Annotated in this window: 106 protein-coding genes, 1 tRNA gene, 1 pseudogene and 1 riboswitch (1 of these 109 cut by a window edge); of the genes and pseudogenes, 81 read left to right on the forward strand and 27 right to left on the reverse strand. The window is 68.4% G+C overall.

Annotation, left to right across the window (positions count from 1 at the left end):
• Positions 1-128, reverse strand: a pseudogene (locus FNM00_RS05035) (superoxide dismutase); the annotation flags it as partial.
• A gap of 188 nt (positions 129-316) precedes the next feature.
• Between FNM00_RS05035 and clsA the strand changes: the two are divergent.
• The 13 genes from clsA (at position 317) to FNM00_RS05100 (ending at position 10,402) form a co-directional block, all read left to right on the forward strand.
• The gene (gene clsA, locus FNM00_RS05040) at positions 317-904 is read left to right on the forward strand and encodes a cardiolipin synthase ClsA (RefSeq protein ID WP_143912106.1); all 588 of its coding nucleotides are present in this window, start codon (positions 317-319) and stop codon (positions 902-904) included.
• The gene (locus FNM00_RS05045; protein ID WP_185972981.1) at positions 901-1,689 is read left to right on the forward strand and encodes a DUF881 domain-containing protein; all 789 of its coding nucleotides are present in this window, start codon (positions 901-903) and stop codon (positions 1,687-1,689) included. Before clsA ends, FNM00_RS05045 begins: the two co-directional genes overlap by 4 nt.
• The gene (locus FNM00_RS05050; protein WP_143912109.1) at positions 1,686-2,018 is read left to right on the forward strand and encodes a small basic family protein; all 333 of its coding nucleotides are present in this window, start codon (positions 1,686-1,688) and stop codon (positions 2,016-2,018) included. The genes FNM00_RS05045 and FNM00_RS05050 overlap by 4 nt, the downstream gene beginning before the upstream one ends.
• Entirely contained in the window at positions 2,011-2,727 is a 717-nt protein-coding gene (locus FNM00_RS05055) for a DUF881 domain-containing protein (protein ID WP_185972982.1), read from the forward strand. Before FNM00_RS05050 ends, FNM00_RS05055 begins: the two co-directional genes overlap by 8 nt.
• Positions 2,724-3,098, forward strand: coding sequence for a glycine cleavage system protein GcvH (gcvH, locus tag FNM00_RS05060; protein WP_143912112.1), 375 nt, complete (start codon positions 2,724-2,726; stop codon positions 3,096-3,098). The genes FNM00_RS05055 and gcvH overlap by 4 nt, the downstream gene beginning before the upstream one ends.
• Positions 3,099-3,218: 120 nt before the next feature.
• Complete coding sequence (locus FNM00_RS05065; protein WP_143912114.1) at positions 3,219-3,644, forward strand: FHA domain-containing protein; 426 nt, start codon at positions 3,219-3,221, stop codon at positions 3,642-3,644.
• Positions 3,641-4,354 (forward strand): transcriptional regulator FtsR, encoded by a 714-nt coding sequence (gene ftsR / locus FNM00_RS05070; RefSeq protein ID WP_246065069.1) that lies wholly within the window; start codon positions 3,641-3,643, stop codon positions 4,352-4,354. The genes FNM00_RS05065 and ftsR overlap by 4 nt, the downstream gene beginning before the upstream one ends.
• A gap of 3 nt (positions 4,355-4,357) precedes the next feature.
• On the forward strand, positions 4,358-4,822 hold the full coding sequence (locus FNM00_RS05075; protein WP_143912118.1) for a bifunctional nuclease family protein: 465 nt from the start codon (positions 4,358-4,360) through the stop codon (positions 4,820-4,822).
• A 235-nt stretch (positions 4,823-5,057) separates the two neighbouring features.
• On the forward strand, positions 5,058-5,633 hold the full coding sequence (locus FNM00_RS05080; RefSeq protein ID WP_143912119.1) for a MerR family transcriptional regulator: 576 nt from the start codon (positions 5,058-5,060) through the stop codon (positions 5,631-5,633).
• A 274-nt stretch (positions 5,634-5,907) separates the two neighbouring features.
• A riboswitch (glycine riboswitch) is annotated at positions 5,908-5,998 on the forward strand.
• A 61-nt stretch (positions 5,999-6,059) separates the two neighbouring features.
• The gene (gene gcvP / locus FNM00_RS05085) at positions 6,060-8,894 is read left to right on the forward strand and encodes an aminomethyl-transferring glycine dehydrogenase (protein ID WP_143912121.1); all 2,835 of its coding nucleotides are present in this window, start codon (positions 6,060-6,062) and stop codon (positions 8,892-8,894) included.
• Between the two features lie 132 nt (positions 8,895-9,026).
• Positions 9,027-9,398, forward strand: coding sequence for a hypothetical protein (locus FNM00_RS05090; protein ID WP_143912122.1), 372 nt, complete (start codon positions 9,027-9,029; stop codon positions 9,396-9,398).
• A gap of 121 nt (positions 9,399-9,519) precedes the next feature.
• Positions 9,520-9,915 carry a hypothetical protein gene (locus tag FNM00_RS05095; protein WP_143912123.1) on the forward strand — a complete coding sequence of 132 codons (396 nt, stop codon included), beginning with the start codon at positions 9,520-9,522 and terminating at the stop codon, positions 9,913-9,915.
• Between the two features lie 4 nt (positions 9,916-9,919).
• Positions 9,920-10,402 (forward strand): SRPBCC family protein, encoded by a 483-nt coding sequence (locus FNM00_RS05100; RefSeq protein ID WP_143912124.1) that lies wholly within the window; start codon positions 9,920-9,922, stop codon positions 10,400-10,402.
• Positions 10,403-10,490: 88 nt separating this feature from the next.
• Here the strand turns inward: FNM00_RS05100 and cobA are convergent, their stop codons facing one another.
• Genes cobA through FNM00_RS05120 form a run of 4 tightly spaced genes read right to left on the reverse strand, consistent with a single transcriptional unit; the run spans position 10,491 to position 14,678 of the window.
• Complete coding sequence (gene cobA, locus FNM00_RS05105) at positions 10,491-11,678, reverse strand: uroporphyrinogen-III C-methyltransferase (protein ID WP_143912125.1); 1,188 nt, start codon at positions 11,676-11,678, stop codon at positions 10,491-10,493.
• Positions 11,679-11,680: 2 nt separating this feature from the next.
• Positions 11,681-12,958, reverse strand: a complete 1,278-nt coding sequence (locus FNM00_RS05110) for a sulfate adenylyltransferase subunit 1 (protein WP_143912126.1) — start codon at positions 12,956-12,958, stop codon at positions 11,681-11,683.
• Complete coding sequence (cysD, locus tag FNM00_RS05115; RefSeq protein ID WP_143912127.1) at positions 12,958-13,869, reverse strand: sulfate adenylyltransferase subunit CysD; 912 nt, start codon at positions 13,867-13,869, stop codon at positions 12,958-12,960. The genes FNM00_RS05110 and cysD overlap by 1 nt, the downstream gene beginning before the upstream one ends.
• Before the next feature lie 11 nt (positions 13,870-13,880).
• A complete protein-coding gene (locus tag FNM00_RS05120) occupies positions 13,881-14,678 on the reverse strand; it encodes a phosphoadenylyl-sulfate reductase (protein WP_143912129.1) in 798 nt (265 codons plus the stop codon).
• A 121-nt stretch (positions 14,679-14,799) separates the two neighbouring features.
• On the opposite strand from FNM00_RS05120, the gene FNM00_RS18785 reads away from it, so the two are divergent.
• Together FNM00_RS18785 and FNM00_RS05125 are read left to right on the forward strand one after the other, a co-directional pair.
• Entirely contained in the window at positions 14,800-14,946 is a 147-nt protein-coding gene (locus tag FNM00_RS18785; protein ID WP_170931297.1) for a GPGG-motif small membrane protein, read from the forward strand.
• A gap of 89 nt (positions 14,947-15,035) precedes the next feature.
• A complete protein-coding gene (locus FNM00_RS05125; RefSeq protein ID WP_143912130.1) occupies positions 15,036-15,659 on the forward strand; it encodes an L-threonylcarbamoyladenylate synthase in 624 nt (207 codons plus the stop codon).
• A 15-nt stretch (positions 15,660-15,674) separates the two neighbouring features.
• On the opposite strand, the gene FNM00_RS05130 is transcribed toward FNM00_RS05125, so the two are convergent.
• Positions 15,675-16,337, reverse strand: coding sequence for a hypothetical protein (locus FNM00_RS05130; RefSeq protein ID WP_143912132.1), 663 nt, complete (start codon positions 16,335-16,337; stop codon positions 15,675-15,677).
• A 91-nt stretch (positions 16,338-16,428) separates the two neighbouring features.
• Between FNM00_RS05130 and FNM00_RS05135 the strand changes: the two genes are divergently transcribed.
• Both FNM00_RS05135 and FNM00_RS05140 read left to right on the forward strand, forming a co-directional pair.
• On the forward strand, positions 16,429-16,842 hold the full coding sequence (locus FNM00_RS05135) for a MarR family winged helix-turn-helix transcriptional regulator (RefSeq protein ID WP_143912133.1): 414 nt from the start codon (positions 16,429-16,431) through the stop codon (positions 16,840-16,842).
• Complete coding sequence (locus tag FNM00_RS05140) at positions 16,839-18,128, forward strand: MFS transporter (RefSeq protein WP_143912134.1); 1,290 nt, start codon at positions 16,839-16,841, stop codon at positions 18,126-18,128. Before FNM00_RS05135 ends, FNM00_RS05140 begins: the two co-directional genes overlap by 4 nt.
• Before the next feature lie 13 nt (positions 18,129-18,141).
• Here the strand turns inward: FNM00_RS05140 and FNM00_RS05145 are convergent, their stop codons facing one another.
• A complete protein-coding gene (locus FNM00_RS05145; RefSeq protein ID WP_143912136.1) occupies positions 18,142-19,365 on the reverse strand; it encodes an HNH endonuclease in 1,224 nt (407 codons plus the stop codon).
• A 228-nt stretch (positions 19,366-19,593) separates the two neighbouring features.
• Between FNM00_RS05145 and FNM00_RS05150 the strand changes: the two genes are divergently transcribed.
• Together FNM00_RS05150 and FNM00_RS05155 are read left to right on the forward strand one after the other, a co-directional pair.
• Complete coding sequence (locus tag FNM00_RS05150) at positions 19,594-20,025, forward strand: SRPBCC family protein (RefSeq protein ID WP_143912138.1); 432 nt, start codon at positions 19,594-19,596, stop codon at positions 20,023-20,025.
• A gap of 16 nt (positions 20,026-20,041) precedes the next feature.
• Complete coding sequence (locus FNM00_RS05155) at positions 20,042-21,220, forward strand: amidohydrolase (protein WP_143912140.1); 1,179 nt, start codon at positions 20,042-20,044, stop codon at positions 21,218-21,220.
• 120 nt (positions 21,221-21,340) lie between these two features.
• Here the strand turns inward: FNM00_RS05155 and FNM00_RS05160 are convergent, their stop codons facing one another.
• Positions 21,341-21,826 (reverse strand): universal stress protein, encoded by a 486-nt coding sequence (locus FNM00_RS05160; RefSeq protein ID WP_143912141.1) that lies wholly within the window; start codon positions 21,824-21,826, stop codon positions 21,341-21,343.
• 184 nt (positions 21,827-22,010) lie between these two features.
• Between FNM00_RS05160 and FNM00_RS05165 the strand changes: the two genes are divergently transcribed.
• The 9 genes from FNM00_RS05165 (at position 22,011) to FNM00_RS05205 (ending at position 31,818) form a co-directional block, all read left to right on the forward strand.
• Positions 22,011-23,090: a BMP family lipoprotein gene (locus FNM00_RS05165; RefSeq protein ID WP_246065070.1), complete on the forward strand. Its 1,080-nt coding sequence runs from the start codon at positions 22,011-22,013 to the stop codon at positions 23,088-23,090.
• A gap of 88 nt (positions 23,091-23,178) precedes the next feature.
• Entirely contained in the window at positions 23,179-24,672 is a 1,494-nt protein-coding gene (locus FNM00_RS05170) for an ABC transporter ATP-binding protein (RefSeq protein WP_143912145.1), read from the forward strand.
• 267 nt (positions 24,673-24,939) lie between these two features.
• The gene (locus FNM00_RS05175; protein ID WP_246065071.1) at positions 24,940-26,058 is read left to right on the forward strand and encodes an ABC transporter permease; all 1,119 of its coding nucleotides are present in this window, start codon (positions 24,940-24,942) and stop codon (positions 26,056-26,058) included.
• Positions 26,055-27,296: an ABC transporter permease gene (locus FNM00_RS05180; protein ID WP_143912146.1), complete on the forward strand. Its 1,242-nt coding sequence runs from the start codon at positions 26,055-26,057 to the stop codon at positions 27,294-27,296. The genes FNM00_RS05175 and FNM00_RS05180 overlap by 4 nt, the downstream gene beginning before the upstream one ends.
• Positions 27,293-27,715, forward strand: a complete 423-nt coding sequence (locus tag FNM00_RS05185; RefSeq protein ID WP_143912148.1) for a cytidine deaminase — start codon at positions 27,293-27,295, stop codon at positions 27,713-27,715. Before FNM00_RS05180 ends, FNM00_RS05185 begins: the two co-directional genes overlap by 4 nt.
• Positions 27,684-28,982: a cytochrome P450 gene (locus tag FNM00_RS05190; RefSeq protein ID WP_246065072.1), complete on the forward strand. Its 1,299-nt coding sequence runs from the start codon at positions 27,684-27,686 to the stop codon at positions 28,980-28,982. Before FNM00_RS05185 ends, FNM00_RS05190 begins: the two co-directional genes overlap by 32 nt.
• A 5-nt stretch (positions 28,983-28,987) precedes the next feature.
• Positions 28,988-30,274, forward strand: coding sequence for a thymidine phosphorylase (locus FNM00_RS05195; RefSeq protein ID WP_185972983.1), 1,287 nt, complete (start codon positions 28,988-28,990; stop codon positions 30,272-30,274).
• 9 nt (positions 30,275-30,283) lie between these two features.
• Positions 30,284-30,754 carry a MaoC family dehydratase gene (locus tag FNM00_RS05200; RefSeq protein ID WP_143912150.1) on the forward strand — a complete coding sequence of 157 codons (471 nt, stop codon included), beginning with the start codon at positions 30,284-30,286 and terminating at the stop codon, positions 30,752-30,754.
• Positions 30,751-31,818 carry an adenosine deaminase gene (locus tag FNM00_RS05205; protein ID WP_143912151.1) on the forward strand — a complete coding sequence of 356 codons (1,068 nt, stop codon included), beginning with the start codon at positions 30,751-30,753 and terminating at the stop codon, positions 31,816-31,818. The genes FNM00_RS05200 and FNM00_RS05205 overlap by 4 nt, the downstream gene beginning before the upstream one ends.
• A gap of 145 nt (positions 31,819-31,963) precedes the next feature.
• On the opposite strand, the gene FNM00_RS05210 is transcribed toward FNM00_RS05205, so the two are convergent.
• Positions 31,964-32,542, reverse strand: coding sequence for an ATP-binding protein (locus FNM00_RS05210; RefSeq protein WP_143912153.1), 579 nt, complete (start codon positions 32,540-32,542; stop codon positions 31,964-31,966).
• Positions 32,542-34,404: an acyltransferase family protein gene (locus tag FNM00_RS05215; protein WP_185972984.1), complete on the reverse strand. Its 1,863-nt coding sequence runs from the start codon at positions 34,402-34,404 to the stop codon at positions 32,542-32,544. Before FNM00_RS05215 ends, FNM00_RS05210 begins: the two co-directional genes overlap by 1 nt.
• A gap of 186 nt (positions 34,405-34,590) precedes the next feature.
• Between FNM00_RS05215 and deoC the strand changes: the two genes are divergently transcribed.
• From deoC to FNM00_RS05235, 4 genes are all read left to right on the forward strand, one after another.
• Positions 34,591-35,310: a deoxyribose-phosphate aldolase gene (gene deoC / locus FNM00_RS05220; protein WP_185972985.1), complete on the forward strand. Its 720-nt coding sequence runs from the start codon at positions 34,591-34,593 to the stop codon at positions 35,308-35,310.
• A 101-nt stretch (positions 35,311-35,411) separates the two neighbouring features.
• Positions 35,412-37,631, forward strand: coding sequence for a bifunctional metallophosphatase/5'-nucleotidase (locus FNM00_RS05225; RefSeq protein ID WP_185972986.1), 2,220 nt, complete (start codon positions 35,412-35,414; stop codon positions 37,629-37,631).
• Positions 37,628-40,405 (forward strand): ExeM/NucH family extracellular endonuclease, encoded by a 2,778-nt coding sequence (locus FNM00_RS05230; RefSeq protein ID WP_143912158.1) that lies wholly within the window; start codon positions 37,628-37,630, stop codon positions 40,403-40,405. Before FNM00_RS05225 ends, FNM00_RS05230 begins: the two co-directional genes overlap by 4 nt.
• A 98-nt stretch (positions 40,406-40,503) precedes the next feature.
• A tRNA-Leu gene (locus tag FNM00_RS05235) sits at positions 40,504-40,589 on the forward strand.
• Positions 40,590-40,779: 190 nt separating this feature from the next.
• On the opposite strand, the gene FNM00_RS05240 is transcribed toward FNM00_RS05235, so the two are convergent.
• From FNM00_RS05240 to FNM00_RS05245, 3 genes are read right to left on the reverse strand one after another with little or no spacing between them, the layout of a single operon-like run.
• Positions 40,780-40,986: a hypothetical protein gene (locus FNM00_RS05240; RefSeq protein WP_143912160.1), complete on the reverse strand. Its 207-nt coding sequence runs from the start codon at positions 40,984-40,986 to the stop codon at positions 40,780-40,782.
• A gap of 5 nt (positions 40,987-40,991) precedes the next feature.
• Positions 40,992-41,147, reverse strand: a complete 156-nt coding sequence (locus FNM00_RS18790) for a hypothetical protein (protein WP_185972987.1) — start codon at positions 41,145-41,147, stop codon at positions 40,992-40,994.
• Positions 41,148-41,201: 54 nt separating this feature from the next.
• Positions 41,202-41,813 (reverse strand): ribonuclease H family protein, encoded by a 612-nt coding sequence (locus tag FNM00_RS05245; RefSeq protein WP_143912162.1) that lies wholly within the window; start codon positions 41,811-41,813, stop codon positions 41,202-41,204.
• Positions 41,814-41,987: 174 nt separating this feature from the next.
• Between FNM00_RS05245 and FNM00_RS05250 the strand changes: the two genes are divergently transcribed.
• Both FNM00_RS05250 and FNM00_RS05255 read left to right on the forward strand, forming a co-directional pair.
• Positions 41,988-42,272 (forward strand): hypothetical protein, encoded by a 285-nt coding sequence (locus tag FNM00_RS05250; RefSeq protein WP_143912163.1) that lies wholly within the window; start codon positions 41,988-41,990, stop codon positions 42,270-42,272.
• Between the two features lie 45 nt (positions 42,273-42,317).
• Positions 42,318-43,655 (forward strand): dihydrolipoyl dehydrogenase family protein, encoded by a 1,338-nt coding sequence (locus tag FNM00_RS05255; protein ID WP_143912165.1) that lies wholly within the window; start codon positions 42,318-42,320, stop codon positions 43,653-43,655.
• 4 nt (positions 43,656-43,659) lie between these two features.
• Here the strand turns inward: FNM00_RS05255 and FNM00_RS05260 are convergent, their stop codons facing one another.
• Complete coding sequence (locus tag FNM00_RS05260) at positions 43,660-43,848, reverse strand: DUF6458 family protein (RefSeq protein WP_143912167.1); 189 nt, start codon at positions 43,846-43,848, stop codon at positions 43,660-43,662.
• Positions 43,849-44,040: 192 nt separating this feature from the next.
• Here FNM00_RS05260 and FNM00_RS05265 point away from each other — a divergent pair, with 192 nt between their 5' ends.
• A complete protein-coding gene (locus FNM00_RS05265; RefSeq protein WP_143912168.1) occupies positions 44,041-45,126 on the forward strand; it encodes a M23 family metallopeptidase in 1,086 nt (361 codons plus the stop codon).
• A 170-nt stretch (positions 45,127-45,296) separates the two neighbouring features.
• Here the strand turns inward: FNM00_RS05265 and FNM00_RS05270 are convergent, their stop codons facing one another.
• The gene (locus tag FNM00_RS05270) at positions 45,297-46,670 is read right to left on the reverse strand and encodes a vWA domain-containing protein (RefSeq protein ID WP_143912170.1); all 1,374 of its coding nucleotides are present in this window, start codon (positions 46,668-46,670) and stop codon (positions 45,297-45,299) included.
• On the reverse strand, positions 46,667-47,545 hold the full coding sequence (locus tag FNM00_RS05275) for an AAA family ATPase (RefSeq protein ID WP_221933607.1): 879 nt from the start codon (positions 47,543-47,545) through the stop codon (positions 46,667-46,669). Before FNM00_RS05275 ends, FNM00_RS05270 begins: the two co-directional genes overlap by 4 nt.
• Before the next feature lie 18 nt (positions 47,546-47,563).
• Between FNM00_RS05275 and FNM00_RS05280 the strand changes: the two genes are divergently transcribed.
• On the forward strand, positions 47,564-47,944 hold the full coding sequence (locus tag FNM00_RS05280; protein ID WP_143912172.1) for an SRPBCC family protein: 381 nt from the start codon (positions 47,564-47,566) through the stop codon (positions 47,942-47,944).
• Between the two features lie 19 nt (positions 47,945-47,963).
• On the forward strand, positions 47,964-49,256 hold the full coding sequence (locus tag FNM00_RS05285) for a M20/M25/M40 family metallo-hydrolase (protein ID WP_143912174.1): 1,293 nt from the start codon (positions 47,964-47,966) through the stop codon (positions 49,254-49,256).
• 176 nt (positions 49,257-49,432) lie between these two features.
• On the opposite strand, the gene FNM00_RS05290 is transcribed toward FNM00_RS05285, so the two are convergent.
• On the reverse strand, positions 49,433-49,618 hold the full coding sequence (locus tag FNM00_RS05290; protein ID WP_143912176.1) for a DUF5703 family protein: 186 nt from the start codon (positions 49,616-49,618) through the stop codon (positions 49,433-49,435).
• Between the two features lie 8 nt (positions 49,619-49,626).
• Positions 49,627-50,568 (reverse strand): aldo/keto reductase, encoded by a 942-nt coding sequence (locus tag FNM00_RS05295; protein ID WP_143912177.1) that lies wholly within the window; start codon positions 50,566-50,568, stop codon positions 49,627-49,629.
• A gap of 48 nt (positions 50,569-50,616) precedes the next feature.
• Between FNM00_RS05295 and FNM00_RS05300 the strand changes: the two genes are divergently transcribed.
• Positions 50,617-51,453: an undecaprenyl-diphosphate phosphatase gene (locus FNM00_RS05300; RefSeq protein WP_143912179.1), complete on the forward strand. Its 837-nt coding sequence runs from the start codon at positions 50,617-50,619 to the stop codon at positions 51,451-51,453.
• Between the two features lie 3 nt (positions 51,454-51,456).
• Positions 51,457-52,131 carry a 5,6-dimethylbenzimidazole synthase gene (gene bluB, locus FNM00_RS05305; RefSeq protein WP_143912180.1) on the forward strand — a complete coding sequence of 225 codons (675 nt, stop codon included), beginning with the start codon at positions 51,457-51,459 and terminating at the stop codon, positions 52,129-52,131.
• Here bluB and corA read toward each other — a convergent pair.
• Positions 52,109-53,077 carry a magnesium/cobalt transporter CorA gene (gene corA / locus FNM00_RS05310; RefSeq protein WP_143912182.1) on the reverse strand — a complete coding sequence of 323 codons (969 nt, stop codon included), beginning with the start codon at positions 53,075-53,077 and terminating at the stop codon, positions 52,109-52,111. The genes bluB and corA overlap by 23 nt on opposite strands.
• 30 nt (positions 53,078-53,107) lie before the next feature.
• Between corA and mshC the strand changes: the two genes are divergently transcribed.
• Positions 53,108-54,337 carry a cysteine--1-D-myo-inosityl 2-amino-2-deoxy-alpha-D-glucopyranoside ligase gene (gene mshC / locus FNM00_RS05315; RefSeq protein WP_143912184.1) on the forward strand — a complete coding sequence of 410 codons (1,230 nt, stop codon included), beginning with the start codon at positions 53,108-53,110 and terminating at the stop codon, positions 54,335-54,337.
• Positions 54,334-55,668, forward strand: coding sequence for a magnesium transporter (mgtE, locus tag FNM00_RS05320; RefSeq protein WP_143912185.1), 1,335 nt, complete (start codon positions 54,334-54,336; stop codon positions 55,666-55,668). Before mshC ends, mgtE begins: the two co-directional genes overlap by 4 nt.
• A 98-nt stretch (positions 55,669-55,766) precedes the next feature.
• On the opposite strand, the gene FNM00_RS05325 is transcribed toward mgtE, so the two are convergent.
• On the reverse strand, positions 55,767-56,609 hold the full coding sequence (locus FNM00_RS05325; protein WP_143912187.1) for a PAC2 family protein: 843 nt from the start codon (positions 56,607-56,609) through the stop codon (positions 55,767-55,769).
• Positions 56,610-56,757: 148 nt separating this feature from the next.
• Between FNM00_RS05325 and fabG the strand changes: the two genes are divergently transcribed.
• The 10 genes from fabG to FNM00_RS05375 are packed head-to-tail and all read left to right on the forward strand — an operon-like array spanning position 56,758 to position 70,396.
• Entirely contained in the window at positions 56,758-57,510 is a 753-nt protein-coding gene (fabG, locus tag FNM00_RS05330) for a 3-oxoacyl-ACP reductase FabG (RefSeq protein WP_143912189.1), read from the forward strand.
• Between the two features lie 20 nt (positions 57,511-57,530).
• The gene (locus tag FNM00_RS05335) at positions 57,531-58,664 is read left to right on the forward strand and encodes a CaiB/BaiF CoA transferase family protein (RefSeq protein ID WP_143912574.1); all 1,134 of its coding nucleotides are present in this window, start codon (positions 57,531-57,533) and stop codon (positions 58,662-58,664) included.
• 5 nt (positions 58,665-58,669) lie between these two features.
• A complete protein-coding gene (locus tag FNM00_RS05340; RefSeq protein ID WP_185972988.1) occupies positions 58,670-63,364 on the forward strand; it encodes an ATP-binding protein in 4,695 nt (1,564 codons plus the stop codon).
• Positions 63,361-64,158: an enoyl-CoA hydratase/isomerase family protein gene (locus FNM00_RS05345; RefSeq protein WP_143912192.1), complete on the forward strand. Its 798-nt coding sequence runs from the start codon at positions 63,361-63,363 to the stop codon at positions 64,156-64,158. Before FNM00_RS05340 ends, FNM00_RS05345 begins: the two co-directional genes overlap by 4 nt.
• Positions 64,159-64,214: 56 nt before the next feature.
• Complete coding sequence (locus FNM00_RS05350) at positions 64,215-65,432, forward strand: beta-ketoacyl-[acyl-carrier-protein] synthase family protein (RefSeq protein WP_143912194.1); 1,218 nt, start codon at positions 64,215-64,217, stop codon at positions 65,430-65,432.
• A gap of 24 nt (positions 65,433-65,456) precedes the next feature.
• Complete coding sequence (locus tag FNM00_RS05355; protein ID WP_143912196.1) at positions 65,457-67,121, forward strand: AMP-binding protein; 1,665 nt, start codon at positions 65,457-65,459, stop codon at positions 67,119-67,121.
• Entirely contained in the window at positions 67,118-67,963 is an 846-nt protein-coding gene (locus tag FNM00_RS05360) for a branched-chain amino acid ABC transporter permease (protein ID WP_143912198.1), read from the forward strand. Before FNM00_RS05355 ends, FNM00_RS05360 begins: the two co-directional genes overlap by 4 nt.
• Positions 67,963-68,949: a branched-chain amino acid ABC transporter permease gene (locus tag FNM00_RS05365; RefSeq protein ID WP_143912199.1), complete on the forward strand. Its 987-nt coding sequence runs from the start codon at positions 67,963-67,965 to the stop codon at positions 68,947-68,949. The genes FNM00_RS05360 and FNM00_RS05365 overlap by 1 nt, the downstream gene beginning before the upstream one ends.
• A 3-nt stretch (positions 68,950-68,952) precedes the next feature.
• The gene (locus FNM00_RS05370) at positions 68,953-69,771 is read left to right on the forward strand and encodes an ABC transporter ATP-binding protein (RefSeq protein ID WP_143912201.1); all 819 of its coding nucleotides are present in this window, start codon (positions 68,953-68,955) and stop codon (positions 69,769-69,771) included.
• Complete coding sequence (locus FNM00_RS05375; protein WP_185972989.1) at positions 69,749-70,396, forward strand: ABC transporter ATP-binding protein; 648 nt, start codon at positions 69,749-69,751, stop codon at positions 70,394-70,396. Before FNM00_RS05370 ends, FNM00_RS05375 begins: the two co-directional genes overlap by 23 nt.
• Before the next feature lie 6 nt (positions 70,397-70,402).
• On the opposite strand, the gene FNM00_RS05380 is transcribed toward FNM00_RS05375, so the two are convergent.
• Positions 70,403-71,992 (reverse strand): class I adenylate-forming enzyme family protein, encoded by a 1,590-nt coding sequence (locus tag FNM00_RS05380; protein WP_143912204.1) that lies wholly within the window; start codon positions 71,990-71,992, stop codon positions 70,403-70,405.
• A gap of 144 nt (positions 71,993-72,136) precedes the next feature.
• Between FNM00_RS05380 and FNM00_RS05385 the strand changes: the two genes are divergently transcribed.
• From FNM00_RS05385 to FNM00_RS05435, 11 genes are read left to right on the forward strand one after another with little or no spacing between them, the layout of a single operon-like run.
• Positions 72,137-73,324 (forward strand): ABC transporter substrate-binding protein, encoded by a 1,188-nt coding sequence (locus tag FNM00_RS05385; RefSeq protein WP_143912206.1) that lies wholly within the window; start codon positions 72,137-72,139, stop codon positions 73,322-73,324.
• A 44-nt stretch (positions 73,325-73,368) separates the two neighbouring features.
• Positions 73,369-74,592, forward strand: coding sequence for a beta-ketoacyl-[acyl-carrier-protein] synthase family protein (locus FNM00_RS05390; protein WP_143912576.1), 1,224 nt, complete (start codon positions 73,369-73,371; stop codon positions 74,590-74,592).
• On the forward strand, positions 74,589-74,963 hold the full coding sequence (locus FNM00_RS05395) for a nuclear transport factor 2 family protein (protein ID WP_143912208.1): 375 nt from the start codon (positions 74,589-74,591) through the stop codon (positions 74,961-74,963). The genes FNM00_RS05390 and FNM00_RS05395 overlap by 4 nt, the downstream gene beginning before the upstream one ends.
• Positions 74,960-76,648 carry an AMP-binding protein gene (locus tag FNM00_RS05400; protein ID WP_143912209.1) on the forward strand — a complete coding sequence of 563 codons (1,689 nt, stop codon included), beginning with the start codon at positions 74,960-74,962 and terminating at the stop codon, positions 76,646-76,648. The genes FNM00_RS05395 and FNM00_RS05400 overlap by 4 nt, the downstream gene beginning before the upstream one ends.
• A gap of 26 nt (positions 76,649-76,674) precedes the next feature.
• Positions 76,675-78,273: an AMP-binding protein gene (locus tag FNM00_RS05405; RefSeq protein ID WP_185972990.1), complete on the forward strand. Its 1,599-nt coding sequence runs from the start codon at positions 76,675-76,677 to the stop codon at positions 78,271-78,273.
• A gap of 32 nt (positions 78,274-78,305) precedes the next feature.
• Complete coding sequence (locus FNM00_RS05410; protein WP_143912213.1) at positions 78,306-79,097, forward strand: enoyl-CoA hydratase/isomerase family protein; 792 nt, start codon at positions 78,306-78,308, stop codon at positions 79,095-79,097.
• A 25-nt stretch (positions 79,098-79,122) separates the two neighbouring features.
• Complete coding sequence (locus FNM00_RS05415) at positions 79,123-80,292, forward strand: ABC transporter substrate-binding protein (protein ID WP_143912215.1); 1,170 nt, start codon at positions 79,123-79,125, stop codon at positions 80,290-80,292.
• 37 nt (positions 80,293-80,329) lie between these two features.
• On the forward strand, positions 80,330-81,172 hold the full coding sequence (locus FNM00_RS05420; protein WP_185972991.1) for a branched-chain amino acid ABC transporter permease: 843 nt from the start codon (positions 80,330-80,332) through the stop codon (positions 81,170-81,172).
• A complete protein-coding gene (locus FNM00_RS05425; RefSeq protein ID WP_143912218.1) occupies positions 81,169-82,164 on the forward strand; it encodes a branched-chain amino acid ABC transporter permease in 996 nt (331 codons plus the stop codon). Before FNM00_RS05420 ends, FNM00_RS05425 begins: the two co-directional genes overlap by 4 nt.
• On the forward strand, positions 82,155-82,940 hold the full coding sequence (locus tag FNM00_RS05430) for an ABC transporter ATP-binding protein (RefSeq protein ID WP_143912219.1): 786 nt from the start codon (positions 82,155-82,157) through the stop codon (positions 82,938-82,940). The genes FNM00_RS05425 and FNM00_RS05430 overlap by 10 nt, the downstream gene beginning before the upstream one ends.
• Positions 82,927-83,643 carry an ABC transporter ATP-binding protein gene (locus FNM00_RS05435; RefSeq protein ID WP_221933610.1) on the forward strand — a complete coding sequence of 239 codons (717 nt, stop codon included), beginning with the start codon at positions 82,927-82,929 and terminating at the stop codon, positions 83,641-83,643. Before FNM00_RS05430 ends, FNM00_RS05435 begins: the two co-directional genes overlap by 14 nt.
• Positions 83,644-83,659: 16 nt before the next feature.
• Here the strand turns inward: FNM00_RS05435 and FNM00_RS05440 are convergent, their stop codons facing one another.
• On the reverse strand, positions 83,660-84,343 hold the full coding sequence (locus FNM00_RS05440) for a TetR/AcrR family transcriptional regulator (RefSeq protein ID WP_143912223.1): 684 nt from the start codon (positions 84,341-84,343) through the stop codon (positions 83,660-83,662).
• Between the two features lie 99 nt (positions 84,344-84,442).
• On the reverse strand, positions 84,443-88,117 hold the full coding sequence (gene metH, locus FNM00_RS05445) for a methionine synthase (RefSeq protein WP_221933617.1): 3,675 nt from the start codon (positions 88,115-88,117) through the stop codon (positions 84,443-84,445).
• Between the two features lie 163 nt (positions 88,118-88,280).
• Here metH and FNM00_RS05450 point away from each other — a divergent pair, with 163 nt between their 5' ends.
• Complete coding sequence (locus tag FNM00_RS05450; protein ID WP_143912224.1) at positions 88,281-88,928, forward strand: HAD family hydrolase; 648 nt, start codon at positions 88,281-88,283, stop codon at positions 88,926-88,928.
• Here the strand turns inward: FNM00_RS05450 and FNM00_RS05455 are convergent.
• Positions 88,886-89,779 carry a RecB family exonuclease gene (locus tag FNM00_RS05455; RefSeq protein ID WP_143912226.1) on the reverse strand — a complete coding sequence of 298 codons (894 nt, stop codon included), beginning with the start codon at positions 89,777-89,779 and terminating at the stop codon, positions 88,886-88,888. The genes FNM00_RS05450 and FNM00_RS05455 overlap by 43 nt on opposite strands.
• 69 nt (positions 89,780-89,848) lie before the next feature.
• Between FNM00_RS05455 and FNM00_RS19180 the strand changes: the two genes are divergently transcribed.
• The 8 genes from FNM00_RS19180 to prcA all read left to right on the forward strand — a co-directional run bounded on the left by FNM00_RS19180 (position 89,849) and on the right by prcA (position 97,680).
• On the forward strand, positions 89,849-90,781 hold the full coding sequence (locus FNM00_RS19180) for a site-2 protease family protein (protein WP_143912228.1): 933 nt from the start codon (positions 89,849-89,851) through the stop codon (positions 90,779-90,781).
• Positions 90,778-91,665, forward strand: a complete 888-nt coding sequence (locus FNM00_RS05465; RefSeq protein ID WP_246065073.1) for a tRNA (adenine-N1)-methyltransferase — start codon at positions 90,778-90,780, stop codon at positions 91,663-91,665. Before FNM00_RS19180 ends, FNM00_RS05465 begins: the two co-directional genes overlap by 4 nt.
• Positions 91,666-91,910: 245 nt before the next feature.
• A complete protein-coding gene (arc, locus tag FNM00_RS05470; RefSeq protein ID WP_143912232.1) occupies positions 91,911-93,629 on the forward strand; it encodes a proteasome ATPase in 1,719 nt (572 codons plus the stop codon).
• A 47-nt stretch (positions 93,630-93,676) separates the two neighbouring features.
• The gene (locus FNM00_RS05475) at positions 93,677-94,126 is read left to right on the forward strand and encodes a GNAT family N-acetyltransferase (RefSeq protein WP_143912234.1); all 450 of its coding nucleotides are present in this window, start codon (positions 93,677-93,679) and stop codon (positions 94,124-94,126) included.
• 248 nt (positions 94,127-94,374) lie between these two features.
• Entirely contained in the window at positions 94,375-95,892 is a 1,518-nt protein-coding gene (dop, locus tag FNM00_RS05480; protein ID WP_143912236.1) for a depupylase/deamidase Dop, read from the forward strand.
• Between the two features lie 59 nt (positions 95,893-95,951).
• A complete protein-coding gene (locus FNM00_RS05485) occupies positions 95,952-96,146 on the forward strand; it encodes a ubiquitin-like protein Pup (RefSeq protein WP_143912238.1) in 195 nt (64 codons plus the stop codon).
• A complete protein-coding gene (gene prcB, locus FNM00_RS05490; protein WP_143912239.1) occupies positions 96,143-96,991 on the forward strand; it encodes a proteasome subunit beta in 849 nt (282 codons plus the stop codon). The genes FNM00_RS05485 and prcB overlap by 4 nt, the downstream gene beginning before the upstream one ends.
• On the forward strand, positions 96,988-97,680 hold the full coding sequence (gene prcA, locus FNM00_RS05495) for a proteasome subunit alpha (protein ID WP_143912241.1): 693 nt from the start codon (positions 96,988-96,990) through the stop codon (positions 97,678-97,680). The genes prcB and prcA overlap by 4 nt, the downstream gene beginning before the upstream one ends.
• A gap of 283 nt (positions 97,681-97,963) precedes the next feature.
• Here prcA and FNM00_RS05500 read toward each other — a convergent pair whose 3' ends face one another.
• Positions 97,964-98,254 (reverse strand): GIY-YIG nuclease family protein, encoded by a 291-nt coding sequence (locus tag FNM00_RS05500; protein ID WP_143912243.1) that lies wholly within the window; start codon positions 98,252-98,254, stop codon positions 97,964-97,966.
• 289 nt (positions 98,255-98,543) lie between these two features.
• On the opposite strand from FNM00_RS05500, the gene FNM00_RS05505 reads away from it, so the two are divergent.
• From FNM00_RS05505 to FNM00_RS05540, 8 genes are all read left to right on the forward strand, one after another.
• The gene (locus tag FNM00_RS05505; RefSeq protein ID WP_143912244.1) at positions 98,544-101,513 is read left to right on the forward strand and encodes a hypothetical protein; all 2,970 of its coding nucleotides are present in this window, start codon (positions 98,544-98,546) and stop codon (positions 101,511-101,513) included.
• A gap of 140 nt (positions 101,514-101,653) precedes the next feature.
• Positions 101,654-103,015: a Pup--protein ligase gene (gene pafA / locus FNM00_RS05510; protein ID WP_143912246.1), complete on the forward strand. Its 1,362-nt coding sequence runs from the start codon at positions 101,654-101,656 to the stop codon at positions 103,013-103,015.
• An 86-nt stretch (positions 103,016-103,101) separates the two neighbouring features.
• On the forward strand, positions 103,102-104,016 hold the full coding sequence (locus FNM00_RS05515; protein ID WP_143912248.1) for an FKBP-type peptidyl-prolyl cis-trans isomerase: 915 nt from the start codon (positions 103,102-103,104) through the stop codon (positions 104,014-104,016).
• Between the two features lie 13 nt (positions 104,017-104,029).
• The gene (locus FNM00_RS05520) at positions 104,030-104,986 is read left to right on the forward strand and encodes a helix-turn-helix transcriptional regulator (protein ID WP_143912250.1); all 957 of its coding nucleotides are present in this window, start codon (positions 104,030-104,032) and stop codon (positions 104,984-104,986) included.
• Complete coding sequence (locus FNM00_RS05525; protein WP_143912252.1) at positions 104,983-105,942, forward strand: helix-turn-helix transcriptional regulator; 960 nt, start codon at positions 104,983-104,985, stop codon at positions 105,940-105,942. Before FNM00_RS05520 ends, FNM00_RS05525 begins: the two co-directional genes overlap by 4 nt.
• An 8-nt stretch (positions 105,943-105,950) precedes the next feature.
• The gene (locus FNM00_RS05530; RefSeq protein WP_143912254.1) at positions 105,951-106,214 is read left to right on the forward strand and encodes a Sec-independent protein translocase subunit TatA; all 264 of its coding nucleotides are present in this window, start codon (positions 105,951-105,953) and stop codon (positions 106,212-106,214) included.
• 65 nt (positions 106,215-106,279) lie between these two features.
• A complete protein-coding gene (gene tatC / locus FNM00_RS05535; protein ID WP_143912255.1) occupies positions 106,280-107,092 on the forward strand; it encodes a twin-arginine translocase subunit TatC in 813 nt (270 codons plus the stop codon).
• A 54-nt stretch (positions 107,093-107,146) separates the two neighbouring features.
• The gene (locus FNM00_RS05540) at positions 107,147-109,867 is read left to right on the forward strand and encodes a DEAD/DEAH box helicase (RefSeq protein WP_143912258.1); all 2,721 of its coding nucleotides are present in this window, start codon (positions 107,147-107,149) and stop codon (positions 109,865-109,867) included.
• Between the two features lie 281 nt (positions 109,868-110,148).
• Here the strand turns inward: FNM00_RS05540 and FNM00_RS05545 are convergent, their stop codons facing one another.
• Entirely contained in the window at positions 110,149-111,108 is a 960-nt protein-coding gene (locus FNM00_RS05545) for a 5'-3' exonuclease (protein WP_185972992.1), read from the reverse strand.
• 22 nt (positions 111,109-111,130) lie between these two features.
• A complete protein-coding gene (locus FNM00_RS05550) occupies positions 111,131-112,714 on the reverse strand; it encodes a M28 family peptidase (protein WP_143912260.1) in 1,584 nt (527 codons plus the stop codon).
• Positions 112,715-112,794: 80 nt separating this feature from the next.
• On the opposite strand from FNM00_RS05550, the gene FNM00_RS05555 reads away from it, so the two are divergent.
• A complete protein-coding gene (locus FNM00_RS05555) occupies positions 112,795-113,880 on the forward strand; it encodes a M24 family metallopeptidase (protein WP_143912262.1) in 1,086 nt (361 codons plus the stop codon).
• Positions 113,877-115,024 carry the 5' portion of an apolipoprotein N-acyltransferase gene (gene lnt / locus FNM00_RS05560; RefSeq protein ID WP_143912264.1) on the forward strand. 310 nt of this gene lie beyond the right edge of the window, so only the first 1,148 of its 1,458 coding nucleotides appear in the window; its start codon is at positions 113,877-113,879; its stop codon lies beyond the right edge, outside the window. The genes FNM00_RS05555 and lnt overlap by 4 nt, the downstream gene beginning before the upstream one ends.

The raw sequence follows: 115,024 nt of genomic DNA on the forward strand, positions 1-115,024 counted from the left end.
GCGGTGTTCAGGCCGTTGACGTAGTTCTGATGGTGCTTGTCGTGATGCAGCTCCATGATCTTGCCCGAGATATGCGGGTCCAACGCCCCATAGTCATACGGCAGATCCGGCAAAGTGTACTCAGCCACGCGTCCTCCTTCTATCGCGCGAACCGCAGTGGCTCGCGTCAGAGCGTTCTAGGGGAAGTAACACCCTCAGTCTCTCAGCCCTTCCCGGAGTCGCAAGACCGGGAGGTCCCGGCGGCGCGAGCGACCTGCGCGAGGCCCGATACCCTAGGCTGTTCTGCAGACATCGGCGAGCTGGCGAAGGAGGTCGGGTGACCGAGCGCAGTGGCGAACGGATCTTCACCGTTCCCAATCTCTTGAGCTTCGTGCGGATCGCCCTGGTCCCGGTCTTCCTCTGGCTGGTGCTCGGGCCGCAGTGGGACGTCGCGGCGCTGGCAGTACTGGTCATCTCGGGCATCACCGACTACCTCGACGGCAAGATCGCCCGCTCGCTCGGGCAGACATCGCGCCTGGGCGCGATCCTCGATCCCGTCGCGGATCGGCTCTACATCCTGGCGGTCGTCGTCGGTCTCGGGCTGCGCGACATCATCCCGTGGTGGCTGGCGATCATCCTGCCGCTGCGCGACGTGCTGCTGTTCTCGCTGATCCCGTTCCTGCGCACCCGCGGCTACAGCGCGCTCCCTGTGCACTTCCTCGGCAAGGCGGCGACGGCAGGTCTGCTCTATGCCTTCCCGCTGCTGCTGCTCGGCGACGGTGTGGGCGTCGTCGCCGACCTCGCCAATGTCTTCGGATGGGCGTTCACGATCTGGGGTGTCGGCCTGTACTGGTGGGCAGGCATTCTCTACACCTTCCAGTTGCGGCACCTGCTGTCCACCACGCCCGCGGTGCGCTCGACATGACGGAGGGCGCGGGCGCGCGGACGGGTCCTCGGGGAGCCGAATCCCTGCTGGACCGGATCTGGGACACCGCGCTCGAGGACGAGTACTACGCCCCGCACCATCGCCCGCCGCGTCGGGCGCGGGCCCTCTCGGCGATCACGATGCTGGCCTTCGGCCTGCTCGTCGCCACGGCGGCGGTGCAGACACGCGTCGGGCAGCCCGCCAGCGATCTCGAGCGGGCCGCCGTCATCAGCGATATCGAGAACCGCGAGAACCTGGTGGCCACGCAGCGCGCGCGGATCGACGAGCTCACCCACGAGGTCGAGGGGCTGCGGGCCGATGCCGACGCGTCGGGTGCGGGCACTGAGCAGAGCGGCGTCGTGGCCGCGGCGGTGCCGGTGGAAGGCCCTGGGCTGACGGTCACCGCGACATCCGGTGAGGGGCCCGGCGGACAGATCACCGATCAGGACCTGCAGCTGCTGGCGAACGGCCTCTGGTACGCCGGCGCGGAAGCGGTCTCGATCAACGGCCAACGCCTCGGCAGCATGACGGCGATCCGATGGGCGGGGGAGTCGGTCACCGTCAACTTCCGTCCGATCAGCGAGCCCTATGAGATCGCGGCGATCGGTCCGGCGAGCATGGGGGAGAGGCTGCGCGCCAACCCTTCCGGACGCCACTGGGCCCATCGTTCGACCGAGGCCGGCGTCTCCTGGAGTGTCGAGGAGTCGGAGACACTGCGGCTCCCGGCCGCGCCGGACACGCGCCTGAGCCTGAACCAGGCGACGAAACTGCAGGAGGCCCCATGATCCCCGTCATCGGTCTGGCGATCGGTATCGTGGCCGGCATCGTGCTGCAGCCCACGGTTCCGGCCCCACTCCAGCCCTATGTGCCCATCGCGATCATCGCGGCACTCGACGCGGTGGTCGGCGCGGCCCGGGCGATCGGCGAGAAGCGGTTCGATGATCGAGTCTTCGTGGTGTCCTTCGTCTCCAATGTGCTGATCGCCGCCGCGATGGTCTTCCTCGGCGACCAGCTCGGCGTGGGATCGCAGCTGTCCACCGGCGTCATCGTGGTGCTCGGCATCCGTATCTTCGCCAATGCCGCAGCGATCCGCAGGCAGATCTTCCATGCGTGAACGTTCCCGGCGGGTGACGCGCCCGATGCAGGTGCTGATCGCGGTGCTCGTGGGGGCGCTCGCGTTCGCGATCGTGGCGCAGTGGCGGGAGGACGAGCAGCGCGACTTCGCCGGCGTCCGCGGTGCCGAGCTCGGCGAACTGCTGAAGTCCCTCGACGCGTCGAATCAGCGTCTGTCGCGTCAGATCTCCGAGCTGACCGCGACGCGCGACGAACTGCGCGACTCCACCGCCAGCGACGAGCAGGCCGAGGAGGCGGCTCGCAAGCGCGCTGACGAGCTCGCGATCCTCGCGGGCACGGCTCCGGCGGCGGGACCGGGGATCGCGGTCGACATCGACGGCGGACAGGAGGTCATGACCGCGGCGGTCCTGCTCGACGCGATCGAGGAGCTCCGCGACGCGGGTGCGGAGGTGCTGGCGGTCAACGGCACGGCGCGCGTCGTCGCCAACACGTACTTCCTGGACGATCGCGACGGCATCCGGGTCGGCGGACGACTCCTCGAGCCGCCCTTCGTGATCGAGGCGATCGGCGACCCGCACACGCTGGACGAGGCCGTGTACTTCCGCGGTGGACTGGCCGATCGGGTCGAGACCAAAGGCGGTACCGTGAGCGTCGAGCGGCGCGAGCGGTTGACGATCACCGCCTTGGCTGACGCGACCGACGCCCAGTACGCTCGATCCGCATCGACCGACCCGGAGGAGACACCGTGATCCCTGAGGACCTGCACTACAGCCGTGAACACGAGTGGGTGCGCGCGGACGGCGACATCGTGACGGTCGGGGTGACCCACTACGCGCAGGATCAGCTGGGTGACATCGTCTTCGTCGAGCTGCCGGCCGCGGGCGAGGCCGTCACGGCCGGCTCGGTCATCGGCGAACTGGAATCGACCAAGTCGGTGTCGGATGTCTTTTCGCCCGTCGACGGCGAGATCGTGGAGCGCAATGAGGCGCTCGAGAGCACGCCGGAGACCATCAACGGCGATCCCTACGGCGAGGGCTGGCTGCTACGCGTCCGCGTCGCGGGCGATCCGACGGAGGGCCTGCTGGACGCCGCGGGCTACGCGGCCCATATCGCGGGCTGAAGCGTCGGTGACAGACCACTAGGAGCAGTGCTCACGGGCTCTGTCGCGGGCCCGTCCCTCCTGCTAGGTTGGAGCCTGACGGTGAACGTGACCTTGAGACTGAAGAGGAGTTGGTGATCGATGTCCACGCCGGGTGGTTCCGACGACGACACGAACATGTTCCCGGCGATCGACGCCGACACCGAGGAGATGTCAGCCTCTGACATCTCGGCCGTCGAGAGTCTCCCCGAGGGCAGCGCGATGCTGCTCGTGCAGCGTGGGCCCGATGCCGGTTCACGATTCCTGCTCGACGCCGAGCAGGTCTCGGTCGGCCGGCATCCCTCGAGTGATATCTTCCTCGACGACATCAGCGTGTCGCGTCGTCACGCGGTCTTCACTCGTCGCGACCGGGGCTATGTCGTCTCGGATCTGGGGAGCCTCAACGGCACCTACGTGAACCGCGACCGCATCGACGGCGATATCGCGCTCAACGGCGGCGACGAGGTCCAGATCGGCAAGTACCGGCTCATCTACTTCCCTGGATCGTCCCAGGACGGGTCGGCGTGAGCGAAGCCCTCGGCGAAAGGCCAGCGCGTCTGGGGATCGGCAAGGTCCTCGACGAGTTGCGGCCGGATTTTCCCGAGCTGACGCTCAGCAAGCTGCGCTACCTGGAGACCGAGGGGCTCGTCGAGCCTGAGCGCACGGCCGCCGGGTATCGCAAGTACTCCTACGACGATGTCGAGCGGCTGCGCTTCGTGCTGCGGATGCAGAAAGAGAAGTTCTGGCCGCTCAGCCACATCCGCCAGGTGCTCGACGAGATCGATCGCGGTGCGATGCCCGAGATCGACGATCCAGCGCTGTTCGTGCCCGAGGTCGCGGTCGGCGAGGATGGGCTTCCCACGGTCGAGACCTTCGCCGAAGGGCGGGGTTCGACGCGCCTGACGCGTGACGAGCTGCTCGAGGCCGCCGGAATCGACGATGCGATGCTCTCGGAGATCGAGGGCTTCCAGCTCATCCGACGACGGCCGCATCAGCGGTTCTACAGCCGCGACGATCTGCAGATCGCCGCGTTGGTCGGCAAGATGGCGGGGCTGGGTATCGAACCGCGTCACCTGCGTGGTTTCCGGGCGGCGGCCGACCGCGAGTCCGCTCTGCTCGACCAGGCGATCCCGCGCGGTTCGCGGTCCAATCCCCAGTCGGCGACGCAGCTGATCGAGCTGGCCGCCACGATGGTGCGGTTGCATGCGGTCCTGGTGCGCGGGGAGCTGCGGGGCTGAGCGATGCGTGAGCTCGAGGTCATCGGCGTCCGGGTCGAGATGCCCACGAGTCAGCCGCTGGTGCTGCTGCGTGAGGTCGAGGGCGACCGCTATCTGCCGATCTGGATCGGTGCCGTCGAAGCGGCCGCGATCGCCCAGGCGCAGCAGGGCGTCCTCTCGCCGCGTCCGCTGACCCATGAGCTCATGGCGAGCGTGATCGACGCCCTCGGCGACGACATCGACGAGGTCCGCATCGTCGATGTCCGCGACGGCGTCTTCTTCGCCGAGCTGGTGTTCGGGTCCGGGGCCCTCGTCTCGGCGCGCCCCAGCGACGCGATCGCGCTGGCGCTGAGGGTGGGGACGTCGATCATGTGCGCCGAGGACGTGCTCGACCAGGCGGCGATCGAGCAGGACGAAGACGAGGAGACTCAGGTCGAGCGTTTCCGCGAGTTCCTCGACTCCGTCGACCCCGAGGACTTCGAGGGCTGAGATCACGCCGTGGCCGGTGAGCCCTCCCACGCGATCTCCCTCCGCACAGTGAGGGCGGTGGCCAACCGGCCTCGGACCGCGTCTCGGAAGCGTCCGCGCAGGAGAGTCGGCGACACGCCGCGCCGGTCGTGGACGCGGGCAGACCTTCACCCTTAACTTGAGGGTGCACGTGGAAGTACACGAGTGTCGTTCCACGCGGTAGACTTCCCCTCATAGCCACGCAGGAAGGCGCACGATGATCGATCCGACCCACGGAGACGACTCCGCTGAGGCGCGCCAACGCGCCGGCGACCAGGGGCTGCTCTTCAACGATGACCTCGCGCCACTCCCGCAGGACACCGGTTTCCGCGGTCCTACGGCCTGCAACGCGGCGGGCATCACCTATCGCCAGCTCGACTACTGGGCGCGCACCGGCCTGGTCGTCCCCACGGTCCGCGATGCCACCGGGTCAGGCACCGCGCGCCTGTACTCCTTTAAGGACGTCCTGCTGCTGAAGATCATCAAGCGCCTCCTGGATGCGGGAGTATCGCTGCAGCAGATCCGTACGGCCATCGACCACCTGCGCCAACGCGGCACCGACGATCTCACCCAGGTCACGCTGATGAGCGACGGAGCCAGCGTCTACGAGTGCCGCTCCGCCGACGAGGTCATCGATCTCCTCCAGGGTGGACAGGGCGTCTTCGGCATCGCCATCGGCGGCGTCTGGAAGGAGATCGAGGGCACGCTCCTCGAGCTCCCCACCGAGCGGGCCGAGGCGGCCAGCGACATCACCGACGAACTCGCCGCTCGCCGCGCCCGCAAGTCCAGCTGACACTGCCACCCGCCGATGTTCTAGTGTCCTGCGTCGGAGGTTCGTTGCCGAGAGGCGTCGTCTGAGTGGATGCTCCGCAATCCCCCAAGGACTCCGTCCAGGGAGGTGCCCCCACGGCGGAGCGCGGGCAGGCTGGGGGTACCGCCCTGCACGGAGCGAAGCGGAGTGCTTGGGGGAGACGCCTTTCGAGTGACGCCAACGTCGCGGAGCGCAGCTCAGACGGCGAAAAGCGGTTATGAACTTTCGGCGCAGGGCACTAGACTCGGCAGTGCTGTTGACACGCGTGGGAGAGTCCGTGCTCCGCGCGGCGCCGAAGGGGCAATTCCTCCCCGGAACCTCTCAGGCACCCGGACCACGCGATCGAGGCACCTCTGAAGCGCTGTGACAGAGGGGGAGGCGCTCTGACCGCCGACCCAGGAGTTCCTCGTGACGTCCGCGCCCTTCGCCTCGCGCCACCTCGGCCCCCGTCCCTCCGACCAGCTCGCGATGCTGCGCCGGCTCGGGTACGACTCGCTCGACGACCTGATGGCCGCCGCAGTGCCACAGGGGATCCGTGGTGAGACCGAGTTGAGCCTGCCGCCCGCGGCGAGCGAGGCTGCTGCGACCGCGCGACTGCGCGCCCTCGCCGCCAAGAACACTCCCGGCATCGCCATGATCGGCCTCGGCTACCACCCGACCGAGACGCCGGCCGTGATCCGCCGCAATATCCTTGAGGATCCCGCCTGGTACACCGCTTACACGCCCTATCAGCCTGAGATCTCCCAGGGCCGGCTCGAGGCCCTGTTGAACTTCCAGACGATGGTGAGCGATCTGACGGGATTGCCCACCGCGAACGCGTCCCTGCTCGATGAGGGAACGGCCGCCGCCGAGGCGCTCACCGTCATCCGGCGCGCATCGCGGGGCAAGGATCTGCGCCCGATCGCCGTCGACACGCGTCTGGCCCCGCAGACCTTGGCCGTGCTGCGTACACGGGCCGACGCGATCGGGATCGAGCTGATCGAGGCCGACCTCGCCGGAACGGAGCAGGTGGCGGACACCGCCGGCGCGGTGATCGCCTATCCGGCGGCGGACGGGGCCGTCACGGACCCGAGCGATGTCATCGCGGCCTCGCACGAGGCCGGCGGACTGGCGGTCGTCGTCGCGGATCCGCTGGCTCTGGTGGCTCTGCGCTCGCCGGGCGAGCTGGGCGCGGACATCGTGGTGGGCTCCACCCAGCGCTTCGGCGTCCCGATGTTCTACGGCGGGCCGCATGCGGCCTTCATGGCAGTGCGCGACGGTCTGGAACGTCAGCTTCCCGGACGTCTGGTCGGTGTCTCGGTCGACGCGGCGGGACAGCCGGCCTACCGGCTTGCGCTGCAGACCCGCGAACAGCACATCCGTCGTGAGAAGGCGACGTCCAATATCTGCACCGCGCAGGTGCTCCTGGCGGTCGTCGCGGGCATGTACGCCGTCTACCACGGCGCGGAGGGGTTGCGCTCCATCGCGCTGTCGGTCCATCAGCACGCCGCGACGCTGCACGACGCGCTGAACGATGCCGGCATCGCCACGCTCCACGGGGAGTTCTTCGACACCGTCGTCGTCCGCGTGGAGGGGCAGGCTGACAGCATCGTCGCCGGGGCGCGCAGCGAGGACATCCACCTGTGGCGCGTCGACGACGACCACGTCCAGGTCGCCTGCTCGCAGGTCACCACCCTCGAGCACCTGAACCGCGTGCTGAAGGCCTTCGGCGTCGAGGAACGTCGTATGCTCAGCGGTCGCACCTACCTGCCTGAACCGCTCGTGCGCCGCGACGACATCCTGACCCATCCGGTCTTCACCGAGCACCGCAGCGAGACGCAGCTGCTGAGGTACCTGCGACGTCTCAGCGATCGTGACTACGCCCTCGATCGCGGCATGATCCCGCTGGGCTCCTGCACCATGAAGCTCAACGCCACCACGGAGATGGAGCCGATCAGCTGGCCCGAGTTCGCCGATCTGCATCCCTTCGTGCCCGCGGCCGACGCCGCCGGCATGATCGAGCTCGTCGAGACCCTCGAGGAGTGGCTCGCCGAGGTGACCGGTTACGCGGCGGTCTCCGTTCAGCCCAATGCCGGATCCCAGGGCGAGCTCGCCGGTCTGCTCGCGATCCGCTCCTATCACCGCAGCCGGGGCGACGAGGCTCGCGACATCTGCCTGATCCCGAGCTCGGCGCACGGCACCAATGCCGCATCGGCCGTCATGGCGGGTATGCGCGTCGTCATCGTCGCGGCGTCCGAGGCCGGTGAGGTCGACCTCGACGATCTGCGAGCGACCTGTGAGCGCCACGGCGACCAGATCGCCGCGATCATGGTGACCTATCCGTCCACCCACGGCGTCTACGAGCACGGCATCACCGAGCTCTGCGAGATCGTCCACGAGGTCGGCGGCCAGGTCTACGTGGACGGCGCGAATCTCAACGCCCTGCTCGGTCACGCCCGACCCGGGGAGTTCGGCGGCGATGTCTCGCATCTGAACCTGCACAAGACCTTCTGCATCCCGCACGGGGGCGGGGGCCCGGGTGTCGGTCCCGTCGCCGTCGCGGAACATCTGGCGGCCTTCCTTCCGACGCATCCGTTGCATCCCGATGCCGGCCGACGCGCCGCGACCGGGGCGATCTCGGCCGCTCCGTACGGATCGGCCGGCATCCTGCCGATCCCGTACGCCTATATCGCGATGATGGGCGCCCAGGGGCTGACTGATGCCACCTCGGTGGCTGTGCTGTCGGCCAACTACGTCGCGGCCCGGCTGGCCGAGGCGTTCCCGGTGCTCTACACCGGCGAGAACGGGCTGGTCGCCCACGAGTGCATCCTCGACGTGAAGTCGGTCGCCGGACCCGCGGGCGTCACGATCGACGATGTGGCCAAGAGACTCATCGACTACGGCTTCCATGCGCCGACCATGAGCTTTCCGGTGGCGGGGACGCTCATGGTGGAGCCGACCGAGTCCGAGGACCTCGCCGAGCTGGACCGCTTCTGCAACGCGATGCTGGCGATCCGTGCCGAGATCGACCGGGTGGCGGCGGGCGAGTACGCCGACGGAGACTCGCCGCTGGCGGGCGCACCGCACGCCGCTCGCGAGCTGCTGGAGTGGTCGCACGGCTACTCGGTGGCGGAGGGCCTCTTCCCGACGGGCGCCACTCAAGACAAGTACTGGCCTCCGGTCGGCCGGATCGACCAGGCCTATGGCGACCGCAACCTGATGTGCTCCTGTCCGCCCCCGACGGCATTCGCCCCGCTCGACTGAGTCCCGCTCCGCTGGGCGGTGAGCTTTCCCGCATCTCGCGCAGGTCGGTGCGGGAAAGCTCACCGCCCACCGAGGCGGGGGGAGGACATGGAAGACTGAGCACGGCCGGGTCGACAACCTGAAAGGGACGGTATGAGCTCGCTCGTGGTCTACCTGACGAGTGCGTACGCCCTGGCGATCGCCGTGTACGCCGGCTGGCACAGCTGGCGCGGCTACCGCTTCAGCAATCCGTTGTTCTACGCTCTCGCGGTGCTGGAGGTCGTCCTCGTCGGCATCCTCATCGGGGCGATCGTCGCGTACAACGGACGCGACCACGATGTCGATCCAGTGTTGTTCTTCTCCTATCTCGCGACCGTCCTCGTCGTACCACCGGTCGCCGTGTTCTGGGGCGTCATCGAGAGGTCCAGATGGGGGACCGGGGTCGTCGTGATCGCCATGGTCACCGTCGCCGCACTGATGTTGCGACTGCAGGGGATCTGGTCGGGCACCGGCTCCGCCTTCTGACCTGGGCTGCGCCCGGAAAGACGATGATGCGCCACGGCGCCTATAAGGACCACGATGCATCGTCATCGGAGCAGGCACTGCCTGCTCCGAGCGCTGGGCGGGGCCATAGGCTGGGGTCATCATGTCGTCCGACACTCACACTTCCCACGGCTTCGGCCGCATCGTGGTGGCCGTCTACGCCGTGTTCGCCTTGTCGGCGTCGGCACGCTCGCTCTATCAGCTGGCCACCAAGGCCGATGAGGCGCCTTTCGCCTATGGCCTGTCGGCGCTCGCCGGTCTGGTCTACATCGTCGCGACCTACGCCCTGGCTACTAACCGCCGGGGCCTCGCCACCTGGACGATCGGCTTCGAGCTGGTCGGGGTCGTCGTGGTCGGCTTGCTGACGGTCTTCGACGAGCAACTGTTCCCAGATGCGACCGTCTGGTCGACCTTCGGCATCCAGTACGCCTTCGTGCCCCTCCTGCTCCCTGTGGTGGGCCTCTGGTGGGTCTTCCGCAACCGCACGATCCGGGGCTGAGCCCGTGTGGTCCCGTCCCTACTCCCTGCGCTCGCGTTGGGTGTTGCCGGTCGGGCGAGGCGAGCTGTGGGACGCGCTGCTGTCCCAGCTCGAGTCCGGCGACCCGCTGCCGTGGTGGGGATCGGTGCGAGCGGTCGGCACCACGCCGGACACGATCGACCTGCGCGCCGACACCGGTCTCGGATATCGGCTGGGGTTCACCGTGTCCGATCTCGAGCTCGCTCGCCCCGACCACTTGACCTTCTCGGCGGACGGCGATCTACGAGGGCGTGCTGTGGTCAGGTTCGTGCCGGCGCCGCGGTCGACCACGATCCTGCTGATCGAGTGGGACGTCGTCGCCACCCGAGCCTGGATGCGGAGCGTGGACCCGTTGGCACGTCCGCTCTTCGTGATCTCGCACGCTGTGCTCATGCGCCGCGGCGAGCGCCGGCTCGCCGCCTGGCTGCAGGGCGGTGACGTACGCACCTCTCGTCGCCGGGAGCGGTGACTTACGCACCTCTCAGTCGGCTCGAGAGGTGCGTACGTCACCGCCCTGAGGCTCGAGAGGTGCGTACGTCACCGCCCGAGTGGCGGCGTCAGAGCGTGAGCGCCGTGACGACATCGCCGATGACGACGATCGCCGGCGAGGTGGCGCCGACCTCCGCGGCCCGCTCCGCCAGCGTGCCCAGCGTGGCGACGGTGACCCGCTGATCGGGCGTACAGCCGCGTTCGACGACCGCAGCGGGCGTGGCCGGGTCGTGGCCGTTCGCCACGAGCTCAGACGTCGTAGCGGCCAGCCGCCGCACGCCCATCAGCAGCACGAGGGTGTGATCGCCGCGCCGCGGCAGCTCACCCAGCTCCTCGTGCCCGGTGACCACGCTGAAACCGCGCGCGACACCACGATGCGTGACCGGGATGCCCGCCGCCGCGGCCACCGCGATGGCGCTGGTGACTCCGGGCACCACCTCGACCTCGACACCGGCCTCTCGACAGGCGAGCAACTCCTCGCCGCCGCGTCCGAACACGTACGGGTCCCCGCCCTTGAGTCGTACGACGACACGGCCCGCCTGTGCGCGGTCGACGATCAATCGGTTGATCTCGTCCTGGGGGATCGGGTGGCGGTCCGGCAGCTTGCCGACATCGATGACCTCCACATCGGGATCCAGCTCATCGAGGACGGCGAGGGGTGCGAGTCGGTCGGTGATCACGACATCGGCCTCGGCCAGCAGCCGCCGGGCCCGAGCGGTGAGCAGCCCCGGATCGCCGGGCCCGCCGCCGACGAGGGCGACACGGCCGCCGGGGTGATGCGTCCGATGGCGGAGCGGGAGGTCACCGGTCTCGATCGCCGCGACGAGACCATTGCGGAGCAGGGCAGCGCGACGCGCATCGCCCCCGGCGTTGACCGCGATGGTGATGTCGTCCACCCGTCCGGTGGCCGGCGCCCACGCGGTCGCATGCTCCGGGTCGCCTCCCTTGAGACACCAGATGCGGGACTCCTCGGCATCTGCGGCGACGGCGTCATCGACCGCAGGGTCCGCCGTCGCCGTCTGGACGAGCCAGGCCCCCTCCAAGTCGCCGGTGCGATAGTCGCGGCGGAGCCAGGTGAGCGACTCGCGGGCGATGGTCGCGGCGAGCGAGTCGGTGACCTCCGGGGAGATCACCACGAGATCGGCCCCGGCGTCCAGCAATGTGGCGATCCGGCGGGTCGCCACATGTCCGCCTCCCACGACGACGACGCGGCGCCCGGAGATCCGTAGCGAGAGCGGGAAGAGCGCGGCCGCCACCGTCAGACGTTCGCCGTCGCCAGCAGCGCGTCGCCGACCATGCCGGCGGCGAGCGTGTTGCCGTCGTGCGGGTCGACGATGAGGAACGCACCCGTGCTACGCGCGTCGACATAGGGCTCGGCGGGGACCGCCGAGGCGAGGCGCAATGTCACATGACCGATGTCGTTCAGGTCGAGAGTGTCGGTCGGCAGCACCGAGGCGCTGTCCAGATCGAGGCGTCCTGTCACGGCCTTGACCAGGGCCTGCACGGTGCGGGTTCCGTGTTTGACGAGGACCTTGCTGCCCGAGCGCAGCGGCGCATCCGACAACCAGGCGAGCGTGCCCTCGATGTCCTGTGTCAGCTCCGGGGCGCCGTCGGCGGAGGCGATCAGGTCGCCGCGGCTGATATCGATGTCATCGGCGAGACGAAGCGTGACCGACTGCGGTGCGAAGGCCTCGTCGAGCTCCTGGCCGGCCTGGTCGATGCCCACGACCCGGGTCGTGCGACCGCTGGCCAGGGCCACGATCTCATCACCGACGTGGACGACGCCCGATGCGATCTGTCCGGCATAGCCGCGGTAGTCGCGGAACCGCTCCTCGGCGGCGCTCTGCGGGCGGATGACGAGCTGAACCGGGAAGCGCAGCGGCTCGCTGTCCGGTTCGCCCTTGGGCGACAGCTCCTCGAGGTGCTCCAGTACGCTCGGACCGCCGTACCAGGGTGTGCGCTCCGAGCGGGTGACGACATTGTCACCGGCGAGGGCGGAGACGGGGATCGTGGTGACATCGGGCATCCCGAGGTCGCGCGCCGCCGCGATGACATCGGCGGCGACGGAGTCGTAGACGGCCTCGTCGTAGTCCACGAGATCGATCTTGTTGACGACGACGACCACGTGCGGCACGCGCAGGAGCGAGGCGACGGCCAGATGGCGCCGGGTCTGCTCCTGCAATCCGCCGCGAACATCGACCAGGACCACGACGACATCGGCCGTGCTCGCGCCGGTCACGGTGTTGCGCGTGTACTGCACGTGGCCGGGGCAGTCGGCCAGGATGAAGGTGCGACGCGCGGTGGCGAAGTACCGGTAGGCCACGTCGATGGTGATGCCCTGTTCGCGCTCGGAGCGCAGGCCGTCGGTCAACAGCGCGAGATCGGCGGCAGCGAGGCCGCGATCCCTGCTGACGCGTTCGACCGCGTCGAACTGGTCGGCGAGCACCGACTTGGAGTCGAACAGCAGCCGCCCGACCAGGGTGGACTTGCCGTCGTCGACGGACCCCGCCGTCGCCAGCCGCAGCAGCGTGCTCATCAGAAGTAGCCTTCCTTCTTACGGTCTTCCATCGCGGCCTCGGAGATGCGGTCGTCCGCGCGCGTGGCGCCACGCTCCGTAACGCGGGTCGCGGCCACCTCGGCGATGACATCCTCGACGGTCGAGGCAGGACTGGCGACGGCGCCGGTGCACGACATGTCACCGACCGTGCGGTAGCGCACCTGACGCGTGCTGACCGTCTCGCCGTCGCGGGGCTCGGAGTAGGGGCCGACCGCCAGCAGCATGCCGTCGCGCTCGAAGACCTCGCGGTCGTGGGCGTAGTACAGGCTCGGCAGCTCGATCTTCTCCGCGCCGATGTACTGCCAGATGTCCAGCTCGGTCCAGTTGCTGAGCGGGAAGACCCGCACATGCTGGCCGGGGGTGTGGCGGCCGTTGTAGAGATTCCACAGCTCGGGACGCTGATTGCGCGGGTCCCACTGGCCGAACTCGTCGCGCAGGCTGAACACCCGCTCCTTGGCGCGGGCCTTCTCCTCGTCGCGCCGGCCACCGCCGAAGACCGCGTCGAAGCGGTGCTCGGAGATCGCATCGAGAAGCGGTTGCGTCTGGAGGGGATTGCGGGTGCCGTCCGCGCGCTCGCGTAGGCGACCATCGTCGATGTAGTCCTGCACGCTGGCCACTTCGAGGCGCAGGCCGAGACGCGCGGCGGTGTCGTCGCGGAATCGCAGGACCTCGGGGAAGTTATGGCCCGTGTCGACGTGCAGCACGGCGAAGGGGACCGGGGCGGGCCAGAAGGCCTTCACCGCCAGATGCAGCATCACGACGGAGTCCTTGCCACCGGAGAACAGGATCACCGGACGCTCGAACTCGGCGGCGACCTCACGGATGATGTGGATCGACTCGGACTCCAGCCACTGCAACTGGCTGAGCTCGCGGGAAGGTGTGAGTGTCATGGTCTCGTCTCTCAGGTGTGCAGTCCGCACTCGGTCTTGTCCAGTCCGGCCCAGCGTCCGGCGCGAGGATCCTCTCCTGGGGCGACTCGCCGCGTACACGGGGCGCAGCCGATCGAGGGATAGCCGTCGTTGACCAGGGGGTTGACGATGACATCGTGCTCGGCGGCGTAGCCCAGCAGGTCGTCCCAGGACCAGGCGGCCAGCGGATTCACCTTCACGAGGCCGTTCTTGTAGTCCCACGTCACGAAGGGGGTGTTCGCGCGGGTCGGTGCCTCGTCCCGGCGCACCCCGGTGATCCAGACCTCGTACTCGCCGAGCGTGCGCTGCAGCGGTTCGACCTTGCGCAGCTGACAGCAGAGCCCGGGGTCCCGCTCGTGGAGGCGGGGGCCGTACTCGGCGTCCTGCTCGGCGACGGTCTGCCGGGCGGTGACATCGACGATGCTGAGCTCCAGCTGGGCCTCGACCGCGTCCCTGGTGCCGATGGTCTCGGCGAAGTGATACCCGGTCTCCAGGAAGAGCGTGTCGACCCAGGGCAGGTGTCGCGCCACGACATGTGGGAGGACGGCATCGGCCATCGAGCACGCGACCGCCGTGCGGTAGCCGAACTCCTCGGCCACCCAGGCGAGCACCGCGTCGGTGTCCGCCTCGTCGAAACGTGCCTGGGCCTCATCGGCGATCGCCCTGAGCTCGTCGGTCGAGCGCTTCGGCGCCAACAGCGACGGACGCTCGGCACGATGCCGTTCGCGGGCGCTGTCGTGGGCGAGCTGGCGTTCACGACGTTCGGCCAGGGTCAGGGGTAGGGAACTCATGAGGTCCTCAGCCTAGGTCGCCGATCGCACCCGCATCGCGCTGTCCGAATGGCGGACCGGGTCGAACGGCGGGATGCTGGACCCGTCAACCACGGCGAAGCTTCGACGAAAGGACGCGACCATGTGGGCCACCATCTTGTGGATCGCCTCGGTGATCATCGGCATTATCGGCATCATCCGTCTCCTGCAGCGCGACATCGTGATGGGCGTGATCCTCATCGTCGTCGCCCTGCTGGTCGGCCCTGGAGGTGTCAGCATCTTCACCTGACCTGTGGTGCAGGGGAGACGGCACCGTTCTCGGGGCGGTGTCGTCTCCCGTGCGCAGCGGAGGTCAGCGCCAGCCACTAGATTCGACCCATGGCACGCTTCATCGACATTCACCCGGTCAACCCGCAGCAGCGATCCGTCGACCAGGCGGTGGCGGTGCTCGTCGACGGGGGACTCATCGCCTATCCGACGGACTCGGGCTATGCGCTCGGCGCCCAGCTCGGCAACGCCGAGGCGCTGGACCGCATCCGGTCGATCCGCGATCTCGACTCCAAGCATCACTTCACGCTCGTGTGCCGCGACTTCTCGCAGCTCGGGCAGATGGTGCACGTCGACAATGCCGTGTTCCGCGCGGTCAAGGCGGCTACGCCCGGCTCCTATACCTTCATCCTTCCCGCCACCCGCGAGGTGCCGCGTCGCCTGCTGCAGGCCAAGAAGAAGACCGTGGGCGTCCGCATCCCCGATCATCGCATCAGTCTCGCGCTCGTCGAGGCGCTCGGTGAGCCGCTGTTGTCGACGACGCTGATCCTCCCGGGCCAGGAGAATGCGATGACGGCCGCGTGGGAGATCAACGAGGAGCTCGACGGTCGCGTCGACGCGATCATCGATGCCGGCGAGGATGTGCCCGCTGAACCCACCACCGTGGTCGACCTCTCCGAGGGCGTCGCGGAGGTCGTGCGTGTCGGCGCGGGGGATCCGACCCCCTTCGAGTAGGTGAGGCGGCGATGCTCAGGTGTCGCCGTCGAACAGTCCGCCGTCCAGCAGCCAGTGGTTGTGCAGTCGCAGCGCCCGCTCGGTGCTGGCGACCAGCGTCGCGACCAGGAGTGTGACGTTCAGCCATGCGGGCAGGCTGAAGGGCGAGGTGAAGGTGCCGAGGTTCTCCGCGACCGGGGGGATGTGCGAGACCTGATCGACGATCTGCGGGATGCCGAGCACCACAGCGAAGAGCAGGACGGCGATCGACGTCAGGCCGATGGCGCGCCCCACGAAGGGGTGACGGTGTTCCAGCCGCGCGCGTCGGCCCTCGGCGGATGCCGGGTCGGGCACCAGCTGCCGTTCCGACCCGTCGATGGCGACGAAGTGACACCGCTTGAGGCCGAACTGGCTGGTGACCACCTCGATAGTCCCTCCGGGAACAGGGAAGGTGGCCGGCAGCTTGGACTGGGCGTGGTGTCGTCCGTCACGGTAGAGCTGGGCGAGCACATCGCCGTCCTCGTCTCCCCATAGCCGGATATCGACCGACCAGGTGTGCGTCTCGCCGTCCTCGTCGGGGAGTTCGAGGTGGAGCAGCGCCCGTGAGAGCGGCTGCCACCAGCGGTAACGCTGAAGAGCGTGTCCGTCGCCGGCCTTCACTCGTCGCGCGGCACGGCGCCGCTTCCAGTCCGAGAACACGCCTGTCAGCCTAGTGTCCGTTCGCGGTCGCAGGCGGGGTGAGTGCGTCCATCCATTTTCTTTAGCTTTGGTAATGAGCTAAGCTAACGGTGTGCCCACCGATTCCCAGCGACTCGCTCACGCCGTGGCGCGCCTTCACCGGCGGCTGCGACAGGAGCGACAGTCGACGCTGACCCCGACTCAGCTGTCGGTGCTCGGCGTGGTCGCTCAGATCGGTCCGGCGACCCCGGGGTCGATCGCCGCCGTCGAGCGGGTCCGCCCGCCGTCGATCACCCGGGTACTCAATCACCTGGTGGAGTGCGGCTATGTCACGCGTGCGCCTCATCCCGATGACGGTCGGCAGATCCTGATCGAGCTGTCCGCGGAGGGTGATCGCATCCTCTCCGACGAGCGCGAACGGCGGGATGCCTGGCTCGAGGAACGCCTCGCCGGACTCGACGACTCCCAGCAGCGGCTACTGCGCGAGGTCACCCCCGTGCTGATGGCCCTGGCGGAGGCGGAGTGAGTCCCACCTTCAGCGCGCTCTCCGTCCGCAACTACCGCATCTATGCGTTGGGCGGGCTCGTCTCGAATATCGGCACCTGGCTGCAGAACACGGCGCAGGCCTGGCTGGTCCTGCAACTGACCGGTTCGGGAGCCGCGCTGGGTATCACCGTGGCGCTCCAGCTGCTGCCGTCGCTGCTGTTTTCACCGATCGCCGGCGTGCTGGCCGATCGGATGTCCAAGCGGCGTCTGCTGGCCATCATGCAGCTCGGCATGGCGTTGCCCTGCGGGGTGCTGGGCGTTCTCGCCGTGACCGGTCTGGTGGAGACGTGGCAGGTCTACATCCTGACCTTCGTCTTCGGCAGTGCTCGTGCCTTCGAGGCGCCCGCGCGACAGTCCTTCGTCAGCGAGATGGTCGACATCGAACGGCTCGCCAATGCCGTCTCCTTGAACTCCGCCTCCTTCAACTCCGGGCGGCTCATCGGTCCCGGTCTGGCCGGCCTGTTGATCGCCGCGCTCGGTTCGGGGGTCGACGCCACCGGCTGGGTGATCGTCATCAATGCGCTGAGCTACGGCTTCACGCTGCTGGCACTGGTCCTCATGGACGGTACCGTGCTGCATCGTCCGCCCATGGCCGAGCGAGGCCGGGGCGCTGTCCGGGAGGGGCTGCGATATGTCCGCTCCCGTCCCGATCTTCTATTGCTGTTCACCTGCGTGTTCTTTCTCGGCGCCTTCGGCATGAACTTCCAGATCACCTCGGCACTGATGGCCACCGAGGTGTTCGGCAAGGGTGCGGGGGAGTTCGGGGTCCTCGGCTCCATTCTGGCGATCGGCTCACTGGCGGGCGCGCTGCTCGCGGCGCGCCGCAGCCATCCGCGGCTGCGGTTCATCGTCGGGGCGGGGCTGGTGTTCTCCGTGGCGCAGATGGTGTCGGGCCTCATGCCCACGTACTGGTCGTACGCGGCGGTCCTCCCGCTCGTGGGACTCAGCGTCCTGACCACCGCGACGACGGCGAACGCCCTCATCCAGATGACCTCGGCCCCGTCCATGCGCGGCCGCGTCGTGTCGCTCTACCTGATGGTGTTTCTCGGCAGCGTGCCGCTCGGGGCGCCGATCATCGGCTGGTTCGGTGAGCATCTGGGCGGGCGAGCGGCGTTGGTGATCAGCGGTGCGACGGTCGGTGTCGGCATCGGCGTGGCCGGTTTGGCCTACGCCCGCGTGCGCCGGGTCAGCCTGCGCAGTCTCGTGCCACGTTGGCCGCTCCGTCACCACGTGACCGAGGACGGACTCGACCAACACCCCTCCTGACGGGACGCGATGATCAGCTGGCGTGGGGGTAGGTCTGGTAGTGGAGGGCACGTTGGTGCTCCAGCGCGCGTCGTCGTCGGTGGCGTGGGTGGCTGCCGGGGAGGAGGCGGCCTTGGCGGTCGGTGAAGGCATGGGTCGTGGGGTCGATGACCAAGCTCCCGGCATGCACCGCGCGGTGGCATCTGGGGCAGAGGCCGATGAGGTTGGCCAGATCGGTGGGTCCGCCGCGGGACCACCAGATGATGTGGTGGATGTGGACGACGGGTGCGCGGCAGCCGGGTGATGCGCATTGGTGTCCTTGTCGGGCGAGGACCGCAGTCCGTTGCCGGGGTGTCGCCAGGCGGCTGGATCTGCCGACGTCGAGGATCCCGTCTTTGCCGCCGGTGGCGATGGGGGTGATGTCGGCTTCGCAGATCATCTCCTGCAGCTGGCGGATGCCGATGGTCCCGAACCCCACCAACTCCCCGGACCCGCTGTCGTTCATCAGGGTGCTGGCGTCGATCGTCAGGGCCAGGTGCGGACGCACCCCCTTGTCCCCGGGAAGACCGTTGTTCAGGACGGAGTCGAGGAGTCGTTCTAGCCCGTCTACTCGCCGTTGGGCACAGGTCCGTGGATCGTCCGCGCCCTGGGGTGCGGACAGCGACTGCAGGAGGGCGGTGAGTTTGGCCCCGGTGGTGGAGTTGAGGAACCCGTTGATGTGAACACAGTCAGGGACGGGGTTGACCTGGATATCCTCACGGGCCATGCCATCGATCCACGCCTGATCCAACTCATCGGGGTACACCGCATCCCGCAGGGTGCGGACCACCTGCCGCAACGCGGCAGGCTCGTGAGTCGAGGCAACCTCTAACAGCTCCGGGAGCATGTCCCGGGTGTGCGAGGGCCCGACATGCGTGACCGCATACGACAGGTGTTTCACATGCTCGAGTGAGATCTCGCCAGCTGAGGCCAGTTCCGCAGCCTCGGGGATCTGCTTCAGTGTCAGACCAGACCTGACCAACTCATTCGCACGCCGCGAGCTCACCCGGAGCTGATCCCGCAACCACGCCTTCACCGAGCTATACCCCTCGGCCTCGTGTTCCAGGGTCTCGGACATCTCAGCGGTCAGTTGAGCCTTGGCGGCATCGATCGCATTGCTCGTCTCTTCCAACGCCCGTAGCGCGTCGGTCGAGGGTGCGAACGCATCAAGCAGGGCTGCGGTGTCCCGCAGCCGCCGTGCCAGATCCCCCGATTCCATGTCTCAGTCTATCGAACAAATGTTCGAACAGTCAAGGGGTGCGGCGGACTTTCTGGTGCCATGTCTCAGGAGATCGGTGACAGTTCTGCATCAGGACATCCGTGACGCTTCGGCGGTTCTTGGGGGTGACGCTTCTCTCCCGGCTGACCCGCTTCGGTAGGTGCGTGGCTCACCGTCGCAGACTCGCGTCGGCGAGCGGCCATGGGGACCGGCTACTAGCGTGCTGTCATGCACGTCGAACGCATCTTCGCCGTCCAGCGTCCGATCGACGAGGTCTTCGACTACCTCGCCGACTTCACGCACACCGAGGAGTGGGATCCGGGGACGGTCAGCACCACACGGCGTTCCGGCGACGGTGGTCTCGGCACCACCTACGACAATGTCTCGGAGTTCCTCGGACGCCGCGTCGAGCTGGTGTACAGCACCGTCACTCACGCCGCCCCGCGCAGAGTCCGGTTCCGTGGCCGGCAGCGCTGGTCGACGACTCTCGACGATCTCGCCCTGCGCGATCTCGGCGACGGGCGGACCGAGATCCAGTACCGGGCCGACTTCTCCTTCGGGTTCCCGATCAGCCTGGCCGCCCCGTTCGTCGTCCGTCCGAAGCTCGGGGACCTTGCCGACGAGACCGTGGCCTCGCTGCGTCGGGCGCTCGAGCGGTGAGCGGTACCCTGGGCCGGTGAGTGTCCAGGACGTCATCGCGCAGACCATCGAGGAGATCACCCCCGACCTGATCGAGCTGCGTCGTGATCTGCACGCTTTCCCCGAGCTCTCCTGGCAGGAGCACCGCACCACCGATGTCGTGATCGCCCAGGTCGAGAAGCTCGGTCTGCGCTATGAGCGCCTGGACATCGGCACCGGTCTGACCGCGGACATCGGTCCCGCGGAGGGCCCGATCGTCGCGTTGCGCGCGGATCTCGATGCCCTCCCGGTACTGGACGCCACCCAGGACCCCTGGCGTTCACGGCAACCCGGTATCGCGCACGCCTGCGGCCACGACGTCCACATCTCGGCGCTCGTCGGGGCCGCGCATGCATTGACCCGGGCACACGAGGAGCACGGTCTGCCGGTTCGCGTGCGGCTGCTCTTCCAGCCAGCAGAGGAGGTCATGCCCGGTGGCGCACTGCGGGTCCTCCGCGAAGGCGCTCTGCAGGGTGTGGCGCGCATCTACGCGCTGCACTGCGATCCGTCCCTCGACGTCGGCCAGGTAGGGCTGCGCGAAGGACCCATCACCGGAGCCTCCGACCATGTCCACGTGGTCCTGAGCGGTCGAGGCGGGCACACCTCCCGGCCGCACCTCACCGAGGACCTCACCTACGCCCTCGGCAGCCTCATCACCCAGATGCCGGCGGTCCTGTCGCGCCGTTTCGACCCGCGTGCGGGGGTGAGCCTGGTCTGGGGCCAGGTCGCCGCCGGCAACGCCGCCAATGTGATCCCCTCGGTCGGCGAGCTGACCGGCACGCTGCGGATGCTCGACTCGGCGGCCTGGCACGATGCCGAACGATTCGTCCGGGGGCTCATCGCCGACATCATCGAGCCCTTCGGCGTGTCCGCGGAGATCACCTACACGCGCGGCGTACCGCCGGTCGTGAACGACTTCGCCGCGACGCAGACCCTGCGCCAGGCGGTGACCGAGGCTCTGGGCGTCAAGGGCGCCGCCAGCACCCCGCAGAGCCTCGGGGGAGAGGACTTCGCCTGGTATCTCGAGGCGATCCCCGGCGCGATGGGCCGCTTGGGGACGCGGACTCCCGACGGCCCCACCTATGACCTGCACCAGGGCAATCTGCGGGTGGACGAGCAGGCGATCTCCGTCGGCGCTCGGGTGCTCGCCGGCGTGGCTGCGCGTCCGCTGGAGTGATGACCGAGGCACTTAACCAGCCTCAGTGGTCGGGTAGCGGGGCCACGCTTGCGGAGCGTGACCTCGATACGCGGGCTCGTTCCTCGCCCAGCTACTCGATCACCCGACCCGGGCGTTCGCTCAGCTGTCGAGGTCGAGCACCCGGTCGCTGCGCGCGGGATCCTCGCTGTCGCGCACCACGACCACGGGGCAGGGTGCGTGCCGCACCACCGCCTCGCTGACCGAGCCCAGGACGAGTCCCTTGAATCCGCCGAGACCACGTGGCCCGACGGCGACCAGGCTCGCGTCCTCGGCCAGCATCAGCAGGCCGTTCGCGGCGGGGCCGCGGGGCGTCGCATAGGAGACCTCGACATCGCCGTACTGCGCGACGAGCGCCCGGGTGTCGGCCATGAGGCGCTCGCGGACCGCCTGCTCGAAATCGGCCGCAGGCGGCACATAGCCGTGTTCCCAGGAGGAAGGCCGGGGAGCGGTGCGCAACGTCCAGGCTCGCGCGACGATGACGGAGAGACCGGTGACGTCCGCCCACCGCAGCACCCACGCGAGCGCCGTGCCGGCGAATGCCGAACCGTCATGTCCGACGACGATCGGGGAGGAGATGGCGTCCATGGGCTCAGGGTACCGTCGTCCGAGGTTCACCGGGGGAGCCGTCGTGTCGAGCGGCACAGGTTACAAATCGGTGTCAGGCGCGTTGAATAGCTCCGCACCTCTCCCCAAGGTCCCATCGCCACGATTAGTGTCGGCCAGGTGCAGTGAACGTGCCAGACGCGCTGGTGCGAGACGAGGAGGAGAAGTGCGCCATCTGACCAAGGCTGCCGTGCTAGTCGGCGCCGCAGCAGTCGTGCTGAGTGCCTGTGGCACCGCGGCTGACAACGACGACAGTGACAACAACGCCGACGAGCAGCAGCAGTGCGAGGCCGTGGAGCTCGAGGGCGATCCTCAGGTCGCGCTCGCGTACGACGTGGGGGGACGCGGGGACCAGTCCTTCAACGACGCGGCTTACGCCGGCCTGGAGAAGGCGCAGGGCGAGTTCGGCTTCGACGGCACCGAAGGTGAGGCGTCCTCCGATGAGAGCGAGGAAGTCCGTGAGCAGCGGCTCCGTGGCTTCGCCGACGACGGCTACAACGTCATCGTGGGCGTGGGCTTCGCGTACAGCGACTCGGTGGACAAGGTCGCGCCGGAGTACCCCAATGTCTCCTTCGCCGTCATCGACGGCTTCGACCCGACCGAGGACGACGTCAACTGCAATGTCGCCTACTTGACCTTCGCCGAGAACGAGGGCTCCTTCCTCGTCGGCGTGGCGGCTGCCGAGACCACCGAGAGCGACACGGTCGGCTTCGTGGGCGGCGTCAACAACCCGCTCATCCAGAAGTTCGAGGCCGGGTTCAAGGCGGGCGTCGAGGAGACCAATCCCGATATCGAGGTCGTCTCGACTTATATCGAGGAGTCCGATCCTCGCGGATTCGGTGACCCGGCCGGTGGCCAGGCGGCCGCGGAGGGCCTCATCAACGACGGTGCCGACGTGATCTTCCACGCGGCGGGCGCCTCGGGCATCGGCGTGTTCGATGCCGTGACGAGCGCCGATCTGTGGGCGATCGGTGTGGACTCCGATCAGTACCTCACCGCCTCGCCGGAGCAGCAGCCGCACATCCTGACCTCGATGCTCAAGCGCGTCGACGTCTCGACGTACGACTTCATCGCCGCGGCGTTCGACGGTGAGCCGCTGTCGGGATACACCGAGTTCACGCTCGCCGACGACGGCGTCGACTACTCGACCTCCGGTGACTTCCTCTCCGGGGATCTGATCACCGAGATCGACGACTACAAGCAGCAGATCATCGACGGTGACCTCGAGGTCCCAACCGAGCCGTGAGACGCTGAGCCTACGGCCCGGGGTCGCACCTGAGGGTGCGACCCCGGGCCTTCGCCCGATCACGACCACGGCAGAGCAGGGGCTGAGCATGCAGGTGGAGCTACGGGGGATCGCCAAGCGGTTCCCCGGCGTCATCGCCAATCACGACGTCGACCTGACGATCCGATCCGGAGCCGTCCACGCCCTCATCGGCGAGAACGGCGCCGGCAAGTCGACACTCATGAAGATCCTCTACGGGGTCCAGAACGCGGACGACGGGACGATCCTCGTCGACGACCGGGAGCAGCGCTTCTCCTCGCCCACGGACGCGATCGAGGCCGGCATCGGCATGGTGTTCCAGCACTTCATGCTCGCCGACAATCTCACCGTGCTGGAGAACATCGTTCTCGGCGCGGAGAAGATGCACGGGATCGGCGAGAAGGCCCGCGGCCGGGTTCGGGAGATCTCGGCCGAGTTCGGTTTCGATATCGACCCCGATATACGCGTCGCCGAACTCGGCGTCGCAGCTCGTCAGCGGGTCGAGATCCTCAAGGTGCTGTATCGCGGAGCGAGGCTCATCATCCTCGACGAGCCGACGGCGGTGCTGGTACCGCAGGAGGTGGAGATCCTCTTCGCCAATCTGCGTGAGCTCGTCGCCTCCGGCTGCTCGGTGCTGTTCATCTCACACAAGCTCGACGAGGTGCTGCAGATCGCTGATGACATCACCGTGATGCGGCGCGGCACGACCGTCGGCACCGCCGACCCGGCCACGGCCACCCGCCAGCAGCTCGCGGAGCTCATGGTCGGTGCGGAGCTGCCGACGCCCGAGCTGAGCGCCGATACCGTGACCGACACTCCGGTCCTGTCGCTGCGGTCGATCTCGCTCGTGAACGACACGGGGCGCACCGTGCTCGCCGGCATCGACCTGACGATCCACCGCGGTGAGATCGTCGGCATCGCCGGTGTGGAGGGCAACGGACAGACTGAGCTCGTCGAGGTCATCATGGGGATGCGACGAGCGACGGAGGGCCGCATCGTGCTGGCCGAGGAGGACATCACGCGGTTGTCCGTGCGCAAGGTCCGTGAACGCGGGGTGGGATTCATCCCCGAAGATCGCCACCGGCACGGTGTCGTCCTCGACTTCTCCCTGTGGGAGAACCGGATCCTCGGACACCAGACCACCGCTCCGGCCGTGCGCGGGCCGCTGCTCAATCCCGGCGGGGCCAGACGGGACGCCGAACGGATCATCGACGCCTACGATGTGCGGACCCCCTCGGTGCACACCACGGCGAGAGCCCTTTCAGGCGGCAACCAGCAGAAGTTCATCGTCGGACGCGAGATGAGCGGAGACCCGATCCTGCTGCTGGCCTCGCATCCGACCCGCGGTGTCGACGTCGGCGCCCAAGCGGCCATCTGGGATCACATCCGCCGGGCACGCCAGGCGGGTCTGGGCGTGCTGCTGATCTCCGCCGACCTCGACGAGCTCATCGGTCTGTCCGACCGTCTCGAGGTGATCCTGCGCGGACGGTTCACCGCCCAGCTCGATCCTCGCGATGTCACCGCGCAGGAGCTCGGCACAGCCATGACAGGAGGCGCGGCATGAGCGAGCGAGACTTCACTTTCCGGTGGTCGAGTAGCGCCCGAGGGACGAGGGCGCGTATCGAGACCACGCTCCGGGGTGATTTCGCTACGCCGCTCGTTCCTCCCCCGCAAGCGGGAGGTGCCCCCAGCGGCTACTCGATCACCGAGTTTCGGCCTAGTGTGCTTCTTCTCGAGGCGGTGGCGGCATGAGCGAGCGCAGCGAGCGAACGACGGCGGTCTTCTCATGCCGCCATCGGCCTAGTGTGTTTCTTCTCGAGGCGGTGGCGGCATGAGCGAGCGCAGCGAGAGCCAGCTCGTCCGACGCGTCGCGCAGATGGTGACGTACTCGATCGTGCCGACCCTGGTGGCGATCGCCGCGGCGCTGCTGGCCACAGCCGCGATCGTGTGGATCTCGGGAGCGCCCGTCGGCGGCTTCCTCGACGCCATGCTCTCCGTGCCCGGGGAGCGGGATCTGGTGATCATCATCAACCAGGCGTCGATGATCGCCCTCTCGGCCTTCGCCGCCGCGATCTGCTTCCGGATGAACATCTTCAATATCGGTGTCGAGGGGCAGTACATCATCGGCGCCTGTGCCGGTGCCTTCTTCGCCGGGGCGGGGATCGTGCCGGGCCCCCTGAACATCCTGGCCACGCTCGTCGTGGCGATGCTCGCCGGCATGGCCTGGGCGATGATCGCCGCCGTCCTGAACGTCACACGCGGCGTCAGCGAGGTCATCTCGGCGATCATGCTCAACTATGTGGCCCTCACCCTGGCCGGATATCTGGTCAAGACCTACGGCGCCAAGGCCGGATACACGTACACGACCGGCACCATCCCGCCGTCCAGCCAGCCTCTGGGATTCGGGATCATCTCCGGAGCCCCCGATGTCTGGGCACTCGCGATCCTCGCGGTGATCGTCGCCGTGAGCTACTCCTTCCTGCTTGGATGGACCCGCTTCGGCTTCGACCTGCGGACCGCCGGAGAGTCGCGGACCGCGGCCCTGGCGAACGGCATCAATCCCAAGAAGATGGTGCTCATCACGATGGCGATCTCCGGCGCGATCGCCGGGTTGGTGTGGATGCCGAGCTTCTTCGGCAGCACGCACACCTTCGGCATCCCCGAGTACTTCCAACGCGGCCTCGGCTTCACGGGTCTCGCCGTCGCACTGCTCGGCCGCAACACCTCCCTGGGCATCTTCTTCGGCGCGACCTTGTTCGCCTTCCTCTCGACGCAGTCCAACCGCCTGCAGAGCGTGGGAGTCGGACGCGATGTCGTCGAGATCACCCAGGGCGTGGTGGTGCTCATGGTCGTCATCGCCTTCGAGATCTCGCGGCGGATCAAGGCCCGGCGCGAACAGGAGAGCGTCGCGCGAGAACTGGGCACGACGAGTGAGGGGGTGCGGGCATGACGCGCACGATCGCCTCCCCGGCGGCGGTCCGGCAGGTGCGGTACCTGACCTGGATCGTCGTCCTGGCCGTCCTCATCACGGTGTCGCTCGTGCGGGTGCTGACCGATCAGAACCGGATGACCACCCCGGGCACCCTGCGACTGGCGCTCATCGCCGCCTGCCCGATTCTGCTCGCCGGTCTCGGCGGTCTGTGGGCCGAACGGGCCGGCATCGTGAACATCGGCCTCGAAGGCCAGATGCTGCTGGGCACCTGGGGTGCCGCCTTCTTCGCCTATCATTTCGGCGCCTGGGGCGGGGTCCTCGGTGCCATCGCGATGGGTGCCCTGGGCGGGCTCCTGCACGGCCTGGCCACCGTCACCTTCGGCGTGGACCACATCATCTCCGGCGTCGCGATCAATATCGTCGGTCTCGGTGCCGTGGGATATCTGGCGCAGACCTTCTTCATCGGCTACGAGGGAGGCGGTCCGCGCAACCTGTCGGGCTACGCGGTACCTCGGGAGATCACCATCCCCGGCATCTCCTCGGCGGCTCGCTGGGTGTCCGAACAACGATGGTTCCTGGTCTCGGACGTCGCAGGGGCCATCGCCGGGGTCACTACGCGTCTGTCCCTGCTCACGATCCTCGCCCTGCTGCTCGTGGCCTTCACCGCCTGGGTGCTGTGGCGCACGCCCTTCGGCCTGAGGCTGCGGTCCTGCGGGGAGAGCCCGCAGGCGGCCGAGACGCTGGGCGTCAATGTTTATCTGTACAAGTACATCGCGGTCATCATCTCGGGTGGGTTCGCCGGACTGGGCGGCGCCTACCTCGCGATGGTGGCGTCGTCGTCGTTCACGACCGGGCAGACCAACGGCCGCGGCTACATCGGCCTGGCCTCGATGATCTTCGGCAACTGGAACCCCACCGGGGTGCTCGCGAGCTCGTTGATGTTCGGGTACGCCGACGGCATCAGCCTGTTGTCCAATAACGGACCCCTCGTGCACGCCATCCTGCTGCTGCTCGCGGTGCTGCTGCTCGGCTACGCGGCGTTGAAGCTCCGGCGCGGCGAGCGGGTCACGGCCATCGTGATCGCGGGCATCGCGGTCGTGCTCTTCGCCTGGTATCTGGCGGTCGACTCGGTGCCCTCGGACTTCACTGGCATGACGCCGTACATCCTCACGCTGTTCGTGCTGGCGGTGGCCGCGCAACGGCTACGGATGCCGGCAGCGGACGGAAAACCCTACCGGAAAGGACAGGCCGGATGAGCGCGGGATTCGGATTCACGTCGGCGGCGGCCCCGGTCGACTGGGACGCACTCACCCGCTACGCCACCGAGGTCATGGGGCGGGCCTATGCGCCGTACTCGTCCTATCGCGTCGGGGCGGCGGGACTGGTCGATGACGGACGCGTGGTGCTCGGCTGCAATGTCGAGAATGCCGCCTACGGCGTGGCACTGTGTGCGGAATGCGGCATGATCTCGGCCTTGCACTCGACCGGCGGGGGACGCCTGCGCGCGGTGGTCTGCGTGGACGGCCAGGGGCAGTCGATCATGCCCTGCGGTCGCTGCCGTCAGCTGATCTGGGAGCACGGGGGAGCAGAATGCCAGGTGCTGACCCCGCGAGGTCCGGTGGCGATGTCCGAGGTGCTCCCCGATGCCTTCGACGAGACGGACCTGCAGCAGTGACGAGGAGACCCGCTATGCGCCCAGTATCGTGTGCTCGACCGTCCACGGCGGTGACGGCATGACGGCCGACCTGCTGGACACCGCGGACCCCGGCTTCCTCGACGATCCCTATCCGGTGCTCGCGGAGCTGCGCGCCGAGGCGCCGCTCGTGTGGCACGAGACGTGGGGTGTCTGGCTCGCCACCACCCACGGCGCCGTGAGCGCCGTGCTGCGCGACCGACGCTTCGGGCGGATCTGGACCGACCAGACGCCGCTCGACGAGATGGAGCCGTTCAACGCGCTGCATCGCAACCAGATGATGGAGAACGAGCCGCCCGCACATACGCGTCTGCGACGTCTCGTCGCGGGGGCCTTCGGCCGGGGACATGTCGAGCGGATGCGTCCGCGCATCGCCGAGCTCGCTGCCTCGATGCTCGATGCCCCCGGCGGGGTGGTCGAGCGGTTGAACGACGGTGACCACGTGGACATCCTCGCGACCTACGCCGAGCCGATGCCGGTCTTCGTCATCGCCGATCTCCTCGGCGTGCCGCGGGCGGACCACCAGGACCTGCGGCGGTGGTCGCAGGCGATCGTCCATATGTACGAGCCCGATGTCGACCTCGACACGAAGAACGCGGCGATCGAGGCGAGCGAGGCGTTCTCGGCCTATGTGCGTGGCGTGGTGGCCCATCGCCGGGATCATCCCGGCGAGGACCTCATCACCGATCTGATCGCCGAACGCGATGGCGGCACGCGGCTGAGCGAGGACGAGCTCGTCGCCTCGGTCGTCCTGCTGCTGAACGCCGGACACGAGGCCTCGGTGAACGTCTTCGGCAACGGCATGCACGCCCTCCTGGCCGATCGCATGCAGCTCGCACGCGTCAGCGGCGGCGAGGTGTCAGTCGAGACGGCACTCGAGGAGCTGATCCGCTACGACGCGCCGCTGCAGCTGTTCGAGCGCACGGCGACCGACGACATCGAGGTCGAGGACGTCACGATCCATCAGGGTCAGAAGGTGGCCTGTCTGATGGGCTCGGCCAACCGGGACGCCGCGGTCTTCGAACGCGCCGATGAGTTCGATGTCGCGCGCGACCCCAACCCCCACGTGGGATTCGGCATGGGACTGCACTTCTGTCTCGGAGCCCCGTTGGCGCGCCTCGAGCTGCAGCTGACGATCGGTGCGCTGCTCGACCGGCTGCCCGGGCTGGCCCTCGCCGAACCAGCGCCACGTCGTCCCACCTGGGTGCTGCGCGGCTACGAGAGCATCCCCGTACGAGCGAAGGAGTGAACGCCGTGGCCAAGGAGCCGTTCGACGCGACCGAGGTGATCGCCGTCAAGCGCGACGGTCACGTGCTCGGGGAACACCAGATCGACTGGGTGATCGATGCCTATACGCGCGGCGTCGTCGCTGAGGAGCAGATGGCGGCACTCGCGATGGCGATCTACCTCAACGGCATGGATCGTGGTGAGATCGCCCGCTGGACCGGCGCGATGATCGCGTCCGGTGAGCGGATGGATTTCAGCGGACTGTCGCGGCCCACCGCAGACAAGCACTCCACAGGCGGCGTCGGCGACAAGATCACGCTCCCGCTGGCACCCCTCGTGGCCGCCTGCGGCGTGGCCGTCCCACAGCTCTCCGGACGCGGACTGGGACACACCGGCGGGACGCTCGACAAGCTCGAGGCCATCCCCGGCTGGCGAGCTCATCTCACCAACGAGGAGATGCTCGCGCAGCTCGAGGGCATCGGAGCCGTCGTGTGCGCCGCGGGATCCGGGCTGGCCCCCGCGGACAAGAAGCTCTACGCGCTGCGTGATGTCACGGGAACCGTCGAGTCGTTGCCGCTCATCGCGAGCTCCATCATGAGCAAGAAGATCGCCGAGGGGACCGGCTCCCTCGTGCTCGACGTCAAGACCGGGTCGGGTGCGTTCATGAAACGCGAGGCCGATGCTCGCGAGCTCGCGGCCACGATGGTCGCGCTCGGCGACGATGCGGGCGTGCGCACGGTCGCCTTGCTGACGGACATGGACACGCCGCTCGGCCTGACCGCAGGCAACGCCTTGGAGGTCCGCGAGTCGGTCGAGGTGCTCGCCGGCGGCGGACCGGCGGATGTGGTGGAGCTGACCCTCGCGCTGGCCCGCGAGATGCTCGCCGGCGCGGGACGCGATGATGCCGACCCGGCCGATGCGCTGGCCTCGGGTCGGGCCATGGACGTCTGGCGGCGCATGATCGCGGCACAGGGCGGCGACCCGGACGCGGCGCTCCCGAAGGCCGCGGAGACCCAGGTGATCCTCGCCGAGACCGATGGCGTGCTCGCACGACTCGACGCGATGGCCGTGGGAGTCGCCGCGTGGCGGCTCGGAGCCGGGCGCAGTCGTCCGGGGGAGGAGGTCCAGGCCGCCGCGGGTGTCGAGCTGCACGCCAAACCGGGCGACCGGATCCGCCTCGGACAACCGCTCGTGACCCTCCACACCGACACCCCTGAGCGCTTCGAGCGCGCGGCGGCGGCACTCGCCGACGCCTGGACGATCGACGACACCGGATGTGACCTGCGTCCCGTCGTGATCGACCGTATTGGTTAGGGTCGGGCCATGCGTGTGCTGAACAATCGTCAGGAGATCGCCGAATCCGCGGGCACCGAACTCGGGGTCAGCGCGTGGATGCCGATCGAGCAGGATCGTATCGACATGTTCGCCGACGCATCCGGTGATCGCCAGTGGATCCACGTCGATCCCGAGCGCGCGGCCGAGGGTCCGTTCGGCGCGACGGTGGCCCACGGATACTTGACGTTGTCGATGCTGCCCTTCCTCGGTGCTCAGGTCTACGCGGTGGCCGGCGACGTGGCCCGGGTCAACTACGGTCTCAACAAAGTGCGTTTCGTGACGCCGGTGCGCGTGGGGTCGCGGATCCGTGATCGTGTCCTGGTGCTGGAGGTGCGCGATATCGCCAAGGGCCAGCAGGTGACCTTCCAGCACACCGTCGAGATCGAGGGCGAGGACACGCCCGCCTGTGTGGCTGAGGCGGTCGTGCTGCTCATGGATAACGGGGGGACGGCCGGATGACCCGGGCCACCGCGGAGCAGATCGCCGGCCTGCCGAAGGTCGCCCTGCACGAGCATCTCGACGGCGGGGTCCGGCCCGACACGGTCGCGCAGATCGCCGCCGAGATCGGTCATGAACTCCCGGCACCGGCCGAGACCCTCGGCGCCTGGTTCGCCGAGGCGTCGAGTTCCGGATCCCTCGAACGCTATCTGGAGACCTTCGAGCACACGGTGGCGGTGATGCAACGGCCGCAGGACCTGCGACGGGTGGCCCGGGAGGCCGTGGAGGACCTCTCGGCCGACGGCGTCGTGTACGCCGAGCTTCGCTGGGCTCCCGAGCAGCATCAGCAGGCTGGGCTGAGCCTCACCGAGGCGGTGGAGGCCGTCCAGGAGGGCATCGACGAAGGTGTCGCCGCTGTCCGTGCGGCCGGGGGGACGATGGTCGTCGGGCAGCTGCTGACGGCTATGCGGCACGCCTCGCGCGGGCTGGAGATCGCCGAGATCGTCGTCGCCTATCGCGATCGGGGGGTCTTCGGCTTCGACATCGCCGGCGCCGAGGACGGCTTCCCGCCGATCCTGCATCTGGAGGCCTTCGAGTATCTGCGCCGCGAGAACGCGCATTTCACGATCCACGCGGGCGAGGCCTTCGGCCTCCCCTCGATCTGGCAGGCCGTCCAGCGGTGCGGTGCCGATCGCCTCGGCCACGGTGTGCGCATCGTCGACGATATCGACGTGTCGGGCTACCGTCCTCGCCTCGGGCGGCTGGCGGCCTATATCCGCGACCGTCGGATCCCCCTGGAGCTGTGCCCCTCGTCCAATGTCCAGACCGGGGCCGCCGCCTCGATCGCGGATCATCCGATCGCCCTGCTCGCCGAGCTCGGCTTCCGGGTGACGGTCAACTCGGACAATCGCCTGATGAGCCAGACGTCGATCGGTCGTGAGCTGACCTTGCTCAGCGACGCCTTCGGCTACTCGGTGGGCGATCTTCGCTGGTTCACGGTGAACGCCATGAAGAGTGCCTTCCTGCCCTTCGATGAGCGCCTTCAACTCATCGATGAGGTCATCAAGCCCGGCTACGGTGCCTGACCCCCACCGGGGCAGCGGTAAGTCGTCAACCCTTCGGTCGCGCTAGCGGTAGACCGTCGACCCTTCCGTCCCGCGGGCGGTACGCCGTCAACGTCATCCGATTGCGATGAGGTTGATGACCTACCGCCACCGCCGGGCCCCGTGGTCAGCGCGATGCCGCGAGCTCACGCCGGGCCTGGGCCGGTGTGAGGGGGCGACATCCGGCCGCGACCGCGCGGGCGATGACCGCCCGCTCCGTCCGGAGCAGTGCCCACCCCCGTCGAACCAGCACCTGAGGCGGCTTGCGCGACTCGCGCAGATCGCGGGCCAGTCGGAGCGCGAAGGTGAGCAATCGCGGACGGACCAGGCAGATGGCATCGGCGAGCAGTCCGGAATCCCGGCAGTCGGCGACGACATCGGCTGCGAACAGACCCTCGGCGATGAACCGGTCGCCGGCGACGTCGATCCGGTGGCTACCGGCTCGCGCGCTGCGGGCGAGATCGTAGACCGGCACGCTGGCGGTACGGGTCCTACACAGGTCCTCCATGGCGCGGAGGGCCCCGTCCCGATCCCAGCTCCGGACGTCGTCCCAGTCGGGAAGTCCCAGCGGGCTCATCGGGAGCGAGGGGTGATCGCCCTCGTGGTAGAAGTCGTCGAGCCGCAGCACCGGCCAGCCCAGGCGGGCGGCGAGGTGCGACTTGCCGGAGCCGGAGGGACCCGCGAGGATCACAGCGCGCGCCTCCATCAGCAGATGGCGAGGGCTTGGCCGACCTGGTCGACGAACACGCCCTGTCCGTGCCCGGTCGGATGCACCTGGTCGGTCCCGGTGATCTCCGGATGCTGCGAGGCCAAGGCGTTCCAGTCGATCAGATGGACATTGGCGTGCGCCTCGGCCACGGCACGCGCCGCGGCCAGGGACTGGTCGCTCCATGAGCGCCCCGGTACATAGGGGGCGACGAGCCCGACCTGCCGGTCGGCGAGCTCGTTCGCGACGAGGGCGTCCAGGTCGGCCTGGTCGATCTCGCCGTTGGTGCCGGTCGCGATGAGCACCGTGGGCCGGAGCTGGTCCTGCGCGGCGGCCTCCCGGACGGCAGCGGCGACGTCCCCGTACTGCCAGCCGACCACGGCCACGGCCGAGGAGCCGGGGCGGCGTTCCAGGAGCGCCGGAGCCACGGCGACGGTCACGGAGTCACCGAAGGCGCTGACGGCCTCGTGTGCGTCCACGGCGCGACAGGCGTCGGGAGCCGGTGGCGGCGCCTCCGTCGGCGCCGACGCCTCCGGGGTCTCATCCGATGCCTCGATCGAGGCCGAGACGGCGCGCTGGCCCTCGCGGAGGGCCGCCTCGACATCGGACTCGCTGGGCGCCTTCCAGAGCGCTGTGGAGGCTGTCAAGAGCACGGCGAGGCCGGCGATCGCCAGCGGACGCGCGCGACGAGCGCGGTAGACCCTGTCGTCCCCGCGGACCTGTGCCGCCCAGCGGGTGAGCGTCGCGCGGGCACCGTCACGACGCAGCGGGAGCTCGACGAAACGATAGGAGAGCGCCGCCACGGGCACGGCGATGAGGACGGCTGCCCAGCCCGCGACGACGCGATGCTCGGCGGGCATGAGTCGGGTGGCGAAGACGATCAGGGGCCAGTGCCACAGGTAGATGCCGTAGGACCGTTCACCGACCCAGCGCAATGGCGACCAGCCGAGGAAGCGGGCGATCGGCGTAGGGTTGGCCGCTGCCAGTACCAGTCCGACGGTGGCCAGGTTGACGAGGGCGAGACCACCGAGGAAGGTCACCTGGCTGTCCCACTCGACAACGAGTGCGTAGACGACGATGGCGACGAGACCGACGGCACCGAGCGCGGTGTAGCGCACCTTCTCGGCGGCGGCCGCGAAACCGTCGCGCAAGAGATGCGGTGCCGTGCCGAGGGCCACGGTGGCGCCGAGCAGCAGTCCGAACGCATGGGAGTCCAGGCCCATATAGGCCCGCGTGGGGTCGGCGGTGAGATACCAGAACGCCATGAGTCCCACCGAGACCAGCGCCAGGACTGCCACGACTCGTTGGGCGACGGCACGACGGGCGACGGTGAGCAGTCCGAGGATCAGGACCGGCCAGAGCAGGTAGAACTGCTCCTCGATGCCCAGCGACCAGAGGTGGTTGAGCAACGGCGGAACGCTGGCATCCGCATACGACCATCCCTCGTGGATCTGGATCCAGTTGCTCGTCCAGGTGAGAGCTCCGATGACCTGGCTCCGCAGCCCGGCGCCGGTGTCATTGCCGACCGCCAGGGTGATCGAGCTGGTGACGGCCACCATGACGAGCAGCGCCGGTGCGAGGCGGCGGATCCGGCGAGCCCAGAAGCGGCGCAGGGCGACGCGCCCGTGCTCGTTCATCTCGCGCAGGATGAGCGCGGTGATGAGGAATCCGCTGAGGACGAAGAAGACGTCGACTCCGACGAAACCGCCGGGGAAGCGATCCGGGTCGGCGTGATAGCCCAGGACGAGCAGGACGGCGACCGCGCGCAGTCCATCGAGTGCCGCCAGATGGCGGGCGGGTCGCGCAGCCCGTTCCGCGGTGTCCTCCGGATGCGCGGAACGGGTGGGGAGCGTCGCGCTCACACCGACGACCTCGACGGCCGTACGGCGCGTCCGGGATCGGCCGATACGTGCGCGGGCATGGGTACATGGAAACACGGTCGGTCAACCGGACGGAGTCCACCCACGGGTGTGTCGAGGGACCTGGGACACCTGTCCCGGACTGCTGACGGGTCACCGGCCGCCACGAGCCCTGGCTAGGCTGGGCATATGACCACCGTGCCCTCTGTCGCCGAGATCGCCGCCCAGATCGATCACGCGATCCTCAAGCCGGAACTCACGCGGGACGATGTCGATGCCGACCTGGACCTGGCTCGCGAGTACGGCATCTTCAGCGTCTGCGTGCGCCCGAGCGATGTCGCTCACGCGGTGGCGCGCCTCGCCGGATCGACGGTCGCCGTCGGGACCGTGATCGGCTTCCCGCACGGGACCACCACCACCCAGACGAAGGTCGCCGAGGCCCGCCAGGCGCTCGAGGACGGCGCTCTGGAGCTGGACATGGTGCTGAACATCGGCCGGCTGCGCAGCGGCCTCGTCGAGGACGTCGAGGCGGACATCCGAGCCGTCAAGCGGGCCGCCGGCGATCACGTCGTGAAGGTCATCCTGGAGACCGCCCTGCTCGATGACGGGCAGAAGGTGGCCGCGTGCGAGGCCGCCGAGCGGGCCGGTGCCGACTTCGTCAAGACCTCCACCGGTTTCGCCGGCGGGGGAGCGACCCTCGAGGACGTGCGGCTGATGCGCGCCGCCGTCGGTCCCGGTGTACAGGTGAAGGCCTCCGGAGGTGTCCGCGGCCTCGACACGCTGCTGGAGATGCGTGACGCGGGCGTCACCCGCTTCGGCACGAGCGCCACCCGAGTCATCCTCGACGATCTCGCGGCGCGTGTCGCCGGCGGACAGGCCACAGGCGCGGAGGACTCCACCTCCTACTGACGAGCGTGCGCCTGTTCGTCACCGATCGTTGACAGCACGTTCACGTTCGGGTGATGGTGTCGGGACCTGGAGTATCCAGACACCATATCGGGGGAATATCGATGACACGCGCATCGCGCCGTCTCACAGGAGCGGCGCTCGGATCACTGCTGGTCACGGGGACGTTGACCACACTCGCGGCGGCACCAGCTCAGGCCGACGAGGTCGCACTCAATCTACTCAGCTTCAACGACTTCCACGGTCGTATCGACGAGAACACCGTGAAGTTCGCGGGCACCGTCGAGCAGTTGCGGGCCGAGGGCGGCGAGGACAACACCCTCGCCCTGTCCAATGGGGACAATATCGGCGCCTCACTGTTCGCCTCGGCGGTCTCCGAGGACATCCCCACGATCGATGTGCTGAACGCGCTGGGCGTCGCCGCGAGCTCGGTGGGCAATCACGAGTTCGACAAAGGGGTCGACGACCTCACCGGCCGCGTCGGCGACGCGGCCGACTTCCCGTACCTGGCGGCCAATGTGCTCGGCCCGGACGGCGAGCCGGTCCTCCCGGCCTACGAGACCTTCGAGGTGGCCGGTCTGGAGGTCGCCGTGGTCGGCGCGGTGAGCGAGGAGACGCCCGCCCTGGTCAGCCCCGGTGGCGTCGAGGGACTGGAGTTCGCGGACGTGACGGACTCCGTCAACGAGACGGTCGAGGAGCTCGAGGCGGGCGAGACGCCGCCGGACGTGATCGTGGCACAGATCCACGAAGGAGCTCCGGACGGAAGCGTCAGCTACGAGGAGGTGGCCTCGAGTCCAACCTTCCGCGACATCGCCGAGGGCGTGTCGGGTTCGGTCGACGCGATCTTCATGGGTCATACGCACCAGGAGTACGCCTGGGACGCTCCCGTGCCCGGCGAGCCCGATCGCACGCGTCCGATCCTGCAGACCGGCAGCTATGGCGAGAACATCGGTCAGGTCGGCCTGACCGTCGACACCGATACGGGTGAGGTCGTATCGCATACGTCCCGCAACGTGCCCCGCACCGAGACCGAGGACGCTGATCTCGTCGAACAGTTCCCGCGTGTCGGGGAGGTGCAGTCGATCGTCGCCGCGGCCCTGGAGGTCGCCGATGAGATCGGCCGGGAGGTCAAGGGATCGCAGACCGCCGACATCACGCGAGCCTTCAGCGGCACGAGCGAGGATCGTGGTGCGGAGTCCACGCTCGGCGGACTCGTGGCCGATTCACTGCTTGCCAAGGTCTCGGAGACGCAGGCCGGGGCCGATCTCGGGATCGTGAACCCGGGCGGGTTGCGTGCGGATCTGCTGTACGCGCCCTCAGGCGCCGAACAGCCCGGTGAGATCACCTATGCCGAGGCCAATGCGGTCCTGCCCTTCGTCAACAACGTCAGTTCCGTCGAGGTGACCGGCGAGACCTTGAAGACGATCTTCGAACAGCAGTGGCAGCGGGACGCCGACGGCGAGGTGCCGAGCCGCGCCTACCTGCAGCTCGGGGTGTCCGAGAATGTCGCCTACACCTTCGATTCCACGCGCGCCGAAGGCGATCGGATCACCGGCATCACCATCGATGGAGAGCCGGTCGACCCCGCGGCCAGCTACCGGATCGCCACGTTCTCCTTCCTGGCGCAGGGCGGCGACAACTTCCGCGCCTTCGCCGACGGCACCAACACCGACACCGGTTTGGTCGACTACGAAGCCTGGATCGAGTATCTGGAGTCCAACTCGCCGGTCGCACCGGACTTCGCCCGGCGTTCGGTCGAGGTCCAGGGACTCGACGACGCTTACACCGCCGGGGACAGCGTGACCTTCACGCTTCCCGAGCTGGATCTCACGTCCCGTGGAGCACCCGCCAATACGGATCTGACGATCGAGGCCGTCACCGAGGACGGTGGGACCGTCGACCTCGGTGACGCCGAGGTGAGCGAAGGAGCCGCCGAGGCCACGGTCGCCCTGCCGGACGATCTCTCCGGTCAGGTGCGCTTACGTCTCACGGTCGCTCCCTCGGACACCGTGGTGACGACCGCGCCGTTCACGGTGGACGCCGCGGAGGAGCCGGGCGCGGAGCTCGGCGCGACGGCCGGCTCGGTGCGGTATCCGCTTCCCGCGCGCATCGACGTCACGGCACGCCCGGACGCGAAGGGCCTGGTGACGGTCACCTCAGGTGGTTTCCCGGTCGGAGTGGGCCTCTTGCACCGAGGCTCGGCCACCGTCCACACCCTGCCCTTCGTACTGGGACCCGGTGCGCACGAGCTGACGGTCACCCACTGGGGCGATGGTCGATACGAGAAGAGCTCGGTGCCGGTGACGGTCGAGGTCACGCGGTGACGGCCGCGATCGCCCGGGCGGCGATCGGCCTCGTCGGCACGGCCGCGCTCGCCGCCGGTCTCCTCGCGGCACCCGCGGCGAGCGACGCGGCCCCGGCCGGAGACGGGCTCGTCATCTCCGAGGTGTACCTGAACGGAGGCAGCTCGGGCGCCGTCTATCGGAACAAGTACGTGCAGATCGCCAACCCGACCGATACGGCGGTCAGCGTCCGCGGATGGTCGGTGCAGTACCGCTCGGCCACCAGCACCGGGAGGTTCAGCGGCGTCATCGACCTCGGCGACCACACGATCCCCGCGGGCGGGCAGCTCCTCGTCGGCGGCAACAGCAACGGCGTCGCAGGTGCGGAGAACCCGGAGCCCGATGTCACGAGCGGGATCGCCTTCTCCGGCAGCGCCGGAGGCACCCTGGCGCTGGTGCGCTCGGGTGGCGCACTGAGCGGCGAGCGTGAGGCGGTGCTGGACGATCCGGCCCTCGTCGACCTCGTGGGATACGGCACATCGACGACGTACGAGGGAAGCGGTCAGGCACAGGGGTACTCGGTTCGATCCGCGCTCGCGCGAGACGACGACCGTACCGACACCGATGACAATGCCGGGGACTTCTCGGCTCACGATCCGTTGCCCGAGGCCTGCGGTGAGGCGTGCGATGGCGACACGAGTGAGCCGGGGGAGCCGCAGGACGCGACGATCGCGCAGATCCAGGGCGAGGGGGCGGAGAGCCCGCTGCTCGGGCAGCCGGTGCGCACCCGGGGTGTGGTGACGGCCGTCTATCCCGAGGGCGGCTTCGACGGCCTGTACCTCCAGACCGAGGGGACGGGAGGCGAGGTCGACCTGGGGGAGCACCTCGCCTCGGATGGCGTCTTCGTGTATTCGTCGTCCCTGGCCGCGCAGGCGGAGGTCGGCGATCATCTCGAGATCACCGGCACGGTCGGGGAGTACTACGGGCTCACACAGCTGGTCCCCAGGGCGGGCGGATGGCAGGTGCTGGACGATCCGGCGCAGGCCGTGAAACCCGCGGAGGTGGAGTTCCCGCTCTCGGAGGCTGAGCGCGAGTCCCTCGAGAGCATGATCGTCGCGCCAGCCAATGGCTTCACGGTCACGGACAACTATCAGACGCATCAGTACGGTCAGATCGGCCTCGCCGCCGGTGACACACCGCTCGCGCAACCGACGGATGTGGCCCGGCCCGGTTCACCGGAATACGAGGCGCTGGTGCTCGAGAACGCGGAGCGTGCCGTGAGCGTGGACGACGGTGCGACCGTCAACTTCCTGACTGGTGTGAACCGCGAGGCCCCCATCCCCTGGCTGACGCCGGACAACGAGATTCGGGTCGGTGCACGCGCGACGGTGACCGAGCCGATGATCCTGGACTACCGGAACGACGCATGGAAGCTCCAGCCCACCACGCGGCTGGCCGCCGGAGACGAGGAGCCGCTCCTCGTCGAGGATTCGACTCGCCCGGGGGAGCCCGCCGACGTAGGAGGCGACGTGCGGATCGCGACCTTCAACGTGCTCAACTACTTCACGATGCTGGGCGAGGAGTATGCGGCTGCCGGTAAGGGTGACTGCACCTACTACGCCGACCGCGAGGGCGCCAATCTCACGGTCGATTCATGCGCCAACAACGGTCCCCGAGGAGCGGCGAACCGGGCCAGCTTCGAACGCCAGGAGGCCAAGATCGTCGCGGCGATCGACCGTCTCGATGCCGCGGTGGTGTCGCTGGAGGAGATCGAGAACTCGGCTGCCTTCGGCGAGGACCGCGACACCGCGCTGCGGACCCTCGTCGAGGCGCTCAACGAGCATGCCGGTGAGCAGCTGTGGGACTTCGTGCCGTCTCCGGAGGAGGTGCCCGAGGACGAGGACGTCATCCGCACCGCCTTCATCTACCAGCCCGACGAGGTCGAGCTCGTGGGTGAGTCGGTGATTCTCGAGGATGCTGCGTTCGGAAATGCCCGTGAGCCGTTGTCGCAGGAGTTCCGGCCTGTCGGTGCAGGGGAGGACGACGATTTCCTGATCATCGTCAATCACTTCAAGTCCAAGGGCTCGGGGACGGGCGAGGACGCGGATCAGGGAGACGGCCAGGGTAGCTCGAACGCGTCCCGGGTGCGTCAAGCCGCGTCTCTCGTGGCCTTCGCGGAGTCCGAGCAGCAGCGAGCGGACACCGAGCTGGTCTTCCTCACAGGCGACTTCAATGCCTACAGCAAGGAGGACCCCGTTCGCGTGATCGAGGACGCCGGATACGTCAACGTGCCGGCCGAGCACGGTGCCGATCCGACGTATCAGTTCGGCGGTCAGATGGGATCCCTCGATCATGTGTTCGCCTCCTCGGCCGCCACCGAGCGCGTCACGGGCGCCGATGTCTGGACGATCAACGCGGAAGAGTCGATCGCCCGCGAGTACAGCCGCTTCAACCAGAACGTCACGCAGTTGTACGACACGAGCCCGTATCGCGCCAGTGATCACAATCCCGCGTTGATCGGTATGTCGACCTCGGGGGAGTCGGCACTCGGGCTGAGCGCGAGTGCCGAGCCCGTCCGCTGGCCGAAGGGCCCCGTGGTGGAGGTCTCGGCGAACGGCGATGCCCGTGGGGCCGTGGTGGTCAAGGCGGGTTGGCTGCCGGTCGGTATCGGCTATCTGAGCGGTGGCTCGGCGCGCGTCTCGGTGCTCCCGGTCGTCCTGGGGCCCGGCCGTCACACGCTCGAGGTCCACTATCTCGGCGGTGGCGGGTTCGACGCCGAACACGTCGCGGTGGACGCGGAGGTCCGGGCCCGCTGAGCGTGGGAGGGGTGCTCTGACGACACCCCCTCCCTGTTCGTCTCGCTGGACCTGTTTGGTAGTGTTCTCGACGCACCACGGTTCCGGTTCGGGACCATGTCCGGGTGGCGGAATAGGTAGACGCGCTAGCTTGAGGTGCTAGTGCCCGGTTACGGGCATGGGGGTTCAAGTCCCCCCTCGGACACAGCAGGTCCATGCTGGAATCCCAGCGCGGGACACGCAGAGGGCCCCTCCTGACGATGATCGGGAGGGGCCTTTCTGCGGACCGGTGATGATGCATCAGGGTTGCTATGGCGACGTGGACGCATCGAGTTCCGAGCAGGTCCGCACCGATGACGATGCGTTGTGGTTGCGATGGCAGCCGTAAGGCATCATCACTCCTCCGTCACGTCGTGGGCGTGTTTCGCGAGGTGCAACAAGGACGCGACGGCGCCGGCTCCCGCGAGAGCGAGGCCGATGTAGGCCCACGGGACGGCATCGAGCGGCCCGAAGCGTACGACGAGCAGACAGACGATCCCCAGCACCGCGACGCTCAGCGTCACTCCGAAGCTCACGGTCCATCCCGGATGGCGGATACGCATCGCGCTCAGCCCTCATCCTCATCGGAGTCCATGATGTCGCTGCCCGCCTGCGGAGCGAGCCGGCCTTCGCCGGTATCGGGAGTCTCCTCCGGTGCGGGAGGCGGCGGACCCTGGTTCGCGACCTCGCCCTCGTCCTCGGTGTTCTTCTCACGTGACGTCATACCCGGTACCTACCCCGTGGCGGGCCCCGTCAAACACCGCGTCGGTCTCGGCGGTCAGCGAGCGAGGCGCGCGGCTTCCCCCGCCAACCGGTCGGCCTCCTCGTTGAGAGCGTGCTGATTGTGCCCTCGCACCCACTCCCACGTGGTCGGGATGCCGGCCTCCTCTCGCGCGCGCAGCAGTTCATCGAGGCGCCGCATGAGGTCGACATTGGCCACGGGCTTACCGGAGGCGGTCTTCCAGCCCTTGCGCTTCCAGCCCGGAATCCACTTAGTGGCCGAGTTGAGCACGTACTGCGAGTCGAGCTGGAGGTGCAACGCCGTGTCCGGGTGCGCCTCGAGGGCATTGATCAGTGCGAGCAGCTCGCCGATGTTGTTGGTCCCGTTGGCCAGGCCACCGGAGTCGCTGCGACCGTCGGTGGCCACCCACGCCCAGCCGGTCGGGCCGTCCGGATTGGCCAGGCACGAGCCATCACAGGCGATCGTGACGACACCGTCGGGGACTACCGGCTCCGCACGTGGCTCGGGCTCGACGACTCCGCCCAGGACCGCGTCGACTTCGGCCACCAGCATGCGGGCGTGGGCTGCCGACAGGTGGGCCGAGCCGAGACTCAGGGAGCGGAAACGCTCCAGCAGCCGGGACTTCTGGTCTTCGGTGAGTCCGCTCATGATCCTTCTCGCGATGTCGACGGTGCGGGACGAGCCTACGGCCTGCAACCGCGGTTTGCGGCAGGTGGTTCACTGTCGGAGGGGGGCAGTCGACATTGCCGATGTCGTATGAGATCGTGGCCGCTCGGGCACCCCATGTGGGCCCGCCTTCCCTGCGATCAAGGAGCGAACGGGTTGCGAGACAGCGAGCACGAGCGACTCGCCTTCGAGATGAGCCTCATTTTGATGAAGAAGCTCGGCTGTGAGATGTATCTGACAGCCGGGGTCGGACTCATGGTGTGCCTCGAGCATCCCGACGCGCCCGAGCACGAACTACAGGCCGAAGGCATCTGTCCCTTCACCCGCCATCAGGTGGATGCCGTGCTGAAGATCCACGAGGACGGCCGTCTGCCCGCGTATATCGAGGCACTCGACGAGTACACCGGCCTGCTCAAGGACATCGCCCCCGAGGGTCTCTGAGGCTCTCGCCCGGCGCACCCCGTCCACCGGGCGGACCATGGTGACATGATCAGTTGCGACATCGTCATCATCGGTACCGGACCCGGCGGCGAGTCTCTCGCCACACGCCTCGCCGGCGAAGGCCTCGACGTGGTGGCCGTCGAGGCCGAGCTCGTCGGCGGAGAGTGTCCTTACTGGGGGTGCATCCCCTCGAAGATGATGATCCGCGCGGCAGATGCCGTCGCCGAGGGCCAGCGAGTACGGCGGCTCGGTGGAAGCGCCGAGATCCATCCCGATTTCTCGATGGTGGCCGAGCGGATCCGTCGCGAGGCCACCTCGGGCTGGGACGACTCCGCCGCGGCGGACCGGCTCACCCAGGCGGGTGTCCGGCTCGTGCGAGGACGCGGCGTGGTGGTGGGGGAGCGCACCGTCGAGGCCGGTGGCGAACGCTTCAGCGCGCGCCGCGGAGTCGTGCTCAACACTGGTACGGCGCCGGCGGTGCCGCCGATCGACGGTCTCGACTCCACCCCGTACTGGACGAACCGCGAGGCCGTCTCCGCCATGCAGGCCCCCGCGAGCCTCGTCGTCATCGGCGGCGGCGCCATCGGCCTCGAACTGGCCCAGGCGTACGCGCGCTTCGGCACAGCGGTGACCATCCTCGAGGTCGCAGGCCGCATCCTGGCGGTCGAGGAGCCGGAGTCCAGCGATGCTCTACGCGATGTGTTGCAGAGCGAGGGGATCACGGTCCGAGAGTCGGTGTCCATCGACCGGGTCGACCACGGGGACGACGGCTTCACCGTGTCCCTCTCCAACGACGAGGTGCGCGCGGAGCGCCTGCTCGTCGCCACCGGTCGTCGCGCGCGTATCCACGACCTCGGACTGGAGGAGTTCGGCGTCGACACGTCCGCCAAGAACCTCACTGTCGACGACGACATGTCCCTCGTGCCGGGGCTGTGGGCGATCGGCGACATCGCCGGACGCGGCCAGTTCACCCACGTGTCCATGTATCAGGCGGGTCGTGTCGGCGATGTGCTGTTAGGCCGCGATCCGGGACCGTACGACACCAGCTTCCCGCGCGTGACCTTCACCGACCCCGAGATCGGAGCGGTGGGGCTCACCGAGAGCCAGGCGAGGGAGCGAGGCATCGACGCTCGCACCTCCGTCAGCCAGATCCCGGCGAGCAGCCGCGGTTTCATCCACGGCCCGGGCAACGACGGATTCATCAAGCTCGTCGTGGACGCCGAGCGCGATGTGATCGTCGGTGCGACCTCCGCCGGGCCTACGGGCGGTGAGACCCTGTCGTTGCTCGCGCTCGCGGTCCGCGCGGAGGTTCCCCTGGGCACGCTGCGGAACATGATCTACCCGTATCCCACGTTCTATCGGGCGATCGAGAGCGCATGGTGAGCGCTCAGCGCGGGGGAGGGGCGTCGCGGCCGGCGCGTCCGGCCAGGATCAGTGAGAGGACCAGGCCGAGTACCCCGACGCCCATCAGGATGTAGCCGGTGGTGACGAGGTCGATGCCGTTGACCGCGTCTTGGACAGCGAAGGCCAGGATCGCGCCGATGGCCAGCAGGAAGAGTGAACCGCCAATGTACATACTGCGACGATGACAGCGGATCGGCGATCGCGCATCCGCAACACCGTGGAGCAGATCGGCGGCGCTCTGTCAACCTCGACGCGTGAGATCAGACGATCATCCGAATCTGTGGAGAGTCGCCGCACGGATCGAGAGTTATCGGTAGAGTAGGCCGCGGCTGAATCCCCACCGACATTCGAGGTTCCTGTACCGATGACGACTGCGTCCCGACGCTCGCCCGCGCCTGCGGACGGACCTCGACCTCGGGGTGGTACGCGCCGGCGCCAGCGGCCGCAGCGCCGCTGGGCGTCCCCGCTGGTCATCGGCACCGTGAGTCTGGCGGCCGCCGCCGGTGGCGTCGCCGCCACCACGGGCGAAGACGCTCCGGTGACCTCCGTCGCGCCGGCTCCCTTGGCCGTCGCCGATGTGCCCACCGTCCCCGATGTGGTCGAGGAATCGATCGATCCGACTGCCGCGGTCGAGCTGGAATCAGCCCCGGCTCCGGACGCCCAAGGTCTCGCCACCGAGGCCGAGACAGGTCAGGATGTCGATCCGGTCGATCCGCAGACCGCCGACGAGCCCCCGGAGCCCGGTGCGGAGCCGGAGGCGGCCGAGCCCACCGAGCCCGGTGTCGCGGCACCCGATCCCACACCGCTCACCGACGGCACCAGCCCTCTGGCGTCGCAGCTGCGTGCGCAGTCGGCGGTGCCCGAGGACACCACCGGCCCGGTCAACCTGGCCTCTGCACTGCTCCCGCCGATGCTCCCGGACTTCGCCGCGCAGCGCGAGGCGCTGAACGCCGAGAAGGAGCGGATCGCCGGGCTCGTCGAGGAGCGTCGTGCTCAGCTACAGGCCGAGGAGGAGGCCCGCGCCGCCGAAGAGGCCCGCACGGCCAACGAGTGGGTCATGCCCTTGGAGAACTACCGGTTGTCCGCCCGCTTCGGCCAGGCCGGCCGGATGTGGTCGAGCGGCCGCCACACGGGTATCGATCTCTCGGCCCCCAGCGGCACACCGCTGTACGCGATGCAAGACGCCGTTGTCGCCTCGACCGGCTACGCCGGGGCTTACGGCAACCGCACGGTCCTGCGCCTCGCCGACGGCACCGAGCTCTGGTACGCCCACCAGTCGCGGATCGACGTCGAGCCCGGACAGGTCGTCCGCAAGGGAGATCAGATCGGCGCCGTCGGAGCGACCGGCAATGTCACCGGACCGCACCTCCACCTCGAGGTCCATCTCGAGGACGAGAGCGAGGCGGTCGACCCGCTGCCCATCATGGAGGAACACGGGCTGCGCCCCTGACCTTCACGAAGTATCTGCATCTGCGGTTGCCCCAGCGACCATGGAAGCGCATCTTCCGTGGGCGCGTCTCCGCTGCCGCAGCGGTGACTTACGCACCTCTCAACCGCGCCGAGAGGTGCGTAAGTCACCTCCCGCGCGGGAGCGCCACCGCCCGGCTACACATCACATTTCTACACCGGCAGCAGACGCCCCACCACGGTGCTCAGCTGCTCGATCGTGCAGCACTCGTACATCGGCACGACCTCGCTGTAGGTGAGAGCCTCGGAGTCGCCGAGCCCCCAGCGTGATCCGTGCTCGGGATTGAGCCAGAAGGTCCGGCGTGACCGCTCCGCGATCCGGTGCAGGGCATCGAGACGGGGTCGCTGGTTGTTGTTGCGGGCGTCGCCGAGGATCAGCACGGCCGTCCGCGGTCCCACGACCCGGTCGACCTCGACCATGAAATCGGCGAACGCCTCGCCGTAGTCGCTGCTGGTGTGCCACTTGGTCACCCGAGCCTCCGCCAGGATGCGCGCGCTGAGATCGCCATCGTTCTCGCGGACCAGCTCGGTCACCTCGGCCATGGCGTTGACGAAGGCGAACACCCGCACCTTGCTGAACTGGTCGCTCAAGGCCTTGACCAGCAGCATCGTGAAGTCGGAGAAGCCCGCGACCGATCCCGACACATCGCACAGCAGCACGAGCTCGGGACGTGACGGACGCGGTGCGGCGTAGACCGGCTTGACCGGGACGCCACCGGTGCTCATCGCGGCGCGGAGCGTCCGGCGGATGTCGATCTGCCCACGACGGCGTCGGCGCCGGCGGGCCGAGAGGCGTGTCGCGAGTCGTCGGGCGAGCGGTTGGACGGTGCGGCGCATCTGCGCCAGCTGATGGGCGTTGGCGCTCAGGAACTCGACGCGATCCTTGCTGGGGGCCACAGCGTGCCGGGAGACCACCTCACGCCCCCGAACCTCGGCGGTACGCCGGCGCGCCTCCGACGAGACCGCCTCGCGGAAACGGCCGACGGCGCGTCGCACCTCGTCGCGATGCAGTCGCTCGGTCACCGGTCCGTTGCTGCCGTTGCCGCCCCCGCCACCGTTGCCGCGGAATCCGACGGCCGCGGCGACGAGAGTCTGCGGCCGCAAGCGCTCCAATGTCTGATAGGCCGACCATCCATGTGTCGACGTGTCAGGGCGGCCGACCTCGCCGAGCAGGTCGACCGCCACCTCGGCGAGCTGGTCCAGCGCCCGCGGATCGTCGTCGGCGAGCGCCATCGCGAGCAGGTCGCGCAGTTGCTCCACGGTATCGGCCGCGAGCTCGTCGCGGGCGGCCTCCGGGGCCCCGATGCCGGCGGGAAAGAACAGATCGAAGGTCATGTCGAAGACATCGCGTTGACCGTCCCGGCGCACGAGCGCTGCGGCCAGGCCCTCGCGAAGGATCTCGCGGTCGTCGAAGCCGAGGACCGTCGCGACCTGCGCGGCGTCGATGGTCTCGCTGGGTCCGGCGTTGATGCCCTTGAGCCTCAGCGCCTCGACGAAGGAGACCAGGCGTTCGGCGACGTCGGTCACGAGGTCTCGCTGAGGGTGAGCGCCGTCCGCGCCTTGTCGATATCGTCCTGGTGCTTCACCACGACGCCCAGGGTCTCGGAGATGACCGCGTCGTCGAGGGAGTGGGCGCCCAGCGCGACGAGGGTCCGTGCCCAGTCGAGGGTCTCCGAGACCGACGGCGCCTTGCGCAGTCCGCTCGCCCGCAGCGCACCCACGACCCGCACCACGGAGTCGGCGAGCGCCGCATCCAGCCCGGGAACCTTGAGAGAGACGATCTCGCGCTCCAGCTCCGGTTCGGGGAACTCGATGTGCAGGAAGAGGCAACGTCGGCGCAGTGCCTCGCTGAGTTCGCGCGTGGCATTCGAGGTCAGGACGACGAAGGGACGCTGGATCGCGGTGACGGTGCCGAGCTCCGGCACGGTCACCTGGAAGTCGCCGAGGACCTCGAGGAGGAGGCCCTCGATCTCGACATCGGCCTTGTCCGTCTCATCGATCAAGAGCACGGTGGGCCCGTCGTTGCGGATCGCGGTGAGCAGCGGCCGCGGCAGCAGGAACTCCTCGCTGAAGATGTCGTCGCGGGCGTCGTCCCAGGTCTCGTTCCCACTGCCGGAGCTGATCCGCAGGAGCTGCTTGGCATGGTTCCACTCATAGAGCGCACGGGCCTCGTCGACGCCCTCGTAGCACTGCAGTCGGACGAGATCCGCGCCGCAGGCAGTCGCCACCGCTCGGGACAGCTCGGTCTTGCCGACTCCAGCGGGCCCCTCGACCAGGAGCGGCTTGCCCAGTTCGCTGGCGAGGAAGACGGTGGTGGCGATGGCATCGGAGGCCAGATACCCCGCGCCCGCGAGGCGCTCCTTGACGTCCTGGACCGACTCGAAGGGCATGCTGCGTGTCATGGCGTCAATCTAGTACCCATGGTCTACGTCGAGTACGCGCTGTCGAGTCCTCACCGTCCCGAGCGGGCCTTCGACCGGTTGACGCGGTGGGAAGACCACTCGGTCCCGTTCACCCGGATCCGGCGCACGCCCGAGGGATTCACGGCGCGGACGGGTCTTGGTCCGCTCGCCTTCGATGATCCGATGGTGATCGCCCGGTGGGAGCCCGGACGCCGCGTCGAACTGATCAAGCGTGGCCGGGTCGTGCGGGGATGGGCCGTGATCGAGGTGGCGCCCGACGGCGAGGGCAGCCGTGTCGTCTGGCGCGAGGAGCTCGGTGTGCCCGGAATGCCGGGGGTGCTTCTGCGTGGGCCGTCGCGGTGGATGGTGCGACATCTGGTACGCCGCCTCGTCGGCTGATGCCCCGTACGATCGGGACATGGGGTACCTGCCTGACGCCGAGACCGTCGACATCTGCCGTGACCTGATCCGCATGGACACCTCCAACTTCGGAGACGATTCGGGACCGGGGGAGCGGGCGGCCGCCGAATACGTCGCCGCATCGCTCGCCGAGGCCGGCATCGAGTCCCAGATCTATGAGTCCGAGCCGGGCCGGGCCACTCTCGTCGCCCGGTGGGGCAACCAGGACTCGTCCCGCCCGGGACTGGTGATCCACGGACATCTGGACGTCGTGCCGGCGGAGGCCGCTGACTGGAGTGTCGACCCGTTCGCCGCCGAGATCGTCGACGGCTACCTGTACGGACGTGGCGCGGTCGACATGAAGGACTTCGACGCGATGCTGCTGTCGGTGGTGCGGGCACGGCAGCGAGCCGGCGCGATCCCCGATCGTCCGATCCTCCTCGTCTTCACCGCCGACGAGGAGGCCGGTGGCCGCAAGGGCGCTCACTGGCTCGTCGCTCACCATCCCGAGTGGTTCGAGGGGTGCACCGAGGCGATCGGGGAGGTCGGGGGGTTCTCGACCGAGGTCGGTGGCCAGCGTCTGTACCTCGTGGAGTCCGGGGAGAAGGGCATCGCGTGGATGCGGTTGACGGCGAGCGGCACCGCCGGACACGGTTCGATGCGCAATGACGACAATCCCGTCGCACATCTGGCGCGTGGTCTCGCGGCCCTTGGCGATCACGTGTGGCCCGAGGAGCCTGGTCCCTCGATGCGCCTGCTGTTGGACAAGGTGCGGGAGCTCACCGGGGCGGTGGGCTCGCCCGCCGAGCTGCTGGGTCACTTCGGTCCGGCCGTGCGGATGATCGGCGCGGGGCTGCGTAACACGACGAATCCGACCATGCTCCAGGCCGGGTACAAGCACAATGTGGTGCCGGGCGAGGCCGTCGCCTTCGTGGATGGCCGCTACCTGCCGGGCCACGCCGAGACCTTCATGCCGGCGGTGCAGGAGATCGTGGGGGACAAGGTGAGTGTGGACTCGCACACCTTCGACCGAGCCTTGGAGTACGCCTTCGAGGGCGACCTGGTCGATGCGATGTCGGTGTCCCTGCACCGGCACGATCCGGAAGCCCACATCGCACCGTTCCTGATGTCCGGCGGCACCGATGCCAAGGCCTTCGACAAGCTCGGCATCACCTCCTACGGCTTCACGCCGCTACGGCTGCCAGCCGATCTGGACTTCACGGCGCTGTTCCACGGCGTCGATGAGCGGGTTCCGCTCGATGCGCTCGAGTTCGGCTCCCGCGTCTTCGACACCTTCCTCGACCTCGCCTGACCCTGACCCCTGGCGGTGAGCCCACACCCTGGCGTTGGGCGATGAGCTACGCACCCCTCGTTCCGATGGACGGTGAATGACGCACCTCTCGCCGTGGTCGAGAGGTGCGTACGCCACCGCTCCGGCAGCTGAGACGTGCGTAGGTCACCGCTCTGGGGTGGGGAAGGGGGAGTGGGTCAGAAGGTGGGGCGCATGCGGATGATCTTGCGACGGAGGCGCACGGTGCGCTCGCCGCTGCGGTCGCGACGGAGCCGGTCGAGCTCCCATCCCTGGAACTCGGCGGCATCGGTCAACATCCGGCACACCGCCTGCCGCGACTGGGTGCGCGAGATCGACATGTTCCAGAACTCGTACTCAACCATGGTGCTCCTCATGAGACATCGGACAAGGCGTCGGCGATCTGTGCCGGCAGTGTGAGGCTCTCCGATCCCAGTGATTCCTCCAACTGGGCCACCGTACGCGCCCCCACCAGAAGTGCCCCGACCCCGGGCCGGTCGCGTGCCCACGCCAGCGCGGTGTGCGTCATCGGCACCCCGAGGCCCTCAGACGCCTTGGCGACGGCATCGACGATGCGCGTCTTCGGGCCCGACAGATAGGCCGAGACGAACGGCTCCCAGTGGGCATCGGCGGCTCGGGAATCTCCCGGGATGCCACCGCGGTACTTGCCCGTGAGCACGCCGCGGCCCAGTGGAGACCAGGCGAGGACGCTCATGCCCAGATAGTCCGCCGCCGCGATCACATCGGCCTCGGCGCCGCGATTCAGCAAGGAGTACTCCACCTGGGCGCCGACGAGCGGGACACCACCGCCCAGACGCTCGAAGCGGGCATAGGCGAGCGAGGTCTGCCACCCCGAGTAGTTGCTGATACCCGCGTAGCGCACTCGTCCTGACCGCACCGCGTCGTCCAGTGTCGCCATCGCCTCGTCGATCGGCGTCGTCTCGTCGAAGCGATGGATCTGCCACAGGTCGAGATGATCGGTGCCGAGATCGCGCAACGACTGATCGAGCTGGGCGAGCAGGGTCCGGCGTGACGAGTCGCGCACCACCGTCCCGTCGCGATGGGACAAACCGGCCTTGCCGGCGAGCACCACCTGGTCCCGCGCACCGGACTTGGCGAGGAGCCGGCCCAGCAGCTCCTCGGTACGGCCCTCGCCGTAGATCGGTGCCGTGTCCACGAGCGTTCCGCCGCCGTCGAGGAAGGCAGCGAGGAGGTCCTCGGCGACGTAATCGTCGACGATCGTGCCCCACGTCATCGTGCCCAGACCCAGGCGCGAGACTTCCAGTCCGGAGCCACCCAGCCGCCGCATCAACATGCCAGCAGGGTAGCCAGTCGGGCCTGGAGCCGCGTGTAGGCTCGCACGGTGGATTTGCTGCGATCAGTCGTCCTGGGTCTCATCCAGGGGCTCACCGAGTTCCTCCCGATCTCCAGTAGCGCGCATCTGGCGATCTTCCCGCAGCTCTTCGGATGGGGTGATCCGGGTGCCGCGTACACGGCGGTGATCCAGATCGGCACCGAGCTGGCGGTCGTGCTCTACTTCTGGCGCGATATCTGGACCATCGGGTCGGGCTGGGTGCGCGGTGTCTTCTCAGCCGAGGCACGTCGCGCACCCGAATGGCAGATGGGCTGGTTCATCATCATCGGCTCCCTGCCGATCGTGATCCTCGGGCTGCTGCTCGAGGACCTCATCGACCGTGAGTTCCGCAGTCTATGGATCATCGCGACGACCCTCGTGGTGCTCGGCGTGGTGCTCGGCATCTCCGAGAAGGTCGGACGCAAGAACCGGGCCATCGAGCAGATGACGATGCGACACGCGGTGATGCTCGGCGCGGCTCAGGCCGCGGCTCTCGTGCCGGGCGTGTCCCGCTCCGGCGCCACCATCTCGATGGGGCTCTTCCTCGGCTACGAACGCCGGGCCGCCACGCGCTACGCCTTCCTGCTCGCCATCCCCGCCGTCGTCGGAGCGGGCGTCTACAAGCTCAAGGACATCCCGGGAGCCGAGAACGCCTACGGCACCGGCCCGACGATCGTGGGCACCGTGGTGTCCTTCGTGGTCGGTCTCGCCGTCATCCACTGGCTTCTGCGCTATGTGAGCACGCGTTCGTACGCGCCGTTCGTGGTCTACCGGATCGTGCTCGGCCTCGCGGTGATGGGACTGCTGGCCGCCGGCGTGCTGTCCGCTTCGTACCTGGCAGTCTGACCCGTGAGCGAGCACCGTTACCCGGACGCGGATCGCGCCGCCGTGTACCGGGTGATCGCCGAGCGCCGGGACATGCGCCATTTCGCCGGGGGAGAGGTGGACCGGGCGACATTGCAGCGCCTGCTCGCGGCCGCGCACCGGGCGCCGAGCGTCGGGCTGATGCAGCCCTGGCGCTTCTGTCGCATCACCGATCCGGGCCTGCGCGCCGCGATCGGCGATCTGGTCCGCGACGAGACCGAGCTGACCGCCGAGGCGCTGGGCGATCGTGGCGCGGAGTTCTCCCGACTGAAGGTCGAGGGCATCGCCGAGTGTGCCGAGCTGTTGGTGGTGGCGCTCACGGAGGACCGTGAGCGCCACGTCTTCGGACGCCGCACCATGCCGCACATGGATCTGGCCTCGGCATCGTGCGCCATCCAGAACCTGTGGCTCGCCGCGCGGACCGAGGGCCTCGGCATGGGATGGGTCTCGCTGTTCGACCCCGAGCGTCTGGGGATGCTGCTGGGATTCCCGCCGGGCGCCGAGCCGATCGCCGTGCTCTGCCTCGGCCCGGTGGACGAGTTCTACGCACGGCCGATGCTCGAGGAGACCGGATGGACGACGGCGCAGCCGTTGGAGGAGCTACTCGCCGAGAACGGCTGGCCCGGCGGAGGGGCGCCTACAGCCACCCCGAGCGCTTGAACCGCAGATAGGCGTAGCCACAGCCGATAGCCATGATCACCAGGACGAGCGGGTAGCCGAAGGGCCAGCGCAACTCGGGCATGTCGTGGAAGTTCATCCCGTATATGCCGGCGATCGCGGTGGGTATCGCGAAGAGCGTCGCACCGGCGGTGAGCTTGCGCATGTCGTCGTTCTGTTGGATCGAGAGCTGGGCGAGATGTGCCGAGAGCGCGTTGTCCAGCAGGCTGTCGACGGCTTCGATGGCGTCGACGGCGCGCTGCAGATGGCCTGACACGTCGCGGAAGTACGGGCCCGCCTCCCGAGGCGTCACCGCGTCGACCAGACGGGCGAGGGGTTCGCGCAGGGGCAGCACCGCGCGGCGGTACTCCAGGGACTCGCGCTTGAGCCGGTAGATGCGGTTGGAATCGCGGGTGCGCTCCTCGGAGAACACCGACACCTCGATCTCCTCCACATCGGTCTCGAGCTCGACGGCCACATCGTCGTATCCGTCGACGATGCGGTCGAGCACGGCGTGCAGTACCGAGACCGGGCCGTGACGCAGCCGTTCGGGGTCCGCCTCGAGCTCGGCGCGAGCCTGCGCCAGGGTCGGGCCGCCGTGCCGGACCGTCAGGACGAAGCGCGCGCTGACGCAGACGTCGACCTCGTGGGTCTCCACCTCGTCATCCGCGTAGCTGACACCGCGCAGCGAGACCAGAAGATAGTCGTGGTACCGGTCGATCTTGGGGCGCTGGTGCGGTTCGAGGATGTCCTCGACGACCAGCGGATGCAGGCTCAGCGCACGCCCCACATCCTCGATCTCCTCGGGTCCCGGGTCGTCGACGCCGATCCACAGGAACTCGTCGTCTCCGAGGGATTCGACGGCGAAACCCAGGCCTTGGGGGCCCTCGCCCGGATCGGCGGTGCGCGCCCGCGCGCCGTCACGGTAGATCGCGCAGTCGATGATCACTCGCTCATTGTGCCCGGATACGCTCGACCCATGCAGAGTTGGCCGTCTCCCGCTGTCCCGTCGCTCGCCGAACGTAGCTACGGGTACGGTCCCGCGGCCCACGTCCACGACTCGGCGAGTGGAGTGCTTCAGCAGATCGACCCTCCGGAGCGGGCCCGGCTCTACGTCTGCGGCATCACGCCCTATGACGCCACGCATCTCGGTCACGCCAACACGTATCTGGCCTTCGACCTGCTGCAGCGTGTGTGGCGGGATCGCGGCCTGGAAGTGGCCTACACCCAGAACGTGACCGATGTCGACGATCCGCTGCTGGAACGCGCGACCGCGACGGGCATGGACTGGCAGGAGCTCGCTGAGCGGGAGACTCAGCTGTTCCGCGAGGATATGGAGGCGCTGCGGGTGATCGCCCCCGATGACTACGTGGGTGCCGTGGAGGCCATCCCGTCGGTCATCGAGATGGTGGCGGCATTACGTGAGGCCGGGGCCGTCTACGAGGTCGACCGCGATCTGTACTTCGACGTGCATGCCGACGACGCCTTCGGCTCGGTGGGCAACTTTGACGAGACGACGATGCGACGGCTGTTCGGCGAGCGCGGGGGCGACCCCGATCGTCCGGGCAAGCGCGATCCCCTCGATTGTCTCGTCTGGCAGGCGGCGCGTGCAGGCGAGCCGTCGTGGCCGAGCCCGTTCGGCGACGGCCGGCCGGGATGGCACATCGAATGCGCCGCCATCGCCCTGGAGCGTCTCGGTCGCACGTTCGATGTGCAGGGCGGCGGCTCGGACCTGGTCTTCCCGCACCACGAGATGAGCGCGGCCGAGGCCGCCGTGGCCACCGGAGCCCCGTTCGCGCGGTACTACGTGCACGGGGGCATGGTCGGCTTCGAGGGCGAGAAGATGTCGAAGTCCAAGGGCAATCTGGTGCTGGTCTCGCGGCTCCGGGCCGATGGTCACGAGCCCGCGGCGATCCGCCTGGCTCTCCTCGCGCACCACTATCGCGGCGACTGGGAGTGGACCGGTGAGCAGATCGACGCCGCGATCGGGCGCCTCAAGACCTGGCGGGCCGCCACCGAGCGTGCCACGGCCCTGCCGGCCGCCGCGGTGATCGCCGAGCTGCGTGAGGCGCTGGCCGACGATCTGAACGCGCCCCGGGCCCTTGCCGCCGTCGATGCCTGGGCCGCGGGAGACGGTGACGACCCCGAGGCACCCGCCGACGTCGCGCTGGCGATCGACGCCTTGCTGGGCGTGGACCTGCGCCGATGACGCCGACCCCGGAGCAGCTCTCCGAGCTCGTGGACGCCGGGGACCTCGCGGCGATCTCACACGCCCTCGACGGCATCGGTATCGCCCAGTCGCTCTCGATCGTGGAGCGCCTGCCGGCCGGCTACCGCGCCGTGGTGTTCCGTCTCCTGGACAAGGACGCCGCGATGGCGGTCTTCGAGGCGCTCGATCCGGAGCTGCAGGCCGAGCTTATCGGCGAGCTGCGCGATGACGAGGTACGCGGGCTCTTCGAGGAGCTCGATCCCGAGGAGCGCGTGGAGGTGCTGGACGAGGTGCCGGCCGCCGTCGCCTCCAGGCTGATGCGGGGACTCTCCGGCCCCGAGCAGCAGCTGACCGGTGTCGTGCTGGGATATCCGCCGCGATCTCTCGGTCGGCGCATGTCGCCCGAGTTGGTGTTGCTGCATCCCACGGACACCGTGCGCGAGTCGTTGCGCCGCATCCGGGCCACGCCGATCCCCACCGACTCCCTCGCGGAGCTGCCGCTGTGCAGTCCTGAGCGCATCCTTCTGGGCATGGTCGACCTCGGGGCGCTGCTCCGCTCGGATCTCGATGCGCCAGTCGCCGAGCTGCAGCGGCGCGGTGTGGCGCTGCATGTGCACGACGATGCCGAGCACGCGGCTGTGCAGGTGGTGGACTCCGGCGCGGCGGTGACCGCTGTCGTCGACGAGGAGGATCGGGTCGTCGGAGTGCTGACCCTGGAGGCCGCCCGCGAGATCCTCGCCGAGGAGGCGGACACCGATGCCGCGCGCAGCGGCGCGACGGAGCCACTGGCGAGGCCGTATCTGGCGACCTCGGTCGTCCGGCTCGCGCGTTCGCGGGTCGTCTGGCTGCTCGTCCTCGCCATCTCGGCGATCCTGACCGTCCAGGTGCTCGAGCTGTTCGAGGGCCAGCTCGAACAGGTGGTCACGCTCGCCCTCTTCATCCCGCTGTTGACCGGCACCGCCGGCAACACCGGCGCCCAGGCGGCGACGACGGTCACCCGCGCGCTTGCCCTCGGGGACGTGCGCACCCGCGATGTGCGGCGGATCTTCCTTCGTGAGTCCGCCGTGGGCGTCCTCATGGGGAGTCTGCTGGGCACCTTGGGCTTCGTGCTGGCGGGGGCGGTCTACGGATTCGATCTCGGCTTGGTCATCGGGCTCACGCTGCTGTCCGTCTGCACGATCGCGGCGGCCGTCGGCGGCTGCATGCCGCTCGTCGCCCGGACGTTGCATGCCGACCCGGCGGTGTTCTCGACGCCCTTCATCTCGACCTTCTGCGATGCCTCCGGGCTGGTGGTCTACTTCCTCATCGCCTCGGCAGTGCTCGGCATCTGAGCGGGGCGCTCCGTCGACCCCTCCAACTTTTGGCCAGTTGTGGCCCATTTCGACACCGTGAAACGGGCCACAACTGGCCAAAGACTGCGCCGGAGGCGTCAGGAGCCGAGGTCGCGGCGTCGCAGATAGCGCTCGAACTCCCGTGCGATCGCATCGCCGGAGGACTCGGGCGTGTTGCCGGCATCGTGCTCCTCCTCGAGGGACTGCACGTACTCGGCGATCTCGATGTCCTGCTGGGCGATCTCATCGGCCCCGCGCTGCCACGCCGCCGCGAGCTCGCCGAGCTCGCCCGCGGGGAGCGGGGTTCCGAGGGTGTCCTCCAGGGCACCGAGCAGCGCGAAGGTGGCTTTGGGACACGGCGGCTCGGCCAGATAGTGCGGCACCGCCGCCCAGAGCGATGTCGACCCGAAGCCGCCGACGGCCGCCTCGTGCGCGACGACCCCGGTGATGCCGACCGGACCGCTGTAGGCGGACGACGCGACAGCGAGCTTCTCGGCGATGACGGGAGAGGTCGACGACCCCGTCAACGGCACCGTCCTGGTGTGCGGAGTGTCGGCCAGCAGCGCTCCGAGGCAGACGATGTCCCGGACTCCGGACATCGTCGCCAGCTCCAGGATCGCCCGAGTGAACGCGCGCCAGCGCAGATGCGGCTCGGGAGCCCGCAACAGGAGCACATCGCGGTCACCGTGCGGGGGACGGGCCAGATACACGGTCGGCGTCGGCCAGTCGATGCGCCGGGCGTCGTCCGCGCCCCTAATGATCGGGCGGGTCTCCTGGAAGTCGTAGTAGTCGTCACCGTCGAACTCGGCGTAGACCTCGGCATCCCACTCATCGACGAGATGGGAGATGACGTCGCTGGACGCATCCGCGGCATCGTTCCACCCCTCGAAGGCGGCCACGAGCCACGGATCGCGCAATGTCTCGCTCGGATTCGCAGTCACGAACTCAGCCTAGGCCGTGCGCGCCGCATACTCACGCACGACGCACTTGGGTGAGCCCGGCCAGCGGACCGGGGAAAAAGTCAATATTGACATCACTATCAATTATCAGTCAGGATGACGTCACCATAGGCCGACGGAAGGTAGCGAGATGTCTGGGCGCGTAGCGATCGTGACGGGAGCGGCACGGGGGATCGGGGCAGGCGTGGCCGAGCGACTCGCTGCCGACGGCATGGCCGTGGCGCTCTTCGACCTGCTCGATGCCGCCGGCACGGCGAGGACGATCGAAGGACACGGCGGCGTCGCCTTGCCGCTCGTGGTCGACGTCCGCGATGCCGCACGGGTCGCCGAGGCCGTCTCGCAGGTGGCTGATGAGCTCGGGGCGCCCACCGTCGTGGTCAACAACGCGGGAACCATCCGAGACAACCTGCTCTTCAAGATGAGCACCGAGGACTGGGAGGACGTGATGGCCACCCATCTGACGGGTGCCTTCCACCTCGTCAAGGAGACCCAGCGCTTCATGGTGGAGCAGCGACATGGACGCATCGTGAACGTGTCGAGCGTCGCCGCGCTGGGCAACCGAGGACAGGTCAACTATTCGGCCGCCAAGGCCGGAATCCAGGGATTCACCAAGACCCTGGCGATCGAGCTCGGTCCCTTCGGGGTGACGGCGAATGCCATCGCCCCGGGCTTCATCGAGACCGATATGACCCGGGCGACGGCGGCGCGGATGGGCATGGACTTCGAACAGCTCCAGGAGATCGGAATCGCGAACATCCCGGTGCGAAGGATCGGGCAACCGGAGGATGCCGGACATCTGGCCTCCTTCCTGGTCAGTGACGGCGCCGGCTTCGTCTCAGGACAGGTCATCTATCTTGCCGGCGGCCCCGAGAGACTGCTGTGAGCCGGAGGCGACCCGTGAGGATGCTGGAGAACTACCGGGTCTTGGACCTGAGCAGAAACGCACCCGGACCCTTCGCCTCGATGCTCCTGGCGGATCTGGGGGCGGAGGTGATCTCGATCGGCGGGGGACGCGCCGGGGATGCGGCGCCGGTCTTCGGCCGGGGCAAGACGCAGATCACCGTAGACCTCAAGAGCGAGAGCGGGGCCGCGGCCTTCCGCGCCCTGCTGGCCGACGCCGATGTCGTCATCGAGGGGTTCCGCCCCGGGGTCGCGGGGCGGATCGGGGCCGACTACGAGAGGGTGTCGACGATCAATCCGCGGCTCGTCTACTGCTCGCTCACGGGGTACGGCCAGAGCGGTCCGCTCAGTCAGGTGGCCAGCCACGACATCAACTACCTGGCGCTCAGCGGGCTCCTCGGGGCGATCGGCCCCATCGATGCGGAACCGGTCCCACCGTTGAACATCGTGGCCGACATGGCCGGGGGCGGGGTCTACGCGGCCCTCGGCATCGTGTCCGCCCTGTTGCGCCGGGAGACCACCGGAGAGGGCGCTCAGATCGACGCCTCGATGCTTGACGGGGTGCTCTCAATGATGGCGATGTGCTTCGGCACCTGGGGCACGGCGATGGCACCGGGCCGTGGCCAGGGCCTGGTGAGCGGCGAGGCGCCGTTCTACCGCTGCTATGTCTGCCAGGACGGGGGTTATATCGCCATCGGTGCGGTGGAACCGCAGTTCTTCCGGACGCTGTGGGAGGCGCTGGAGCTCCCCGGTGAGCCCGTCGACCATCTGAGCCGGACCACCTGGCCCGAGCTGACCCGGACCTTGGAGGCCGCCTTCGCTGCCCGCCCGCGCGACCATTGGACCGAGAGGCTCCTGCATCTGGACTGCTGCGCGACGCCGGTGCTGGCGCCGGACGAGGTCTGGTCGTTCCCTCATATCGCCGAACGGCATCCTGGCGCCGGGATGTTCTCGGTTCCGCTCGCTCCCCGCATCGACGCCGAGACACAGGTGCAGGGCACCGATCTCGGGGACCGCACCGAGCAGATCCTGCTCGGAGCGGGTGTCGATGCCGCGATCGTGGGCAACGTCCTGCGCCGGAATGCCGAATCCGGAGCGAACAGCGGGGGCATCACCTGGCCGCCGGTGCAGGAGTGAGCGCGATGCGCGTCGTGATCGTCAATCGCTCCGATGCGGCCATGCGCGCCCTCCATTCACTGCGCGAGGCCAATCTGGGCGGCGCGGAGTATCACAGCATCATCCTGCATACCGAGTCCGACGCGGATGCGCCGTGGGTGACGATGTCCGACGAAGCGGTGTGCCTGGGGCCGACGATGACGGTCGATCCGAGTACCGGGGAGCGACGACACTCCTTCACCGATCTCGCGGTGCTCAGGCATGCGCTCGAGAGCGCGCGTGCCGATCTGGCGTGGGTCGGCTGGGGATTCGTCTCGGAATCTCCGGCCTTCGCCCGACTGTGCGAGGAGCTCGGGATCAGGCTGGCGGGTCCGTCCGCCGAGGTGATGGAACTGCTCGGCGACAAGGTGCGGGCCAAGGCTCATGCGTCGGCGGCCGGTCTGAACTGTCTGCCCAGCTTCGGCCCGCTCGACGGATCGACGAGTCCGCAGGAGGCGGTCGACGCCGTCGGACTGCCGCTGCTGGTCAAGGCGAGTGCCGGAGGCGGCGGGCGAGGAATCCGTGTCGTCCAGCGGGCTGAAGAACTGGCGCCGGCGGTGAAGACGGCCTCGGCGGAGGCCGCGGCCGCCTTCGGCGACGCCGGTGTATACGCCGAGCGTCTCGTCCCGCGGGCCAAGCACCTGGAGGTGCAGGTCGCCGCAGACGCCCGAGGGCTGGTCCGGGCGTTCGGCGTGCGTGACTGCTCCGTACAACGTCGGCGACAGAAGGTCGTCGAGGAGTCGGCGAGCGGCCTGCCTGCCGAACTGAAGGACCGGCTGATCCGCGAGGCGGTGTCGTTATTGGAGGGGACCGGATATGTCGGCGTCGCCACCGTGGAGTTCCTCTACGACCTCGACACCCGGGACGCCTACTTCCTGGAGGTCAACACGCGGCTCCAGGTCGAGCATGGTGTGACGGAGCTGACCACAGGCGTCGATCTCGTCCGATTGCAGCTCAGCCTCGCCCATGGCGAGGCATTGGAGCCGTCCCTCGTGGCCGAGCACGGTGCCGCCGTCGAGGTGAGGATCACCGCCGAGAATCCTTCCGAGGGCTTCGCCCCCAGTCCGGGTCGCGTGGCCGTGCTGGATATCCCGTCCTTGCCGGGCGTGCGGGTCGACCAGGGCATCTCCGAAGGACAGTCGATCTCGTCGGAGTTCGATCCGCTCATCGTCAAGGTGCTCGCGGTCGGATCGGATCGGAAGCAGGCGGTGGCGCGGCTCCGAGCGGCGCTGGATCTGTCGAGTATCGCGATTGAGGGCGGTGCGACGACGCTGGGCATGGTCAGACAGATCCTGGCCTCCGAGGAGTTTCGGCGGGGTGACATGACGACCGACTGGCTGGATCAGCGGTCGCGTCGAGACGAGACCTGGGGCCTCGAGGAGCATCTCGAGGATGCCCTGGTTCTGGCGGCCGTGTCCTTCGGGATGCGAGAGCGCCGACGGATCGTCCGGAGGTTCGCCGAGCGCGGGCGCCGGGAGGTGGGTCATGGCGAGTCAGCCGAGTCGATGCACCGTCAGACGATCAGCTCGGGCCCGCGCCGCGCCGATGTACTGACGGGCCGTGCCGGTCCACGCACGTGGATCGTCCAGATGGCCGGACGCGAGGTTCAGGTGGACCTGCGCGCGAGCGGACGGTTCTGGACGGCGGAGATCGACGGCCGCCGGGTGCGAGCGGTGGTCGTCGGGACCGATCGGCAGACGCAGGTCGTCATCGAAGGGCACACACTGACCTTCCGCACGGGTGAGGACGATGCGGTGCGAGCGCTAGCACCCTGTGTGGTGACCCGGGTGCTAGTCAGGCCGGGCCAGCGTGTCGAGGTGGACGATGTCGTGGCGACGACCGAGAGCATGAAGATGGAGGCATCCGTGCACGCCACAGCCGCCGGCGTGGTCGAGGAGGTCGCGGTCGTGCCGGGCCAGCAGGTATCCGCCGGGCAGTCGCTGCTGAGGATCGTCGCGGACGGACGAGCGGACGATGTCCGATTCCCGTCCACCAGATTCCGCCCGATGGCCACGGTGCCGGCGGGGGACCACCTGGCCGCCTCGATCGGTGGATGGTGCACGCGGAGGCCGGCTGAACGGCGCTACGACACGGTCTCGACGGAGCAGGCGCAGCTCATCCTGAGCGAGATCGGCCGGTTGAGTCTCGTGCCGGGTGACGAGCCGACCGCCGTCGACGGCGAACTCGATCTGGACGAGGTGGAGCGTCAGGACGCGCTCTATCGCCGCGCTATCGCGCGCGCACGGTTGAGCGGACTGCAGCCGGACCTGGTCGATCTCCTGCGCAGCGACGGTGCCATGCGGGCAATGTCCGGCTGGTCGTCGATCGAGCTGGCTGCGTTGATGCAAGCGACACGGGGGCCGCTGCCGGCAGTACATCGCGTGCTCCGGGCGCTCATCGCCTGGCGTGAACTCGAGCCCAGCCTCGGACCGGAGGCGCGGAGTTGGCTCGCCACCGAACGCGACCTCGATGAGCTGGAGGAGGCGCACCGGTTCGAGTTCTGGAGACTGAGCGAGTTCGACATCGCCCACGTCCGCTCGACCGGATCGATGCATCTCATCGACGCGTCCGCGCGCTCCAATCCGGCGGATCGACGGGTCCTGGTGTTCGTGCACCTGGCGGGGGACCGTCTCGCTCTGTCGAGATGGACCCAGGCGGTGCGGACCGCCATGCACGTCCTGCGCGTCTGGTGCGTCACCCACGACGTGCCTGAGGACCTCGATATGCATCGCATCGTGGTGGAGACCGAGGCAGCGTGGGACGTCGTGCTGCCGGACCTGAGGCACGCGATGTCCGCGCTACAGGAGGACGCGACCAGCCTGGGATTGCAGCAGGTGGTCATGAGGATCGGTCGCGGCGAGGAGGAGCGGGTCCTCCACATCCCCGCTCCCGCACGTACCGGTATGACACTGGGCACCAGCCGCGTGTCACCGGAGCCGATCCGGCCGTTGACACGCCGCCAGTCGGCCGCCGCGAGGATGGCACGGCGCGGACTGCACGAGCCGTGGTCGGTCATCGAGGCCTTCGCATCGCAGCAGGGTGACTTCCGCGATCTGCCTCCGGGATCCTTCTCCGAGCACGACCTGGAGGACGGCAAGCTCGTCCCGGTCGATCGCGAGCCCGGCGGACATGCGGCGGGCCTGGTCGTCGGGACGATCCGCAGCTTCACGGAGAAGCATCCGGAGGGGATGCTGCGGGTCGCCATCTTCAGCGATCCGTCCCGGTCCCTGGGCGCGCTGGCGGCACCGGAATGCGATCGCATCGTCGCGGCTCTCGACCTCGCCGAGCGGCTGCGGCTCCCGGTCGAATGGTTCGCGGTGTCGGCCGGAGCGCGGGTGGCGATGGACTCGGGGACCGAGAATATGGACGCCGTCGCGTCCGCGCTCCGCCGGATCGTGGAGTTCACGCAGGCCGGTGGAGTCATCAACATCCTCGTCACGGGCGTGACGGTCGGCGCGCAACCGTATTTCAATGCCGAGGCGACCATGCTGATGCACACCCGCGGCATCCTGGTGATGGTCGGGGACTCGTCGATGGTGCTGACGGGCAAGGACGCACTGGACTTCGCCGGAGCGGTCTCGGCCGACACCAATCAGGGGATCGGCGGCTACGAGAGGATCATGGGGCCGAACGGTCAGGCGCAGTACCACGCCGAGACCATCGAAGAGGCCTACGGTCTGCTGCTGCGGCACTACGAGTTCAGCTATGTGAGTCCGGGGGAGCCCAGCGTGCGTCCGCGAGGATCCACCGATCCCGCGGACAGGATGATCGGCGAGGAGCCCCACCGTGGGCCGGAATCGGCCTTCATGAAGGTCGCGGACATCTTCGATCCCCGCCTCAATCCCGAGCGCAAGGCTCCGTTCTCGATGCGATCGCTGATGAAGGCGGTGATCGACCGCGACTCGATGCCGCTGGAGCGGTGGGGTGACATGCACGGGGCCGACACCGCGATCGTCTGGGACGCCTACCTGGCCGGAACGGCCGTGAGCCTCGTGGGAGTGGAGTCGCATGGCATCGAGCGTTCTGACGGCTACCCGCTCGACGGGCCCTCGAGCTGGACGGCGGGAACGCTGTTCCCTCGTTCGTCGAAGAAGATCGCCCGCGCGATCAACGCCGCGTCCGGGATCCGACCGCTGGTGGTGTTGGCGAATCTGGCCGGATTCGACGGATCGCCGGAATCACTGAGACTCGGGCAGCTGGAGTTCGGCGCGGAGATCGGACGATCCATCGTGAACTTCTCCGGACCCATCGTCCTCTGCGTGGTCGCCCGCTATCACGGGGGAGCCTTCGTGGTGTTCTCCCAGAGGCTGAACGACTCGATGCGGGTGCTGGCCGTCGACGGGGCGAAGGCCTCGGTGATCGGCGGTGCCGCCGCGGCATCGGTGGTGTTCCAGCGCGAGGTCGAGGCCGAGGTGAGACAGGACTCGCGCGTGCGGGAGCTGCAGGCACGGGCGGAGGAGAGGGGTGGCACCTCTCCTCAGGCCGAGATCGAGCTCGCCGAAGCTCGTGAAGAGGTCCGGCACGAGGTGCGCCGACGGATCGCCGAGAGATTCGACGCGATCCACACCATCGAGCGTGCCCTGAGCGTCGGATCGGTCCACCGGATCATCGAGCCGGAGTCCCTCCGGGCCGCGCTCGTGGAGGAGCTGGCGCTTCAGCAGAAGGAAATGAGGATGTCATGACTGGGGAACTGCTGATCGACCAACCCCGGGCACATGTGCTCAGGCTGATGATCAACCGCCCGGATCGGCTCAATGCCTATACCAGCGAGTTGTGTGTGGAGCTGCGTGGGGCGATCGACCGGGCGGCGACCAGGGACGAGATCCGCGTGCTGGTGATCACCGGCACCGGCCGGGCCTTCTGCTCCGGGGGCGATGTCAAGGACGAGGCGGTGCTCCGCAAAGCCGAGGAGCGGCAGTTCGGCCATGCGGTGGTCATGCGCGAGGGCATGCATACGGTCATCGAGGCCCTTCACGAGTTCGACAAACCGACGATCGCGGCCGTGAACGGAGTCGCGGTGGCTGGGGGCCTGACCCTGGCCCTGGCCTGTGACTTCCGGATATGTTCGGAGGAGGCGCGACTCGGCGACACCTCCGGGAGAGTGGGTCTGCTGCCCGACGAGGGCGGGGCGTGGTACTTCCCGCGGGTGCTCGGTTACCCGCGCGCGCTGCGGATGTCACTGCTCGGCGAGGTCTACGACGCCGACGAGGCGCTCGCGCTCGGACTGGCCGACGAGGTCGTCCCCGATGCGGAGTTGCCCTCCCGGGCACTCGACCTGGCCGGCCGGCTGGCCGAGGCGGCGCCGTTAGCCGCTCGAGCGGTCAAGACGATGATGCGTCGCGGTGCCGACAGCTCCCTGTCCGAGGCCTTGCACGAGGCGCGGATGTGGGTGATGGCGGTGAACGACAGCGAGGACGTCGCCGAGGGGTTAGCGGCCTTCGCCGAACGGCGTCCGCCGAGGTTCCGCGGACGCTGATGATCAACGACGTCGATATCAACGGTGGACATCACATCACTATGGAGGTGCGGGCAATGGAGAATGTCGCTATCACCGGCGCGGGAGTGATCTCGTCGGTGGGACTGGGGCTGGACGGTTTCATCGACGGGCTGGAAGCGGGCAGGACCGGCACACGGCGGGCCCCATGGGCGCGCCCGGACGAGGGACGGCATGCGTGGTATTCGCCGGTGCCCGATTTCGATCCGCGCCGTTGGCTGGATGAGCGCACTGTCACCGGCACCGTCGAGTTCAGCCAGTATGCGGTCATCGCGGCCGACCAAGCTCTCGAGATGGCGGGCCTGGAGCCGTCGAGCGACACCGGCGTGGTCTTCGGCACGGCGATGGCCGGCGCATCCGCCCTCGCTGGGGCGCAGCATCTGCTGGAGACCGAGGGTCCCGCGGCGGTGCCCCGCAAGCTCCAGATCCAGGCCTGGGCCAATCTCGCCGCCGGCCACATCGCCATGCGCCATGGCCTGCACGGCCCTCTGATGACGGTGAGCACTGCCTGCGCCGCAGGCCTCGACGCCCTCGGTTACGCCGTACGGCTCGTCAGGTCCGGGGAGGCCGATGTGGTCATCGCGGGCGGCAGCGAGCACGCGTTCAGCGAGGTGCTCTACCAGGCGCAGCTGAACTACGGGATGTCCGGAGGCGTCGAGGATCCCCGGCTCGCGACCATGCCCTTCGACACCCGGCGCAGCGGGCTCGTCGAGGGAGCCGGCGCCGCGATGTTCGTCCTCGAGGGCCTCGATCACGCGCGGGCGCGCGGGGCGGAGGTGCTCGGAGTGGTGAGCGGATACGCCAATGTCTCCGATGCCTTCCATCCGTCGGCGCCGGAGCCGAGCGGACGCTGGGAGGCGGAGTCCATGATGCGAGCGATCCGACAGGCGGGATGCGAGCCCGCGGATGTCGACGGCATCGTGGCACATGCCACCAGCACGCCGAAGGGCGATGATGCGGAGATCGCGGCTATCAACACGGTATTCGGCGATCGTCCGGACTCCCTTCATGTGACCTCCCTGAAGGGCAATGTCGGGCACACCGGCGGAGCCTCGGGCGCGATGGGCGTCGCCGTCGCCCTGCACGTCCTCCGCTCGGGCCGACTGCCCCATCTCCCGACCACCGAACAGCCGGAGCCTGCGGCTCGATTCCACATCGTCACGGAACGGCCGACGGTCGCCGATTTCTCGGTGATCCAGGTCAATTCATTCGGTTTCGCGGGGCAAGACAGCTCGATGGTGCTGCGACGTGCCTGACGGCGCGGTGGAAGGGGAAGACCGATGAATCAGGAAGCCGTCGCGGTGCGACCGGAATGGGGCCCGCGCTCACAGTGGAATCTGCTGGCGCAGTTGGATCAGCGGCTGCGCGAGCGCCCGGAGGAGATCTTCCTCGAGATCCGAGGCGGCCGGCGACTGTCCTTCCGCGAAGCCGGTGAGCGGGCGACCGCGATCGCGGAGCAGCTGGCCGGTCTCGGTGTGGGTCCCGGCGACCACGTCGCCTCGCTGTGCGAGACGAGCATGGAGTCCGCGCTGACCTATGTGGCGGCCAAGGTCGGCTGCCTCGTCGACGTGCCCCTGAACCCGGCTTACCGCGGCAGGTCGCTGGTGCACGCGATCAACCTCTCCCGTGCCGAGGTGATGTTCGTCGATGCCGAGCTTCTCGACCGCGTGGGGAATATCGCCGACGATCTGCCCGGGCTCCGTCAGCTCGTCGTCATCGGGCGTTCTGAGGCGGCGGTCACGAGGTTGCCGTCCGTGCCGATCACCGAGGCCTCGGCGCCGTGGTCCTTCGGCGTCACCGTGCTCGACCGCGATCTCTCCAGCGTGCTGCTGACCTCGGGAACGACCGGGCCGGCGAAGGGCGTCATGATGAGCCATGCGCACACCTACACGGTGGCGCGCGAGTGCCTGCACGGGCTGCGGATGACGGCCGATGACGTGCTGTACTGCTGCCATCCGCTGTTCCACATGGCCGGGCGGCTCGGGGCGATCTTCGCTGCCGCGATCTGCGGCGCCCGCGTCGTCCTCGACACGAAATTCGACCCGGCCGTCTGGACCGACCGGATCCGTGAGGCCGCGGCCACCCTGACGATCGCCCACGGGCCGATGATCGAGGCCGTCTTCGGCCAGCCGGCTCGCGAGGACGACGCCCGGATCCCGCTGCGCGCGGTTCTCAGCGCGCCGTTGCCGGCGGCGATCGCCGAGGCCTTCGAGCGGAGGTTCGACCTGCGCGGGGTGGAGACCTGGGGCATGACCGAGGCCTCGGTACCCGTGTGGCGCCCCTATGACGCGCCGCTGCGACCGGGTGCCTCGGGCCTGCCGCTGGACGACCTCTTCGAGGTGACGATCGTCGACCCCGAGACCGATCTCCCGGTGCGGGACGGGGCGGTAGGGGAGATCACCGTCCGTCCGAAGGTTCCCTGGGTGATGATGCTCGGCTACCTCGGTCAGCCCGACAAGACCCTGGAGGCGTGGCGGAATCTGCGCTTCCACACCGGGGACGCCGGGTATATCGACGACCAGGGCTGGCTGCGCTTCGTCGACCGCCTCGGCGACCGGATCCGGCGCAAGGCGGAGAACATCTCGTCCTATGACATCGAGGTCGCGGCATCGTCCCACCCGGCCGTGGTGGAGTGTGTCGCCATCGGTGTGTCGAGCGAGGACGACTCCGAGGATGAGATCAAGCTGTGCGTGGTCCTCGACCCGGGCGTCCCCCTCGAGTTCTCCGCGCTCTTCGAGCATCTCGTACGGGAGCTGCCGCACCATATGGTGCCGCGGTACTACGAGGCCTTCGACGAATTGCCGAAGACACCGACCAGCAAGGTCCGTCGAGCCGAGCTGCGCAAGGCCGGTCGGTCACCCGGCACCTGGGACTACCGATCGGACGGCCTGTCGATCAGGCGGACCGCCGAGGGCCGTACGGCGGAACCGGAGGGCCGCCGATGATCAACCTCTTGGAGTTCGTCATCGGCGGCCTGCTGCTCGGCGGTGTCTATGGGCTGATCGCCCTCCCGATCAGCATGGTCCACTCGACCACGCACTCGCTTGACGCCGCGGTCGGCGGACATGCGGTGGTGGCTGCTGCGACCGCGGCGGGCGTCGGTGGCGTCGCCGGTATCGCCGCGGGTGTCGGCGTGGGCGCGCTCAGCGCCGCCGTCGCCGGACTCATCTATCTGGGCCTGCGGTACACGGGGCATTCGGATCCCATCACCTTCGTCCTGGCCACGTTCGGTCTGGCCATGGCCCTGCAGGCGGCGGTGCTGATGCTGCACGGCCGCGATCCGATCACCGCTCACGGCTTCTCCGGGACCTTCCAGTTCTCCGGGATCCTGGTCCGCTATCAGAGCCTGCTGAACCTCACGGTCGGGATCATCGCCGTCGTGGCGCTGACCTTCGTCCTGCAGCATTCCTCCGCCGGGCGTTCGCTGCGGGCCTGCGCCGACAACGTCGTCGGCGCGCAGCTGGCCGGTCTTCGCGTCGCCCTGTTGCAGTTCCTGGCGATCTTCGTGGGTGGCCTGCTCGCCGCCGTCGCCGGCGTCCTGCTGCTGTACTCGGCGGGGCTGACCTATATGTCCGGTCTGCACCTGACCCTGGCGGCGATCGGTGCCGCGGTGCTCTTCGGGCTCCGCGGTCCGGTCCACGGGTTCGCGGGCGCCCTGCTGTTCGGGCTGGTCGAAGCCCTCGTCTACGGCTACACCTCATCCGGGGTGGCCGCCACGATTCCCTTGCTGTTCATCTTCGTCGTGCTGGCCCTGGGCCGATCGACGATCGAGACCGGGAGGCCGTGATGCCCGAAGTTCTCCAGCGTCTGGCCGCGCGACAGACCACCGCACTGCTGCTGATCCTCGGTGTCGCGGTCTACACGGTCTTCTTCGCGGCCGTGCCCGCCCGACTGGACCTGTCGATCTCGACCGCCGTGTACGCGCTGCTCGCCCTGTCCGTCGCGCTGATCTACGGGCAGGCGGGAGTCCTGTCGGTCGCGCAGGCGGGGTTCGCGGCCGTCGGCGCCTATGCCACGGCCATCCTGACGACCCGATGGGACATCCCGCCGCTCATCTCGCTGTTCGCCGCGATCCTGTTGCCGGCGCTCCTCGGATTCCTGCTGTCCAGAGTGGTGGGCTCCCTGTCGCACCTGTCCTTGGCGGTCGCGACCCTCGTCTTCGGCGAGATCGTCACCATCGTGTTGCGCGAGGGCGGCACTCTCACCGGAGGCTATGTCGGGCTCAGCGGCATCCCGGGGCTGGCCTTCGCACCGGACCTGCTGGCCTACCACCTGCTGGCGTGGGGCGTCGTCATCGTGGTCGTGATCCTTTGCTCGAATCTGATCACCACCACCCGGGGGCGGGCCTATCAGACAATCGGACACGATCCGTTGCGTGCCGAGGCGGACGGCATCAACGTCCCGAAGAGCACCGCGCTGCTCTTCGGCTGCTCCGCCGGCCTCGCCGGTCTCGCCGGATGGTTGTACGCGCACTACATGACCTTCCTCGCCCCCGAGTCGCTACCGGCGAGCCTGTCGATCACCGTGGTGCTGATGGTCGTCGTGGGCGGGCGTCGGCATATCGCCGGGGCCATCGTGGGCACGATCTTGCTGGTGGCCTTGCAGAACGCGATGCCGACCGAGGAGAGCCAGGGCCTGCTCTACGGAGCGGTGCTGGTGCTGGTGCTGATCGCCGCGCCCGACGGCCTCGTCGGCTTGGTGAACTGGTGGCGTGACAGACGACGGCGTGCAGCGCGCCCCATCATCCCCGAGCCCACGGCACAGGAGGTGTGAGCCATGCTCACGGCAGAGGACATCTCCATCAGCTTCGGCGGCGTTCCGGCGCTGCAGGGGGTGTCGGTGACACTCGAACGCGGGCAGATCCGCGGCGTGATCGGCCCGAATGGATCCGGCAAGAGCACGCTGTTCAACTGCTTGACCGGTTTCATCCGCCCCGATACCGGCACGGTCGCCATCGATGGCCGGGATATCAGCACCGCGGCCCCGCACGAGCGGATCACCCTCGGCATCGGCAGGACCTTCCAGACGCCGCGGTTCGATCCGAAGGCCGACGTCTGGCAGGCCCTAGCCTGCGGGTTCTATCCCGCTACGGCGCGTTCGATCACGGCCTCGGCCCTGCGGCTGCCGTCGGCGCGACGGGCGGAGCGCCGAGTGGAGACCGGTGTCGGCGAGCTGCTGGAACGCTTCAACCTGACCGCCCAAGCCGACCAACCGGTCGGCGAGCTGCCGCTCGGGACGGTCCGCCTCGTCGAGGTGGCGCGGGCGATGGCCACCTCTCCGGGCTTCCTACTGCTGGATGAACCGGCCGCGGGGCTGACCGAGGACGAGCAGCAGCTGCTCGCCGGCCAGATCACGGCCCTGGCACAGGCCGATATCGGCGTGCTGCTCGTCGAGCACAATTTCGACCTGGTGGTCGGGCTGTCCGATGAGATCACAGTCCTGGCGAATGGGACCTGCCTGGTTGAGGGCCTGCCCGGTGACGTGGCGGCGGATAGTCGGGTGCGAAGCGTGTATCTCGGGCTGGATGCCGAGGAGGCCGTGGACGGAGAACGAGAGAGGCAGGTGTGGGCCGATGACGACCCAGCTCGAGATTGACCGGTTCTCAGCCGGTTACGGCCGGATCATGGTGTGCCGTGACGTCCAGCTGACGATCGAGCGCGGCGAGGTCGTCGCGGTGCTCGGCGCCAATGGCGCCGGCAAGAGCACGTTCCTCCAAGGTCTCGCCGGCCTCAATGACAGCCAGGGGACGATCCGGTTGGACGGCACCTCGATCGAGGGCCTGAACGCCGCGGCCCGGGCGCGCGCCGGTTTGGCCTTCGTGCCGGAGCAGCGGGGAAATGTCTTCCCGCACATGACGGTGCTGGAGAATCTGGCGATCGCCGGCGGGAAAGGCGCCTCCGGTGCCACGCGAGAGCTCATCGACGAGGTGTTCCCGGCGTTGGAGAAGTACCGCACCCGCCAGGCGGGTCTCCTCAGCGGCGGCGAGCAGCAGATGCTGGCCATCGCGATGGCCCTGATGAGCGAGCCCGCGATGATGTTGCTGGACGAACCCTCGCAGGGCCTCGCGCCGACGCTGCTGCGGTCGATCGCCGCATCGCTGGCTCGGCTGAAGCAGGGTGGCATCACCATGCTGGTCGCCGAGCAGAATCGCTGGTTCGCCGGGGAGATCGCCGATCGTGCTCTGCTGGTCGGAGGCGGCCGGCTGACGCCAGAGGAGTGATCGCCGTCAGTCCAGCTGCTCGCGCAGCACGTGCTTCATGACCTTGCCCGACGGGGTGCGGGGGAGCTCCGCCACGAGATGCCACTGCTGGGGGGTCTTGAAGGCGGCCAGCTGCGCCCGGCAGTGGGCGTGCAGGCGTTCGGGGCTGGCGTCCTGTCCCGGCCGGGGCACGATGGCCGCCACGACGATCTCGCCCCAGTGGTCGTCGGGCCTGCCGAGGACAGCGGCCTCGGCGACGGCATCGCAGCTCTCGAGGACGTGTTCGATCTCCTGTGGATGGATGTTCTCGCCTCCGCGGATGATGAGGTCCTTGGAACGGCCCCGAATGGCCACGTAGCCCCGCGCATCCATGACGGCGATGTCTCCGCTGTGGAGCCAGCCCTCGGCGTCCACCGTGTCATCGGTGGCCGAGGGCATGTCGAAGTAGCCCAGCATGGTCTGGTAGCCGCGGGTGCACAGCTCGCCGGGCCCCCCGACGGGGACCGGCGCTCCGTCCGGTCCGACGATCTTGAGCTCCACGCCGGGCAGCGGCTGCCCGATGCTCTCCGCCTGGTCCTCCTCGGAGTCCGACGGCCGGGTCTGGGTGATGACCCCGTGGACCTCCGTCTGGCCGTAGACGACACTCACCTCGCAGCCGAGCGCCGCACGGGCACGACGGCACAGCAGGGGAGGCACGCCGGCGCCGCCGACCGCGATGGTCCGCAGCGAGCGGGTGTCGCGGGGATGGTCCTGGATCTCGTTGAGGACCGCGGAGATCATGGTCGGCACCATCACGGAGAGGGTGCCCTGCTCGGTCTCGACGAGATCGAGGAAGAGACCCGCATCGAAGTGCGGCATGAGCACATGCCGTGACCGCATCGCGATCGATCCGATGACCGCCATCACGGCTCCGCTCGTGTGGAACAGCGGCAGCGTGTTGATCCAGGTGTCCCCGGTGTGGAAGCCCGCACGACGGGCGAAGGCCATCGGGGCGTTGACGACCCCGCGATGGTGCAGGAGGGCCCCCTTGGCGACGCCGGTCGTCCCGGAGGTGTAGATGAGCAGATAGGGATCGCCCGGTGCGGTCGGCGACCGCGTCGTCGAGGAGAGGGCTTGGGGCTCGGCCCGGTCGCGCAGCTCGTCGACGTGCCAGGTGGTGTGGAGCTCGGGGAGATCGGCGCGGATGCTCGCGATCATGGCCCCGAGGTCGGCGCCACGGAAGGTCGGGTCGTGGAGGATGCCCGCGGCGCGGGACTGGCGCAGCAGATGCAGGAGCTCCCTCTCGCGATACTGCGGGTTGACGGTGACGACGATGATGCCGGCGAGTGCGGCGCCGAGCTGGGCGAAGACGGCCTCGGGCCGGTTGGCCCCCCACAGCGCCACTCGGTCGCCCGGGGCGAAGCGCCGGTTGAGGGCGCTCGCGGCCAGTCGCGCCTCGTCCAGCAACTCGGCATAGGTCCAGCGGTGCCGGTGGAGGGGATCGGGATGCCCGTCGACGAGCGCGATCCGTTCGCCGGCATCGTCGGCGGTCTGTTCGAGAAGCTCCGGGACGGTCGTCTCGATGAGGGGATGCGGCCCCTCGACCGCCCACTCGGAGATCGTGAAGTGTTGCCTCATGGTGCTCCTCAGCTCGGTGAGCTCCTCGCCCATCGGTATGAACTTGCTCACAAATCAATATTGACGTCATGATTAATTTTGCGCCAGAATACGTCAACGGCCGACTTCACTCCGAAGCCGCCGACAGGAAGCAGAGGTAGTGGTATGAGGTCTCGAATCTCCCGGGGAACGGTGGCGGCGGGCGCCGGACTCGTTTCGTGCGCGCTGGTGCTGTCGGCCTGCGGAAGCAGCGGATCATCGGGCGGCTCGGAGGACGACACTGTGCGCGTCGGGCTGCTGCTCTCGCTGAGCGGTCCGGCAGCGGACTTCGGCACCAGCGAACGCAATGGCGCCACGGTGGTGCTCGACAAGCTCAATGCCGACGGCGGCGTGGACGGCCGCACGATCGAGTACGTCATCGCCGACGACAAGAGCGACCCGACCGAGGCCACCAAGCAGTTCCGCAAGCTGGTCACCGAGGAGGAGGTCAGCGTCGTCATCGGTCCGACGGTGAGCGCCAGCACGCTGGCCATCGGTCCCCTGGCACAGTCCTCCGAGGTTCCGCTGCTGGCCCTGAACGGCACGATCGCCGTGACGAGCAAGGACAACGACTTCTACCCCTGGATCTTCCGCGGGGCACCGAGCGATCTGATCACCGCGGAGAAGATGTTCGATCAGGTGGTCTCGGAGGGGCACCGGCGCATCGCGATCTACGCGGAGGAGACCGGTTACGGCGATGATGTGCTGAAGTACCTCGAATCGCTGGCCGACGAGGCGAAGGAAGAGGGCGTCGAGATCGTCGTGACGACGCGCTCGGCCGCCGATGCCACCGATCTGAGCGCGCAGGCGACGAAGATCCGTCAGGCCGATCCGGATGTGGTCCTGGTGCTGGCCAATCCGCCGGCACTCGGGGCTGCCCTGGTACGCGCCATCCGCCAGGGCAGTGATGTCCCCGTCTGGGGACCGATGGGACTCGCACAGAACACCTTCCTGGAGGCCGCCGGACCGGCGGGGGAGGGACTGCACGCGATGGCGCTGGCCAACTGGGACAATCCCAGCGACTCCGAGGCGGAGCTCGCCGAGCTCCTCGAGGCGGAGGGATTCGAGCCGGCGTCCTTCGAGGTGGCGGGATCCAATGGCGCTCAGGCCATCGAGGCCGCGCTGAAGAAGATCGGCGACGGCGAGGTGACCGGCTCGTCCATGCGCGACGCCCTCGAGACGATCTGCGATGTCCCTACCTATTCCTATGGCGATGGTCTTTGCTACAGCAAGGACAACCACGACGGCTTCGGCACCGATGCCGTGCGGATGGTTGTGGTGGAGAACGGCGCCTTCGTCGACTACCGGCCGTGACGGGGCGGTGACCGAATGATGCGGACGAGGACAGGAGGGGAATGATGAGGCGAGTCGCCATCACCGGTATCGGAGTGGTCTCACCGATCGGTGCGAGCTACGAGAGCTTCACCCGAGGACTGGACGAGGGCAGGATCGGCACGGTCCGTGCCCCGTGGGCGGACCCGGTTCGTGGGCGCCACGCCTGGTACGCGCCGGTGACGGGCGACTTCGATGCCGCTGCGTGGCTGGACGAGCGCACCATCCGCGGGACCGTCGAGTTCTCGCAGTTCGCGCTGGTCGCGGCCGAGCAGGCGATCCGGATGTCCGGTCTCGAGCCCCCGCCGGACACGGCGGTCGTGATGGGCACGGCGATGGCCGGAGCGTCGGCCATCGCCGGGGCCCAGTCGCAGTTGGACGCGGCCGGCCCCGAGGCGGTGCCACGGCGACTCCCGATCCAGGTCTGGGCGAACCTCGCCGCCGGCCACATCGCCATGCGGCACGGCCTGCACGGACCCTCGATCACGATCTGCACCGCATGTGCGGCAGGTACGGACGCGATCGGCCTGGGCACCCAGTACATCCGGTCGCAGCTCGCCGATGTCGTGGTGGCCGGAGGTACGGACCATGCATTGAGCGAGGTGTTGTACCAGGCCGCGGTGAACTACGGTGCGTCGCAGGGCATCGCCGATCGGGAGCTGGCCAGCGCCCCCTTCGACATCCGTCGGTCCGGGGTGCTCGAGGGTGCCGGTGCGACAGTGCTGGTGCTGGAGGACTACGACCGTGCCCGGAAGCGTGGTGCCCGGGTCCTCGGCACGATCGAGGGCTATGCGGCGCTCGCCGAGGCGTACCACCCGTCAGCTCCTCAGCCTGACGGGGCCTGGGAGGCGGAGGTGATGAGACGCGCCCTCGCGGATGCGGGCGCCGCGCCGGCGCAGGTGTCGGGAATCGTGGCACATGCCACGAGCACTCCCAAGGGTGATGCCGCCGAGATCGCGGCGATCAACGATGTCTTCGGGGGCCGCGAGTCCCTCCACGTGACCTCCGTGAAGGGCAGTGTCGGCCATACCGCCGGTGCATCGGGGCCCATGGGGGTGGCCGCCGCCCTGCACGCCTTCGACCGAGGCCGGCTGGCGCATCTGCCCACGACGACCCAGGTGGAGCCGGATGCGCGCTTCCACGTGGTGACCGACCGTCCCGCCGAGGGTGACTTCGAGTACATCCAAGTCAACTCCTTCGGCTTCGGCGGCCAGGACAGCTCTTTGGTGCTCCGCCGGGAGGGACGATGAGCCTCGATGATGTGCGGACCGTCGCCGAGCGGCTCGTCGACGCCTCCGAGCGGGGTGATCTCGCAGCGATGGGCGCTCTGTTCGATCCTGAGGCCAGCATCTGGCATTCCGATCTGGGTGTGCTCGACCGGGAGCGATTCCTGAGGGCCGTTGAGCGGCTGCGGGATCGAGTGGGCAGCTGGCGCTACGTACAGCGCCGGCTGCACCTCGCCCCGGAGGCGTTCGTCGAGCAGCACGTGATCGGCTTCGACCGTGCCGAGGTGCCGGATGCTCTGGCCTGCGTCATCGCAGACGTGCGGGACGGACTGATCGTGCGGCTCGACGAGTACGTCAGCATCGACGGCCTTCCGTCGTGGACGCGGAGCGAATGATGGGCCGAACCGAGCACTCCGTTCCCGATCCGATCGCCGGTCTCCATCAGGCCTGGGGCTCGCCGGACTCCTGGAACCTGTTGAACGCCTGGCGTACACGGGTCGAGGAAGATGCCGACCGGCCCTTCCTCGCCGAGTCCAGTGTGGACGATTTCGTCACCTACGGGCAGGCGTGGCAGCACATCCGGGACCTCGCCGGCGTGCTGACCGCGCTGGGGGTGAGCTCCGGTGATCGCGTGGTCATCCTCGGAAAGACCAATGCCATGACCGTCTGGGCCTGGTTCGCGGTCAATCTGGTCGGAGCCACCGAGGTCACGGTGAACGCCAGCTACCGGGGCGCCCCTCTCGTCCACGCGGTCAATCTGCCGCGGGCCGAGGTGGCGATCGTGGCCCCCGAGATGCTGACGCGCTTCGTGGAGCACGAGGAGGACTTCACCGCGGTGCGACGGGTAGTCGTGCTCGGGGATGTCGACGTGCCCGAGCCGACCGAGACGCGCAGCTATCTGCGTCCCGGGGAGGTGGAGGCGGCGCAGCCGTCGACGGTCGTTCCGCACTTCACCGACCCGGCCAGCATCCTCTACACCTCCGGCACCAGCGGGCCCGCCAAGGGCGTGGTGATGCCGCACGGCCAGACCTATGTGATGGCGCGGCAGACGATCGAGCTGCTGTCGTTGACCGCGGAGGACACCTTCTACTGCTTCCACAGCCTCGCCCACGCGACCAAGTTCACCGCGGTCGCCTCCACGCTGGTGGCCGGAGGGCGGATCGTGCTCGATCCCGTCTTCGAGCCCGATGCGTGGGCGGAGCGTGTGGTGGCGACCGAGGCGACCGCGACGGTGGCGCACGGTCCGATGCTCGAGATGGTGCTCCGTGCCAGAGAGGAGAGCGGAGCATCGCCGGCGGCAGCGGCTCTAGGCCGGCTCCGTGTGGTCCTCACCGCCGGAGCGAGTGCCGACCTGGCGAAGGACGCCGAGCGACTGCTCGGGCTGCGGTGCGTCGAGGCCTTCGGCATGACCGAGGCCTATCTGATCACCCGGCCGGAGAATGAACGCGAACGCGTGCCCGCCGGTTCGTGCGGACGTCCCAACAGCGCCCTCTTCGAGGTGCGGCTGGTCGATCCCGAGACCGATGACGAGGTGGGGATCGGGGAGATCGGGGAGATCACCGTGCGCCCCCTGCATCCGGGGACCATGATGCGCGAATACATTCATATGCCCGAGCGCACCATCGAATCCTGGCGGAACCTCCGTTTCCACACCGGCGACCTGGCACGGATGGACGAGTCCGGCTGGGTCTACTTCGTCGATCGGGTCTCCGATCGGATCCGGCGCAAGGCCGAGAACATCTCCTCCTATGAGATCGAGCGGGCAGCGCTGGAATATCCCCTCGTGCAGGAGGCCGCGGCGGTGGGAGTGCCGGCCGGCCCGGGACTGGACGATGAGATCAAGCTCTGTCTGGTGACGAGCGGGCCGTTGGACTATGAGGCGATGATCGAGCACCTGGTGAGGCTCTTGCCGCACTATATGGTGCCGCGCTATATCGACGTGGTGGCCGAGCTGCCGCGCAGCGTCACGAATAAGGTCCAGAAGGCGCGCCTGCGGGTCGCCGACCTCTCGACCGCGTGGGACAGGACAGCAGTGGGTGTCTCGGTTCGAGAGATCGCCGACCGACTCGGGGTGCGCTGATGGCGATACCGGCCGACTGGGGTCCGATGAGCGAGTGGACCCTCCCGCGGGTGCTGCGTTCTGCGAGCGCACGCCATCGGGAGCGCGACTTCATCCAGGTCGAGCGGCGACCCTGGTTGAGCTACCGGCAGGTGCTCGAATCGAGTGAGCTGGCCGCCGGCCGGCTGGCCGGCCTCGGTGTCGAACGCGGCGATCGGGTGCTGATCCTGTCCCGGCTCAGCGAGGAGCTGATCTTCACCTGGTTCGGGACGAACCTGCTCGGCGCCGCCGATGTCTCGTTGAACCCGGCGCTGCGGGGTCAGGCGCTGGTGCACGCGGTGAACCTGCCGCAGTGCGCGGTGCTGGTGGTCCAGGACGAGCTCCTGGCGGAGGTCCGCCAGGTCGAGGAACAGTTCTCGCATCTCGAGCACATCGTGGTCATCGGCGGATCTGACGCCACGATCGAGCCATGGACCACGCGGCACCCGCATCGCCTCGACCTCGTCGAGCCGGTGGACGTGTCCTGGCCGGAGCCGTCGCCGTCGGAGACCGCGAGCATCATCTACACCTCCGGCACCACAGGTCCCGCCAAGGGCGTGGTCAACTCGCATGCCCAGGTGTACGTGAACGCACGGCAGTCCATCGAGGGTCTGCGGATGACCGCGGACGACACCTTCTACTGTTTCCACCCGCTGTTCCACATGGCCGCCAAGTTCTACGCCGTCCTCGCGGCGGCAGTCGTCGGTGCGCGTGTCTCGTTGGTGACGTCCTTCGACCCGGGCCGGTGGTTGGCTCAGGTACGTCAGCTGTCCGCCACCGTCTCCATGGCGCATGGGCCGATGATCGAGATGATCCATGCCGAGCGGCGACATCCCGATGATGACGACAATCCTCTGCGGGCGCTCATCGCGGCTCCGCTTCCACGAGGCATCGGGGCGGACTTCGAGCGACGGTTCGATGTCCGGGCCATCGAGACCTGGGGGATGACCGAGGTCACCTGCCCCACCTGGCAGCCCTATGACGGGCCACGCCCGATCGGATCGTCCGGAAAGGTCATCGAGGAGCTCTTCGACGTCACCCTCGTCAACGAGGCCGGAATCCCGGTGGCGCCGGGGGAGACCGGTGAGATCACGGTCCGTCCGAGGCTCCCGTGGATCATCATGCAGGGCTACTACGGGATGCCTGATGCCACGGTGGACGCGTGGCGGGACCTGCGTTTCCACACCGGCGATGCGGGCCGTTTCGATGCCGAGGGGCATCTGTACTTCGTGGATCGCGTCGCGGACCGGATCCGGCGCAAGGCCGAGAACATCTCCTCCTATGACATCGAGATCGCGGCGGCGGGTTATCCGGGTGTCGCCGAGTGCGCGGCCGTCGGGATCGATGCGGAGCAGCTCGGCGACGACGAGATCAAGTTGACGGTGGTGCCCGTCGACGGCGGGGTGATCGATCCCGCCGGGCTCTTGAGGCATCTGGTCGGGGAGCTCCCGCATCACATGGTGCCTCGCTATATCGAGGTGACGGGCGCACTGCCACGCAGCGTGACGAACAAGATCCAGAAGGCCATGTTGAGACGATCCGGCGTCGAGGGCTGCTGGGATCGCCGCGAAGCTGGGTTGTCCGTGCGCGATCTGCGCCAGTATTGACACTGACATCATTTTCAATTTAAGGTCTGTTCATGGTCGCCGATGAGACACAGATCGCACCCGTGGGGGGCGATGTCGTTCAAGCCGTGGTCGACGCCGAGGGGATCGTGACGATCACGATGCTGCGGGGCGACTCCTACAACACGATGACGGTGCCGCTGCTCGACGAGCTCCTGGAATGCGTGGAGTGGGCCGCCGATCCGGGACGCGCACAGGCGATCATCCTGACCGGCGCCGGGCGTGCGTTCTGCGCGGGAGGAGATCTCAACGAGATCGCCTCACCCCGAGAGCGCGAGATTCGGCACGAGGTGACCGAACGGCTCAACCGCCATGCCGGGGTCAGTGTCCTGTTACGAGAGTCGGCCGTACCGTCCATCGCCGCCATCAACGGGGCCTGCGCCGGTGCCGGACTCGCCGTGGCATGTGCGGCCGATGTCCGTATCGCGGTCGAGGGAGCCAAGTTCAGGACCGCCTTCCTCAGCGCCGGGCTCTCCGGAGACTTCGGCGGTTCCTGGACGCTACCGCGACTGCTCGGGGACAGCAGGGCACGCGAGCTCTTCCTGCTCAACCCCAAGTTCGACGCCGCACGGGCATGGGAGCTGGGGCTGGTGGCCGAGGTGCTGGCACCGGAGCTGCTGCTGACACGAGCACATCAGATCGCGAGTGAGTGGGTGACGGCCGGACCGGATCTGGTGACCGCCATCAAAGCGAATCTGAACGAATCCGGGGGAGTGGACTTCTGCGAGCATCTGCCGCGGGAGTCCGAACGCCATATCGCACTGAGCTACGCATCGGCCCCGCCTGGGCCGAGAGCGGATCTGTGAACTCATAGCTGAGGAAGGTCGGACGATGACGAGAACACGCTCCGGATGGAAGGTCGGGATCGCCCTGGTGGCGGCGTCGACGATGATGGCGGCCTGCTCCTCCGGTGGAGGAGACGACGGGGCCGAGGACACGACGGTCAAGATCGGCTTGATCAACAGCCTGACCGGGCCCGCGGCGACCGTCGGCCTCCCGGCCCAGGATGCCTACGACGCCCTGATCGCCAAGGCGGAGAAGGACGGTCTGAGCGGCTTCGACATCGAGGTCATCCAGCTCGATGACCGCACCGATCCGACTGAGGCTTCTCGCGCGGTCACCGAACTGGTCAACGAGGACGTCGACGTGATCCTCGGCCCGTTGACCGGCACCGCCATCCTGGCGGCGGCACCCGTGGCGGCACGCGAGGAGAAGCCGCTGATCGTCTACGCCGGCACCCAGAGCATCACGGATCCGTCCGACTTCTTCGACTGGATCTTCCGCGCCGGACCGCCCGATGAATCGCTGTGGGCCGCCTCGATCGATCACCTCGCCGCGGACGAGGACATCGAGACGGTCGGCATCATCAGCGAGGAGACCGCCTACGGCAAGGACGCGGTCACGGGAATCGAGGAGCGGCTCACCGGGCACGGGATCGAGGTCGTCGAGTCGGTCCACGCGCCGGCAGACGCGGTCGATGTCACCGCCCAGGTCCGCAAGGTCCGATCCGCCGAACCGGATGCGGTCATCGCCGCGGTCTCGATCGGCACGCTGGCCAACTCCATCGCCAAGGCCAAGGAGGCCATGGGCTTCGACGTCCCGCTGTACGGCAACTCCTATCTGGCGACCACCACCTTCCGCGACGGGGCGGGATCGGCGGCGACCGGAGCCATCGGCCCGGCCTATATGAACCTCGACGATCCGAGCGAGAAGATCTCCTCGGGGATCGGCGCGCTGGCCGATGAGGCCGGCTTCGAGCTGACCGGCACCGGCGAGATCCTAGCTGCGAACACCTGGGCTGTGCTCGAACAGGCATTGGCCGCCGTCGACGGCGAGGTCGATGGAGCGTCGATCCGCGATGCCATCGAGTCGCTGTGCGATATCGATGCCTACACCGAGGGCCTGGGGTGCTTCACCGATGACGACCACGACGGCTGGGACGAGACCGGTCTCATCGTGGTCAGGCGCGGCGCCGACGGCACGCTCGAGACCATCGGATGATCGTGCCCGGCCGCCGAGTCCGGAAGCAGGGATCCCCGTGATCACCTTCCTCGAGTTCATCCTCACCGGTGCGATCGCCGGAACCGTCTACGGGCTGACCGCCCTGCCGATGAGCCTCGTGCACTCGACGACCCACGCGGTCGACTCGGCGGTCGGCGGCTATGTGGTCGTCGCCGGGTTCATCGCCGCGACGATCGGCGGGATCGTGGGTAGTATCGCGGCCATCATCGCGGCCACCGGGCTGTCCCTGCTCTCCTACGGCCTGTACATCCTGTTGCGGAGGCGCGGACCGGTCAATCCGATCACCTATGTGCTGCTGACCTTCGGTCTGCTCACGGTCCTGGAGTCCTTCATCCTCTGGTGGAGGGGCCCTGATGGCATCGTCCGCAGCCTGTTCTCCGGGGAGATCCAGGTCGCCGGCATGAGCGTCAGTCCGCAGGCGCTCGTCAATCTGCTGGTCGGCGCCGCGGTGGTCGGCAGTCTGCTCTTCGTCATCTACCGGACCCCCGCGGGGCTGTGGCTGCGGGCCTCGGCGAGCAACGTCAAGGGTGCCAATCTCGCCGGGCTCGCGGTCGACCGGCTGTGGGCGTCGGTCTTCATCGTGCAGGGCGCGGTGGCGGGACTGGCCGGCGTACTGCTGTTGAACACCGCGGGCATGAGCTATCAGTCGGCCGCGCATCTGACGCTAATGGCGATCGCCGCCGCGATGATCTTCGGATTCCGGGGACCGACTACCGCCTTCTGCGGCGGACTGGTGCTCGGGGTGGTCGAATCGGTCGCCATCGGCTACGTCAGCGGTGCGATCGCCACGGCGCTCCCGTTCATCATCATCCTCGCGGCACTCATGATCGGATCGAGGAATGTGGCGGTGAGAGCATGACCACACTCGTGAAGCGCCACGCCAGTGCGCTCGGCCTGGTCGCCGTCGTCGCGCTGCTGCTGATCGTCTTCTCCGACGACGGCGTGGTGCTGGGACGTCTCACCACTATCGCCGTGATCGGCCTCATCGCGCTCTCGGTCGGGATGGGCTGGGGGCAGGTCGGGATCCTCTCCCTCTGTCAGGCCCAGTTCGCGGCGGTCGGCGCCTATGTCACGGCCATCTTGAGCGTGCAGTACGACTGGCCGGTCCTGCTCACCGTCGTGCCCGCCGCGGTGTTGCCGATGCTCGTGGCGGCGGTCTTCGGTCGCTTCCTGGTGGGTCTGTCGGCCTTGACGCTGGGCATCGCGACCTTCGTCCTCGCCCGGCTCGCGCACATCGCCATCACGAACGGCGGCGAGCTCACGGGCGGGTTCCTCGGGATATCGGGGGTGCCCCGCGTGGACTTCGCCCAGAGTCAGCTCGAGTTCGCGTTCCTGTCCTGGGCCTGCGTGCTGATCGTGCTGGTCCTCTACAAGAATCTGATGGACTCCGCCTTCGGGCGGGCGCTCCGCACCATCCGTCACGATCCGCTCAGAGCCGAGGCCGATGGCATCAGGATCGAGACCCTGCAGACGAAGGCCTTCGCGTTGACCGCCGGAGTGGCCGGGACGGCGGGGTGGCTCTATGCGCAGTTCCTGTCCTATATCGGCCCGGACTCACTGGGGATCGCCCTCGGGATCTCGGTAGTGCTGATGGCGATCGTCGGCGGCGCGCAGTCGATCGTGGGCCCCTTGATCGGTGCGGCGGTCCTAATCTCGGTCGGCGACTACATCCCGGTCGAGAGCGCACGCGGGATGGTCTACGGCGGCGCGCTGATCCTCATGTTCCTCCTCGCCCCCGGTGGTCTGGCCGCCTTCGCCGGATTCGCCGGCACCGAGCTGAGACGACGGCGCCGTCACCGTGCGGACAGGTCGCCCGCGCCGGAGGGTCAGGAGGCGGTCTCATGGCACTGATAACACGGTCCGTCAGCGTACATTTCGGCGGTGTCGTGGCCCTGTCGGACGTCACGATCGGCTTCGAGTCCGGTGTCGTCTCCGGGGTCGTGGGGCCCAATGGCTCCGGCAAGACCACGCTCTTCAATGCCCTGGCCGGCTTCGTCAAGCTGGCCGACGGCACGGTCGTGATGGACGAGCAACCGCTCGACCGGCTGCGGCCCTATCAACGGCTCCAGCCCGGCATCCTGGCCCGGACCCTTCAGACACCGCGCAGCGATCCCGACATGACAGTGCGCGAGTCCATCCTGTGCGGCTTCTACGGCTCCCTGCGTGCCGGGATGCTCCGTTCGATGCTCAGGACTCCGGCCGTGCGACGCGGTGAGGCGGGCGCGAGACGCCAGGTCGACGACATCATCGGCGCGCTAGGCCTCGGCCCGTTCGCCGACATGAGGGTGGGCGGTGCACCGATCGGCATTGTTCGGCTGACCGATGTCGGTCGAGCGATGGCGGCCGATCCGAAGTATCTGCTGCTCGATGAACCCGCCGCCGGTCTGGACGAGGAGGAACGGGCCCGACTCGCCGCGAAGATCGTCGACGTCGCGCGCTCGGGGGTCGGGGTCGTGCTCATCGAGCACAACTTCCCCCTGATCCGGCTGGTCTGCGATGTGGTCACCGTCCTCAACAACGGACAGCAGATCGCTCATGGGACGCCGGGCGAGGTCAGCAGGGAGCCGCAGGTCGTGGACGCATATCTGGGAAAGGGCACGCATGAATCGACGAGTGACGACTCTTGATGTCGAGGCGCTGTCAGCGCAGTACGGTCGAATCCGCGTTGTGCGCGACTTCTCCGAGCAGCTGGTGGCCGGCGAGGTGCTGGCGGTGCTCGGACCGAACGGCGCCGGCAAGTCCAGCCTGCTCGGTGCCATCGCGGGGGTCGTCGCCGGCTCCGGGAGGGTGACCGTGAACGGGTGCGAGGTGGGCGATCTGCCGGCCTATCGCCGTGTCCGCGCCGGGCTGGCCCTGGTCCCCGAGGTGCGGGGCAATCTCTTTCCCACCCTGACGATCCGGCAGAACCTCTCGGTTCCCCGGGTCGGCGCCGACGGCAGCGGCTCACGCGAGGAGAGGATCGACCTCGTTCTCACGCTGTTTCCGCGGTTGAACCAGATGCTCGACCGGACCTGTTCGGCGCTCAGCGGAGGTGAGCAGCAGATGGTGGCGATCGGGATGGCGCTGATGGCCGATCCGGTGGCGCTGATGCTCGATGAGCCGTCCCAAGGGCTCGCGCCCGCGGTGCTCCTGGACGTCTCCGCCGCGGTGCGCCGGCTGGCCGAGACCGGGCTCTCCATCATGGTCACCGAGCAGAACCATGCCTTCGCCGCCGACATGGCCGATCGCTACCTGGTCCTGAACGGCGGAGCGACCACCGGGCGGGGCACGGCCGCCGACCTCTCGGACCGGGAGGCCCTCGCCGCGGCCTATCTCGGCGAGGGCGCCTGAACCCGCGGAGGACGGCTCAGGCCTGGGCGAAGAGACGGTCCATCTCTGTCGTCACCGCATCCGGTGACATTCCGGCAGCCCGCAACCAGGTCTCGGTCAGGACTCTGACGACGGCACCCTGGTCCAGATCCTCACCGAAGGCGAACCACTCGAAGCACAGACGTCCGGTCATGGCCACCAGCGCACGCGCCGTGTAGAAGATGTCCAGGGACTCGCTCGCGTGTCCAGCCTCCTGCAGCCGCGACAGGGAGCGCTCCGCGCGTGCGATCGCGATATCGCGTTGGGTCCGCAACAGCTCGTGGATCTCGTCATCGATCATGGCCGTGTGCTCGAACTGGATCATCATCGCCCGCGAACGGCTGTAGGACTCCACGTACAGCCGTACACCGTCGAGGACGGCGGCGATCGGATCGCCCCGCACGAGACTCCTGGTGTTCACCATCTCGGCGGCCAGGGATTCTACGAGCGTACGGAAGATGACTTCCTTAGACTCGAAATAGGTGTAGAAGGTGCCATGGGACACCCCCGCCGCCTTGGCGATGTCCTGGACCCTCGCGGTGTGGAAGCCGAGATCAGAGAAGACCTTCTCGGCCGCCGTCAGCAGCTGCGCTCGAGTCCGTCGGCCCTTCGGGGACAGCGATTGGGTAGCGGGATCATCGGTGACGGCCGCGGTGCTGCTGCCCAGCGATTTCTTGTCCATTGGTCCGACGCTCCGCCTTCCGGGTACTTCGCCATTCGCGCTCGTCCCAGGGTAGAACACCGCGCCCGCGGGCACCCCAGTCCCGAGCAGGCCGTCCGTTCAGCCCTCATCGGGCTGGTAGCCCAGGTTCGGCGAGAGCCAGCGCTCGGCCTCGGCCATCGTCCAACCCTTGCGGGCCGCGTAGTCCTCGACCTGGTCACGGCCGATGCGTCCGAGCACGAAGTACTGAGACTGCGGATGGGAGAAATACCAGCCGCTGACGGAGGCACCCGGCCACATCGCCATGCTCTCGGTGAGCTCGATTCCCGTGGCCTTCTCCACATCGAGCAGCTCCCACAAGGTCTGCTTCTCCGTGTGCTCGGGACATGCCGGATAGCCCGGGGCGGGACGGATACCGTCGTACTGCTCCTTGATGAGCTCGGTATTGGTGAGCTTCTCATCGGGCGAATAACCCCAGAACTCGGTACGGACGCGTTCGTGCAAGCGCTCGGCGAAGGCCTCCGCAAGACGGTCGGCGAGCGACTCGAGCAGGATCGCGCTGTAATCGTCGAGCTCTGCCTTGAACTGTGCCACCTTCTCCGCGCTGCCGAGCCCCGCCGTGACCGCGAATGCGCCGATGTGATCGGCGAGATCCGAGTCCGCCGGCGCGATGAAGTCCGCGAGCGAGCGGTGCGGCACACCGGCCCGGTGCTCGGTCTGCTGGCGGAGGTGGTGAAGGGTCGCGACGACCTCGGTGCGGGACTCGTCGGCATATACCTGCGTGGAGTCATCGACGCGTGCGGCCGGGAACAGCCCGAAGACCCCATTGGCGGTCAGCCATCGCTCCTCGATCACCTGGTCGAGCATTCGCTGAGCGTCATCCCACAGCTTGCGCGCCGCCTCACCGCTGGCGGGGTTGTTGAGGATGTCGGGGAAAGATCCCTTCATCTCCCAGGCGTTGAAGAAGGGCTGCCAGTCGATGTACTCGCGCAGCTCGTCGAGGGGGTACGCCGAGAGCACGTGGATGCCCGGGACGGCGGGTGCCGGCGGGGTGTAGTCACTCCAGTCGATGGGGCTGGCATCGGCTCGGGCATCGGCCAGCGACAGCATGGGCCTGCCGTCGCGCTTGGCGGCGTGACGCTCGCGCAGGGACGCGTAGTCGGCCTCGATCTCCGCGAGCAGGGTCCCGCGTCGCTCGTCGGACAACAGGTTCGCCACGACGGGCACCGAGCGCGAGGCGTCCTTGACCCACACCACGGGGCCGTCGTACTTCTGCGAGACCTTGACGGCGGTATGAGCACGCGAGGTGGTGGCGCCGCCGATGAGCAAGGGGATGTCGAGCCCCTGGCGCTGCATCTCGCCGGCGAAGCTCTCCATCTCGTCGAGCGACGGCGTGATGAGCCCGGACAGGCCGATGATGTCGGCCCGGTGCTCCTTGGCGGCATCGAGGATCTTCTGCGCGGGCACCATCACCCCGAGGTCGATCACGTCGTAGTTGTTGCACTGCAACACGACGCCGACGATGTTCTTGCCGATATCGTGCACGTCGCCCTTGACGGTCGCCATGATCACGGTGCCGTTGCTGCGGGCCGCCTCCTCCGCGCTCTGCCCGGCCTCGATGAAGGGAATCAGATAGGCGACCGCCTTCTTCATCACGCGCGCGGACTTGACCACCTGCGGCAGGAACATCTTGCCCGACCCGAACAGATCGCCGACCACGTTCATCCCGCCCATGAGCGGGCCCTCGATGACCTCGATCGGCTGGCCGCCGCGATCGGCGATCAGCTGCCGCAGCTCCTCGGTGTCGGCCTCCACGTGGGCGTCGATGCCCTTGACGAGCGCGTGGGTGATGCGCTCGTCGACCGGAAGCTCACGCCAGGCCTCGGTGGCGGCCTCGACCTGCTCACCGGTGCCGGCGTAGTCGCCGGCGATCTCCAGCAGTCGCTCGGTGGCGTCGTCGCGCCGGTTGAGGATGACGTCCTCGATGCGCTCGCGGAGTTCTTCGTCGACCGTATCGTACGGGACGAGGGCACCGGCGTTGACGATTCCCATGTCGAGTCCGGCGGCGATCGCGTGGTACAGGAAGACCGCGTGGATCGCCTCGCGGACGGCGTTGTTGCCGCGGAACGAGAAGGAGACATTCGAGATACCGCCGGAGACCAGCGCACCGGGCAAATTCTGCTTGATCCAGCGGGTCGCCTCGATGAAGTCCATGCCGTACTCGGCATGCTCCTCGATACCGGTGGCCACCGCGAAGACATTGGGGTCGAAGATGATGTCCTCGGAGGGGAACCCGACCTCCTCGGTCAGGATGCGGTAGGCGCGGCCGCAGATCTCCTGGCGGCGCTGGAGGTTGTCGGCCTGGCCGTCCTCGTCGAAGGCCATGACCACCACAGCGGCGCCGTAACGACGGCAAAGGCGGGCCTCCCGGATGAACTTCTCCTCGCCCTCCTTCATCGAGATGGAGTTGACGATCGGCTTGCCCTGGATCGTCTTGAGCCCGGTCTCGATGACCTCCCACTTCGAGGAGTCGACCATGACGGGGACCCGGCTGATGTCCGGCTCGGAGGCGATGAGCTTGCCGAAGTGGTCCATCGCGGCGACGCCGTCGATCATGCCCTCGTCCATGTTGACGTCGATGACCTGCGCGCCGTTCTCGACCTGCTGGCGCGCGACCTCCAAGGCCGCGGGATAGTCGTCGTCCTTGATGAGGCGGCGGAATCGCGCCGACCCGGTGATATTGGTGCGCTCGCCGATGTTGACGAAGAGCGAGTCCTCGGTGACCACGAACGGTTCGAGTCCGGACAGGCGCAGCGCCTGCTGCCGGGTCGCGGGGACGCGCGGCGCGGTGTCGCTGACCTGGCGCGCGATCTCGGCGATGTGCGCCGGCGTGGTGCCGCAGCAGCCGCCGACCACGTTGACGAAGCCGCTCGCGGCGAAGTCGCGGATGACCGCGGCGGTCTGCTCGGGGAGCTCGTCGTACTCGCCGAAGGCATTCGGCAGGCCGGCGTTCGGGTAGCAGGAGACGTAGCAGTCCGCGATCCTCGACAGCTCCGCGACATAGGGACGCATCTCGTCCGCGCCGAGGGCGCAGTTGAGGCCGACGAGCAGCGGCTGCACGTGACGGACTGAGTTCCAGAAGGCCTCGACGGTCTGTCCCGACAGCGTGCGCCCTGAGGCGTCCGTGATCGTGCCGGAGATCACGACGGGCCAACGCCGGTCGTACTCGTCGAAGACCGATTCGATCGCGAAGATCGCGGCCTTGGCGTTGAGGGTGTCGAAGATCGTCTCGACGAACAGCAGATCGGCGCCGCCGTCGACGAGCCCCCGGACGGCGGTGGAGTAGGCGTCGACGAGCTCGTCGTAGCTGACATTGCGGGCGGCCGGGTCGTTGACGTCCGGAGAGATGGACGCGGTGCGCGTGGTGGGACCGAGCGCGCCGGCGACGAACCGCGGACGACCGGTGTCCTCCGCGACGGCATCGGCCGCTGCGCGGGCGAGCCGGGCGGACTCGTAATTGAGCTCATAGGCGAGCTCGGCCATGTCGTAGTCGCGCAGCGAGATCGCGTTCGCGCTGAAGGTATTGGTCTCGATGATGTCGGCGCCGGCCTCGAGGTACTCGCGGTGGATGCCGCCGATGATGTCGGGCTGCGTCAGCGTGAGCAGATCGTTGTTGCCGCCGACATCGCAGCTCCACGAGGCGAAGCGTTCTCCGCGATAGCCGGCCTCGTCGGGCCGGTCGCGTTGGATCGCGGTGCCCATGGCGCCGTCGAGGACCAGGATGCGCTCGGTCATGAGCGCTCGCAGGGTCTCGGTCGCGTCGGGGCGGTGCAACGAGGGGACGGAAATGGCAGGCACAGCGGCAGAACCTTAGGTGGAGTACGGGTACGTCCAGCCTACGGCGGGCTCGCCTCGGCCACGATGATCGTTCGTTCTCTGGACATCATACGGTGGAGTGGTGACACTTCCTGACGCAGTCCTGTGGGACATGGACGGCACGCTCATCGACACCGAGCCCTTCTGGATCGCCAGCGAGCACGAGCTGGCCGCGGAGCACGACCGGCCCTGGACGGAGGAAGACAGCCTCGCACTCGTCGGCAGCGGCCTGCTCGAGGCGGGCGCCTACATCCGCCGGCGGCTGGACTCCGCGATGACGCCCGAGCAGATCGTCGACTACATGATCGGCCGCGTCACCGCGCGCCTCGGCGAGGGACTGCCGTGGCGGCCCGGTGCTGTCGACCTGGTGCGCGGTTTCACCGACGCGGGCATACCCCAGGCCCTGGTGACGATGTCCTACGCGAGCCTCGCCGCACCCGTGATGGAGGCCCTCGGCTTCGACGTGCTCGTCAGCGGGGATGCCGTCGATCACGCCAAGCCGCATCCCGAGCCTTATCTGCTCGCGGCTCGTCGGCTCGGGGTCGAGCCGCAACGCTGCCTCGCGATCGAGGATTCCAAGACGGGCGCGACATCGGCCAACGCGGCGGGATGCGTCGTGGTGGCTGTGCCGCACGCCGTCAACGTGCCGGAGGCAACGCGCCGGACCATCCTGCGCTCACTCGACGGTCAGACGCCCGGCTCGCTCTGGGCCCTCGCGTCCACCAACTGAAGCTCGGGGAACTCCGGCGGTGTGCCGCCGAACTCCGGACACCGGGACTGATGCGCGCAGAAACGGCACAGCGGCCCGGTCGACGGCCGGAAATCCTGCCTCTCGATGGAGTCGGCGATCGCCTGCCACAGCGCGGTGAGCCGGCGCTCCGTCACCAGCAGATCCTGTTCCGTCGGTGTGTACGACAGCACGGACCGGTCGGCGAGGTAGTAGAGCTGCAGGAGCGTCGGCAGCACGCCACGTGTGCGCCAGACGACGAGGGCGTAGAACTTGAGCTGAGACATCGCCCTGTCCTCGAACATCGGCCCGGGGGAGCGCCCGGTCTTGTAGTCGACGACGCGGATCAGGCCCTCCGGAGAGATGTCGATGCGGTCGACGATGCCGTGCAGCGTGAGTCCGGAGTCGAGGGTGTGGGCGACACGCTCCTCGCGAGCCGCGGGCTCGAGCCACCGCGGGTCCTCGACACTGAAGTACGCACCGAGCAGGCCTTCGGCGGAGGTGAGCCACTCGGCCTCGGCCGCGGCATCGGCACCGCTGTCGAACAGATCGGTCAGCCGAGGATCCTCCTCGCGGATCGACTGCCACTGGTCGGGCAGGAGCTCACGGGCGCGCTCGAGCGTGCGCTCGGGCGCGGGTACGTCGAACAGCGCCTCGAGCACGGCGTGCACGAGCGTGCCCCGGGCCGCGACGGGATCGGCCGGCTCCGGGAGGCGGTCGATGGTGCGGAAGCGGTAGAGCAGCGGGCAGGTGGTGAAGTCGCCCGCGCGGCTCGGCGACAGTGATCGCTTGACGGCACGTGGGGCGGCAGGCGCCTCCACCACCCTCATCGTTCCCTCGCTTCGCTCGGTCATGCGATCCACGGTACGGCCGGCCGCCGACAGTTCCGCGATGCCGCGCGGGAGGTCTGTACCGTAGTGCCCGTGAGCGAGCGACGTCCCCGGGGTGCCTGGCGCATCGGTCGCATCGCCGGCGCGGACATTCTCATCCGTCCGTCTCTGCTCGTCATGGGTGTCCTGCTGGTCATCGTGTTCGCGCCGCAGTTCGAACGCCTCGGCGGCAATCCCTACGCGGTAGCGGGAGTCTTCGTCGCCTCGCTCTACGCATCGATCCTGCTGCACGAGATCGCCCATGTGGTCGCGGCGCGCGCTTTCGGCATGCGCGTTCCGTCGGTGACGTTGCATCTGCTCGGGGGCGAGACCCATCTGGAGGGCGAGTCCCGCTCGCCGACGCAGGAATTCGTCACGGCGATCGTCGGACCGCTCGCCTCCCTGGTCGTCGGCGTGGCCGCCTGGTGGTCCGCCCTCCAGCTTCCCGCCGGACTGATCTATGCCGTCCTGTGGTCGGTCGGCTTCATCAACATCCTCGTCGCGGGCTTCAACATGCTGCCCGGCCTCCCACTCGACGGCGGCCGGGTGTTCCGGGCCCTGATCTGGGGCGCGACCGGATCGGAGTCCCGTGGCGTGCTGGCAGCCGGATGGCTCGGACGACTCGCCGCCGTCGGACTGGTGGTCTGGGCCGTACTGACCGTGGACCGGCTCGAGCCCTTCCACCTCACCCGTGCCCTGCTGTTCGGCGTCGTGGCGATCTTCCTCTGGCAAGGGTCCTCCGGCGCGCTGGCGCACGGTCGCCGGCTCACCCGCGTCGACCGGATCGTCGCCCGGGACCTGGCGGTCGACGCCGAGCCGCCTCCGGAAGCCATCGCCCTCCCCGCGAGCCTGTCGGGACGCCGCCTTCTGATCGCCATGGTCGAGCACCCGGCCCGCGTGTACGCGCTCGTGGAGCCGGACGGTACCGTCGTCGGTCGGCTCGACGCCGCCAGCGTCGACCGTGCCTATCGAGAGGAGATGCGGTGACCGGCCCGCGACGCAGTGGTCCCTTCGGCGAAGGAGACTGGGTGCGCCTCACCGACCCCAAGGGTCGCCGCCACAACATCCAACTCGTCCCCGGACGCGAGTTCTCCACCAAGAAGGGGCAGATCCGTCACGACGACATCCTCGGGCAGCCCGAGGGCATCGTCGTCGAGACGGCGCTCGGACACCCCTACCAGGCCTTCCGGCCGCTGCTGTTCGAGTACGTCGTCTCGATGCCCCGGGGCGCGGCGATCATCTACCCCAAGGACGCCGCGCAGATCGTGGCGATGGCCGATATCTTCCCGGGCGCTCGCGTCGTCGAGGCGGGAGCCGGGTCGGGAAGCCTCACCACCTATCTGCTGCGTGCCGTGGGCGATGACGGCCGGGTCGGCTCGTACGAGCTGCGTGAGGACTTCGCGGAGACCGCCCGGCGCAATGTCGAACAGGTCATGGGAGAGGAGCCGGCCAACTGGTCGCTCACCGTTGGTGACGTCCGCGAGACGATGAGCGAGACCGAAGTCGACCGGCTGATCCTGGACATGGTCGATCCGTGGAGTTGCGTCGACCTGGCGGTCGATCGGCTCGTGCCCGGCGGGATCGTGTGCGCCTATGTGGCCACCACGACTCAGCTGTCCCGGTTCGTCGAGACGCTGCGGGCCGATGGCGGCTTCACCGAGCCGCACGCCTGGGAGACCCTCGTGCGCGACTGGCATCTGGAAGGTCTCGCCGTCCGCCCTGACCACAAGATGAACGGTCACACCGCCTTCCTGGTGACGGCGCGGCGGATGGCCCCGGGACATCGCTCGATCGGCAAGTCGCGGCGGCCGGCACCGGGAGCCTACGGCCCGGACTACCTGGGCCCCCGCCCCGCCGACCTCGACGATTGACCGACGGGTGGGGCGCGCGGTGCCGCCCAGGCGGTGGGACAGCGTCCATCTCCTCGGGCCGATGGACGCTCCTCCACCGCCCACCACCGAGAACGGACGCTAACTCACCGCCCTCGTACTGAGCAGAACCGCGACGGGTGGGCTGGAGGATCGACGAGCAGTGTGAGGAAGGAGCGGCGCGTCGAAGGGGGCGAAGGCCACCGCGATACGGGTAATGTCGGGTACACCGAACAGGAGGTGACCCCATGAACACCGAGCAGTTCAATTCCGGCGGGTCCGACGAGGTGGCCTTCTTGCGTGCCGAACTCGAGCAGCTGCGCCGACGACTCGCCTCCTCCGGGGCGACTGACCGGCGGGTCTCCGAGCTCGAGGCCAAGCTCGCCTCGTCCGACGCGCAGAACCAGCGCCTGAGCTCGACACTGCGCGAGGCACGCGATCAGATCATGTCCCTCAAGGAGGAGGTCGACCGGCTGGCTCAGCCGCCGACCGGATTCGGCACCTTCCTGCAGCACAATGACGACGAGACGGTCGATGTCTTCACCGGCGGCCGCAAACTGCGCGTCAATGTCAGCCCGGCGGTCGACCGCGATGATCTGCGCAAGGGCCAGGAGGTCATCCTCAACGAGGCCATGAACGTCGTCGCCGCGCTGGACTTCGAGTCCGTCGGCGAGGTGGTCATGCTCAAGGAGCTCCTCGAGGACGGCGACCGCGCCCTCGTCATCGGCCACGCGGATGAGGAGCGCGTCGTCCGGCTGGCCGAGAGCCTCGTGGGCACGCGGCTGCGTGCCGGTGACACCCTGCTGGTCGACAACCGGTCCAACTACGTCTTCGAGCGGATCCCCAAGAGCGAGGTCGAGGAACTCGTCCTCGAGGAGGTCCCCGATATCGACTACACGAGCATCGGCGGCCTCGCCGGCCAGATCGAGAACATCCGCGACGCCGTCGAGCTGCCGTATCTGTATCCGGAGGTCTTCGTCGAGCACGAGCTCAAGCCGCCGAAGGGTGTCCTGCTCTACGGGCCGCCGGGCTGCGGCAAGACGATGATCGCCAAGGCCGTGGCGTCGAGCCTGGCCAAGAAGGTCACCGAGAAGACGGGGGAGGAGGGTCGCTCCTACTTCCTCAACATCAAGGGACCCGAATTGCTCAACAAGTACGTGGGCGAGACCGAGCGGCACATCAGGCTGGTCTTCCAACGCGCCCGTGAGAAGGCCGGCGAGGGCACCCCGGTGATCGTGTTCTTCGACGAGATGGACTCGCTGTTCCGCACCCGTGGCTCCGGCGTATCGTCCGATGTCGAGAACACGATCGTGCCGCAGCTGCTGAGCGAGATCGACGGCGTCGAAGGGTTGGAGAACGTGCTGGTCATCGGCGCCTCGAACCGTGAGGACATGATCGACCCGGCGATCCTGCGCCCCGGACGGCTCGACGTCAAGATCAAGATCGAACGCCCCGATGCGGAGGCGGCCCGCGATATCTTCAGCAAGTACCTGACCGATCGGCTGCCGCTGCACGCCGATGACGTCGCCGAATGGGGTGGCGATCGCACGGCCTGCGTCCAGGGCATGATCCAGCGCACGGTCGAGCGCATGTACACCGAGAGCGAGGACAACCAGTTCCTCGAGGTCACCTACGCCGGCGGCGACAAGGAGATCCTGTACTTCAAGGACTTCAACTCCGGCGCGATGATCCAGAACATCGTCGACCGTGCCAAGAAGATGGCCATCAAGGACCTCCTCGAACACGATCAGCGGGGCTTGCGGGTGCAGCACCTGATGCAGGCCTGCGTCGACGAGTTCAAGGAGAACGAGGACCTCCCGAACACCACCAATCCCGACGACTGGGCCCGTATCTCGGGCAAGAAGGGGGAGCGGATCGTGTTCATCCGCACGCTCATCACCGGCAAGGGCGGCAACGAACCGGGTCGCTCGATCGACACGGTCGCCAACACGGGGCAGTACCTCTGAGTCTCCTTCTGCGCGTCACGACCTATGACGCGCCCGATGTCGCACTGATGACCGCGGAGGTCCAGGAGGAGTACCGCCGACGTTACGGGGGCCCGGACGGGGACGCCTCGCCGATCGACCCGGCCCAGTTCTTGCTGCCCCGCGGCATGTTCCTCGCGGGATACGTCGACGGTGCGGTCGCGGCGATGGGCGGCTGGCGTCGCGGTGGCCCGGCGGGGCCGAGCGATGCCGAGATCAAGCGCATGTACGTGCGTCCCGCCCTACGGGGCCGCGGATACTCCCGCGTCGTTCTCACGGAGCTGGAACGGACTGCGGCGGCCGCGGGGATCACGCGACTCGTGCTGGAGACCGGCCTCGAACAGCCCGAGGCGATCGCGCTCTACCGCTCGTGCGGCTATCAGTCGGTCGAGCCGTTCGGGTTCTATGCGGGCTACGACGACAGCGTGCACCTCGCCAAGCGTCTCGAATCGGCACAGTCGGCATCCGTCACGCCCTGAGAGCCTGCTTGCGGAGCCTCTAAGAGGTCGCGCCGGTTAGTGAGCTTGTTTCTCGGTGGTCGAGTGCGACCGAGGGACGAGGGAGCGTATCGAGACCACATCCCGGGGTGATTTCGCTCCGTGACGGCTACGCCTCTGTTGTCACGGCTCCAGCGCCGCTCGTTCCACCCCGCAAGCGGAAGGTGCCCCCAGCGGCTACTCAATCATCGAGATGCCCTGACTACTGCAGCAACCTCTAAGCTGGCGATGTGACCGTCCGACGTATCCAGGGCAGCGAGGTCGAGTACGGCATCGCTGTGCAAGGCCAGCCCCAGGCCAACCCGATGATCGCGGCGACCCACGTCGTGAACGCCTACGCGGCGGCGCACGGCCTGACCCGTCGCGCGCAGTGGGACTACGAGGAGGAGAGCCCACTGCGCGACGCCCGCGGCTTCGATCTCTCCCGGGAGGCCGCGGACCCCTCGCAGCTGACCGACGAGGATCTCGGTCTAGCCAATATCATCCTCACCAACGGTGCCCGGCTCTACGTGGACCACGCCCATCCGGAGTACTCGAGTCCCGAGGTCACCACACCCCTCGATGTCGTGCGGTGGGAGCGCGCCGGCGAACACGTCATGCGCCGCGGCGCTGAGCTGGCGGCGCAGATCTCCGGTGTCGCGCCGATCGTGCTGTACAAGAACAATATCGACAACAAGGGTGCCTCCTACGGCTCGCACGAGAACTACCTCATGCGCCGCGATGTCCCATTCGTCCAGATCATCCGGCATCTCACGCCGTTCTTCGCCTCCCGGGCGATCATCTGCGGCTCCGGCAGGGTCGGCCAGCAGCAGGACGGCTCGGTGCACGCCTTCCAGCTCAGCCAGCGAGCCGACTACCTCGAGGAGCAGGTCGGGCTGGAGACCACCTTGAAGCGCCCGATCATCAACACGCGCGACGAGCCCCACGCCGACCCCAAGAAGTACCGCCGGCTGCACGTGATCGTGGGCGACGCCAATCTGGCCGATGTCTCGATCTTCCTCAAACACGGCACCACCTCGCTCGTGCTGGCGATGATCGAGGACGAGTTCCTGATCGACGAGGAGGTCGAGCTGGCCGATCCGGTCGCCGCGGTACACGCCATCTCACATGATCCGACGCTGCGCGCCACCGTCGAGCTCGCCGACGGTCGCCGGCTGACGGCCCTGGACCTGCAGTGGTTCTACCTGGAGAAGGCTCGTGCCTATGTCGACAAACTGGGCGATGACGATCCCGAGCCCGAGCAGACCATCGCCGTGCTGGATCGCTGGGAGAGCGTCCTGACGCGGCTCGGACGAGACCCCTTCGAGTGCTCGCGCGAGATCGACTGGGTCGCCAAGCTCTCGTTGCTCGAGCAGTACCGCGAACGTGACGGCCTGGACTGGGATCACGCCAAGTTGCACCTCGTGGACCTGCAGTACCACGACATCCGCCTCGACAAGGGGCTGTTCTACCGTCTCGACCGCGCCGGACGCATCGATCGCCTCGTGGACGATGCGACGATCGAGGCGGCGGTGACGGCTCCGCCTCGCGACACGCGCGCCTACTTCCGTGGGCGTTGCCTCGAGAGATTCAGCTCGTCGGTGGCGGCGGCATCATGGGATTCGGTGATCTTCGACCTGCCCGGTCACGACTCGCTGCAACGCGTCCCGATGATGGAGCCGCTACGGGGAACAGCCGAGCACGTCGAGGCGTTGTTCGAACAGAGCCGGGATGCCGGCGAGCTGTTCAGCGCCATCACCGGAGGGTGACGGCTCGGGCCGCTGCGAGGACGCTGCGGTCTCGGGGGAGATTGGACTAAGGTGACGATATGGCCGAGCACCAGCACAAGAGCACGCGTAAGAGCGCCGAGGAGACCGACGAGGTCACCGAGTCGACCGTGAATGCCGAGCGCAAGGAGAAGCTCGACGACGATGTCGATTCCATCCTCGATGAGATCGACGACGTGCTGGAGGAGAACGCCGAGGAGTTCGTGCGCAGCTTCGTCCAGAAGGGTGGCGAATGAGCGAGCGCAGCGGCCGATTGGACGGTGCCTTCGGCGCGGTCGGTAGTTCCTCGTTCACGGAGTTCCTGACGAGCCACTCGCCGCAGCTCCTGCCCGGAGCTCAGGGAGTGTCGGCGGGTCAGCTCGAGGCCGCCCACGGCACCACCATCGTCGCGGCGACCTTCGAGGGAGGCGTCGTCATGGGCGGCGACCGGCGCGCGACCATGGGCAATGTGATCGCTCAGCGTGATATCCAGAAGGTCTTCGCCACCGACGAGTACTCGTGCGTCGGCATCGCCGGTACCGCCGGGATAGCCGTGGAGATGACCCGTCTCTTCCAAGTGGAGCTCGAACACTACGAGAAGATCGAGGGGACGACCCTCTCGACTGACGGCAAGGCGAACCGTCTCGCGGCGCTCATCCGCGGCAATCTGGGCATGGCGATGCAGGGACTAGCCGTCGTGCCACTGTTCGCCGCCTTCGATCTGGAGCGCGAGGGCGGCCGGATCTTCGCCTTCGACGTGACGGGTAACAAGAACGAGGAGCGCACCTTCCACTCGGTGGGCTCGGGCTCGACCTTCGCGCGCGGATCGCTGAAGAAGCTGTACCGGCCGGGCATGTCCGAGTCCGAGGCCGTCACGGCGGTCATCCAAGCTCTGTACGACGCCGCCGATGACGACACCGCCACCGGCGGTCCCGACCTGACGCGCCGGATCTTCCCGCTGATCTCGGTGATCACCGCCGACGGCTACCGTGCCTGGGACGAGGCGGCCACCGCACGGATCGCCGACGAGGTGATCGGCGGGCGGATGCACCGTCCCGACGGCCCCGCCGCTCCGTTGACCGAGGGAGGGGAGTCGCGATGACAGCGCCGTTCTATGTCTCGCCCGAGCAACTGATGAAGGATCGGGCGGATTTCGCCCGCAAGGGGATCGCCCGCGGGCGATCCGTGGTGGTCATCCGCTATGTCGACGGCATCGTGCTCGTCGCGGAGAACCCGTCGCGTGCGCTGCACAAGGTCAGCGAGATCTACGACCGCATCGGCTTCGCCGCGGTCGGGCGCTACAACGAGTTCGAGAACCTGCGCATCGCCGGCGTCCGCCTGGCCGATATCCGCGGTTACTCCTACGATCGCCGCGATGTCACCGGCCGCAGCCTCGCGAATGCCTATGCCCAGACACTCGGCACGATCTTCTCCTCCGGGGCGGAGAAGCCCTATGAGGTCGAGATCTTCGTCGCCGAGGTGGGCGACGACGCCACCGAGGACCAGATCTACCGACTCACCTATGACGGCTCTGTGGCCGATGTCCAGGGATTCGGCGTCATGGGCGGCCAGAGTGAGAATGTCGAGGCCTATCTGCGGGAGAACTACGCCGCCGACCAGGACCTCACGACGACCCTGCGGCTGGCGGCGACCGCCCTCGGCCAGGACGGCAACGGCGGACGGCAGATCCCGGCACAGGATCTCGAGGTCGCGGTCCTGGACCGTACCCGCACCCAGCCGCGAAAGTTCAAGCGACTCGCCGACCGCCAGGTGGCCGAAGCACTGACCTGATCGCCCACGCTCGCCGAGGCGTGGTGAGGTCGCATGCTTGCGTTACCCGCCTCGGGCTCCGCCCTCCATCAGTCGGTCGCTGAGCGGCCTCCTTGGCGGGCGGGTGTCTCGTTCGCCAGTGAAGGCGCTCTGCGCCTGAGCGTGAGGGGTCCGAGGAACGAGGACCCCGAGGCGTGGTGAGCTCGCGGGCTTGCGTTACCCGCCTCGGGCTCCGCCTTCCGTCGCGGCTACGGCCCTTCAGCGATGGCTCCATTAGTCGGTCGCTGAGCGACCTCCTTGGCGGCTACTGCTCAATTTGCCACAGCGTGCTGTCGTCCTCGACGCGGGTGCCCGGACCAGAACGGACGAGTTGACGCTTCTTTCCGTGGGTCCAGCCGTGGATGCGCTTCTCGCGGGCGTAGGCGTCGGTGATGCGCTCGTACTCCTCGTAATAGACGAGTCGTACCGGTTGGCGGCGCCGCGTATAGGCGGCACCCTCACCGGATTGGTGCTGTCTTAGGCGCGCGCGGACATCCCAAGTGGAGCCGGTATAGAAGGTGCCGTCCGCGCAGGTGAGAACGTAGGTGAAAGGCATTTCCCCATCGTCGCGGATTCAGGTGACACGCCGCGGGGTCTTTCCACAGGCGGACGATTCCCCGCTCGCCAGCGAAGGCGCTTAGCGCCTGAGCGTGAGGGGTCCGAGGGACGAGGACCCCGAGGCGTGGTGAGGTCGCGGGCTTGCGTTACCCGCCTCGGGCTCCGCCTTCCGTCGCGGCCGCGCCCCTTCTGCGATGGCTCCATTAGTCGGTCGCTGAGCGACCTCCTTGGCGGACCAGGCTTGGTGAGTGGCGGGCGGGGTGCCGGCTGGTCACTATGATGCCCATGTGATCTGGCGGTCGGTGGCATGTCTCGTGCTCTCGGCCCTCGTCGGCTGGCTCGTGGCGGGCCAGGTCTCCTCGGTGCTGGATCTGCGGGTCGAGGACGGCTCGGCGATCCGAGAGGATCCCTCGGTCGCGGAGGCCGTCGATCCCGTCGAGGCACCCGCGATCGTCTCCATCTCGATCGATGACGATCCCGCCGTCGTCGAGGCCGCTGAGGTGCTCGGGGACGCGTTGCGCTCGCGTCAGCGCCCGGCCCCGCGCTGGGTGTCGATCGCCGACGAGCCGATGCTGACGGTCGAGGTCGACGCGGACACCGAGGGAGACGGCGAGGAGAGCTCGCGGCTCGTTCCCGTCGACGGAGGACGCTGGATCCTGCGTGCGTCGTCGGCGCGTGGTGCCGCGCAGGGACTGGTGGCCCTCGCCGACCGAATCCGGTCCGGGCGCGAGCCCTGGGTCACTGAGGCGATCGCACCGGACCTACCGACCCGCATGGTCGACTTCGGTGCCGTGGGTGTCCGGGCCCGCGAGTCGCAATGGCGCGGCGGCGACGACTACGGCCATGCGAGTCGTGCCTTCGAGGACGTCATCCTCGCGGAGGCTCCGTACATCGACACCGAGGCGCTGGAACGCCATCGCCCGGCCTTCGAGCGCTTCGTGCGCCAGTCGGTGGCGAACGGCTACAACGCGATGGCGGTTCCGGGGTTCTTGGAGTACGTGCGCTTCGACGACATCGCGGACGCCTCGGACCGCACGCATCGGGCTCGGGCGATGGCGATGCGCGAGGCCTTCGGCCCCTGGTGGGAGTACGCGAGCGACCGCGGCCTGGACGTCTACCTGCGCACCGACATGCTCGCGCTCAATGATCCTCTGGAACGCTACCTGCGGGGGCGCTTCGGCGGACTCGAGACGAGTCTGCCGGCCTTCTGGGACACCTATGGGACGGCCTTCGAGGAGGTCTATGCCGCGATGCCTCAGCTGGCCGGCACCGTCGTGCGGATCGGCGAGGCCGGTGACGTCTACGACGTCGCGGGGCGCGACGAGCGCTCGGCGCTGGCGGTCACGTCGGTGGCGCAGACCCGCGCGATGTTGTCAGGGCTGCTCGACGCCCATGAGCGGGCTGGACGTGAGCTGGTGTTCCGGACCTGGAGCGTCGGGGTGGGTGAGGTGGGCGCGCTGCACACCGATCCGGAGCTCTACCGGAGGGTGTTCGAGGGCATCGACAGCGATCGCCTGATCGTCTCGACGAAGTACAGCGACGGCGACTTCTACAGTCACCTTCCGCTCAACGCCACGCTGGGGGAGACCGGTCAACGCCGCATCGTCGAGTTCCAGAGCCGCCGGGAGTACGAGGGCATGGGTGTGCTCGCCAATGACCTCACTGCCCTCCACGGCGCCGCGCTGAAGGAGGCCGTCGCGGCCAATGACGGGATCGAGGGGGTCTGGACCTGGACCCAGGACGGTGGGCCGTGGCGCGCCGGGCCCATGGCCCTGTACCTTGAGCGCGGCTGGTGGCCGCTGTACGACCTCAACACCTATGGCATCGGTCGCTGGGCGCGTGATCTGGACGCCGAGCCCGGCGATATCAGCGGCGACTGGATCCGCTCCGCCGTCTCCCGGATCCCCTCGACCCAGGAGGCCGTCGCCGGCGCCCTGGGCGTGTCACGGAGCGCGATCCTCGATGGCCTGTACATCGGGGCCTTCGCCGAGAAGCAGGTCTACGCCCTCGGTCTGCTTCCACCGCCGATGATGTGGATCTTCGAGTGGGACGTCCTCGCCGGCGACACCGCCACCTGGTCGGTGATCGGCACGGTGGTCGGCGACGAGGTGGGCGAGTCCGTGCAGGAGGGCCGCGACGCGGTCGCGACCGCGCGCACGATGCTCCGCCAGGTGCGCGGCACCCCGGCGAGCAGCTGGAACGACCAGACGAGCCAGGCGAATGCGACCGAGACCCTCGAATACGAGGTCTCGTTGCTGGAGATGCTCAGCTGGTTCCGCTCGACTGCTCTGCACCACGCAGCCTGGGTGCGCACCGGTGACGAGGCCCATGCCGTCGCGGCGGACCGAGCTCGCGAGCGGTACCGCGAGGCCCGTGACGCGCATGCGGAGACCTACGGCGATCGGGTCGACCTCCCCGCCTACAACACCGTCGCCGCCGATGCGGCGATGAACCGGCAGGAACGCGATCAGCTCATCGCGACCGCAGCATCGGTGTTGCTGGGCTTGGTGGTCGGGTGGCTGTTGCTCGGTGCGGTCGCTGCGCTCACCGGTCTGCGAGCCGGGGTGTTCGCGCTCGCTCGATGGCACTGGAGCGGCCTCGTCCGGCCGTGGGCCGTACGCCCGGACCGATCGGCGCTGGCGCTCGGGGTCCTGCCGGGTCTCGTAGTGATCGCGACGGAGGCGATGTGGGGGTGGGGCCGGGCACCCGTGCACGGGGCGACGGTCGCGGCCTGCTGGGGGATCGGGCTCATGATGCTGTGCCTCGTCACCTCGCGACGCTCGCGGCGGCGTTGGGCGGCGGCCCTCGGCGGAGTCTCGCTCGTGCACAGCGCCCTCGTGCTGTACGCGCTCAGTGGGCACGGTCCCTCCGGCTACTGGGCCGCCGCGTGGACCGATGAGGGTGCCCGGACGGCGTACCTGATCGCGACGACCGTGCTCGCCGGATGGGGGTCGGCCGCCGTCGCGATGGCGGCACGACGGCGAGGGGCTGTGCTGCTCAGCCTCGGCACGGTACTGCTCGGGCTCGGCGGCGCCCTGGCCGTGGCGGGCCTGGATACGGTGCTGCGCACGTGGAGCGATGAGCTCGGCATCCTGCCTTGGACTCTCGCCCGCACGTTGGGGATCTCGACCCATCTGGGTATCCCGGCCTGGGTCGTGTGGGTGCCCCTCGCCGTCGGCGGACTGGTCGTCATCGCGGGTCTCGCCCGCCTCCGTTCCCCTCGGCGCTCGTCGACCGGCGCATCGATCGGCTCCTGACCCGCGGCGGTGGATTATCCCGCACAGCAACGGGCGAAGTGCGGGATGGCTCACCGCCCAGGTCTGACGTGCGTGATGACGCACCGCCCGCAGCAGTTCGCCTCCCGGCCGGCCTGGGAGACGCGCACTAGGGTGAGTCCATGGAGCGGCGAATCTTCGGTATCGAGAACGAGTACGGCGTGACGTGCTCGTTCCACGGCCAGCGTCGGCTGTCGCCTGACGAGGTCGCGCGGTATCTGTTCCGGCGCGTGGTCTCCTGGGGGCGCAGCAGCAATGTCTTCCTGCGCAATGGGGCTCGGCTGTACCTGGATGTCGGCTCCCACCCGGAGTACGCGACGCCCGAGTGCGATGACGTCACAGAGCTGGTCACGCACGACCGCGCCGGCGAGCGCATCCTCGAGGGGCTCATGCTCGACGCGCAGGAACGTCTCCGCGAGGACGGCGTCGAGGGCGACATCTACCTGTTCAAGAACAACACCGACTCGGCGGGCAACTCCTACGGATGCCACGAGAACTACCTCGTGGGTCGCGGAGGAGAGTTCACCCGGCTGGCCGATGTCCTCATCCCTTTCCTCGTCTCGCGTCAGATCATCTGCGGCGCCGGCAAAGTCCAGCAGACGCCCCGCGGCACGGTCTACTCGGTCAGTCAGCGGGCCGAGCACATCTGGGAAGGCGTCTCCAGCGCCACCACGCGGTCGCGTCCGATCATCAACACGCGCGACGAGCCGCACGCGGATGCGGAGCGCTTCCGCCGCCTGCACGTGATCGTCGGGGACTCCAATATGAGCGAGACCACCACACTGCTCAAGGTGGGCACGACCGATCTGGTCCTGCGGATGATCGAGGCCGGAGTCGTCATGCGCGACCTCACCTTGGAGAACCCGATCCGGGCCATCCGCGAGATCTCGCACGACATGACCGGTCGCCGCACGGTCCAACTGGCCAACGGCCGGGAGCTGTCGGCCCTCGAACTGCAGAACGAGTACTTCTCCAAGGCGGCCGACTTCATCGATCGCGAGGGCATGCGCACCCCCACCACGGACCGGATTCTCGACCTGTGGGAGCGCACCCTGAAGGCGGTCGAGTCAGGCGATCTGTCGCTGGTCGACCGCGAGATCGACTGGGTCATCAAGTACCGGTTGCTGGAGCGCTACCGCGAGCAGCGGGGGCTGGCGTGGAGCGATCCGCGGGTCGCCCAGCTCGACCTCGCCTACCACGACATCCGCCGTGATCGGGGCGTCTTCTCGCTGCTGGAACGACGTGGAGCCGTCGCACGCGTCACCGACGATCTGTCGGTCTTCCGTGCCAAGAGCATCCCTCCGCAGACCACTCGAGCACGCCTGCGTGGCGAGTTCATCACGCGGGCGCAGGAACGCCGCCGGGACTTCACCGTCGACTGGGTGCATCTGAAGCTCAACGATCAGGCGCAGCGCACGGTGCTCTGCAAGGACCCGTTCCGTGCCACGGACGATCGCGTGCAGCGGCTCATCGACAGCATGTGAACCCGATCAGGTGCCGCCTGCCGGTTGGGCGGCGCGGGCTAGGGTAGTGCTCGGCCCGCAGCTACCCCGATGCGAAGGATCCCCACGTGCGCAAGTCTCTCGGTGTTCTGACGACGCTGATCGCTCTGCTGGCTGTCTCGGCGTGCGGGGGAGGATCCGGTTCCTCCCTGGACGATGTCGAGGTGTCCGGTGACGACACTCCGTCGCTCGAGGTTCCCGAGGACTTCTCGGTGGCCGAAACCACGAGCGAGGTCGTCGACGCGGGAGACGGCGAGGACATCGCCGAGGGTGACACCGTCAAGGTCAACTACATCGCGGTCAACGGCCGCACCGGCTCGGAGTTCGACAACTCCTTCGCCAACGAACGTCCGATGGTGCTGACCCTCAACGAGACCGCGCTGCCCGGCTTCACCAAGGGCCTGGAGGACCAGAAGGTCGGCTCCCGCGTCCTCATCGCCGTCACCGGGGAGGACGGCGCCTCGTTGCTGCAGGACCCCACCAATATCGGACTGGAGGAGACCGACACGATGGTCTTCCTCTTCGATGTCCTCAGCAAGGTGCCCGAGTCGGCCGAGGGAGCGGAGCAGGAGCTCGCGCCTCAGAGCCCGACGGTGGAGTACGACGATGACGACCATCCCTCCGGCGTCGCGCAAGGCGAAGGCCCGCAGGCCTTCGACGGCAAGGCTGTCTCCGAGGTGCTCATCGAGGGCGAGGGAGATGAGGTCGCCTCGGGCCAGACCGTCGTGGTCCACTATGTCGGCTCGAAGTACCCCAGCGGCGAGGTCTTCGACGGTTCCTGGGAGCGCGGTGCGCCGAGCACCTTCCCGATCGGGCAGGGTCAGGTCATCCCCTGCTGGGACGAGACCCTCGTCGGTGCCAAGGTCGGCAGCCGCCTGCTGTTGGAGTGCCCGGTCGACACCGCCTACGGCGAGGACGCCGCCGCGCAGGGTCGTCCCGACGGCGATCTGGCCTTCGTGGTCGACGTCCTCGACGCCTTCTGACATCCTCGGGCACATGGCGCAGCGGAAGACCGAGAGGCTCATGAACCTCTTCTTCCTGCTGCTCGCGTCCAACCAGTACCTCACCAAGGATCAGATCCGGGGCGCCATCTCGGAGTATCGCGAGGCGAGCCCCAGCGCGTTCGAGCGCAAGTTCGAGCGCGACAAGGAGGAGCTGCGCGAACTCGGCATCGTCATCGAGACGGGCAACCGGGACGCCTATTTCGACGATGAGCCCGGATACCGGATCCGTCGCGACGACGCCGAGCTGCCCGATATCTCCTTCACCCGCGAGGAGGCTGCCGTCGTCGGTCTCGCCGCGCAGGTGTGGGACCGTGCGAGCCTCGCGAGCGAGTCGGCGACCGCGATCACCAAGCTTCGCTCGATCGGCGTCGACGTGGCCACCGATCAGCTGCGGATGGTCGAGCCGCGGTTGTCCACACACGAGCCGGCCTTCGACGCCGTGCTCGAGGCAGCGACCCGGCGTCAGCCGATCGCCTTCGAGTACCGCAAGCCGGACGGCCAGCAGGCGCGGCGCGAGGTCGAGCCCTGGGGCATGATCTCGGTGCGTGACCGCTGGTACGTCCTCGGCTTCGATCGCGACCGCGACGCGCCCCGCGTCTTCCGGCTCTCACGGATCCACGGCGAGGTCGAGACGCTGGAGGAGCCCGGTGCGGTCGAGGTGCCCGCGGGGATCGACCTGCGCGAGCTCGCAGGCGCCCTACTGCCCCCGGAGCCCACGGAGGCGGCGGTGCTCCGGATCCGCCGCGGGCGCGCCAACAGCCTGCGCCGTGAAGCCCGGGAGATCACCGGCGTCGACGACGAGTGGGACGTCCTCCGCGTGCCCTATGCGTCCACCCGGGTGCTCGCGAGCGAGGTCGCCTCGTTCGGGCCCGATGTCGTCGTCCTCGAACCCGCCGAGCTGCGCGATGCCGTCATCGGCCTGTTCCGAGCGGCGGTGAGCGGCGCATGACCACCTCGGTCCAGCGTGTGCAGCGCATGCTCGCGATGGTGCCCTATCTGCAGAGCAATGCGGGCATTCCCGTCACCGAGGTGGCGGACGCCTTCGGTGTGAGCGTCGCCCAGGTGACCAAGGATCTGTCCCTGCTCATGATGACCGGAGTGGGGGAGTACCACGGCGATCTGATCGACATCGACGTCGGCGCCTTGGAGGAGGACGGGGTCGTGTTCCTGCGCGATGCCGACTTCATGACCCGTCCGCTCGCCTTCAGCGCCCGCGAGGCGTCCGCGCTGATCGTCGCGCTACGTACGCTGCGAGACACCGCGACCGGAGATCAGCTGCCGGCCGTCGACGGGGCCCTCGCCAAGCTGGAGGGCGAGGTGGGGGCGCTCGCGCCCGTGGACGTACGCCTGCCGCCCGTCGATTCCCGGATCAAGGACACCGTCCTGTCCGCGCACGCGCACGGACATCGTCTGCACATCGTGTACGCGACCGAATCGCGGGATCGGACGACCTCGCGCGATGTCGATCCGCACAAGGTGTTCACGACGCGCGGTCAGCTCTATGTCAGCGGGTGGTGTCATCTGGCCGAGGACACCCGGACCTTCCGGCTCGACCGCATCACCGAGGCGACCGAGCTCGATACCCCGGTCGCGATCCGTCCGAGCGAGGCCTCCGCCACGGTCGAGGCCGTGTTCGTGCCCGGTCCGGAGACACCCCATGCCGTGTTGGAGCTCTCGCCGGAGGCACGCTGGCTCATCGACGAGTACGGTGCCGAGGTGATCGAGGAGAGGCCCGACGGGAGCGCTCGGATACGGCTGTACGGGACCGATCTGGCCTGGCTGCGTCGCCTGGTGCTGCGGCATGCGACCACGGTGCGCGTGATCGAGCCGACGTCGCTGCGCGAAGACGTGTCCGCCCAGGCTCGCGCCGCGCTCGACGCGTACACTGGGATAGTCATCGACTGAGGAGCATCATGTTCAGGCAAATCGGACCTACCGAGATCCTGGTGATCTTGGGCATCGTGGTTCTGCTGTTCGGCGGGCGCAAGCTGCCCGAACTGGCCCGGGGCTCCGGACGGGCGCTGCGGATCTTCAAGTCCGAGGTGAAGGCAGGCCAGGACGAGGACGAGAATCGTCTCGAATCCTCGGCGCGCGAGGAGCAGCCGCCGGTCGCGGAGCAGCGTCCGCAGACCGTCGATCCGGCCGAGGTGACGCGCGACCGCACTGACCCGAACTGACGGTGCTCGGACGCCGCGACCGCCCGTCGAGGAAACCTCGTGCGGCGGCGAGTTCAGGCGGCCAGATGCCGCTCATGGAGCATCTGCGCGAGCTCCGCAGCCGACTCACCCGAGCACTGCTGTGCATCCTTCTCGGGGTGATCGTCGCCTGGTTGCTCTATACCCCCATCCTCGACATCCTCACCCAGCCGATCGAGCGCGCGCGGCCGGCGCTGGAGGAGCAGGGCATCTCGACGATCCTCAATATGGGCGGCGTGGGCGGAGCGTTCCAGTTCCAGCTCAAGACCTCGTTGATCGTCGGTCTGATCATCTCCAGCCCGTTGTGGATGTGGCAGATCTGGGGCTTCGTCTTGCCTGCGCTGCACCGCCACGAGAAGATCTGGGCGGTCGTCCTGACGGGCCTCGGTGCCCCGCTGTTCATCGGCGGCGCGGCGGCGGCCTATTGGGTGCTGCCCACGGCCGTGGAGCTGTTGATCGGCTTCGTGCCGCAGGGCTGGGAGAACATCATCTCCGGCAGCGAGTATCTGAGCTTCATCCTGCGGATCATGCTCGTCTTCGGTGTGGCGGCGCAGATCCCGCTGATCGTGGTGCTGCTCAACCGGATCGGAGCGGTCTCAGCGCGGCAGCTGGCCCGAGCGCGGCCGTGGACGATCGTCGGCATCTTCATCTTCTCGGCCGTCGCGACGCCGACGGTCGATCCGCTCACGATGCTCTTCCTCGCGGTGCCGATGACCGTGCTCTACCTGATCTCGGAAACCATCGCGTGGGTCACGGACCGGCGGCGCGCGCGGCGTCGCACCGATGAGGCCGATGACGATCAGGCCTCGGCGATCGAGGACGCGTCCGATATCGACCAGCCCGACCCGCTCGATTCTTAAAGCCTGCTGGCGGAGCCTCCTCGTCCGGATCGGCTCTCCCCGTAGGCTGGAGTCATGACGTCGTCCCCGGCCGAGCGATTCGCCCAGGCGAGGGCGGATCGCCGCTATCCCGAACTGGCCCGTTTCCGCGATCTCTACAGCTTCGGGCTCGACGATTTCCAGGTCTCCGCGTGCCAGCAGGTCGAGGACGGGCACGGCGTGCTCGTGGCCGCGCCGACCGGATCGGGCAAGACCATCGTCGGCGAGTTCGCTGTGCATCTGGCCCTGGCCACCGGCCGCAAGTGCTTCTACACCACGCCGATCAAGGCGCTGTCGAATCAGAAGTTCCACGACCTGCAGGACCGTTACGGTGCTGACAGCGTGGGGCTGCTGACCGGCGACAACACCGTCAACGGTGAGGCTCCGATCGTCGTGATGACCACCGAGGTCCTGCGAAATATGATCTACGCCGGCTCGCGCACGCTCGACGGCCTGGGCTTCGTGGTCATGGACGAGGTCCACTACCTGGCGGATCGCTTCCGCGGTGCCGTCTGGGAAGAAGTCATCATCGGCCTCGCCGACTCGGTCGCGGTGATCTCCCTGTCGGCGACGGTCTCGAATGCCGAGGAGTTCGGCGCCTGGCTGACCGAGGTCCGTGGAGATACGGTCACGATCGTCGAGGAGCGGCGTCCCGTACCGCTCTACCAGCACGTCATGGCGGGCCGCCGCCTCCATCCGCTCTTCGAGGAGGACGGCCAGAAGGTCAACCACGTCCTCGAGCGGATGGCGCGTGAGGACTGGCAACTGTCTCGGGCGCGCAAGGGCGGGCGGCCCGGCAAGGGTCAGCGTCGCCCCCGTACCCGCTATCGCACACCCGACCGCGTCGACATCGTGGAGAAGCTCGACGCCGAGGGGCTGCTGCCGGCCATCTGCTTCATCTTCAGCCGCGCCGGGTGCGCGGCGGCGGTGGAGCAGTGTCTCCATGCCCGGCTGATCCTCACCACCGACGAGGAGCGCTCGGAGATCTATCGCACGGTGGACGCGGCCATCACGCATCTGCCCGATGAGGATCTGCAGGTACTCGGCGTCCATGACTTCCGTGAGGCGCTCGGGAGAGGCATCGCCGCGCACCACGCCGGGATGCTCCCGACCTTCAAGGAGATCGTCGAGGACCTCTTCAGCAGGGGCCTCATCCGGATCGTGTTCGCCACGGAGACCCTCGCTCTCGGCATCAACATGCCCGCGCGATCGGTCGTCATCGAGCGGCTCAGCAAGTGGAACGGCGAGACGCATGTCGATCTGACGCCGGGGGAGTACACCCAGCTGACGGGACGCGCGGGACGCCGGGGCATCGACATCGAGGGGCACGGCGTGGTGCTGTGGCAGCCAGGCTTCGATCCGCGGCATGTCGCGGGCCTCGCCTCGACGCGCACCTATCCGCTCGTGTCGTCCTTCCATCCCTCGTACAACATGGCGGTGAACCTGGTGCACCAGGTCGGGCGGGAGCATGCCCGCTCGCTGCTGGAGCAGTCCTTCGCACAGTTCCAGGCCGACCGCGCCGTCGTCGGACTGAGCAAGCAGGTGCAGAAGGCCGACGAGGCCATCGAGGGCTATCGCGAGGCGGCCGCCTGCGATCGCGGCGACTTCGGCGAGTACATGGAGCTGCGCCGCCAGCTCAAGGAGGTCGAGCAGCACGGCTCCAAGGCGCGCAAGGCGCAGCGACGTGCCGAGGTGGTCGCTTCGCTCCGCCAGCTCAAGACCGGCGACATCATCGATGTCCCGGCGGGACGCTGGGCCGGGGTGGCGGTGGTGCTCGATCCGGGCACCGGAGGAGGCGAGGACGGCCCGCGCCCGTATGTGCTGACGGCCGACCGGCATGCGCGACGCCTGGCGCTCGTCGACTTCCCGACGCCGGTTCAGGCGCGGGGAACCATGCGCGTGCCGAAGTCCTTCAACGCGCGGCAGGCGCAGTCGCGACGTGATCTGGCCTCGACGCTCCGGCAACGGGCCGAGAAGACCGAGCATCTGCGCTCGGCATCCCCGACTCGCGGAGGGGCCCCGGGCGAGGATCCGCGGATCCCCGAGCTGCGCGCGAAGCTGCGCGCTCACCCCTGCCACGACTGCCCGGATCGCGAGTCCCACGCACGCTGGGCCGAGCGCTATCTCAAGCTCGAACGGGACACCGCCTCCCAACGCCGCCGCGTCGAGCGGCAGACCAATTCGGTGGCCCGCCAGTTCGACCGCGTCTGCGAGGTCCTCGACGATCTCGGGTATCTCGCCGGCGACGAGGTCACCCCCGCCGGCCAGCGGCTGCAGCGCATCTACAGCGATGTGGACCTCGTCGTCGCTGAGGGGATCCGGTCGGGTGCCTTCGACGGCCTGGACAGCGGCGAGCTGGCGGCGGTCGTCAGCACCCTGACTTTCGAGTCGCGTATCGACGATGCTCCCGCGCCTGTGCTGCCCACCGGCGCGACCGTGGACGCGGTGCAGCGGCTGCAGGCGCTGACCGACGAGCTGATGCAGGTCGAACGCGAGCACCGAGTGCAGTTCCTGCGCCCGCTCGACGCGGGCTTCGCGCAGGCGGTGTGGTCGTGGTCGAAGGGCTCCTCGCTGGACCTGGTCCTGCGCGACACGCAGATGGCGGCGGGGGACTTCGTCCGCGCGATGAAGCAGCTCCTCGATCTGATGGGCCAGGTCGCCGATGCGGCCGGCCCGGGAACCCTGCGCGAGACGGCCCGAGACGCCTTGGCCGACCTACGTCGCGGAGTCGTCGCCTACAGCAGCCTGATGACCTGAGCCGATGGTCTCGCGGACCCGACCCTCGGTGGTCGAGCAGTGGAGGTCGCTCCACGACCGGACCACGTCGCGGAGGGTGATTTCGCTACGCGACCACCGGACCCGACCCTCGGCGGTCGAGTAGTGGAGGTCGCTCCGCGACCGAAGCGTATCGAGACCACGTTACGGAAGGTGATTTCGATACGCGACCAGCTCGCGAAACTCGCGGTCACTACTCAACCACCGGACCCTGCCCCTCGGTGGTCGAGGAGCCACAGGTCGCTTCCGTCGCGGCGATGCCCTTACTGCGATGGCTCCGCGCGATCGTGGCGTGGCGAGACCACGGCGCGGAGGGCAGCGACGGCTCGGTCGGCGGAGCCGCCGAGGCCCCAGGTCTGGGCGAATGTGGTGAACTCGGCGGCCTGCTCCTCGCTGAACACCGGCAGCGCCGCTGGGGGAGCGAGGGCGAGATCATCGCGCACGCGTACGACGCGCACGGCGCTGGCGATGTAGTCGGACGACTCCAGCAGCGATCGCCGCGGGCGAGGCTTGATGGAGCTGGTCTCGTCGGCGGCCGCGGCGGCGATCGTCTCGAGGTCGCCGAACTCGCCCAAGAGCACGGCGGCCGTCTTGTCGCCGATGCCCGCCACACCGGGCAGGCCGTCGGAGGCGTCACCGCGCATCACCGCGAAGTCCACGTACTGGTGCGGCTCGATCCCGTACTTGTCGCGAACCCACGCGGCATCCACCACATCGTGCTTGCCGACGCCCCGCGCCGTATAGAGCACCCGAACGCCGCGCGAGTCGTCGACGACCTGGAACAGGTCGCGATCCCCGGTGACGACCTCGACCGGGCCGTCCCACCGATGGACCAGCGTGCCGATGACATCGTCGGCCTCGGCCTCGGCGGCGCCCACCACGGGTATGCCGAGCAACCCGAGAGCCTCGGCGATGAGCGGAACCTGGGGTGAGAGCGCATCGGGCGTCTCCTCCTCGACGTCGACGCCGCTCGTCTCCTCCTCGACCCGGTGCGCCTTGTACGAGGGCAGGAGATCGACCCGCCACTGCGGACGCCAGTCGTCGTCCCAGCACGCGACGATCGCCTCGGGCTCGTACTGCGTCGCGAGGGTGGCGACGAAATCGAGAAGGCCCCGGACGGCGTTGACCGGGGTACCGTCCGGGGCCTTCAGCGAGTCCGGTATGCCGTAGAAGGCACGGAAGTACAGACTCGCGGTGTCCAACAGGATCAATCGACCGGTCATGCTGGTCGATCTTAGTGGTCCGTCAGCGGACGGCGAGACCTCCCTTGTAGTCGAAGTCCGGCGTGGTGAGCTGCTGGGAGTACGGCGCCCGGCTCATGTCCGGATACAGCGGCTGACCGAGTCCGAGCTGTGCGACTCCCCAGGCGGCCGCGTCGCCGAGCTCGTGAAGGGCATTGGTGTTGATCGCCGTCATGTCATCGCACAGCTGGTGGTAGCAGGAATCGTAGATCTCACCGGCCGTTCCGCCGTAGATCTGCGCCTCCTGCTCGGTCTTCATGCCGTCGGCGCCGCTGAAGACACCGCCCGCCGGGATGCCCGCTGCGATGAACGGTCCGTAGTCGGAGCGGCCGTCGAACTCCGTGGGCTCCCACGCCAGGCCCTGCCGCTCGAAGAAGCCGGCGAAGATGTCGCGGATCTCGCCTGATCCGGGAGGACCCGCGGGGCCTCCCGCTGAGCCGTCGCCGTCGTAGAGGAAGCGCACGTAGTTCTCAGATCCGATCATGTCGAAGTTGAGATTGGCGTAGATGGAGCCGAGCTCATCGGGCGACAGGCTGGCCACATAATGTTCCGAGCCCAGCAATCCGAGCTCCTCGGCACCCCACCACGCGAAGCGCACGGGCCGCTCGAGCCGGTCGGCGACGCCCGTGCGGCTGAGCTGCAGGGCGATCTCCAGGATGCCGGCGCTGCCGGAGCCGTTGTCGTTGATGCCGGGCCCCTCGGTCACGCTATCGAGGTGGGCACCGACCACGATCGCCTCGTCCTCGCGGACCTGCGGCGGCTTCTTCGGGCCCTTGCCCTTGCCGGGGCCCTTCGCGTGCTGGTGGCGCGCGGGGAGCTCGGCGATGAGATTGAAGGTCTCGCGATCGGGATCGGACTCGACCTCGGTCGTGACGGTCACGGTGACCGCGCCCTCGGCCAGAGCGACACCGTCGTCATAGGAGATGCCGACGACGGGCACGTCCTGGGGCGCGCCGAGGGTCCCGGTCGCGATATCCGTGCGACCGGGGTTGCCCTCGTTCATGACGATGACGGCGTCGTATCCGGCGGCGACGGCGTTCTCGACCTTCACGGCGAAATCACAGGTGCCGCGTTGCACGAGCGCGATCGCCGGATCCTCCGGCGCGGCGTCGAAATCGGATGCCTCGCATCCGGAGGTGCTACTCGGCTCGGGTGTGGCCGGGATGACGATGTCATTGGTCGGCACCACCGCACCGGTCACGTCACCCCCGCCGGAGTAGGTGAAGGTGTGGTGCTCGATGTCGCCGGCGTCGGTACGAAGGACCGACGGAGCGAGCTCCTGGAAGAACGGGAAGGTGAAGGTCTGTCGCTCGACCTGATAGCCGGCGCGCCGCAGCTGCGTCTCGATGTAGTCGGCCGACGCCTCATGTCCGGGAAGACCCGAGGCCCGGTTCCCGTCATGCGCATTGGCGATGACCTGGAACTGACGCAGGTGCCGCAAGATGCCGTTGACGGTGACGCCGTCGACGACCTTCTGGGCCTGGGCGGCACGGTCATCGGGCTTGGGCGGTTTGGCGGTAGCGGGTTGGGCGGCGACGAGGCCGCCGGCGAGGGCTGCCGCGGCGGCAGCACACAGAAGACGTTTCATGGATCCCCCCGAATCCGTCGATGAACGATTTCGCCCCACCATAAGCAGAGACCCACCGCCGAGTCGATAGGCTCGGGGACGTGACCGATCGTCTCGCCCGTGCTCAAGCCCTCTTGTCCGATCGCGGCGTCGACGCGCTCCTGGTGACCCCGGGAGCCGATCTTCGTTATCTCACCGGCTATCACGCCCTGCCGCTCGAGCGACTCACCTGCCTCGTGCTCCCGGCGCGCGGTGAGGCCACCCTCGTCGTGCCGCATCTGGAGCGTCCCGCAGCCGTGGCCGCGGGTGTCGCATTGCCGATCGCCACCTGGCAGGAGACCGAGGATCCCTTCGAGCTCGTCGCGCGCCTCGTCGGGGACGTCGAGGTCGTCGCGCTCGACGATCACATGTGGGCCGCCAGGGTCTTCGCGCTCGGCGCGGCGATCCCCGGTGCCGACCAGGTGCTCGGTGGGGAGATCGTCGCGGAACTGCGCATGCGCAAGGAGCCCTCCGAGATCGAGGCCCTCCGCGCGGCCGGAGCCGCGATCGACCGCGTCCACCGACGCATGGGCGAATGGCTGCGTGCCGGGCGCACGGAGCGGGAGGTCGGCGAGGACATCGCCCGTGCGATCCTCGCCGAGGGCCACTTGACGGCCGACTTCGTGATCGTCGGCTCGGGACCCAACGGTGCTTCGCCGCACCACGAGCTCTCCGACCGGGTCATCGAGGCCGGTGACCCCGTCGTGATCGACATCGGCGGCACGACTCCGGAGGGCTACTGCTCGGACTGCACGCGTACCTATGTGGTCGGAGGTGAGCCCGATGCGGAGTTCGCGGCTCTTTACGAGGTGTTGCAGCGCGCACAAGCGGCCCAGCGCGAACACGCGCGTCCCGGCGTGACGGCTGAATCGGTGGACCGGGTCGGCCGCGAGATCATCGCCGGGGCCGGCTACGGCGACCGCTTCGTGCATCGCACGGGCCACGGCATCGGCCAGGAGACGCACGAGGAGCCCTATATCGTCGAGGGCAGTGCCCGTCTCCTCGAGCCGGGCATGGCCTTCTCGATCGAGCCGGGCATCTACCTCGACGGCCGATACGGGGCACGCATCGAGGACATCGCGATCTGCACCGACGACGGCCTCGAGGTCGTCAACACGACATCACGGGATCTCGTGCGTCTGCCGTGAACCCACTGTTCGCAATCGTCGGCTCCGCGCTGGCCGGCGTCATCGCGTCGACGGCTTTCGCGCCCTGGGACTTCCCCGGCGCCATGGTGGTCGCCGTCGCCGGATGGTGCTGGCTCCTGCGTCGGACGGCCGCCTCCCGGGTGCTCACCGTCCTCATCGCGGGGTTCGCCTTCGGGTGGGGGTACATGGGGCCTCTCATCTGGTGGATGAACGCGGTCGACCCCGCCGCCTGGATCGCGCTCGTCATGGCGCAGGCGGTCTTCTACGTGCTGATCGCGTGGGCACTGCGCGCGGTGCTGCGGCTGCCGGGATGGCCTCTCTGGATGGCGGCGGTCTGGACGGCCGGCGAGAGCCTGCGCGGAGCCATCCCGCTCTCGGGCTTCCCGTGGGGTCGTCTGGCCCACACGGCGATCGACACGCCCGTCGAATCCTTAGTGCGTCTCGTGGGCATGCCGGCGACGACCTTCGTCCTCGCCCTGGTCGCGGCCCTGTTCGTCCTCGCCGCCGAACGGCCGCGGCGGATCGTGCCGGTGGCCGGTGCCACCGGAGCGGTGCTGCTGTGCGGCGCGTTGCTTCCCGTGGGCCTGGCGGGGGCGGGGGAGAGCCACCGCGTGGCGGTCGTGCAGGGCGGCACCCCCGGACCGTTCCTGCAGTGGCCGCGCGGCGAGATCTTCGAACTGCATCTGGAGGCGACCGCCGGGATCGACGAGCCGGTGGACATGGTGCTGTGGCCCGAGAACGCCATGGACATCGATCCGTTGACCGAGGCGTGGGCCGGCGATCGTCTCACCGAGGCCTCGCGCGACGTGGGCGCACCCATCCTCGCCGCCGGCATCCTCAACGGCCCCACCGCCACGACGGCCTACAACGCCGGTTTCGTCTGGACCCCGCGGGGACATCAGGAGACCTACGTCAAGCGCAAGCTGGTGCCCTACGGGGAGTATGTGCCGTTGCGTCAGCAACTGGGCGATCTGGTGCCGAGGATCGACCGAGATATCCCACGGGACATGCTCGCGGGCGACGAGCCGGGCGACCTGCGAATCGGCGGGGCCGTCATCGGCGACACGATCTGCTGGGACATCGCCTATGACGGCATCGTGCGCGAGGCGATCGGCGGAGGTGCCGAGTTCCTCGTGGTGCAGAC

It is taken from the genome of Aeromicrobium piscarium (assembly GCF_007421815.1).
Taxonomy (GTDB): domain Bacteria; phylum Actinomycetota; class Actinomycetes; order Propionibacteriales; family Nocardioidaceae; genus Aeromicrobium; species Aeromicrobium piscarium.

Coding starts and splice junctions, on each gene's coding strand:
- FNM00_RS05045 (WP_185972981.1), top strand. CDS start 901: ATGACGGAGGGCGCGGGCGCGCGGACGGGTCCTCGGGGAGCCGAATCC.
- FNM00_RS05050 (WP_143912109.1), top strand. CDS start 1,686: ATGATCCCCGTCATCGGTCTGGCGATCGGTATCGTGGCCGGCATCGTG.
- FNM00_RS05055 (WP_185972982.1), top strand. CDS start 2,011: ATGCGTGAACGTTCCCGGCGGGTGACGCGCCCGATGCAGGTGCTGATC.
- FNM00_RS05065 (WP_143912114.1), top strand. CDS start 3,219: ATGTCCACGCCGGGTGGTTCCGACGACGACACGAACATGTTCCCGGCG.
- FNM00_RS05075 (WP_143912118.1), top strand. CDS start 4,358: ATGCGTGAGCTCGAGGTCATCGGCGTCCGGGTCGAGATGCCCACGAGT.
- FNM00_RS05080 (WP_143912119.1), top strand. CDS start 5,058: ATGATCGATCCGACCCACGGAGACGACTCCGCTGAGGCGCGCCAACGC.
- FNM00_RS05090 (WP_143912122.1), top strand. CDS start 9,027: ATGAGCTCGCTCGTGGTCTACCTGACGAGTGCGTACGCCCTGGCGATC.
- FNM00_RS05095 (WP_143912123.1), top strand. CDS start 9,520: ATGTCGTCCGACACTCACACTTCCCACGGCTTCGGCCGCATCGTGGTG.
- FNM00_RS05110 (WP_143912126.1), bottom strand. CDS start 12,958: ATGAGCACGCTGCTGCGGCTGGCGACGGCGGGGTCCGTCGACGACGGC.
- cysD (WP_143912127.1), bottom strand. CDS start 13,869: ATGACACTCACACCTTCCCGCGAGCTCAGCCAGTTGCAGTGGCTGGAG.
- FNM00_RS05120 (WP_143912129.1), bottom strand. CDS start 14,678: ATGAGTTCCCTACCCCTGACCCTGGCCGAACGTCGTGAACGCCAGCTC.
- FNM00_RS18785 (WP_170931297.1), top strand. CDS start 14,800: ATGTGGGCCACCATCTTGTGGATCGCCTCGGTGATCATCGGCATTATC.
- FNM00_RS05125 (WP_143912130.1), top strand. CDS start 15,036: ATGGCACGCTTCATCGACATTCACCCGGTCAACCCGCAGCAGCGATCC.
- FNM00_RS05145 (WP_143912136.1), bottom strand. CDS start 19,365: ATGGAATCGGGGGATCTGGCACGGCGGCTGCGGGACACCGCAGCCCTG.
- FNM00_RS05150 (WP_143912138.1), top strand. CDS start 19,594: ATGCACGTCGAACGCATCTTCGCCGTCCAGCGTCCGATCGACGAGGTC.
- FNM00_RS05160 (WP_143912141.1), bottom strand. CDS start 21,826: ATGGACGCCATCTCCTCCCCGATCGTCGTCGGACATGACGGTTCGGCA.
- FNM00_RS05170 (WP_143912145.1), top strand. CDS start 23,179: ATGCAGGTGGAGCTACGGGGGATCGCCAAGCGGTTCCCCGGCGTCATC.
- FNM00_RS05175 (WP_246065071.1), top strand. CDS start 24,940: ATGAGCGAGCGCAGCGAGAGCCAGCTCGTCCGACGCGTCGCGCAGATG.
- FNM00_RS05180 (WP_143912146.1), top strand. CDS start 26,055: ATGACGCGCACGATCGCCTCCCCGGCGGCGGTCCGGCAGGTGCGGTAC.
- FNM00_RS05185 (WP_143912148.1), top strand. CDS start 27,293: ATGAGCGCGGGATTCGGATTCACGTCGGCGGCGGCCCCGGTCGACTGG.
- FNM00_RS05190 (WP_246065072.1), top strand. CDS start 27,684: ATGCCTTCGACGAGACGGACCTGCAGCAGTGACGAGGAGACCCGCTAT.
- FNM00_RS05200 (WP_143912150.1), top strand. CDS start 30,284: ATGCGTGTGCTGAACAATCGTCAGGAGATCGCCGAATCCGCGGGCACC.
- FNM00_RS05205 (WP_143912151.1), top strand. CDS start 30,751: ATGACCCGGGCCACCGCGGAGCAGATCGCCGGCCTGCCGAAGGTCGCC.
- FNM00_RS05210 (WP_143912153.1), bottom strand. CDS start 32,542: ATGGAGGCGCGCGCTGTGATCCTCGCGGGTCCCTCCGGCTCCGGCAAG.
- deoC (WP_185972985.1), top strand. CDS start 34,591: ATGACCACCGTGCCCTCTGTCGCCGAGATCGCCGCCCAGATCGATCAC.
- FNM00_RS05225 (WP_185972986.1), top strand. CDS start 35,412: ATGACACGCGCATCGCGCCGTCTCACAGGAGCGGCGCTCGGATCACTG.
- FNM00_RS05240 (WP_143912160.1), bottom strand. CDS start 40,986: ATGCGTATCCGCCATCCGGGATGGACCGTGAGCTTCGGAGTGACGCTG.
- FNM00_RS18790 (WP_185972987.1), bottom strand. CDS start 41,147: ATGACGTCACGTGAGAAGAACACCGAGGACGAGGGCGAGGTCGCGAAC.
- FNM00_RS05245 (WP_143912162.1), bottom strand. CDS start 41,813: ATGAGCGGACTCACCGAAGACCAGAAGTCCCGGCTGCTGGAGCGTTTC.
- FNM00_RS05255 (WP_143912165.1), top strand. CDS start 42,318: ATGATCAGTTGCGACATCGTCATCATCGGTACCGGACCCGGCGGCGAG.
- FNM00_RS05260 (WP_143912167.1), bottom strand. CDS start 43,848: ATGTACATTGGCGGTTCACTCTTCCTGCTGGCCATCGGCGCGATCCTG.
- FNM00_RS05265 (WP_143912168.1), top strand. CDS start 44,041: ATGACGACTGCGTCCCGACGCTCGCCCGCGCCTGCGGACGGACCTCGA.
- FNM00_RS05275 (WP_221933607.1), bottom strand. CDS start 47,545: ATGACACGCAGCATGCCCTTCGAGTCGGTCCAGGACGTCAAGGAGCGC.
- FNM00_RS05280 (WP_143912172.1), top strand. CDS start 47,564: ATGGTCTACGTCGAGTACGCGCTGTCGAGTCCTCACCGTCCCGAGCGG.
- FNM00_RS05285 (WP_143912174.1), top strand. CDS start 47,964: ATGGGGTACCTGCCTGACGCCGAGACCGTCGACATCTGCCGTGACCTG.
- FNM00_RS05290 (WP_143912176.1), bottom strand. CDS start 49,618: ATGGTTGAGTACGAGTTCTGGAACATGTCGATCTCGCGCACCCAGTCG.
- FNM00_RS05295 (WP_143912177.1), bottom strand. CDS start 50,568: ATGTTGATGCGGCGGCTGGGTGGCTCCGGACTGGAAGTCTCGCGCCTG.
- mshC (WP_143912184.1), top strand. CDS start 53,108: ATGCAGAGTTGGCCGTCTCCCGCTGTCCCGTCGCTCGCCGAACGTAGC.
- mgtE (WP_143912185.1), top strand. CDS start 54,334: ATGACGCCGACCCCGGAGCAGCTCTCCGAGCTCGTGGACGCCGGGGAC.
- fabG (WP_143912189.1), top strand. CDS start 56,758: ATGTCTGGGCGCGTAGCGATCGTGACGGGAGCGGCACGGGGGATCGGG.
- FNM00_RS05335 (WP_143912574.1), top strand. CDS start 57,531: ATGCTGGAGAACTACCGGGTCTTGGACCTGAGCAGAAACGCACCCGGA.
- FNM00_RS05340 (WP_185972988.1), top strand. CDS start 58,670: ATGCGCGTCGTGATCGTCAATCGCTCCGATGCGGCCATGCGCGCCCTC.
- FNM00_RS05345 (WP_143912192.1), top strand. CDS start 63,361: ATGACTGGGGAACTGCTGATCGACCAACCCCGGGCACATGTGCTCAGG.
- FNM00_RS05350 (WP_143912194.1), top strand. CDS start 64,215: ATGGAGAATGTCGCTATCACCGGCGCGGGAGTGATCTCGTCGGTGGGA.
- FNM00_RS05355 (WP_143912196.1), top strand. CDS start 65,457: ATGAATCAGGAAGCCGTCGCGGTGCGACCGGAATGGGGCCCGCGCTCA.
- FNM00_RS05360 (WP_143912198.1), top strand. CDS start 67,118: ATGATCAACCTCTTGGAGTTCGTCATCGGCGGCCTGCTGCTCGGCGGT.
- FNM00_RS05365 (WP_143912199.1), top strand. CDS start 67,963: ATGCCCGAAGTTCTCCAGCGTCTGGCCGCGCGACAGACCACCGCACTG.
- FNM00_RS05370 (WP_143912201.1), top strand. CDS start 68,953: ATGCTCACGGCAGAGGACATCTCCATCAGCTTCGGCGGCGTTCCGGCG.
- FNM00_RS05375 (WP_185972989.1), top strand. CDS start 69,749: ATGACGACCCAGCTCGAGATTGACCGGTTCTCAGCCGGTTACGGCCGG.
- FNM00_RS05380 (WP_143912204.1), bottom strand. CDS start 71,992: ATGAGGCAACACTTCACGATCTCCGAGTGGGCGGTCGAGGGGCCGCAT.
- FNM00_RS05385 (WP_143912206.1), top strand. CDS start 72,137: ATGAGGTCTCGAATCTCCCGGGGAACGGTGGCGGCGGGCGCCGGACTC.
- FNM00_RS05390 (WP_143912576.1), top strand. CDS start 73,369: ATGAGGCGAGTCGCCATCACCGGTATCGGAGTGGTCTCACCGATCGGT.
- FNM00_RS05395 (WP_143912208.1), top strand. CDS start 74,589: ATGAGCCTCGATGATGTGCGGACCGTCGCCGAGCGGCTCGTCGACGCC.
- FNM00_RS05400 (WP_143912209.1), top strand. CDS start 74,960: ATGATGGGCCGAACCGAGCACTCCGTTCCCGATCCGATCGCCGGTCTC.
- FNM00_RS05405 (WP_185972990.1), top strand. CDS start 76,675: ATGAGCGAGTGGACCCTCCCGCGGGTGCTGCGTTCTGCGAGCGCACGC.
- FNM00_RS05410 (WP_143912213.1), top strand. CDS start 78,306: ATGGTCGCCGATGAGACACAGATCGCACCCGTGGGGGGCGATGTCGTT.
- FNM00_RS05415 (WP_143912215.1), top strand. CDS start 79,123: ATGACGAGAACACGCTCCGGATGGAAGGTCGGGATCGCCCTGGTGGCG.
- FNM00_RS05425 (WP_143912218.1), top strand. CDS start 81,169: ATGACCACACTCGTGAAGCGCCACGCCAGTGCGCTCGGCCTGGTCGCC.
- FNM00_RS05430 (WP_143912219.1), top strand. CDS start 82,155: ATGGCACTGATAACACGGTCCGTCAGCGTACATTTCGGCGGTGTCGTG.
- FNM00_RS05440 (WP_143912223.1), bottom strand. CDS start 84,343: ATGGACAAGAAATCGCTGGGCAGCAGCACCGCGGCCGTCACCGATGAT.
- metH (WP_221933617.1), bottom strand. CDS start 88,117: ATGACCGAGCGCATCCTGGTCCTCGACGGCGCCATGGGCACCGCGATC.
- FNM00_RS05455 (WP_143912226.1), bottom strand. CDS start 89,779: ATGACCGAGCGAAGCGAGGGAACGATGAGGGTGGTGGAGGCGCCTGCC.
- arc (WP_143912232.1), top strand. CDS start 91,911: ATGAACACCGAGCAGTTCAATTCCGGCGGGTCCGACGAGGTGGCCTTC.
- FNM00_RS05475 (WP_143912234.1), top strand. CDS start 93,677: ATGACCGCGGAGGTCCAGGAGGAGTACCGCCGACGTTACGGGGGCCCG.
- FNM00_RS05485 (WP_143912238.1), top strand. CDS start 95,952: ATGGCCGAGCACCAGCACAAGAGCACGCGTAAGAGCGCCGAGGAGACC.
- prcB (WP_143912239.1), top strand. CDS start 96,143: ATGAGCGAGCGCAGCGGCCGATTGGACGGTGCCTTCGGCGCGGTCGGT.
- prcA (WP_143912241.1), top strand. CDS start 96,988: ATGACAGCGCCGTTCTATGTCTCGCCCGAGCAACTGATGAAGGATCGG.
- FNM00_RS05500 (WP_143912243.1), bottom strand. CDS start 98,254: ATGCCTTTCACCTACGTTCTCACCTGCGCGGACGGCACCTTCTATACC.
- pafA (WP_143912246.1), top strand. CDS start 101,654: ATGGAGCGGCGAATCTTCGGTATCGAGAACGAGTACGGCGTGACGTGC.
- FNM00_RS05520 (WP_143912250.1), top strand. CDS start 104,030: ATGGCGCAGCGGAAGACCGAGAGGCTCATGAACCTCTTCTTCCTGCTG.
- FNM00_RS05525 (WP_143912252.1), top strand. CDS start 104,983: ATGACCACCTCGGTCCAGCGTGTGCAGCGCATGCTCGCGATGGTGCCC.
- FNM00_RS05530 (WP_143912254.1), top strand. CDS start 105,951: ATGTTCAGGCAAATCGGACCTACCGAGATCCTGGTGATCTTGGGCATC.
- tatC (WP_143912255.1), top strand. CDS start 106,280: ATGCCGCTCATGGAGCATCTGCGCGAGCTCCGCAGCCGACTCACCCGA.
- FNM00_RS05540 (WP_143912258.1), top strand. CDS start 107,147: ATGACGTCGTCCCCGGCCGAGCGATTCGCCCAGGCGAGGGCGGATCGC.
- FNM00_RS05545 (WP_185972992.1), bottom strand. CDS start 111,108: ATGACCGGTCGATTGATCCTGTTGGACACCGCGAGTCTGTACTTCCGT.
- FNM00_RS05550 (WP_143912260.1), bottom strand. CDS start 112,714: ATGAAACGTCTTCTGTGTGCTGCCGCCGCGGCAGCCCTCGCCGGCGGC.